Source organism: Serratia sp. Ag1 (assembly GCF_000743355.1).
GTDB lineage: Bacteria > Pseudomonadota > Gammaproteobacteria > Enterobacterales > Enterobacteriaceae > Chania.
Genome location: NZ_JQEI01000009.1, coordinates 57,672 through 173,014 on the forward strand (window position 1 = coordinate 57,672; position 115,343 = coordinate 173,014).

Sequence of the window (115,343 nt, forward strand, 5' to 3'; positions counted from 1 at the left end):
TGTCTTCAATATGAATTTCGGTGTTGTCTAATAAAGGTGCGTCGCTGAAAGACAGCCAGGCACCAGACATGCTAATTAACGACATAGTAATTATTTTCCTTCGCCAGCATGGTTCAGCAGCCAGCAGTTGTGAATCTGACGGTTACGGGCAAAGTCCTGTGACAACGTCTGGGCGGTAATTTCTTTCGCTTCCAGACCCAGTGCCTTCAGGCCAGCCAGATCCATCTGGAAACCGCGTTTGTTGTTAGAGAACATGATGGTCCCGTTACGACGCAGTAACCGTTTCAAATCCTTCATCAGGTCAAGGTGATCGCGCTGAACATCAAAAGTGTTCTCCATCCGTTTGGAGTTGGAGAAGGTCGGTGGATCGATAAAGATCACATCGAACTGTTCATCGGCATTCTGTAGCCACGACAGGCAGTCTGCCTGAATCAAGCGGTGCTGTTTGCCGGTCAGACCGTTAACCCGCAGGTTTTTCTCTGCCCACTCCAGGTAAGTGCGCGACATATCCACCGTCGTGGTGCTGCGCGCCCCACCCAGCCCGGCATGCACGCTGGCGGTGCCGGTATAGGCGAACAAGTTAAGGAAATCTTTGCCTTGGCTCATTTCGCCCAGCATCCGGCGCGCAATGCGGTGATCGAGAAACAGGCCCGTATCCAGATAATCCGTCAGGTTCACCCACAGCTTGGCGTTAAACTCTTCCACCAGCAAAAACTCGCCCTTCTGCGCCAGTTTTTCATACTGATTTTTGCCTTTTTGCCGTTCGCGAGTTTTCAGTACCAGCTGATTGGAAGGCAAATTCAGCACCGACAGCGTTGCATTAATCACGTCAAACAGGCGCTGACGCGCTTTCTGTGCGTCAATGGTTTTTGGTGGGGCATATTCTTGCACCACCACTTTGCTGCCGTAGCGATCCACCGCCACGTTATATTCCGGTAAATCAGCATCGTACAGGCGATAGCATTCGATCCCCTGCTGCTTCGCCCATTTCTCCAGCTTCTTCAAATTTTTACGCAGACGGTTAGCGAAATCTTCCGCCACCTGTACGCCAGCAGAACCCTGGGGGTTCTCTGCCAACTGATAGTTTTTCTGCACGCAATCCAACGGGCCGTTCTTTGCCTTGAACTGGCGTTCGGCACGCAATTGCAGGCAGCTCAGCAGTTCCGGCGAAGCACTGAATAACGAAAGCTGCCAGCCACCAAACGCGCTCTTCATGATACGGCCCAGCATATTGTGCAAGGCGATCAGCGCCGGTTCACTCTCAAGGCGTTCGCCATAAGGTGGATTGCTGATCACGGTGCCCACCGGGCCTTCCGGCAATGGGTTGGTCAGCTTGCTGACATCATTGACATTAAACGTGATCAGTTCCGCGACACCGGCACGGCGGGCGTTGCCGCGCGCCATCTCGATCACCCGGCGATCAATATCTGAGCCGAAGAAACGGGAGGTGGTTTCTTGCAAACCACGCCGCGCACGCACCTGCGCTTCGGCGATCACTTCACGCCACAGCTCGGCGTTATGGCCGTTCCAGGCGGTGAACCCCCAATGCTGGCGATGCAGGCCCGGCGCGCGATCGGACGCGATCATCGCCGCTTCAATCAACAGTGTGCCGGAACCACACATCGGATCGAGCAGCGGCGTGCCCAATTGCCAGCCAGAACGCTGGACAATAGCGGCAGCCAGGCTTTCTTTCAGCGGGGCCGAGCCGGTAAGATCGCGATAACCACGCTGGTGCAGGCCTTCACCACTCAGATCGAGCGCTACGCTGGCCATATCACGTTGCAAAAACACGTTAACGCGGATATCCGGCTGCTGTTTAGCCACGGTTGGCCGCTGGTCAATCTTGCGGGTGAAGCTATCAACAATCGCGTCTTTGACTTTTAACGCGCCATACTGGCTGTTACGGATCTCTTCGTTGACGCCGCTGAAGTGGACGGCAAAAGTTTTATCCACGCCGAAAATGTTCGGCCAGTCAATTGCCTGAACGCCAAGATACAGATCCAGATCGCTGTGCACGCGGAACTCGTTCAGCGGCAACAAAATGCGTGAAGCCAGGCGGCTCCACAGCAGGCTTTGGTACAGCAGACGATCGTCACCCTGAAAATGTACCCCACCTTGTACCACTTTACAGGCGTGAGCACCCAGCAGTTCCAGTTCGCTTTTTAACAGTTCTTCCAGTCCACGCGCCGTGCTGGCAAACAGAGAGTTCATATCGTGCTTATCACCAAAAAGAAAATTGTTGCGCATTATAGCTAATCCAAGCCGCTTGTCATAAAGTTGCTCCCTTCTATTTAATCCTCGTATGGAGGCAGCGGTGATCACGCTTGCGCGACTTTACGTTCATCCAGTCAAATCACTACGCGGTTTACAGCTTTCTCATGCACAGGTGGCAAGCCAGGGTCTGGCCTTTGATCGCAGTTTTATGATCACCGAACCGGATGGCACCTTTATTACAGCTCGCCAATATCCACAAATGGTGTTGTTTACCCCGGCATTGTTAGCTGATGGGCTGTTTCTGACTGCGCCGGATGGCGAAAGTGCCACCATTCGCTTCCAGGATTTTGCCACCGATGAACACCCGACCGAAGTGTGGGGCAACCATTTTACCGCGCTGATTGCGCCACAGGCGATCAACAGTTGGCTCAGCGGCTATTTTCAGCGCGACGTACAGCTACGCTGGGTTGGGCCACAGTTAACCCGCCGGGTGAAAAAACACCCGGAAATTCCTTTATCGTTCGCCGATGGTTATCCGTATCTGCTGGTCAACGAAGCCTCATTTCTGGATCTGCAACAGCGCTGCCCCGGCAGCATCAAGCTGGAGCAGTTCCGCCCGAACCTGGTGGTCACCGGAGCCAGCGCCTGGGCGGAAGACAGTTGGCAGGTGATTCGCGTCGGTGAAGTCATGTTCGATCTGGTGAAACCCTGCAGCCGCTGTGTTCTCACCACCGTCAGCACCGATCGTGGCCGCAAACACCCGAGCGGGGAACCACTGAGCACGCTGCAAACCTTCCGTACTGCCGAGAACGGCGATATCGATTTTGGCCAGAATATGATTGCCCGGAATAGCGGCATTATTCGCGTGGGGGATGCGGTTGAAGTGCTGTCCAACAAGCCACCACGGCCTTATGGCGCCGGGAGCGTTGTGGCAAGCCTGCAGGCACCGCAAGACAGCACGCACAGCGTGGCTATCGAATATGCAGGCAAAGTGTTCACGGGTAACAATCAGCAGATATTACTGGAACAGCTAGAACAGCAAGGGATCCGTATTCCCTACTCTTGCCGGGCGGGCATTTGCGGCAGTTGCCGGATCCAGTTGCTTGATGGGGAAGTCGCACCACTGAAGCAGAGCGCTATCGGCCACGATGGCACGGTTTTGTGCTGCAGTTGTATTCCCAAAAGCGATGTAAAACTGGCTTAATGCTAAACCGCTCTATCGTAAGCTGGAGCGGATAGATCATTCCAGATGCAAGGTTTCAGGCGATCGTGCATCACCTTGATGGCATCACCCAACACCATAGTACGGCCAGCTAACGCCAACTGGTTTTGTGCCAGCAGGCACAGGCTGGCGTTATCACCGGCCTCTACCACCAGCAGGTGAGCATCCTCGCCGCTATCCATCACTTTCACCGCCGCCAGCGTGCCGTTCTTCGGCTGTAGCGGATAATGCTGCTGAGCGAAATGCCAGCTCTTCGGCATCAACGGTTTCAGGAAGCGGAAAGCGACCAACGCATTCAATACCAGTTCGGCACGTTGTTCATGGCTGAGCTGCAGTTGTTTACAGGGTTCTTCGTAATCAAAATATAATGCGGCATCATCAACACAAAAAGCACATTCACTGAAGGCATCTGGAGTCAGCATTTTTGCCGGGAAGCGTGAACGGAAGAGAGTACCATTAGCCAGATCGAGCATCACTCGATCGTGTTCAGCATCGAAATACCAACGCCAATTGTCGTCAGGTTTTATCTTCATTATTGCTTATTCCTCTTGCCACATGCTACTTAACAACGCTGTACCCTAAAAGATGGTTTATCACTCCAACAGCCGCTAATTCTACGAACGATATTTAGACTGCCGAACAAAATATAGACGAGCCGGGAGCAGAAATAAACCCCCGGCTAAAAATGAAGAGAAAATATCAGATATGGGTAACGATATCTTTAATCAAACGCGGGCCATGGTAGATAAAACCGGAATAAATTTGCACCAGCGTTGCCCCTGCCTCCATTTTTTCTCGAGCCGCAGTCAGGGAATCAATTCCCCCGACACCAATAATTGGCAAACGCCCCTGTAGCTCCTGCGATAAACGGCGGATCACTTCAGTACTGCGTAGTTGCACCGGGCGGCCACTGAGCCCCCCGGTTTGCTCGCAATAATTTAATCCCTGGATCAGTTTACGATCAAGAGTCGTATTGGTGGCGATCACTCCATCAATATTATGTCGCACCAAACTGTCGGCAACCTGGATCAATTCTTCCTCAGAAAGATCCGGAGCGATCTTTACAGCCACTGGCACATATTTGTGATGCCTTGCGTGCAACTCGGCCTGCTTATTCTTAATTGCCGTTAAAAGATCGTCCAGTGCTTCACCATACTGCAGAGATCGTAACCCTGGCGTATTCGGTGAGGAAATATTAATCGCGATATAACCCGCATACGGATAAACCTTATCCATACAGATCAGATAATCGTCTTTGCCTTGTTCTACTGGCGTATCTTTATTCTTGCCAATATTAATCCCTAAAATGCCACCAAAATGGGATTTCTTAACGTTTTCAACCAGATTGTCCACGCCATGGTTATTAAACCCCATGCGGTTAATCAGCCCTTCAGCTTCGACAATGCGGAATAAGCGTGGTTTATCATTACCAGCTTGTGGACGTGGCGTAACGGTACCCACCTCAACAAAACCAAAACCCATCGCCCCAAAGGCGTCGATGCACTCACCGTCTTTATCCAGACCGGCAGCCAAACCGAGCGGATTTTTAAAGGAGAGCCCCATACAGTTTACCGGTTTAGTCGGCACAGACTGGCGGATAAGAAACTCTAACGGAGTGCCGGTGATCCGGCGGAGCTGACTGAAAGTCAATTCATGCGCGCGCTCGGGATCGAGCTGAAACAACGCTTTCCTGATGAGGGGGTAGTACATGTACTCTCCTGATTTCCCGGTTAATTGCAAGCCGGGGGCATATTCTCCGGTATCCGGCCATTAATTGGAATTGATTAAAGGCAAAAAAAGAGTTTTTAGCACAACCGTTCCTGAGTTCTCGCGCTTTTTCACATTTACGCATATCAAAATCAAAAATTGAGATTTAAAAACTCCCCCCCTTTACTGTTAGCTTTAAAACACTAAGTGAACATAATTCTAACATTGATAACTTTTGGCTATAAGGAGCGACAATGCGCATTATAACCCTGGCTGGCAGCCCACGAATTCCATCGCGTTCAGCAGCACTTCTCAATCAAAGCCAACACTGGCTGCAGCAACAGGGTGCGGAAGTGATCGCTTATACCTTGCACGACTTTAATGCGCAGGATTTGCTGTACGCCAACTTCGACAGCCCTGACATCAAACTCTTTGCGGCCCAGCTAGCACGAGCAGACGGCCTGCTGATCGCGACACCAGTCTATAAAGCCTCGTTTTCTGGCGCACTGAAAACGTTGCTCGATCTGCTGCCAGAACGCGCCTTGGAGCACAAAGTGGTGTTGCCGCTGGCAACCGGCGGTTCCATCGGCCACATGCTGGCGGTGGATTATGCCTTAAAGCCGGTGCTGGCGGCGTTGAAAGCCCAAGAAGTGTTGCACGGTGTTTTTGCCGATGACAGCCAGATCCAGCGTGACGGCGAACAGTTCACCCTATCTGACAGGGTTGCTTCTCGCTTGGAAGAGGCGCTGGAAAGCTTCTACTTGGCGCTGGGGCGTCACCACCCGACATTGCGTATCCCTTCCCCGCTATTAACCCAGCAAAGCGCCTGAAGATAAAAGGAAATAATAATGATGAAGCGATTCTCAATTCTCCGCCGCTGGTTTAATACGGCTGTGCTATCTGCCGTGTTTACCCTGGTGCCCGCCAGCCTCGCCATTGCACAAGAAAATGCCCCAGCCCAATTCCGTATTGGCTATCAGAAAGGTTCCGTCAGCCTGGTGTTGGCAAAAGCTCACCAATTGCTGGAGCAACGCTTCCCCGGCACCAACATCAGTTGGATCGAATTCCCGGCAGGCCCGCAGATGCTTGAAGCGCTGAATGTGGGCAGTATCGATCTGGGCAGCACTGGCGATATTCCACCGATTTTTGCCCAGGCCGCCGGGGCCGATCTGCTGTATGTCGGTGTAGAACCGCCAAAACCTAAAGCAGAAGTGATCCTGGTTGCAGAAAACAGCCCAATAAGCAGCGTCGCCGAATTAAAAGGGCGCAAAGTCGCCTTTCAAAAAGGATCCAGCTCGCACAACCTGCTGCTACGTGCCTTGCAAAAGGCGGGCCTGCAGTTTAGCGATATCCAGCCGGTCTACCTGACGCCTGCCGATGCGCGCGCGGCTTTCCAGCAAGGTAACGTCGATGCCTGGGCGATCTGGGATCCCTACTATTCCGCAGCCTTGCTGCAAGGTGGCGTTCGCGTGTTAACCGATGGCAGCCAGCTAAATCAAACCGGCTCGTTCTATCTGGCTGCCCGCCCCTACGCCGAAACCTATGGCCCCTTCATTCAGCAGGTGCTGGATACCTTGACGCAGGCCGATACGTTAACCCGCAGCGCTCGGGCACAAAGCATCACTTTGCTGGCAAATACCATCGGGTTACCGGAACCGGTGATCGCCTCCTATCTGGATCATCGGCCAGTCACCACGATCAAAGCGCTGGATGCAAAAACTATCACCGCCCAGCAGCAAACCGCCGATCTGTTCTTCGCCAATCGGCTGGTGCCGATCAAGGTGGATATTACTCAACGCGTTTGGCATCCAAACTCACAATAAGCAGGAGCACATGATTATGAGTATTAACGTATTCTGGTTTTTACCTACCCATGGAGATGGGCACTATCTGGGCAGTGCTGAAGGCGCACGCACGGTCGATCACAGTTACCTCCAGCAAATTGCGCAAGCAGCCGATCGGCTTGGGTTTGGCGGGGTGTTGATCCCCACCGGTCGCTCCTGTGAGGATTCCTGGCTGGTGGCCGCTTCGCTGATTCCGGTCACGCAGCGCCTGAAATTCCTGGTGGCGCTGCGCCCAGGTATCATTTCACCGACGTTGGCAGCCCGGCAGGCAGCCACGCTCGACCGGCTTTCCAATGGCCGCACGCTGTTTAATCTGGTGACCGGTGGCGACCCGGAAGAACTGGCCGCAGAAGGGTTACACCTCAATCACGCAGAACGTTACGAAGCCTCTGCCGAATTTACCTACGTGTGGCGCAAGGTGCTGGAAGGTGAATCGGTTGATTTCGCAGGTAAACATATCCAGGTGAAAGGAGCCAAGTTGCTATTTCCGCCGGTACAACAACCTCGTCCACCGCTTTACTTCGGTGGTTCTTCTGCAGCCGCACTGGATCTGGCTGCCGAGCAGGTCGAACTGTACCTGACCTGGGGTGAACCCCCAGCGCAGGTGAAAGAAAAAATCGAGGAAGTGCGTGCCAAAGCGGCAGCTAAAGGGCGCAAAGTGCGCTTTGGCATTCGTTTGCACGTGATCGTGCGTGAAACCACCGCAGAAGCCTGGCGTGCTGCCGAGCGTTTGATCTCTAATCTGGATGACCAAACCATCGCCGATGCACAAAAGGCTTTTGCACGCTTCGACTCGGTGGGGCAACAGCGCATGGCCGCGCTGCACGGCGGTAGAAAAGACCATCTGGAAATCAGCCCAAACCTGTGGGCAGGGGTCGGATTAGTGCGCGGTGGCGCAGGGACCGCGCTGGTAGGCGATGGCCCAACGGTGGCTGAACGTATACAGGAATATGCCGATCTGGGCATCGATACCTTTGTGCTCTCCGGTTATCCGCACCTCGAGGAAGCTTATCGCGTCGGTGAACTGTTGTTCCCACATCTGGACCTGGTGCAAAACGAACCTCCAGCGCAGTTGCGAGCCATTAAACCGCAGGGAGAAACGGCCGCCAATATTTATTCGCCACAAAAAGTGGCTCAAAGCTAAGGAGAATCATGATGGCGATCGGGACACACCCCTTCCTGCAACGGCTGGCTCCTTGGGTTTTACCGGTAGTGCTGGTCGTGGTCTGGCAGGCAGCCGTGGAGGCCGGTTGGCTGTCAAACCGCATCCTGCCAGCGCCCAGTGCGGTTTTCACCGCTTTTTGGGCGCTGACTAAAAGCGGTGAGCTCTGGCAGCACCTGACCATCAGCAGTTGGCGCGCGTTGATTGGGTTCAGTATTGGCGGCAGTCTTGGGCTGGTATTGGGTTTTATCACCGGGTTATCACGCTGGGGCGAACGCCTGCTCGACAGTTCGGTCCAGATGATCCGCAACATCCCCCATCTGGCGCTGATCCCGCTGGTGATCCTGTGGTTCGGCATCGACGAGTCGGCCAAAATCTTTTTGGTCGCCCTCGGCACGTTATTCCCGATCTATTTAAATACCTACCACGGTATCAAGAATTTCGATCGCGGCCTGTTAGAGATGGCCCGCAGTTATGGCCTGAGTGGTTTCCGCTTGTTCAGCCAAGTCGTGCTGCCTGGCGCGTTGCCTTCAATTATGGTTGGGGTACGCTTCGCGCTTGGCTTTATGTGGCTCACACTGATCGTTGCCGAAACCATTTCAGCCAACTCCGGCATCGGTTACTTGGCTATGAACGCGCGTGAGTTTCTGCAAACCGATGTGGTAGTCGTGGCAATTATTTTATATGCACTGCTGGGTAAACTGGCCGATGCCAGCGCACAAGGGCTTGAGCGCATCTGGCTGCGCTGGCACCCGGCCTATCAACTGAAATCTGGAGAAACGCGATGAACGCCCCCACTCGTATTCCGCAAGGCATTCCGCTTACCCTGGAGTCCATTACTAAACGCTACGCTGGCCGCACCGTGCTGGAAGATTTGCAACTACGGATCACTGCTGGCCAGTTTGTTGCCGTGGTTGGCCGTAGCGGCTGCGGCAAGAGCACCTTATTACGCCTGTTGGCCGGGTTGGAAACCACCAGCGGAGGCACACTGCTGGCTGGCAATGCCCCGCTCAGTAGTGCCAAGGAAGATACGCGTTTGATGTTCCAGGACGCTCGTTTGTTACCCTGGAAAAAGGTTATCGATAACGTCGGGCTTGGCCTGCGTGGTGATTGGCGCGATGACGCACTGCAAGCCTTAGCCACCGTCGGGCTGGCCGAGCGCGCAGATGACTGGCCTGCAGCCTTATCTGGCGGGCAAAAACAGCGGGTTGCTCTGGCTCGTGCGTTGATTCACCAGCCTCGCCTGTTGTTATTGGACGAACCTCTTGGCGCGCTGGATGCATTAACCCGCATCGAAATGCAGGGGCTGATTGAGCGTTTGTGGCAACAACTGGGGTTCACCGTGTTGCTGGTGACGCATGATGTCAGCGAAGCGGTTACACTGGCGGATCGCGTTTTACTGATTGAGGAAGGGCGGATCGGGCTGGATTTAACCATCGATTTGCCACGACCACGCCGTAAAGGTTCGGCAAGGTTAGCGGAGCTGGAAGCCGGTGTGCTGGAGAGAGTCTTGTCACCACCGCAGGCGCTGGAAACAACGCGTCGAGTGGCGATAAATTAATCATAGGGAGAGCCAGGTCGTAATGCATGCCAGCTAAAGCTGACCTGCATTACACCCAGGTGGCCTGGTTTACTCTCAACCGAAAATACCGCCAAACCATTGGCTCAGCTTCATCATCACAAAGTCCCACATGCGGCTTAAAATGTTCCCCTCTTTCACTTCCTGCATCACTACCAGCGGGTGTTGCTCGATGACTTTGCCGTCCAGCAGGAAATCGACCGTCCCGACCACCTGATTTTTAGTCAAAGGAGCCTCCAGCGTTGGCTGGCTGAGTTTATAGCTGGCTTTCAGATTCTTCATCTGCCCTTTCGGGATAGTTACCGCAGCATCTTTGACAACCCCCAGCGACACCTCCCCTACGTCACCAAACCAGACTTTCTGGGTGACAAAGGCTTTGTCCGCTTTGATAGGGATGGCGGTTTCATAAAAGCGGAACCCCCAGGTCAGCAGCTTCTCGCTCTCACTGAAACGAACGCGATCGCTCGGAGCCCCCAGCACCACCGAAATCAGGCGCATTGGGCCATCGGTGGCGGATGCCACCAGGTTATGCCCGGCACCGCTGGTGTAACCGGTCTTGATACCATCCACATTCAGATTAGTGCTCCATAACAAACGGTTACGGTTGATCTGGCGGATTTTGTTAAAGGTGAATTCTTTCTCTTTATGTAACGCATATTCATCAGGCACGTCGCGAATCAGCGCCTGGCTCAACAGTGCCATATCGCGTGCAGTGCTGTATTGCCCTTCAGCATCCAATCCGTGTACCGTCAGGAAGTGCGTATTCTGCAAACCAAGAGATTTAGCGTAGTTATTCATCAAGCCGACGAACGAATCCTGGCTGCCCGCCACAAAATTCGCTAGCGCAATGCTGGCATCATTGCCCGACTGAATCACAATACCTTTGTTCAGTTCCGACACCGGCACCTGATCGCCGGGTTTGATAAACATCAGCGAAGAACCACGCAGCGCCGGATTGCCAGTAGCCCAGGCATCTTTACCCACGGTGACCAGGTCATCCGGTTTGATTTTGCCCGCCTTCATCGCTTGACCAATCACATAACTGGACATGATTTTAGTCAGGCTAGCCGGATCCAGTCGGGTGTCAGGGTTGCCTTCTATCAGGATCTTGCCGCTGTTGTAATCCATCAGCACATAAGCTTTAGCATCTATTTGCGGCACGGCTGGCGCTTCTGCCGCCTGAGCGGCGGGGATAACCAGTAACATGACGCCCACGCCGAGAGTCAATGTTTTAACAGAGGTGGAAAAGTTTTTTTTCATCATGACGTCGCCAGAATGTCCATTCAACCTATTGAAATAGCGTTAACCTTTAAACATGTCTACGTTTTCGGCCAACCAGCGAGTGTGGCTCGGTACAGCACAACCCACCATAAACTCATGCGTCTCAGCGCTGTACCTGAAATGCCCCAGCAGTAAGTCTATTAGTTTTCTATTAATCTTGCAGGGATTAGCCTGATTTCGCTGCATTTTTTACATAACTGTACGCTTTTGCCGGTAAATTGGCTAAGAATTGTGCCATTTCTTGCACCATTCGCGGACTGGCTCAGGAAGAGATTCAGAAAATGATTGCCTAAGCTCATCGCTACTGATTTGCGCATCACTTAGCAAAAACTGCCTTTGAGTGTGACAAAAACCACTTTATCGCGTAGGTATTAAGGCATATTTCTCAAACAGATGAAGAGGCGATGTATGTTGACCATTTGGGGCCGTGCAAACTCGAATAACGTAAAGAAAGTGCTCTGGTGTGCCACTGAGCTGGGGCTACATTATACCCAGATCAATGCAGGTGGTGCTTACGGCCAAGTGAATGAACAACCTTACCGCTCACTCAACCCCAATGGGCTGGTGCCATTACTGCAAGATGATGACTTCGTGCTGTGGGAATCCAATACCATTGTGCGCTATCTGGCGGCCAAATATGGCCAAGCGCCTTTCTACCCACAAGACCTGCAAACACGCGCCGCCGCAGAGAAATGGATGGATTGGCTCACGTCCACCATCGCTGCCCCTTTCCGCACCCTTTTCTGGGGCATGGTTCGCACCCCCGCCGAGCAGCGCGATCATGCTGCTATTGCAGCGGCGATCGCCGAACTGGAGCAGCACTTCGATGTCGTCGAGCACACACTGGCGCAACAGCCTTATCTGTCCGGTGAGGCATTTGGCATCGGTGATATCCCTCTTGGCTGCTTTATCTATCCTTGGTTTGAGCTACCGATCCAACGCAAACCACGCCCGCATCTGGAACGTTGGTATCAACAACTCTGTGCCCGCCCGGCCTACCAAACTGCGGTGATGATCCCCCTCACCTGATACAACCTGCTTCAACGTTCAATCCGTTGAATTTAAAAAATTCGCCGCTAAAGTGGAGTAGTCAACAAGGAGGAACTATGAACATCACCGTAACAGATACCTTGCGCCCAGAAGACACCGAAGAAATCCGCAATCATTTGAAGGTCTATAATCGCCAGTTTGTCGGCGACATCCTGAACAAAAACATCGGAGTTTTTGTCTTGGATGCTCAAGGCAACAAAGTGGCAGGCCTGACAGGCAACACCGTGGGCCACTGGTTAAGCATCGATCTCCTCTGGGTATCCGAGACCCTGCGCGGCGAGGGCGTTGGCAGTAAGCTGATTAAAGCAGCAGAACAGCAGGCCATGGCTGACGGATGCAAGTTCGCACGGGTGGACACCTTCAGTTTTCAGGCTCGGCCTTTCTATGAAAAGCAGGGCTATCAGTTACAGATGATCTTGCATAACGCTCCGGTGGAGCATGAACGCTACTTTTTCACCAAGTCGCTTACGGAATAACCCGATGGAAACCCAAACCATGGTGGTAAACAGCGTCGCCTACAAAGCGGGTAAACGACTGGGTGACATCACTATTGAAGATATCAGTGAAGTGGTTAAAGAGCCGGACACTTTTGTCTGGCTCGGTTTATGGCAACCCGAAGATGCCTTCATGCGCAAGATTCAACAAGAGTTCGGCCTGCACGATCTGGCAATTGAAGATGCGCTTTGTGCTCATCAACGGCCAAAAATTGAAACCTATGGCGACTCGTTGTTTATCGTGGTGAAAACTGTCCAATGGGTTGATGACGATGTGGAATACGGTGAGACGCATTGCTTCGTGGGCAAAAACTTCCTGATCACGGTGCGCCACGGTGCTTCTTCCAGCTACGCACCGATCCGCGCCAAAGCTGAAGAAAACCCAAAACTACTGTGCCATGGACCGGGATTTGCCCTCTATTCCGTGCTGGATTTCATCGTTGATAATTACCGTCTTATCGTCGGCAAATTTGAAGCAATGATTGAAGACATCGAATCGAATATGTTTAAGTCAGAGTTTGACGAAACTGCGATTGAAAACGTCTACAGCCTGCGTCGCCATTTGCTCGGCCTGCGCAATGCGGCACTGCCGATGGATGAGATCTGCAATCAGCTGATTCACCTGCATGATGACGTGATCCCCAAAGAGTTGCGCGCCTATGTGCGGGACGTACAGGATCACGCCCGGCAGGTTGCTAACTCCCTGGATGACATGCGTGAAATGCTGACCAACGCTATGCATGTCAATCTGGCTCTGGTCACCGTTAAACAGAACGAAGTGGTCAAACGGCTGGCCGGTTGGGGGGCGATTTTAGCCATCCCAACGGTGATCTTCAGCCTGTACGGGATGAACTTTTCCGACATGCCAGAACTGAAGTTCCCCTGGGCCTATCATGCTACGCTGGGTCTAACCATCGTTGGCTGCATTTTTCTGTACCGGAAACTCAAACATTCAGGCTGGTTGTAGCTCAACATTTCAGTTCAACGACGCGGCTTAAAAATGCTTCCAAAGCCGCATTTTTGCCTATTTACCTCGCATCCAATACAGAACCACTTGAATTTATTACAAACCAGCAATCATTGATTAACAAATTCAACCTTGCCCGTATTTTGTAACAGGAAGTTTTCAAACAGCCGCTATGACTTAGCAGGCTCACCAGCCACGCTTTGAGATAAAGCCAGCATCGTATTGTAATTAAACACTTTTACCCTCTTCAAAAGCTTAAGCACTCTGCTTGAAGCGTTATTATAAAACAGTAACTCTCATCATAATTTCATATAAAGAAGGCCGTAAAAAAACTCGCAATCCCCCCTTGATTCCGGTACCCTCACCTGCGTTTGTGCTTGGTTTACACGGATTCAGTACCAAACATTCTAAATATGTGCGTTCATGCACATTTTCAGCGGTAACTGATTGTCCTGTCAGCTTGCGCCGATTAGTCTCGTTTCGTTTGGCATTTTTTCAGATAGCGACTTTTGTCGTTAAGGACTTCAAGGGAAAACAATTACAATGGTCAAGTCTCAACCGTTTATGAGATATTTTTTGCGGGTGCTCCCTGCAATTGCGGCAGCAGCTATGCTTTCCGCCTGTAGCTCAATCGACACTTCGAAGTTAGATAACTCACAAACTGAGATGCATGCAGTTAATGACAAAAACAGTCTTTTACTGCAAGCCTCTCAGGATGAATTCGAAGCTATGGTGCGTAATGTTGACATCAAGTCAAAGATTATGGACCAATACGCTAGCTGGAAAGGCGTGCGTTACCGTTTAGGCGGCGACACCAAGCGCGGCATTGATTGTTCAGGCTTCGTTCAGCGCACTTTCCGCGAACAGTTCGGTATGGATCTGCCGCGCTCGACTTATGAGCAAGAAGATATGGGCAGAAAAATCCAGCGTGCCAAACTGCGCCCGGGTGATTTAGTGCTGTTCCATGCGGGTTCAACAGGTCGCCATGTTGGTATCTACTTAGGCAACGATAAATTCGTTCACGCCTCCACCAGCAGCGGTGTCACTATTTCCAGCATGAATGAAGCTTATTGGGACAAGCGTTATCGCGAAGCCCGCCGCGTACTTGGCAGGAGCTGAGTACCTAGTATCTGAATCAGTCCTGAAAATCAAACGAATGAGACAAGACGCTGCCCCAGGCAGCGTTTTTTTTTGCTCAAAAGGTTAGCTTGTCTAAAGGAAACTGCACGCCAAAGGGAAAACTAGCCTATTATCGTCACAGGGTAAAAACAATGAAGGGTGCGTTATTTAGGTTGTGCTTAATCAGAAATGCGGCATATCAAGCCTGATGGATAATGATTCAAATAGCATCAATGAGATATACCCGTCACTATCATCACAGCTAAAGAACGTTACATCGCACTCAGGGGGCAAGTTATGGGCTTAAAGGGGGCATTCGCACGCCATGTTTCACAAAAACGACGTGGCTTGATCGCAAGTGGCCTTGTTGCCCTGATATTTTTTATTGTTGTCACCTCCGCCACGTTATTTCTGATTAGTCACCAACGTTTGCAATACCAGAATCAACTCAAAACCCGTACAGAAAAACTCACGCTGAATTACCTCGATCATTTAAAAAACATGATGCAAGAGATCATGCCCCTGACCAGTAAACCTTGCGCAGCCAATCTCTCGAACCTCACTTACCGCGCGGCTTTTACCAACGGCGTTCGTACTTTCCTGCTAGTAAAAGATGGTATTGCTTACTGCTCTTCTGCGACCGGCGATATGAGGTTGGCGGTGAATCATCTGTACCCGGAAATCGACTGGCAGAAGCCTCTGGATATGCAACTGCAACAGGGCACTCCCCTCGTGCCCGATAAGCCGGTTATTGCCCTGTGGCTGCGCCAGTCGGGCCAAACTCAAGAGACGAATACCGGTGTTTTGGCGACATTAGATCTCAGCCTGGCTCCCTACCTGCTAATGACCTCGCAAAATAATGATGCCCCTGGCTTAGCGATTGTGGTTGGCGGCAAGGCAGCAACCACCTTCAGCCAAAACCTGATCCCAAAAACTCAATTACCCAAAAACCATGCTCATGTCTTGGAAATCCCGCGATATCCCTTAGCGATTATTTTTTATAGCCAACATCTGACGGCTAATGATATCCGCTTGACCTTGCTCGGTAGCCTGGTGCTTTCATTGATGTTCGGCGTGCTGTGCTATTTCGCACTGATGCTGAGCCACAGCCCCGAACGGGCAATGATGCGCGGTATCAAACGTGGCGATTTTTTTGTTGAATACCAGCCTGTGTTCCATACCGATAATGCTTCACTGGCTGGCGTTGAAGCCCTACTCCGCTGGCAGCATCCAACGGAAGGGCGCATCTCCCCCGATCTGTTTATCCCTTACGCAGAAAACGAAGGCATGATCGTCCCGATTACCCGCCATCTGTTTAGCCTCATCGTGGCCGACCTCCCGCAACTGATGCAGGCATTGCCGCGTGGTTCTAAACTGGGCCTGAATCTTTCACCGTCTCACCTCAGTTCGCCCACATTTCATGATGACGTATCTCAGTTTTTGGCAAAACTGCCGGATAATTATTTCACTTTGGTGTTTGAAATCACCGAACGCGGCATGGTGGAAGAAGAGAATGCACAGGCTAAATTTGATTGGTTGCACCGCCAACACATTGAGATCGCAATAGATGACTTTGGCACCGGCCACAGCGCGTTGATCTACCTACAGCGTTTCCCCTTGGACTATCTCAAAATTGACCGGGGGTTTGTTAACACCATCGGTCAGGATACCGCAACAGTTCCTGTGCTTGATGCCATCATCACTCTGGCTAAAAAACTGAACATGCTCACCGTCGCCGAAGGCGTTGAAACGGCCGAACAAGTTAATTTCCTGCGGGAGCGCGACGTTAACCTTATGCAAGGCTACTATTTCAGTAAGCCGCTCTCCAGCACGGAACTGGTGGAGTTTTGTCGGACGAACACCGCAGTTGATCGCCAAACTTGATTTACTCACTGATATTTAAACTTCTTTACTCGGCAAACCGGCCTGAAATGCTATGCTAGCGGCCAGTTTAATTGACTTGATTGCAGGAGCTTATCGTAAAGATGTCTGTGCGCATTTTTGCTGCCCTGGTGCTTTCAGCACTCAGTTTCGGTTTGCAGGCTGAAACAATCAATGAGAGCTACGCTTTCGCCACGCTCGGTGAACCGAAATACGCCACCGACTTCAGCCACTTTGATTACGTCAACCCGGCAGCCCCAAAAGGGGGAGAAATACGGCTGGCAGCCATCGGCACCTATGACAACTTCAACCGTTTTGCCTCGCGCGGCGTTCCTGGGGAAAGAACCAGGGAACTTTACGATACGCTGTTTACCACCTCTGACGATGAACCTTCCAGCTATTATCCGCTGATTGCTGAATTAGCCCGCTTTCCAGCCGATATGCGCTGGATGGAGCTGGATATCAATCCACGCGCCCGTTTTCACGACGGTAGCCCGATTACCGCTGCTGATGTAGCCTTCACGTTCAATAAGTTTATGACCGAAGGGGTGCCACAATTTCGTACAGTTTATAAAGGCGTCACGGTAAAAGCTATTTCACGCCTGACAGTACGCATAGAGTTACCCACACCCGATAAAGACCAACTCCTCGGCTTATTCAGCCTGCCTATCCTGCCAGAAAGTTTCTGGAAAAATCACAAGTTTAATGAGCCCCTGAATACTCCACCGCTCGGCAGCGGCCCATATAAAGTCGGCAACTATCGTTTGGGCCAGTACATTACCTATGAGCGGGTGCGCGACTATTGGGCCGCCAATCTGCCAGTCAACCGTGGGCGCTACAACTTCGATACGCTGCGTTACGATTACTATCTGGACGATAAAGTGGCTTTGGAGGCTTTTAAAGCCGGGGCTTATGACTTCAGACCGGAAGGCTCACCAAAAAGCTGGGCCACGCAGTATCAAGGTGGCAACTTCACACGTAACTACATTATCAAGCAGGATGAAACCAATCAGGCGGCACAGAATGCACGCTGGCTGGCCTTTAATATTCAACGCCCGATCTTTGCCGATCGCCAGGTGCGGGAAGCCATTACGCTGGCGTTTGATTTCAATTGGATGAACAAAGCGCTGTATTACGATGCCTATCAACGTGCCAACAGCTACTTCCAGAACACAATATATACCGCCAGCGGCTACCCGGATGCGGCTGAATTAGCCTGGCTGGCACCGCTCAAAGGTAAAGTGCCAGAAGAGGTCTTTACCTCGATTTATCAGCCGCCGACCTCCGACGGCAGCGGTAACAATCGGGAAAATCTGCTGAAAGCCACGGAACTGCTGCAACAGGCCGGGTGGGAAGTAAAAAATCAGCAACTGGTGAACAGTAAAACCGGTAAGCCGTTTACGTTCGAACTGATGCTGCTTAGCGGCAGTAACTTCCAGTATGTGCTGCCGTTCCAACACAGCCTGAAACGACTGGGTATTGATATGCAGATCCGTGAAATTGATGCCAGCCAGTTCACACGGCGCCTGCGTAAACGTGATTTTGATATGATGCCAACGGTGTATCCTGCGATGCCATTTCCAAACTCTTCGCTGCAAACCCGCTGGGATTCAGATTATATCGATTCCAGTTGGAACACGCCCGGCGTTAGCGATCCCGCAGTCGATAGCCTGGTACGGCAAATCATGAAACACCAAGGGGATGAGAAAGCCCTACTGTCCCTTGGGCGAGCGCTGGATCGCGTGCTGACCTGGAATATGTATATGCTGCCCATGTGGTACTCCAATCACGATCGCTACGCTTATTGGGACAAATTCTCCTCACCTGCCATACGCCCAACCTATTCTATCGGGCTGGATAACTGGTGGTTTGACGTCAACAAAGCGGCACGCCTGCCCGCACAACGGCAATAAGGAGTCAGTCGTGGCCGCTTACCTGATACGCAGACTCTTGCTGGTGATCCCCACTCTGTGGGCCATTATCACGATCAACTTTTTTATTGTGCAAATCGCTCCGGGTGGGCCTGTCGATCAGGCGATTGCCGCCATTGAGCTTGGCCACACCAGCGGTTTTACCGGTGGTGGCGGGGGGGACGGTCTTGGGCATGCCAAAGCAGGTGCCGGCAACATCGGGGACGGCCAATATCGCGGGTCGCGCGGGCTAGACCCAGAAGTCATCGCAGAAATCACTAAACGCTACGGCTTCGATAAGCCGCTGCATGAGCGCTACTTTGCCATGCTGTGGAACTATATGCGCCTCGATTTCGGCGACAGTTTGTTCCGTGGAGCTTCAGTGATGCAGCTCATTGGTCAAAGTTTGCCTGTTTCCATTACCCTGGGGTTATGGAGCACGTTGATTATCTATCTGGTCTCAATACCGCTCGGGATCCGTAAAGCCATTCATAACGGCAGTGCCTTTGACATCTGGAGCAGCACGCTGATTATCGTGGGTTACGCCATTCCGGCTTTCCTGTTCGCCATCCTGCTGATTGTGCTGTTTGCTGGCGGCAGCTACCTCGATTGGTTCCCGCTGCGCGGTTTGGTCTCCAGCAACTTTGATACCCTCTCTTGGTACGGCAAAGCGATCGACTACCTGTGGCACATCACTCTGCCCGTGCTGGCAACGGTGATCGGCGGTTTTGCCACCCTGACTATGTTAACCAAGAACTCATTCCTCGATGAGATCCGCAAACAATATGTGGTGACCGCGCGCGCCAAAGGGTTGGACGAGAAAAAAATCCTCTATCGCCACGTGTTCCGTAACGCCATGCTGCTGGTGATCGCCGGTTTCCCGGCCACCTTTATCAGCATGTTTTTCACCGGTTCGTTACTGATTGAAGTCATGTTCTCCCTCAACGGCCTCGGTCTACTGGGCTATGAGGCTACGCTACAACGTGACTACCCGGTCATGTTCGGTACGCTGTATATATTCACCCTGATCGGCCTGTTGCTCAACATCGTCAGCGATATCACCTACACCCTGGTCGATCCGCGCATTGATTTCGAGGCACGTCAATGAGCCGCTTAAGCCCCATCAATCAGGCCCGCTGGGCTCGCTTTCGCAGTAATCGCCGGGGTTACTGGTCACTGTGGCTATTTCTGGTGGCATTCACCCTCAGCCTGGCCGCTAATCTGCTCGCCAACGACAAGCCTTTGCTGGTGCGTTATGAAGGGCGTCTGTACGTGCCGTTTCTGGTCAATTACAGTGAAACCACCTTCGGTGGCAAACTGAACACCACCACAGACTTTCAAGATCCGTTCGTATTGCAACAGATCGAACAGCATGGTTGGGCCGTCTGGGCCCCGATTCGCTTCAGCTATAACACCATTAACTTTGCCACCAAGGTTCCCTTCCCTTCACCGCCGTCAAGGCAGAACCTGCTTGGCACCGACGGCAATGGTAGCGACGTGTTGGCGCGAGTGCTGTACGGCTTCCGTATCTCGATGTTATTCGGGCTGGCGCTGACGCTGTTTTCCAGCGTGATCGGTATTTGCGTGGGCGCCACTCAGGGGTATTACGGCGGCAGATTCGATCTGTGGGGGCAACGCTTTATTGAGGTATGGTCCGGGATGCCAACGCTGTTCCTGATCATTTTGCTTTCCAGCATCGTGCAACCCAACTTCTGGTGGTTGTTGGCAATCACCATCCTATTTGGCTGGATGAGCCTGGTGGGCGTGGTGCGCGCTGAGTTCCTGCGCACCCGTAATTACGATTACATACGTGCCGCCAGAGCCATGGGCGTGCCGGATCGGGTCATTATGTATCGCCATATGCTGCCCAATGCCATGGTTGCCACGCTGACTTTCCTGCCATTTATTTTGTGCGGTTCGATCACCACCCTCACCTCGCTCGATTTTCTCGGCTTCGGCCTGCCCATTGGTTCACCGTCGTTGGGCGAACTGTTATTACAGGGTAAAAACAATCTGCAAGCCCCTTGGCTCGGTATTACCGCCTTTCTGGTGCTGGCAGTGTTGCTCTCATTATTGATTTTTATCGGCGAAGCGGTTCGTGACGCCTTCGACCCCAGCAAGGCGCACTGATATGACGACTCCTCTGCTTGCCATTCAAGATCTCAGCATCGCTTTCCGTCAGGGAGGAACATTGAATCAGGTGGTTAACGGCGTCTCGTTGCAGATTGAACAGGGTGAAACGCTAGCGCTGGTCGGTGAGTCTGGTTCGGGTAAAAGCATTACCGCCCTTTCCGTGCTGCGCCTATTGCCATCACCACCCGTGGTCTACCCCAGCGGCGATATCCTGTTTAACGGGAGCTCGCTGTTGCATGCGCCAGAGGCTGAATTGCGTAAAGTGCGCGGCAATCAGATCGCCATGATCTTCCAGGAACCTATGGTATCACTGAATCCGCTGCACACCATTGAGCAACAGTTGGCCGAAGTGTTGGTACTGCACCGGGGCATGCAGCGTGATGCGGCTCGTAGTGAGGTCGTTCAGTGTTTGGATCGGGTGGGCATCCGTAACGCCAAAGGGCGTTTAAAAGATTATCCGCATCAGCTTTCTGGTGGCGAACGCCAGCGTGTGATGATCGCTATGGCGATCCTGACGCAGCCAAAACTGCTGATTGCTGACGAACCCACTACCGCGCTGGATGTCACGATTCAGGCTCAGATCCTGGTGTTGTTGAAAGAGTTGAAACAGGAGTTGGGTATGGGGTTGCTGTTTATCACCCATAACCTGAATATTGTGCGCCGCCTGGCAGACAACGTGGCAGTGATGCGCCAGGGATTATGCGTGGAACATAACAGCAGCGAGCGCGTGTTTAGCGCCCCGCAGCATGCCTACACCCGCCAGTTGCTGGCCGCTGAGGACGTGGGGGAGCCGTTGCCGCTGCCGGTTAATCAGCAGTCAACCAACCCGCTGCTGAAAGTAGAGAATTTGCAGGTCAGTTTCCCGATCAAACGCGGTCTATTGCGGCGCGTTGTTGATCAGAACTATGCCTTAAAGAATTTGAGTTTCGAGTTGCAAGCAGGGGAAAGCGTGGGGCTGGTGGGTGAGTCTGGCTCCGGCAAAAGCACCACTGGCTTGGCGCTGTTGCGCTTGTTGAGCTCTCAAGGCGCAATCTGGTTTGACGGCCAACCGCTACACCAGTTCAATAATCAGCAGATGTTGCCTTATCGCAGCCGAATGCAGATTGTTTTTCAGGATCCCTACTCCGCGCTGAATCCACGTTTGAACGTGCAACAGATCATTGCTGAGGGGTTGGAGGTTCATCAGCAACTGACGGCGGAACAGCGGGAACAGCGGGTGATCGAAGCATTACAAGAGGTTGGGTTGGATCCGGCATTGCGCCATCGTTATCCGACCGAATTCTCCGGCGGGCAACGCCAGCGTATTGCGATTGCCCGGGCATTGATTCTGCAACCACAATTGCTGATTCTGGATGAACCGACCTCATCGTTAGATAAATCGGTTCAAGCACAAATTCTGATGTTGCTGAAATCATTACAACAACGCCACCGATTGGCTTACCTGTTTATCAGCCATGACCTGCAGGTGGTGCGTTCACTTTGCCATCAGGTGATTGTGCTACGCCAAGGTGAGGTCGTGGAGCAGGGGCACTGTCAGACTATTTTCAATGCACCCTCGGCAGCCTACACGCAGCAATTATTGCAGTTAATCGATTAATTAAGAGCGGGCTTCAGAAGGGGTATTGCGCACTGAGTTGTTCAGCGATCGCCGCGCCGACATTTTTTAACCGGCACATAGCGGCACTCTCATCACACTGATGAACGAACAGGCAAGGCTCCCCTTCCCATTCCACAATGGCACAATTAACCTGAATCTCTTGTAAAGACAGGTTAAGCTGCTGCATCACAAGCCAGGCATCATTCCCATCGTGGCTTAGCAGTTTCAGGCCGATCAGATTGTTATCTTCGTCTATGCCGCTAAGCGGTATGGGTTCAACTTTGACGCCAGTAAAACCCGATAGCCAACGATAACTTTGCGGCAAGCGATGCACTACCGAAAGCTGGAGAGTATCCACATGAAATCCCTAGTCTGAAAAGGTGAAACACTTTTTTACATCACAGGACTACTTTAGTTATAGCCGTAATCATCCGATTTTGCCGTGAGCAAGTGTTATTTAAACGTAAAAAAATTTACAAAAAATTAACCAATGTTTGTATTTGCCGATATCTCAAGGCTTTCTGACCTGCCGCAAGAGGTTATTTCTCAGCATTTTGCGACTCAGCTCGCATTTTTTGCGTTATATGTAACCCTTTCAGACGCTGAACTCAACATTTTTTTATTGCAATGCAGTTACTTTACAATCGCTATAATTTTACATTGCGTAAACACTCAACACGTATGCAATCTTCACATCTCCGCATAACGATATGATTAAAAATAGGAATAGTAAAAAAGAGGATGCAACCGCCACAAGAGGGTTAAAACTGTGTAGCCTGGTAAATAATCGCTTTTTTAACAAAAAACACACAGTCGGCGCGTTCACTGATGAGGCCACCAAAGGCTGCCAGTATGATTGATTACGCGTGAACTGGGAGCCCATGCACTGGGCTCCCGAGGTGACTTAACGTTTTACAGATTAACGCATCGGTATTTGCCCGCAATAACCTTCTAAAGATAAATCATAAATCTGGCCACTATTGTCAAAGAGCTCATCACTCAGCAAGGTACGATATTCTGAGAAATAGCAACCTTCACCAATTCCCTCCGGGGGGGCAATAGAACTGGACGCTCCGAGATAAAAATATTTATATCCCTGAACAATCCATTCGGGAAGAACGGCTAACGGATAAACGACTCCCGTGGGGATAGTCACGGAGACAACCGGCGCTTGTACAGCAAAGGACTGAAGCCAAGCTTGAGGCCCCACGGATATTTCACATCGTTCAATAGCGAAATACTTTTTAACTTCCTCATAGTTACTCGCCTGAGGATCGCAACGAACATAAACATACTGCTGACTAATTTCTTCTGGTAGTGCAGCAAATGTCATCACTAATTTATTTCCGCTCAGTGATACATTGCTATCCTGCGCAGTATATTTCCATATATCGCCGTTTGCTTGCGTCTCGTACTGAAGCGCACTCCAACTTATCAATTGCGGTGCCTGTTGCGTATAAATGACGGCCCCCTCAGCGGGTAAGATATATTCGTCAACTTCCGCGCTCCCATTGAACTCTATCTTCGCGCGACAAGCGATTGGCGTAAGATCAGGCAACTGGCATTGAGCCGTAAATTGATAAGGGGCAGATAAAGGAATAGATATCGAGGCAGGTATTAAAGCACCGGTTCCCGTTGTATCCAATGGGCTCGTAACTTTCCCCATCAGACGGTTATTTCCTCCTGATAAACCGACTGCTTCCCAGGTAATCTCCTTAACAAGATCGGGCATATTATAGACTGTCGCCCCTTCAGCACCAATACTAGTGCCTCTTACCAGCCTTTCTCCGCCAGTCAGCACCACAGAGGCGGTAACGCTACAGGCAATAGGTTTGGATTCAGGATCCAGACATTGCAAGAAGGTCGTGCCTGCAGGTGTATATTTAAAATCCCAGTTCCATGACGAGAAATGCGGCACAGTGGCTTCTACCATCAGCATTTTCTCGCCGTCGCGGGTCACGACGATCGCTTCACCTTTCACATCAGGCGTTTCTTCCCACAACCCCAGGCTCTCGTTGAAGTACCACATCGGGATTGTGCCACCCGCCGATAAATCATGGCCATCAATGTTGGAGAATGGCAGGCTCATCTGCAGAGTAGCAGTTTTACCTTCGGCTAAATTCAAAGCATGACCGGCTTCATCATAAAAAGCGACGGCCATCAACCCGGCACTGATCAGGTCAACTTCCTGGTTATCTGCGGTAATGGCACGCCCATTGGCCGGCATGGCTTTCAGGTCATCGCTGTCAATATTCCACGGCGTTAACTCCACCCGCGCTTTGCCCGTTGCAGGCGTTCCGTCCGCATAAACCAGCGCAGCCTCAGGCAGAATGACATGGGCATCCATGATCAGGCTGGAGATACCCTGCGCTTTTTCAATATTCTCAATGTATTTGGTTTCTGCTACCGGCATCAAATGAACGATCAGCGGTGGCATTTTTTCTTGCACCGCAACTTTAACGGCTTGCGTCACATAACCCGCTTTTTTCACTTTCACCACCCAGAAACCCTTCTCATCCGCAGGCAGAGAAGAGAGCTGCGCTACGCCGTTTTGGTCACTGGCTGATACCTTGACTTCATCAAAGAATATTTCAGCGTCAGCCAGGATAACGCCATCCTTGCCTTGCGTAATAATATCCAGCGTCGCAGTTTCTGGGGTCACAATCGGGGGTTCTGGCGGAGCAACTGGAGGTTCTGGTGGCACAACAGGAGGTGTTACAGGCGGAGTGACGGGAGGGCTAACGGGTGGAGTCACCGGCGGATTGTTATTTGAAGAGTCTCCCCCGCCAGAGTCGCACGCAGACAGTGTGGCGACAAATATTCCAATGCATAAAGAGCGTAATAAATGTATTCTTTTCACAGTATCTCCTTCCTAGAGTTATTGTTATACCTGTCATACTTCACGTTGTCTGGTTGTTGACTGCGCTCTGTCGCCTACCCGCAACTCGAATTATTTAGGGTATCGTACAACTGTTATATTTTTTTAATCTCTATATCCATAATACTTTTCAAAGCAGAGCCTATATCCCCTAATACTTCAAGTTACCTGGGTGTTAGCTGCACGTGTTTGCCGCCTACAAGTCACTCGAATTATTTGGGGTATAAATTGCACCGCGTCGTATTATGTATCTCACGCCGAAGCAAATGCAACATAAGTGTTAACAAGTCGCTCATTGACAGAAAATAAAAATGGAGCCTTTGCTCAATTCAGGGATTTATCTGATTGCATAGCGTGATTTAATTCACATTTAATTACAGCGAGAGAGAGGAATAATATTATGCCAGCAGCATGGATAACGGCATATCACTTAAGAATCCAAGAGGTAATAACACATTTTTATTCCCCTGCTCTTTCGAAAAGCAGGGGAATATATTATTTTTTTGGCACGCAGGCAAAGCGGTAAAACAACATCGCAATAATGCTGCACAACGCCATGGAAGACACCATCGGCCAAACGCTTTTACTGGGTGCCATCGCCAAGATCGTGCCGACCAGCGCACCAATACTGAAACGCAAAGTCCCTGCCAAAGAAGAAGCCGTTCCCGCCATATGAGGGAAATCATCCAGGATCACTGCCATCGCGTTAGAGGAGATCATGGCGATACAGCCGAGATAAACCGCCACGCCCAATACTAGCGCCCAGAACCCCATCCCGCTGGCACTCACCAACAGTAACCACACGCCCATCGTTAATTGCACCGACAGGCCAAAACGAAACATTTTGATAGCCCCAACGCGGCGCACATTGCGGCTATTAATCAGCGTGGTCAGGAACAGAAACACAATATTCAGCGCAAAGTAATATCCAAAATGCTGGGGTGAAACATGATTCAGTTCAATGTAAACAAAGGGCCCGGCACTGAGAAATGAAAACATTCCCGCGAACGAGAAAGCACTGGCCAACATGTAGCTCAGTACCCGTTTATGACGGAACAAGGAGCCAAAGTTCCTCAAGGTGGTCCGCAGATGGAATTTCTGCAGCCGTTCCTTGGGCAGGGTTTCCTTGATGAAAAACGCCACCAGCACCGAACCGAGCAACGCTGCCGCCGCCATGGTCCAGAAAATGGCATGCCAGTTAAACCACAGCAACAAAGCGCCACCAATCATCGGAGCCAGCAGCGGTGCAATGGTCATCACCAGAATCACGAACGACATCATGCGCGAGAATTCATCTTTGGTGAACATATCGCGCATCAGAGCATTGATCACCACGCTGGCCGCCGCAGCCGACAGCCCATGCAAGAAGCGCAGGTTAATCAACTGCTCGACGGACTGCGCCATGGCACAGGCTCCACCCGCGATGGCGAAAATCAACGTGCCCCATAAGATCACCGGCTTGCGGCCAATGCTGTCTGACATCGGCCCATAGAACAGTTGGCCCAAGGCAAAACCTAGCACGTAGGCGCTGAGCGTCATCTGTACACGGCCAGACTCCACGCCAAACTGCTGGGCGATAATCGGCATACTGGGCAAATACATGTCGATCGCCAGAGGCATCAGCATGGAAAGCAGGCCGAGAATAAAGATCAACCCCAAGTGAGAGGTCCGGTTCTGTTGCACGTTCAACGACTCCTTCATTGGCCGCAAATCAATCCTGCAAGTGCGGCGCACCTACGCTGGCGATCTCTGCTTCGGTCAGCGGACGATATTCACCCGGGGCCAAATCCTCATCCAGCGTAATCGCACCAATACGTTCACGATGGAGCTCAACCACCCGATTGCCGACGGCAGCGAACATCCGTTTCACCTGATGATAGCGCCCTTCACTGATGGTCAAGCGCACCAGTTTATCTTCAAGCTGTTCCAACTGTGCCGGTCTGGTCAGGTCTTTTTCATTGTGCAACTGCACACCCTGCTCAAACTGCTGTGCCGTATCTTCAGCCAGCGGGTGCTCCAGCGTCACCAGATAGGTTTTCTCACAATGATGTTTCGGGGACGTGATCCGGTGCGACCACTGGCCATCATCGGTCATCAATACCAAACCGGTGGTATCAATATCCAATCGCCCTGCTGCATGCAGTTTGTAAGCAACAGGTTCATCGAGAAAATACAGTACCGTGGGATGATCAGGATCTTCGGTGGAACAGACATAACCCTGCGGTTTGTTGAGCATGAAGTAGCGTAGCCCGCTCAGTTGTGACAACACATTGCCATCAAATGTCACTTCCTGTTCCGGAGCCAGTTTGATCGCCCCGCTCTTGACGAATTCGCCGTCCACGGTGACACGCTTCGCCCGCAGTTCACGTGCTACCAGTGTGCGGCTGATGCCTAATTGTTGAGATAAAAATTTGTCCAGTCGCATTAAATCTGCTTTGCCTGTCGTTGTTATGATCGTATGAATATGACGCCCCACCCTTACACCAGGTGCAAAAAGCAGGTTCGAAGAGGAGGAATCCGTAAAATCGCGTGAGGAAACAGCGATTGCTGTCACACAAGTATAGCGGCGGAAACGGTGCCATAACAGCAGCAATTTCCAAGCTTCTCGCACCACCGGCAAGATAAGGGCATAATAATCGAAATTTTCCCACCGTCAGGGGCCCTATGGCACATTGTCAGCAGAACCTCCCTTCAGTGGCCTATTTCAACACACGGCATTAACTCATGGCATTTACCCTGCGCCCCTATCAGTTGGAGGCGGTTGAAGCCACCATCCAGCATTTCCGTCAACACCCTGAGCCTGCGTTAATTGTGCTGCCAACCGGCGCAGGCAAAAGCCTGGTGATCGCCGAGCTGGCTAAACGTGCCCGTGGCCGGGTACTAGTGCTGGCACACGTCAAAGAATTGGTGGCGCAAAACCATGCCAAGTACTGTGCTTACGGGCTGGAAGCGGATATTTTTGCCGCTGGGCTGCAACAAAAAGAGAGCAGTGGCAAAGTGGTATTTGGCAGCGTGCAGTCGGTGGCCCGTAATCTGCCGCTGTTTGATGGTGCATTTTCACTGCTGATCATCGATGAATGCCACCGTATCAGTGACGATGATGACAGCCAGTATCAGCAAATTATTCAGCATCTGCAAAAATCCAACCCACAATTACGCCTGCTTGGCCTCACGGCCACGCCTTATCGGCTAGGCAAAGGCTGGATTTATCAGTTCCACTACCACGGGTTTACTCGCGACGACAGCAGCAGCCTATTCCGCGACTGTATTTATGAACTGCCGCTGCGTTACATGATCAAGCATGGCTACCTGGTTCCGCCCGAGCGTTTGGATATGCCGATCGTGCAATATGACTTCAGCCGACTCGAGGCCAGAAGCAACGGTTTGTTCAGCGAAGTGGATCTTAACCGTGAGCTGAAAAAACAGTACCGCATCACGCCGCATATTATCAGCCAGATTATTGAATATGCTGAAACGCGCAAAGGCGTGATGATATTTGCTTCAACGGTAGAGCACGCCCGCGAAATCCACGGCCTGTTGCCCACAGGCGCAGCGGCTCTGGTGAGCGCCGAAACGCCAGCAACCGAGCGCGATGCTCTGATCGCCGCCTTCAAGCAGCAACAACTGCGCTATCTGGTTAACGTGGCGGTACTGACTACCGGGTTCGACGCCCCGCATGTCGATCTGATCGCCATCCTGCGGCCAACGGAGTCCGTCAGCCTGTATCAGCAGATCGTCGGGCGTGGGTTACGATTATCCCCCGGCAAACAGGATTGTTTGATTCTTGATTATGCCGGTAACCCACACGATCTGTTCACCCCAGAAGTGGGGGGAAGCAGACCACATGCAGGCAGCCAACCGGTGCAGGTATTTTGCCCTGCCTGCGGCTTTGCCAACCTGTTCTGGGGCAAATGCACCGAAAGCGGTGACATCATCGAACACTATGGCCGACGTTGCCAGGGGTGGCTGGAAGACGACGCTGGCAATCGTGAACAATGTGATTACCGCTTCCGCTTCAAAAGTTGCCCACATTGTGGGGCAGAGAATGATATCGCCGCCCGCCGCTGCCACCAGTGCCAGGAAGTGCTGGTCGATCCCGATGATATGTTGAAAGCGGCGCTGAAACTGAAAGACGCACTGGTACTGCGCTGTGGCGGTATGGAGTTACAAAGCGGCCAGGATGACAAAGGGGAATGGCTCAAAGCCACTTATTATGATGAAGACGGCACCAGCACCAGCGAGCGTTTTCGCCTGCAAACGCCAGCTCAACGCAAAGCGTTTGAAATGCTGTTCCTGCGGCCACACCAGCGCGCCCCCGGTATCCCTCTCCAGTGGCAAAATGCGACCGATGTCTTAGCGCAGCAGGCGCTGTTACGCCATCCAGACTTTGTGGTGGCACGTAAGCGCGGCCAATTCTGGCAGATTCGCGAAAAGGTTTTTGATTATCAGGGCCGCTTCCGCCGCGCTAATCAACTGTATTAAAGGCAATAGCACGCACTTGCGGCAGGTTTTCGTTGCCCGCAGAACGGCTTTCCGTTAGAATGCCGCCCGCTTTGCCTGGGTTTACCCGGTGCAAAAGCAGGTTATCGAGCCTGTTACTGGGTCGCCTGTAGCAGGGTAAATTTTCTTTCGAGAGAAAAAACAATGTTCACTATCAACGTACAAGTACGCAAAGACCAGGGTAAGGGTGCGAGCCGCCGCCTGCGTGCAGCAAACAAATTCCCAGCTATCGTTTACGGTGGCAAGGAAGCTGCAGTTTCCATCGAATTAGACCATGACTCTGTAAAGAACATGGAAGCTAAACCAGAATTCTACAGCGAAGCAGTAACTCTGGTTATCGACGGTAAAGAAACCAAAGTTAAGGTTCAGGCTGTACAGCGTCACCCGTTCAAGCCAAAACTGGCTCACATCGACTTCGTTCGCGTTTAATCGCCACGTTATCGATCTTTCGGGACGCCGAAGTAGAAAACGCCGCAATTGCGGCGTTTTTTATTGGCTCTGATTCAGCTTATTTGCCACTGCCAGAGCGGCGTTGCAGCTGATCGCGCAGGTTTGGCGGCGTGCCACGGATGGTCAGCGTATCGGTGGCCGGATCCCAGAAAATGCGCTCACCGAGCAGCATCGCATCAAAATTCAGGCTAATACCGCCCCCGCTACCAGCAAACTTGGTCAGTTGACGCAACGTACCGCGATCTGCCGGGAAACTCTCTTCCAGTTGATAACCCTGTTCGCTGGAAAACTGCAGGAAATCTTTTTCCCCCACGGGAGCAAGCTCTTTTGATAACGCCTGCAGCTCAATTTCCTCCCCCGCCTGCAACTGCTCATTACAGTAACTGTAAACCTGCTGACGCACCGACTGGCGTTCGTTCTTCTCCAACTGCGCATCAGCACAGTAATCGTCAACCGCCTGCAATAAGCCACGGTTTTGCGCCTTGGTATCCAGACCCTCGGCTGCCCCGAGGAAGTCCATAAAGAAATCAGAAACTTTGCGGCCTACGCGGCCCCTGAGGAAGGTCAGGTAACGCATCGATTGCGGGTTAGTTTCCCATTCGGTCAAATCAATACGCGCCACAATATCCGCATGGTTAATATCCAGATAATGCGTCGTGCTGATATCCAGCTCTTCATTAACGCGCATACTGTTGCAACTATTCAGCACGGCAATCAGCAGATACTCCACGGCCAAGAAGCGGTACTGACCAAATAACACCACGCCGCCAGCAGCAAACGGGTATTTGGCCAGTTCGTCACGCAAGCGGCCAGTTGCGGCACGGCTAAACGCCAGGAAGTCTTCATCGCCCTTGCGGCAGGTACGCAACGCATCCGCCAGTTCACTCTCTTCGTTGAACAGGCCATAAGCCTTGCTCTTGGCGCTGTAAACGCGGTGCAGCTCTGCCATCATCTCTTCCACCGCCGCATTGGTGGGGAGAAGGGAATCGCGCAGCACCACATCCAACGTTTGTTCGTCGCGTTTTATTAATTGGTGCAACGCAATCTGGTCGATATCCAGACTCATGATAAATCCTCCTGTTCTTTGAGCGCGTATTCAAGCACTGAAGGCCTCGCCCTGCAACCAGTACCCAATGGATTTCAAGATGCCTGGAGCCTGTTCGCACAAATCAACTTTCCTGTCACTCTACGCGAGAAGGCTATATAAAATAGCGGAAAAACACAGCCCTATACGGTAAGATATTGGACTTTGTCAGGCCTTGAGCACAATCTTTATGCCACAATCATCGCGTTACAGTGACGAACACGTTGAACAATTGCTTTCTGAACTGGTCAATGTTCTCGAAAAACACCATACTCCCACCGATCTCTCTTTGATGGTATTGGGTAATATGGTCACCAACCTGATCAACACCAGTATTGCTCCCGCACAGCGGAAGACACTGGCGAGATCCTTTGCTGAAGCTCTGCAAGCTTCGGTCCGTGAAGACAAAGCGCATTAATAATTATTTATGGTGACAAACCGTCAGCGTTATCGTGAAAAAGTCTCCCAGATGATCAGTTGGGGGCACTGGTTCACCTTATTCAATATCCTGCTCAGTCTCGGGTTGGGCAGCCGCTACCTGTTTGTTGCCGACTGGCCGTCCTCACTGTTTGGGCGCATCTATGCGTTAGTCAGCCTGATTGGGCATTTCAGCTTTATTGTCTTTGCTGCCTACCTGCTGATTATCTTCCCCCTCACCTTTGTGGTGATGTCGCAGCGCCTGCTGCGATTTATTTCTGCCGCGCTGGCCACCGCCGGGCTTACCTTCCTGTTGGTCGACAGCGCAGTCTTTGCCCATTTCCACCTGCATCTTAACCCGGTGGTGTGGGAACTGGTGATCAACCCCGATCAGAGTGAATTGGCGCGCGACTGGCAATTGATGTTTATCTGCGTGCCAGTGATCTTCCTGATTCAAATGCTGTTTGCCACCTGGAGCTGGCAGAAACTGCGCAGCCTTAACCGGCGTAGCTTTGGCAAGCCGCTGGCCGCGTTGTTTATCTGCTCGTTTTTTGCTTCGCATCTGATCTACATTTGGGCAGATGCTAATTTCTATCGCCCAATCACCATGCAACGTGCCAACTTACCGCTCTCTTACCCAATGACTGCGCGTAAGTTCCTGGAAAAACACGGCTTGCTGAATCAGGAGGAGTACGAGCGCCGCCTGATGCAACAGGGTAGCCCTGAAGCCGCAGCCATAGAATATCCGCTCAGCCCGTTGAGCTACCGTGATAAAGGGAGCGGTTATAACCTGTTGATGATTGTGGTCAGCGGCATCCGTACGGCAGATATTGAGCAGGACATGCCCGCCCTGACCCATTTTGCGCAGGAAAATATCCGTTTCAGCAATCATTACAGCTCCGGTAACCAGGCTGACAGCGGCCTTTTTGGCCTGTTCTACGGTATTTCTCCTACCCATCTGGATAGCATTCTGGCTGGACGAAAACCTTCAGCCCTGATTAATGGACTGAGCGCTCAAGGTTATCAATTTGGTCTGTTTTCTTCAGATGGATTCGAGGCCGCGCTGTATCGCCAGGCGCTGTTGAGTGATTTCTCACTGCCTGCCCCTACAGTGCAAAACGATGCAGTCACCACCCAACAGTGGCAACGCTGGCTGGCCGAGCAAAATCATAGTACCCCTTGGTTCTCTTACATCAATTTCCGTGGGGCCGAACTGCAGAAGAATAGTGATAAACCAGATGCCTTTATCCAGCGGTATCGTGCTGGTGCGCAAGATGTCGATGCCCAGATCGCCCAAGTGCTGGCGACGTTGAAAGAAAGAGCGATGCTGGATAATACCGTTGTGGTGATAACAGCAGAGCACGGTGTGGAATTCAACGATACCGGCAACGGAGACTGGGGGGCTGGTACCCGTTTCAACCGCAACCAACTTCAGGTGCCGCTGATCGTTCACTGGCCTGGAACGCCCGCACAAACTATCGATAAACTGACCAGCCACAACGATGTAATGCGCACACTGATGCAGCGCCTGCTACACGTCAGCACCGCTGCGAACGATTACTCGCAAGGTGAAGACCTGTTTGCCGCCCGGCGGAAGAATAATTGGCTTGCTACCGGTAACCGGAGCCTGCTGGTGATCACTACCCCGGCACAAACGCTGACATTAGATAGCAACGGCAGTTATCACGCGTATGATCAGAACGATAAAGAGATAAAAGATGAAAAACCTCAGTTATCACTGTTATTACAGGTGCTGACCGACGTTAAACGCTTTATTGTCAACTAACTGCTTAAATCTAAAGCAATCGGCGATAAGTCATCTTGAATTCACAACGGGAAACGGTAGTATAGGTGCCACTGCGTCGGCATGTAGCGCAGCCTGGTAGCGCACCGTCATGGGGTGTCGGGGGTCGGAGGTTCGAATCCTCTCATGCCGACCAACTTTTTATAGAGAAACCAACCTGTTACGGTTGGTTTTTTTATGCCTGAATTTTTAACATGGTAAAATAATGGTAAAACTCTGGTAAAACTCCCGACGAAAATCACCGGGAGCGCGCTAAGGTTTACTCCCTGGTTTCGTCTGGCGCCAGCTTGCCACCACCTTCCCGTGCAACAACTTACCGTTCTGTCTCTGGTGCTGTCTGCTACGCAGTTTCGACTTCGAGATTTTCCTCATCTTTTACTTGCACAATCCCCTGGCTCTCGGTCAAAATAACTGTATACATAAACAGTTATTTTAAGGTTTTAACGATGTTCGTTGAATTAGTGTTTGATAAGCGCAACGTTACTGGCATTCCAAGAGCTGATGAAATCATTAAGGCCGAGTTGACAAAGCGCGTGCACCGTCTGTTTCCTGACGCCGAGGTGAAAGTAAAACCCATGCAGGCTAACGCTCTGAACTCAGACGCCAGCAAAAGTGACAGAGAGAAATTAAACCGTCTGTTAGAGGAGATGTTCGAGGAAGCCGATCAATGGTTGGCCAATGACATTTAACCTTGGCATTATCCTGCGCCGGTTCAACCAACCGGCGTAATCTGCACCCTCCGCTCTGTTGTTAACAATAATGAAGGGAAACATTTAAGTTTCAGGGTAAAGCCAATCACCAACAAAAAACCCAACAACCGGTAAGATTGTTGGGTTTAATGGACGCTATAAGCGTCTGTATATCTAATTATGGTGCCGGCTACCGGAATCGAACTGGTGACCTACTGATTACAAGTCAGTTGCTCTACCTACTGAGCTAAGCCGGCTAAATTTGGCGGAAGGACAGAGATTCGAACTCTGGGACAGTCGCCCGTCGACGGTTTTCAAGACCGTTGCCTTAAACCACTCGGCCATCCTTCCAATGGGCGCAGATATTAACGATACCGTTATGAAATGTCTACCGTTACTGTGCAAAAAAATACGGAGAAATGTTCACTTGCTTAAATTTCAGACCACTAGTGATTAAAAAATAAAACGCCGCGAGAAAGTGGGGTTCTTTTAAGCAACGCGTGGTGATGAAAAATGCTGATGATAAACACGTAAATCCTTTCGACCCCGATCGCAGATTGTGATAAAAACAGGGTCCATTTGAGCCACTTATGCAAAATCGACTCCGATACCCACATGACTTCCACTTTGTGCAGTGAACAACGCAAGCCTGGTGTCCCTGAGCAGGTCGCCACCCGTTTGGCATTTTTTATCGCTGGCCTTGGTATGGCCGCCTGGGCGCCTTTGGTGCCTTTTGCCAAAACGCGCATCAATATTGATGACGGTTCATTAGGCTTACTGTTGCTGTGCATTGGTGCCGGTTCAATGCTGGCGATGCCGCTGACGGGCCTGTTGACCGGCAAGTTCGGTTGTAGACCGGTGATCCTGCTGGCGGGTATTGTGCTTTGCATCGACTTACCGCTGCTCGTCATCATGGATTCAACCGCAGGAATGGCCTTGGCATTGTTACTGTTTGGTGCTGCAATCGGCATGATTGATGTGGCGATGAATATACAGGCAGTAATTGTTGAACGCGCCAGCGGGCGAGCCATGATGTCCGGTTTTCACGGGTTTTTCAGCGTCGGCGGTATTGTGGGAGCAGGCGGCGTCAGTGCGTTATTATGGATAGGGTTCGGCCCGCTTCAAGCCACGCTGATTGCCGTCGTGATGATTTTAGCGTTACTTGCAATCGCCAGTAAAAACCTGCTGCGAGAAAACGGCGGGGATGCCGATGGCCCGATGTTTGTACTGCCGCGTGGCTGGGTGATGTTCATTGGTGTACTGTGCTTTATTATGTTTCTGGCTGAAGGCTCGATGCTTGATTGGAGCGCGCTGTTCCTGAGCACATTACGTGGGATGGATCATAGCCAAGCGGGCTTGGGATATGCTCTGTTCTCCATCACTATGACGCTCGGCAGGCTGAATGGTGACCGGATAGTCAATGCGATGGGAAGATACAAAGTGCTGTTACTCGGCAGCCTGTGTGCAGCCCTCGGGTTAGCGCTGGCCATCGCCATCGACAACGTGATTACCGCGCTGTTTGGCTTTATGCTGGTCGGCATTGGTGCTTCCAACGTGGTCCCTATCTTGTTTACCGCAGCCGGGAACCAACAGGCCATGCCCGCCAATCTGGCGATCGCTTCGGTGACCACCGTCGGTTATGCCGGTATCCTCGCAGGGCCTGCGCTAATCGGCTTTATCGCCCAGCTTTCCAGCCTGACGTTTGCCCTGGCCTGCGTCGCCGCTTTGTTGCTGGTTGTTACTGCGAGCGCTAAAGCGGTCACTCGCTAATTCAGACATGGGCTGCCTAGATATCGGAAGTACTTAGCGTTGCAGGTAGGCAGCACGCACCGCTAACTCACTGCAGCCTCAAGGACAAAGGGTATAATGCAAAATAAACGACTGACTATCAGTTCCAGCTACATCACCCGCTGTTTCTGGCTATTCATCGTGCTGCTGGTTATAGCTCTTGGTCTGTATGGCTACAACTACACCAATGCTTATTTGACGGAAAAAAAGTATTCCGTCAACACCATCGCGAATACCCTGCAAAAGCGGATTGATAACTACCGGTATATCACTTACCAGATCTACGACAGATTCGGCAACACAGTAGCGCACCCCACCGAGAATCTGCAGGCAGTTCGTCTGCACCCAGACATTTACTACGTTGAAAAACCGCGCAAAAAAACCGACGCAGTGATTTTTGGCAACCACGATATCAACACGTTGGCAATGATCGTCAATATTTCTAGCTTTCTGGATATCCGCTGGGGCGCAAAGAACGAAATTTATACCATGTACTACCTGAACGGACAGGATAACAGCCTGAGCCTGGTAACAACCCAATCGCTGAAAGAACTGACTTCACGCCTGAAAGAGAGTTACCTAACCACGTTAGCCTCTGAGCGTCGGGCAGAAATGCTGCAGCAAGCCAATATGCTGGACGAGCGCGAAAGCTTTTCCGGCCTGCGCAAGCAACGTTTTCAAAATTCTTACTCATTTTCGATCCGCACGACCTTCAATCAACCGGGGCATCTGGCTACGGTAATCGCGTTTGATCTGCCGATTAGCGACATTATTCCTACCCATATGACTCGCTCCAACTTTCTGCTGTTACCTGATGATGGCGATATAGATGAAAGCGCAGTGACCAATGAAACAGTGACCAATGCCAACGCCATGTTGAAAGGCAGTTGGGTCGAATTCAGCGTTACCCTGCCTAACGCGCCACTAAAACTGGTTTACCGCGTTTCTGCCATCAATCTGGCCATTGACCTGCTACGCAACAACATCTGGTTGCTGGGGGTGAATCTACTGTTGATGGCGCTATCGATGATGGGCATTTATTTTATCCGCCAACAGTACATTCGGCCTAGCGAGAGTATGGCCGTTGAATTGGAAGAGGTGCGGGCCTTGAATCAGGAAATTGTCGCCCACCTCCCTTTAGGGTTGCTCGTGTATGACTTCTCCAGCAGCAGCATGATTGCCAGCAACAAAATCGCCGAGCACCTGCTGCCGCACCTCAGCCTGCAAAAAGTCGCGCATATGGCAGAGCAGCACCATGGGGTGATTCAGGTCACGGTGAATAACGAGGTGTATGAGATTCGGATTTTCCCCAGCCAATTGTCGCCAGAAACCTATCTGTTCCTGTTAAACGATCAGGACAAAGAAGTCATGGTGAACAAAAGGTTGCAGTTGGCCCGCCGCGAATACGACAAGAATGTCCAAGCACGCAAGCTGATGCTGCATAATCTGGGTATCGAACTCAATCAGCCCGTGCAACAGATACACGATCTGGCCGAACACCTGCAGACGCCAGCAGACCAAGAACAGCAGCAGCTACTGCTCAGCCAGCTCAGTCTGGCGTCGTCGTCAGTACTGAACCTGATCGAAAATATCACCTTGCTCACCCGGTTAGAAACTCAGGAATGGCAGCCTAACCCACAGCCCTTCAGCCCATTGGCCTTGATAGATGAGCTGTTGCAAAATGCCCTGCCAGCGCTCAATCATAAAGGATTGGCGTTGTTCAGCCATTTCCAGTTGGATGTCAACCAGCAATACATCGGCGATATCCAGGCTCTGCGCAAAATCATTTCGTTGCTGATGCACTACGCTATTATCACTACCGCCTGCGGCAAAATTACGCTGATTGCCCAACATGAGGCCGATCGCCCTGACCACCTGGTATTCCATATCAACGACACAGGTTCGGGGATTTCCAATGAAGAAATCAGCAATCTGACTTACCCTTTCCTCAGCCAGACGCTGTCCGATCGCTTCAACCAAGGTTCAGGATTGACCTTCTTCTTGTGCAATCAACTGTGTAAAAAGCTGAATGGTAAGTTGGATATTCACAGCAAAATCGACATCGGTACGCGTTATACCATCCGCGTCACCTTGAAGATGCAAGAGAATGAGCAGGCGGAAGAGGCCCAGGAAAAATTGCTGGATGGGGTAACGGCACTGTTAGATATCACCTCAGAAGAAGTTCGCAGCATTGTCACCCGCCTGCTGAATGCTTACGGTGCTGATTGCCTCATTGCCGAAGAACAGCAGAGCCAGCGTAATTATGATGTGCTGCTCACCGATAACCCGCAGCGTGCCGATAACTATACGTTGCTGCTAGCCAGTGATGAAACAGGCTGGCAACGGCTCGACAAACATTACATCCGGGTCAACTACAATCTTGGTAGCGCGATGATTGACGCTATACTGATGTTGATGGAACAGCAGATGGCCGAGCTGGATCCGGAGGAAAACCCGCTATCTTTGCGGAGCGCAGATATCCAACACTATGAAAAACAATTGAAATCAAGCGATTACTATAGTTTGTTTATCGATACAGTACCCGATGATGTCAAAAAACTGTATACTGAGGCGGACAGCAGTGATTTTGCTTCGTTAGCCCAAACCGCACACCGCCTGAAAGGCGTGTTTGCTATGTTAAATCTGCTTCCCGGCAAGCAATTGTGTGAATCGTTAGAACAGCACATCGCGGACGGTGATGCGCTTAAGATCGAGAATAACATCAGTCAGATTGATTTTTTCATCAGTAGACTGCTGCAGCAAGGTAGCCAACAACATGAATAACCTGAACGTAATTATTGCTGATGACCATCCTATCGTACTGTTTGGCATCCGGAAGTCACTTGAGCAAATTGAATGGGTGAATGTCGTTGGGGAGTTTGAAGACTCGACAGCACTGATTAACAATCTGTCCAAGCTGGATGCCAACGTCCTGATCACAGATCTCTCCATGCCTGGCGATAAATATGGCGACGGCATCACGCTAATTAAATATATCAAACGCCATTATCCGCAATTGTCGATCATTGTTCTGACCATGAACAATAACCCGGCAATTCTCAGTGCCGTGTTGGATTTAGACATCGAAGGTATCGTGCTGAAGCAAGGCGCGCCGACCGATCTGCCTAAGGCTCTGGCTGCATTGCAGAAAGGCAAGAAATTTACGCCAGAGAGCGTTTCCAAACTGCTGGAGAAAATTAACGCCAGTGGCTACGGTGACAAACGTCTTTCGCCAAAAGAGAGTGAAGTATTGCGGCTGTTTGCCGAAGGTTTCTTGGTGACCGAGATCGCCAAAAAGCTGAACCGCAGCATTAAAACCATCAGTAGCCAGAAGAAATCGGCGATGATGAAGCTGGGCGTTGATAATGACATTGCCCTGCTTAACTATCTCTCATCCGTCAGCATGACGCAGTTGGATAAAGACTAAGTTTCTTGAGAGTGAACGTTAAAGGGCGCATTGATAATCATGCGCCCTTTTGTTTTTTATGTTTCTTCTACTTCAAGCCTTTGCTGCCGCACCTGCTGGCTGTAGTAGGACAAGGTCTGATTAAGCGTTTCCAGCGTTACCGGCTTCGCCAGGCAGTCGTCCATTCCAGCTTCAATACAGCGCTGTTTCTCTTCGGCTAAAGCGTTAGCCGTCACACCAATCACTGGCGCAATAAAATACTGTTGCCGCAGGCGCTGGGTTAAACGATAACCATCCATATTTGGCATGTTTACATCCGTCAGCACGATATCAACCCTGTTGTGATTCAATACACCCAACGCATCGACCCCATCGTTAGCGGTAATCACCTGATAACCCAGCGAAGTCAACTGATCCGATAACAAACGACGGTTGATTGGATGATCGTCTACAACCAGTAACAGGATATCTCCGTTATCCACCTCACAGACTTTCGCGGATAATGACAGTGGCACCAAGGGTTTTGGGTATTCGATATCAACGCCAAACAGGCGATTCAACACCACAATGCTATCCCGCGACATCGAGGTGCTATGCATCCAGTATCCTGGGCGAGTTTCCAGTGGAGGCCCGATATGCGCGATAGAGAATTCAATTTGCGCCAGCAACGGCGTCGCTATTTGCAATGGATGGTCACTGAGCAGCACATCACCCGAAGCCGTATCTTGCCCTTCATAGCGCAAAATGCTGGCACCATATCCCTCAAGCATGCTCAGCAGATAACTTTCCAGCCGTTGGTTGCGGATCTGCAACCACAGGGTTTTCCCCAACCAGGTATCGCTAGCCTGCGGCTGCGGGAATTGCGCGCCAAACAAGGGAATACGGATGTTGAACATGCTGCCAAGCCCCGGCTCAGACTCTACGGCAATATCGCCGTCCATCAGGTTGACCAGCTTCTCACAAATCGCCAACCCCAACCCAGTGCCCTGGAAATGACGCTGCACTCCACTGCCAACCTGGAAAAAGGGATCAAACAGACGAGGGATTTCTTTCACTGGGATGCCCACCCCGGTATCCCGCACGCTGAACTCCAGGTAGTTGTTGCAGGTGCGAACCTGCAAAGTGATGCAACCGGTGTCGGTAAACTTGATCGCATTACTCAGCAGATTGGATAAAACCTGCTGCAAACGCACCGGATCACCATTAATGCGCTCAGGAACATTGCGTTCGATAAAACAGTACAGCCCGAGGTGTTTCTTCACCACCAGCGGTAAATAGTTACCTGCAATATGCGTGATCACTTCCAGGCAAGAGAATTCGCGCGGTTCAATTTTTAACTGCTCAGACTCAATCTTGGAGAAATCCAGGATGTCGCTGATGATCTTCAGCAACAGCCCCGATGAGTTGTTCATCGCATTCACCAAGCGCTCTACCCCAGATGGTAGCTCCTTGGTTTGTAGCAAATCCAGGTTACCGATAATGCCGTACAGCGGGGTGCGCAGTTCATGGCTGACGGTGGCCAGGAACATCGACTTGGACTGGCTGGCCTGCTCTGCCGCTGCCGCCATCTCCTGCAACGACTCCTCCATCTTCACGCGGGCACTCACATCCACCAGCACACAGATCGCCACGTCTTCGTTGCGATAGCGGGAATGCACAAAGCTGATTTGCAAGTTATTGTTATTACTGGTCATTACATCAACAAAATTAACCTGCTGCCCACAAATAATGCGCGTAATGCGTTCACGGTCTTCGTGGGTCAACAGGTTGATATAGTTGTGTGCCAGTTCATTACTCAGAATATTGCTGCCGTCGCTGATACGCAAAATACAGATCCCTACCGGAGCAGAGGCCACGATCTTGCGGTTGAACTGTTCATGCTCCTCCAAACGGAAAGCATTCTCCTCTGCGGGCAGGAACATTTTGCGCTCAAACAACCACGCCAGGCTGAACAACACAAATGCCGACAAAAGGTTTAGCAGCACAGCATTGAGGATCAATACTTTAAAACGCTCCGCGACGCTCTTCACTGGCAGTGAATACACAATACTGAGCGATGAAGGTGCCAATGCCTTTTTCATGATCAGATCGTGATAGCTATCAACATAGCCAAAATATGCATGAGCCTGTGGATACATCGCGAGTGAGGATGCATAACGCTCGCCATTGGTCAGGCGCAACACCGGTTCATTGTTATCGTCCAGCAACGTGACGCCAACCGGCAGGCTGCCAGAAGTGACAAAGTCTTCCAAACGAATAACTTGCTCAATCCCCAGCAACGCTTGCAGCTTGTTGCCAATATAGACCGGTGTCATTACATACAAATAGCCAACGTCAGGTCGTTGAGTGCTGGGGTTAATCCAGTAGAGATCGTTGCTCTTATCGGGGTTGCTGGCACTACGGTACTTCAGAATCTGCTCATGCAGAGATTTCAGGACATTTGGCCGATCAGCCATACTGCTACTGTTGCTACCAAATTCTGCCAAGCACAGGCTTTCACCGCCAATGAAAAAAACCCGGTTGAAATCATAGGCAGCAACAAAGTTTTCTTTCCAGTATTGGAGTTGGCTGTTCAGCGAGGAGAGAGACTCATGATCAACACTACTGAGCTCACAATTGGATTCGGGGTAAAGCGGTATAAACTTTAACGAGGCTTTTTTAGCATCAACCTCATCAATCAACACATCCCGGTTGCCAGCCGAAAGATTGAGATGGTTCTCCGCCATATATTTGATATCACGAATGATGTCAGAAGAATGGCGAAAATATCCCTGAGCCTGATCGAAGTTGAGGTTAAACTCCTGCCGAATATCCGACTCTTTCTCGTGCAAAATATCCAGAATATAGAACATAGTCAGCAGCGCACCCAACGACCACAGCATGAGCGCCAGTACCCGGAAAAGATAACGGGAAATCTTTAAAGTGGTGCGGAAAGAGGCTAAATATGTCAATCGGGTACCATATCAAGATGAGTGGTAACGCGCGTGTTCATCGCCAAAATGACTATACCCGTCATACTTCAAGGAAACACCGCTGGAATCATATATCGGCAATTAAACCATATAACTGAAAAAGGGCCTAGCATCGCTGCCAAGCCCTTTGTTTCACCATCGATAACGGGATCACCGCTATCTACGGCAAGCCTTATGCGTTTTCATCATCTACGTCATCAGGCGTGATGTCGTCACCGTCATCAAGCGGCGCACTCTCTTCTTCCGCTTCCGCCACGCCCGGCTCGAGGCTGTCCAACTCCTCATCCTCTACCGGTTCAGCGACACGCTGCAAGCCAACCACATTCTCGCCTTCAGCAGTACGGATCAGCGTTACGCCCTGAGTATTACGGCCAACCACGCTGACTTCCGCGACACGCGTGCGCACCAACGTACCGGCATCGGTGATCATCATGATCTGATCGGTAGTCTCTACCTGTACAGCACCTACCACCGGGCCATTACGCTCGCTCACTTTGATCGAGATAACGCCTTGAGTTGCACGTGACTTGGTCGGGTACTCAGTAACCGCAGTGCGTTTACCGTAACCGTTCTGGGTCACCGTCAGGATGTCACCTTCACCACGTGGAATAATCAGAGACACCACGCAGCTGCCTTCGGCCAGATTGATCCCACGAACACCGGTGGCTGTACGGCCCATTGAGCGCACCTGCTCCTCAGGGAAACGCACCACTTTACCGTTGGAAGAGAACAGCATGACTTCGTTGCTGCCATCGGTCAGATCCACACCGATCAGTTCGTCACCTTCGTTGAGGTTAACGGCGATAATCCCCGCACTGCGCGGACGGCTGAATTCGACCAGCGCGGTTTTCTTCACGGTGCCGCTGGCGGTGGCCATAAACACGTGGCGACCTTCTTCATACTCGCGTACTGGCAGAATAGCGGTAATACGCTCGTTAGCTTCCAGCGGCAACAGGTTGACGATTGGCCGACCACGCGCGCCACGGCTGGCTTCAGGCAATTGATACACCTTCATCCAGTACAAGCGACCACGGCTGGAGAAGCACAGGATGGTATCGTGGGTGTTGGCCACCAGCAGACGATCGATAAAGTCTTCTTCTTTAATCCGCGCGGCGGACTTGCCTTTACCACCACGGCGCTGTGCTTCATAGTCGGTCAGCGGCTGGTATTTCACGTAGCCCTGATGCGACAGCGTGACCACCACATCTTCCTGGTTGATCAGATCTTCAATATTGATATCAGACGTGTTGGCTGTGATTTCGGTGCGGCGATTATCACCGAACTGATCGCGAACCGCTTCCAGCTCTTCGCGAATCACTTCCATCAGACGATCCGGGTTTTCCAGAATAAAGATCAGCCCAGCGATCACGTTCAGCAGCTCTTTATATTCGTCCAGCAGCTTTTCATGTTCCAGGCCGGTCAGTTTCTGCAGGCGCAGATCCAGAATCGCCTGAGCCTGCTGCTCGGTCAGGTAGTATCTGCCATCACGGATACCGAACTCCGGCTCCAACCATTCCGGGCGCGCAGCATCGTCACCGGCACGCTCCAGCATGGCGGCCACGTTACCCAGTTCCCAAGGCTGCGCAATCAGCGCAACTTTTGCTTCGGCTGGGGTTGGCGCGCGGCGGATCAGCTCGATAATCGGATCAATGTTGGCCAACGCAATCGCCAACGCCTCAAGGATATGCGCACGATCGCGAGCCTTACGCAGTTCGAAAATGGTACGGCGGGTAACCACTTCGCGGCGATGGCGTACAAACGCCTTCAGAATATCTTTCAGGTTCAACAGTTTCGGCTGGCCCTGATGCAGCGCCACCATGTTGATACCAAAAGTCACCTGTAGCTGAGTCAGCGAATACAGGTTGTTCAGCACCACTTCGCCCACCGCGTCGCGTTTGACCTCAATCACGATGCGCATGCCGTCTTTGTCAGACTCGTCACGCAGCGCGCTAATGCCTTCAACGCGTTTTTCTTTCACCAGCTCGGCAATTTTCTCGATCAGGCGCGCTTTGTTCACCTGATACGGGATTTCATGCACGATGATGGTTTCGCGGCCAGTTTTGGCGTCGGCTTCCACTTCGGCCCGGGCGCGGATATACACTTTGCCACGGCCAGTACGATAAGCCTCTTCGATCCCACGGCGACCATTGATGATCGCCGCCGTCGGGAAGTCTGGGCCTGGAATGTGTTCCATCAGCCCTTCGATGCTGATGTTTTCATCATCGATATAGGCCAGGCAACCGCTGATAACCTCAGACAGGTTATGCGGTGGAATGTTGGTCGCCATACCTACAGCGATACCGGATGAACCGTTGACCAGCAGGTTTGGGATCTTGGTCGGCATCACCGCCGGGATCTGCTCGGTGCCGTCGTAGTTTGGCACGAAGTCGACGGTTTCTTTTTCCAGATCCGCCAGCAGTTCGTGGGCAATTTTCGACATGCGTACTTCGGTGTAACGCATTGCCGCGGCGGAGTCGCCATCGACAGAACCGAAGTTACCCTGGCCGTCTACCAACATGTAGCGCAGCGAAAACGGTTGGGCCATGCGGACAATGGTGTCATAAACCGCGCTGTCACCGTGCGGGTGGTATTTACCGATGACGTCCCCAACGACACGGGCCGATTTCTTGTAGGGTTTATTCCAGTCGTTACCCAATACATTCATCGCGTACAGAACGCGGCGGTGTACCGGCTTCAGTCCATCACGAACATCTGGCAGCGCACGCCCGACAATAACGGACATCGCATAATCCAGATACGAGCTTTTCAGCTCTTCTTCGATATTTACCGGTGTGATTTCTCTGGCAAGGTCGCTCATGGAGCTGCTATCCCTCATACTGAATGATTCATCTGCCCTGGCATAGTGCCAAAGGGGTGAAACTATATCACAAAGCGCGCTTTACGGGAAAATATACCCGGCAACTTAGCGTTATTGGGGCTACTGCACCGGAACATGTATAATCCGCACAATAGAAAACAAGGAGCTAATAACGCCCATGAATGCAGAATCATCCCGCCACGTGCAAAACGTTGATCACCAAGAGATCGCCAAGTTTGAGGCTGTAGCCTCGCGCTGGTGGGATTTGGAAGGTGAATTTAAACCGCTGCACCGAATTAATCCACTGCGGTTGAATTATATCATGCAACGCGCAAACGGCATTTTTGGTAAAACGGTGCTTGATGTCGGCTGTGGCGGCGGCATTCTGGCAGAAAGTATGGCGCGTGAAGGGGCTAATGTCACCGGCCTGGATATGGGCGCAGAACCGCTGCAGGTGGCGCGTCTGCATGCCCTGGAAAGCGGCATCAATGTAACCTACGTTCAGGAAACGGTAGAAAGCCATGCACAGGCTCATCCGCAGCAGTACGACATCGTCACCTGCATGGAACTGCTTGAGCACGTTCCCGACCCAGCTTCCGTCGTCCGCGCCTGTGCACATCTGGTCAAACCCGGCGGCCATGTATTCTTCTCCACCATTAACCGCAATACCAAAGCCTGGCTGATGGCGGTGATCGGGGCAGAGTACGTGCTCAAAATGGTGCCTCAGGGCACGCATGATCACAAAAAGTTTATCCGCCCTTCCGAGCTGATGGGTTGGGTGGATGACACCCCACTGCGTGAACAGCACATGATTGGCCTGCATTACAACCCGATTACCGACCATTTCAAACTGGGCCACAACGTTGATGTGAATTACATGGTTCATACTCAGCACGAAGGTTAACCGTTTACAGCATACCGGAGCTGGCGTTGCTGGCTCCGGTAACATCCCGGCTTAAGATAAATACCTAATTTATCGATTTCGTTCAAAAAATACGATGTAAAGGGTTTTTAAGAATATTAAGTCAGATCAATATGCCACTTTTTTCTAACGTTTAATAAAACGGCAAACGATCACAATTTCTGGATTCCAGTAAAATCTTATCCCGCTTATTGACAAGCTTGTCGGGCCAGTCACAGTGCGCGCTTGGAACAGGCAGTAACATTTCACCCCCAAGTTATCCACAAATTCGGGCGGTTTTGTTCACTTGCAAACGCCCTGTTTTCTCACTATCTTGTTACCCCATCGACACCCACCCCCTATATATAGTGTTTACATACTGAGCAAAGTGACTACACTTTCTGCTTAGGGGAATCATACGGACAGGTAAAAATGAACCAAAGTCTACTTGTAACTAAACGCGATGGCCGTAAAGAACGCATCAATCTCGACAAAATCCACCGGGTCATCGATTGGGCCGCAGAAGGTTTACACAACGTCTCGGTATCTCAAGTAGAGTTGCGTTCACATATTCAGTTCTACGACGGCATCAAAACCGCCGATATTCATGAAACTATTATCAAAGCGGCTGCCGATCTGATCTCCCGCGATGCGCCAGACTATCAGTATCTGGCCGCGCGCTTGGCGATCTTCCACCTGCGCAAAAAAGCTTACGGCCAGTTTGAGCCGCCGAAGCTGCACGCTCACGTGGTGCGCATGGTCGAGATGGGTAAATACGATAAGCATCTGCTGGAAGACTACACGGCTGAAGAGTTCGAGCAGATGGACGCCTTTATCGACCACTGGCGCGATATGAATTTCTCCTACGCGGCAGTCAAGCAGTTGGAAGGGAAATACCTGGTGCAGAACCGCGTCAGCGGTGAGATCTACGAGAGCGCCCAGTTCCTGTATATTCTGGTCGCCGCCTGCCTGTTCTCTGGCTATCCGCGCGCCACGCGTCTGGATTATGTAAAGCGTTTCTATGACGCCATTTCTACCTTCAAAATTTCTCTGCCTACGCCAATCATGTCTGGCGTGCGTACGCCAACCCGTCAGTTCAGCTCCTGTGTGCTGATCGAATGTGGTGATAGCCTGGATTCGATTAATGCCACCTCAAGCGCCATTGTGAAATACGTTTCCCAACGTGCGGGGATCGGCATCAACGCGGGCCGCATCCGTGCGTTGGGTAGCCCGATTCGCGGTGGAGAAGCTTTCCATACCGGCTGCATTCCGTTCTACAAGCATTTCCAGACCGCCGTAAAATCCTGCTCTCAGGGCGGCGTGCGTGGTGGTGCTGCCACGTTGTTCTACCCGATGTGGCATCTGGAAGTCGAAAGCCTGCTGGTGCTGAAAAACAACCGTGGTGTCGAAGGCAACCGCGTGCGCCATATGGATTATGGTGTGCAGCTTAACCGCCTGATGTACCAACGCCTGATCAAGAACGAAGACATCACCCTGTTCAGCCCATCTGACGTGCCGGGGCTATACGACGCGTTCTTCGCCGATCAGGACGAATTCGAACGCTTGTATACCCGTTACGAGAAAGACGACAGCATTCGCCAGCAGCGCGTGAAAGCGGTAGAGCTGTTCTCACTGATGATGCAAGAACGTGCTTCTACTGGCCGTATCTATATTCAGAACGTCGATCACTGCAATACCCACAGCCCGTTCGATCCGCAAGTCGCCCCGGTGCGCCAATCCAACCTGTGCCTGGAAATCGCTCTGCCGACCAAGCCGCTGGATGATGTGAACGACGAAAACGGTGAGATCGCGCTCTGTACGCTTTCCGCCTTCAACCTGGGCGCTATCGATAGCCTGGATGATTTGGAGGAGTTAGCCACTCTGGCCGTGCGCTCACTCGACGCGCTGCTGGATTACCAGGACTACCCGATCAAAGCCGCTCACCGTGGCGCGATGGGCCGTCGTACTCTGGGTATCGGCGTGATTAACTACGCTTACTATCTGGCGAAGAACGGCGTGCGTTATTCCGATGGCAGCGCCAACAACCTGACTCACAGAACCTTTGAAGCTATCCAGTACTACCTGTTGAAAGCGTCAAACCGTCTGGCACAGGAACAGGGCGTTTGCCCGTGGTTTAATGAAACCACCTACTCGAAGGGCATCCTGCCGATCGACACTTACAAGAAAGATCTGGATGCTATCTGCAGCGAACCGCTGCATTACGACTGGGAAACCCTGCGCCAAGAGATTAAAGAAACCGGCCTGCGCAACTCTACGTTGTCTGCCCTGATGCCGTCGGAAACCTCTTCGCAGATTTCCAACGCCACTAATGGTATTGAGCCACCACGCGGCCATATCAGTATCAAGGCCTCGAAAGACGGTATTCTGCGCCAGGTAGTACCTGAGTATGAGCGCTTGAAAAACGACTACGAACTGCTGTGGGAAATGCCGAATAACGATGGCTACCTGCAACTGGTTGGCCTGATGCAGAAGTTTATCGATCAGTCGATCTCTGCCAACACCAACTACGATCCGACCCGTTTCCCGGGCGGCAAAGTACCGATGAAGCAGTTGCTGAAAGACCTGCTTACGACCTACAAGTTTGGCGTGAAGACGCTGTATTATCAGAACACCCGTGATGGTGCAGATGATGTGCAGGAAGACCTGCAGCTCGCCCAAGGCAGTGATGACGACTGCGAAAGTGGCGCCTGCAAAATCTAACGTTTGACACAGCGGGCCAGGCTTCTTCTGGCCCCTTTAATTCAGCACGGCACTAATGGATTCAAGCTCATGGCTTACACCACATTTTCTCAGAAAAAAAACAACCAGCTGCTTGAGCCGATGTTCTTCGGCCAATCGGTCAACGTGGCACGTTTCGATCAGCAGAAGCACGAAATCTTTGAAAAGTTGATCGAAAAACAGCTCTCTTTCTTCTGGCGCCCAGAAGAAGTTGACGTCTCGCGCGATCGCATCGACTACCAGGCCCTGCCGGAACATGAAAAACACATCTTCATCAGCAACCTGAAATATCAAACGCTGTTGGACTCCATTCAGGGTCGTAGCCCGAATGTGGCACTTTTGCCGCTGATCTCAATCCCTGAGCTGGAAACCTGGGTAGAGACCTGGTCGTTCTCAGAAACCATTCACTCGCGTTCTTACACCCACATTATCCGTAACATCGTTAACGATCCGGCTCTGGTGTTCGACGATATCGTCACCAACGAAGAGATCAAGAAGCGTGCGAAAGACATTTCGGGCTATTACGACGATCTGATCGAGATGACCAGTTACTATCACCTGTTAGGTGAAGGTACACATCAGGTCAACGGTAAAACCGTTGTGGTTAACCTGCGCGCAATAAAAAGACAGCTTTACCTGTGCCTGATGAGCGTCAACGCACTGGAAGCTATTCGCTTCTACGTTAGCTTCGCCTGTTCATTTGCGTTTGCCGAGCGTGAATTGATGGAAGGTAACGCCAAAATCATCAAACTGATCGCCCGCGACGAAGCATTGCACTTGACCGGTACTCAGCACATGCTGAACCTGATGCGCTCTGGCGCTGACGATCCGGAAATGGCAGAAATCGCCGCCGAGTGCCAGCAAGAGTGTTATGACCTGTTTGTGCTGGCGGCACAGCAAGAGAAAGAGTGGGCCGAATACCTGTTCCGCGATGGTTCCATGATTGGCCTGAACAAAGACATTCTGTGCCAATATGTCGAATATATTACCAATATCCGCATGCAGGCGGTGGGCCTGAGTTTACCGTTCCAGACCCGCTCTAACCCCATTCCGTGGATCAATGCCTGGTTGGTTTCGGATAACGTTCAAGTGGCTCCACAAGAAGTGGAAGTCAGCTCCTATCTGGTGGGCCAGATTGACTCGGAAGTCAACGCTGACGACCTGAGCGACTTCGAGCTGTAAGTGGCTACGCCAACCGTGACGCTGCGTACCACCGGTACGCAGCTTTCCTGCCCTGAAGGCGAAAACTGCCTGCTTGATGTGCTGGAACTGCACGATGTTGCGGTGGAATACCAGTGCCGCTCGGGCTATTGCGGTGCCTGCCGCATGAAGTTGCTGAAAGGCAAAGTGGCCTATCGCCAACAGCCGCTGGCCTTTATCAATCAAGGTGAGATTCTGCCCTGCTGCTGCATACCGTTGATGGATATCGAGCTGGAGCTCTGACCTCCCGAATCATCTTTAATCACCAGATGACTCCCTATGACTTTCGAGTTGCCAGCATTCCGGCAACTCGAATTGTTTTAGGGTATCTCTACTCAATGATTTCCATCGTTTCCAGCCAACTGTTTTTGCCGCACACTTTTTCGCCATTCAACCAGCGGCGCAGCATATCCAGTGCCAGCATCGCCACCGACTCCTGGCGTAAACGCTGGCCATGGCGCATAGCGCGATACCCCACGGTCTGGCCAACGCCCCCTTTTGGCGTATGCAAAGCAACGCTGACTCGATCCCCTTCCATCGCGCTGACCGCCAGTGCCAAGGGTGAACCCGTAAGTTGGGCCAGAGATTTAGCCCGCGCCAGCACCGTTTCCAAGGTTTCGCAGCAGTGTGCTGGCAGCAATTCGCCCCCTGCCAAGGGTGCCGCCGCGTTCTGCAATTGCAGATTAATTAAACCTGCGGTGAATTGCTCGCTCAGAGCCAGTTTCAGCCCCTGTTGTTGTAAACGCTCTGCCAACGATGCGGGTAACCCCACCGTGCCTTCAAAAATCTTGTTATCCCCCGCCACTTCACGCACCCGCTCCCAAGCCTGCGCCATCGCGCTCTGCTGGGTATGTGGGCCTGTCAGCTTCAATTCAATAATCGGGCTGGAAGAACGATAGCCCAACGCTACGCCCGGGGGTAATGCCATACCATCCAACTCAGCAGCCAAATCGCTTTCTGAGGTGCCAAAAGTGGTTAAACGCAGGCATACCGGGGGCTCCGGTAGAGTTAGAGATTGGCGCAAACGCGGTAAAATCTGCTCTTCAACCATCACTTTAAATTCGGAAGGTACACCCGGCGTGAAGAACATCCGGCATTTATTGAGGGTCAGAGCAAAACCACAGGCCGTGCCCACAGGGTTATCCAGCATCTCAGCATTAGCCGGGATCTGCGCCTGTTTGCGATTAGACGCCGCCATCGGGCGGCCACGCTCGGCGAAGAATGCCTCCATACGCGCAATCCACTCCGGATGCTCAACCAGGCCAACACCGCAAGCATTAGCTGCAGCCAGCGCGCTGAGATCGTCACTGGTCGGCCCCAGGCCCCCGTTAACGATCAACACATCGGCGATATGGCTGCGTTCCTGCAATATCTCCACCAGAGAAGCCAGGCTATCCCCTACCGTTTCACGCCCGCTCATCGGTAAACCTTGCTGGAACAGGTAATCCGCCAGCCAGGCCGCGTTGGTATCTATAATTTGCCCATGCAGCACCTCATCACCGGTGCTGAGCATCTCCACCCTTAACATTGGTCTCTCCTGCATTTTGTTCCATCCCTTTTCATTACCGTTTCTCAGTCGCGATGATCACGCTGCTGTTTGCAAGATGAAGGGTATAGCGAAGCCTGTAAACCCCTTTTCACCGTAGGTTCTCCGATAATGTTTATCTGAGGCACTTTGACTACCACAACATAATCGTAAAGATAAATGTACGGATTGCGTAACGCCGATTTGACACAAAATCTGCAATCCACTATTCTGCCGCCCAAAATCATCAGTTAGTAGAGAAAAAAGTGAAGAATCGCACTCTGGGCAGTGTTTTTATCGTCGCAGGCACCACGATTGGTGCCGGAATGCTGGCCATGCCACTGGCAGCAGCTGGGGTCGGTTTTGGGGTTACTCTGGCCCTACTGGTTGGGCTATGGGTGCTGATGTGTTACACCGCTTTGCTGCTGGTTGAAGTTTATCAACATGAACAGGCAGACACAGGTTTGGGCACTCTGGCCAGGCGCTATCTGGGGAACAGCGGCCAATGGCTGACCAGTTTCAGCATGATGTTCCTGATGTATGCCCTGACAGCGGCCTATATCAGTGGGGCCGGTGAACTGCTGACGACCAGCATTAACCAATGGGCGTCGCAGGACTTCCCAACTTACCTCGGCGTGCTACTGTTCACCTTGGTGGCTGGTGGCATCGTCTGCATCGGCACTCATTCGGTCGATCTGTTCAACCGTATTTTGTTTAGCGCCAAAATCGTCTTCCTGCTCCTGATGCTTGGCCTGATGATGCCCTATATTCATCACACTAACCTGACGACGCTGCCACTGGAACAAGGTTTGGCGCTTTCGGCAATTCCGGTGATCTTCACTTCATTTGGTTTTCACGGCAGCGTGCCTAGCATCGTCAATTATATGGGCGGTAACGTTCGCAAATTGCGCTGGATCTTTATCATCGGCAGCGCTATCCCGCTCGTGGCTTACATTTTCTGGCAGTTGGCAACGTTGGGCAGCATCAGTTCTGCTACTTTCGTCGGGATTCTGGCGCAACAGGCAGGGTTAAACGGTTTATTGCAGGCTGTGCGCGACGTAGTTGCCTCCCCGCATGTCGAACTGGCGGTGCATCTGTTCGCCGATCTGGCGTTGGCAACTTCATTTCTCGGGGTTTCACTGGGGCTGTTTGACTTCCTGGCCGACCTGTTCAAACGCCAAGACAATGCGCGTGGTCGTCTGCAAACCGGCGTCATTACTTTCCTGCCGCCATTGGCGTTTGCGTTGTTCTATCCGCGCGGATTTGTGCTGGCCTTAGGGTTTGCGGCCATTGCGCTATCGATATTGGCACTGCTGCTGCCTGCGCTGTTAGCCTGGAAAACACGCCAGCAGCATCAGAGCGATTATCGTGTCCGGGGTGGAACACCGGCATTGGCGCTGGTGTTTATCTGCGGCATAACGGTGATTGCAATTCAGATTGGCATTGCCAGTGGTATGTTGCCTGCGATTGGGTAAAGAATTAATAGGGGGTAGATATGCCCCCATCATCTCCCGCCTCAGCAATTCACATCAGTAACTCGCTTATTTTCAATAAATTGCAAATAAATAAAAATCCATCCCCCGTATCGCAACGATAACCGGTACCTATTTGCCCCTGGTCGATAATAGGGCTACAACTAGTAGTGCCATTGATATAAGCCAGCAACCTAGGGCTTTTCATTAATCCCAATTATGTCCCCGAGTATGGGCACTCAACTTAACTGCAACACAGTAAGGAGCAATTAATGAGCAAGAAAGGATTAACTACCGCGGCTGGTGCACCCGTTGTCGACAACAATAATTCGATGACCGCCGGGAAACGTGGTCCACTTTTGATGCAAGACGTGTGGCTGTTGGAGAAACTGGCTCACTTTGATCGTGAAGTGATCCCAGAGCGCCGCATGCACGCCAAAGGTTCTGGCGCATACGGCACCTTCACCGTCACTCACGACATTACCCAATACACCCGCGCAAAAATATTCTCCTCAGTGGGTAAAAAGACCGAGTTGTTCGTTCGCTTCTCTACCGTGGCCGGTGAGCGTGGCGCAGCCGATGCCGAGCGCGACATCCGCGGTTTTGCGATCAAGTTTTATACCGAAGAAGGTAACTGGGATATGGTGGGCAACGACACGCCAGTGTTTTATCTGCGCGATCCGCTCAAATTCCCCGATCTCAACCACGTGGTAAAACGCGATCCGCACACCAACCTGCGCAATCCGATCTACAAATGGGATTTCTTCTCGCACCTGCCAGAAGCCCTGCACCAGTTGACCATCGACTTCAGCGATCGTGGCCTTCCCAAGTCTTACCGGCATATGCACGGTTTCGGCAGCCATACTTTCAGCTTTATCAATGCCAATAACGAGCGTTTCTGGGTGAAGTTCCACTTCCGCTGCGAGCAAGGCATCGAAAACCTGATGGACGATGCAGCAGAAGCGGTCATTGCCAAAGATCGTGAAAGCTCGCAACGCGATCTGTACGACGCGATCAAACGCGGCGACTTCCCGCGCTGGAAACTGCAAGTTCAGGTTATGCCAGAGCATGAAGCCTCACAAACTCCGTATAACCCGTTTGATCTGACCAAAGTCTGGCCGCACAGCGACTATCCGCTTATCGACGTCGGTTTCTTCGAACTGAACCGCAACCCGGACAACTACTTCTCAGAAGTGGAACAAGTGGCCATGAGCCCGGCCAACGTGGTGCCAGGCATCGGCTTCTCTCCAGACCGAATGCTGCAGGGCCGCTTATTCTCCTACGGCGATGCGCACCGTTACCGCCTGGGCGTCAACCATCACCAGATCCCGGTCAACGCGGCCAAATGTCCGTTCCACAACTACCACCGCGATGGCGCGATGCGTGTGGATGGTAACAGCGGTAACGGCGTCACTTATGAGCCAAACAGCTTTGGTATGTTCCAGGAGCAACCCGATTTCAGTGAACCACCACTGAGCATTGAAGGCGCGGCGGATCACTGGAACCACCGCGAAGATGAAGATTATTACAGCCAGCCACGGGCACTGTTCAATCTGCTGAGCGCTGAAGAGCATCAGCGTATGTTCACGCGCATTGCCGGTGAGCTGTCGCAGGTGCCAGAGCCGATCCAGCGCCGCCAGGTTGAATTGTTCACCAAGGTGCATGCAGATTACGGTGCCGGTGTCGCCAAGGCGTTGGGATTGAAATAATCAGCAAGCGCTAACGTTATAACCCCTCTTCCTGTGGGAGAGGGAGCTGGTTAGCATTACCCGCATTACACTTGCGCCGCCACCCACTGCCGTAACCGGCGGCGCGAAATCTTGATGCCGCCCGTTTTCAACGCATCAGGCAAAGCAAACAACGCGATGGGCCGCTGGAAATTCGCCAACTTGCCGTCCACCCACTCCAGCAACGCTTCCAGCGTTAACTCATCTTCATAGTCGATCACGGCCACTGGCCGCTGGCCAAACTCCGGATCATCGACGGGAACGATAAACACCTGCCGGATCTGTGGATGCGCAGCCAGCACACGTTCAACATCTTCCGGTTGCACCCCTTCACCACCATTGAAGAACAAATTATCCAACCGCCCGATAATCCGCAATTCGCCCTGTTCCATCACGCCACGATCGCGCGTATGGAACCACCCCTGATCGTCAGCTATCGGCAACAGCGCCCCGCGCTGCCAGTAGCCCAACGCCAGGCTTGTCGAACGGATCCACACTTCTTGTTCCACCAGCCGTATTTCGCGCCCAGGCAGCGTCAAACCGACGCCCGGCAGCTCATCAGCGCGTTTGGCACAGACTGTGGAAGCCAGTTCGGTCAGACCGTAGCCACACCAGCAGCGGATCCCCACCGCTTCGGCCTGTTGGGTGAGCGAAACCGGGATCATCGCCCCGCCGAGCAGCACTTCTTTCAACGCATGCTCGGTCATAGGTTCAGATAGCAGACGCCATAACTGGGTCGGCACCAGTGAAGCATGCGTGCATCCCGCCAACGCATCAGCCAACGGCTGCATATCACGCACCACCAACTGTGCGCCGACCGCCAGCCAGCGCCAGACAATGCCCTGCCCCGAAACGTGAAACAGCGGCAAAGAGAGCAACCAGCGATCCTGCGGCTGGAAGTCCATCAGGTGTAATACCCCTTCGGCACTGGCCAGGTGCGCTGCATAGCTGTGGGCCGCCGCTTTTGGTAAACCGCTGGAGCCGGACGTCAACGTCAGCGTTGCCAAACGTTGTGGTTGCCACGGCAGCTCTTGCAAAGGGTATTGCGCCCCTGCCGATGGCGATAAACCGATAATTTCAGACGATAGCTCGGGTAAACCATCGGGGATGAAGGCAAAATCGATATCCAGATCCGGCAGCAAAGTGGCCAGCATCGAGGTCGGTAATGCCGGGTTAAGCGGCAACAAACGCGCCCCACACTGTAACAAGGCCAGATAGCCCAACAGTAACGGATAGCTGTTTTTACCACACAACACCACACCACTCCCCGGCACAACCCCTTGCTGCTGGAAATCCGCCGCCATACCTGCAACTTGCCGTTGCAACTCCAGCCAAGTGACCGGCTGATGCCCCACCATCACGGCTGTCGCCTGCGGGCGTTGCGCGGCCCAATAACGCCACGGCCAGTCGTTTAGCTGCGCCATACGCACTCCAGCACATCCGCACTGAGCAACGGCAAGGTACTTTCTGGCCAACTGCGCATCAACTGCGCCTGCATCAGGTTCAAGGTATCCAGCCCCGGCACGGTATCCGGCGTCAACCAATGGGCGATGCGGGCCAACTGCGTCAAGCCCAGGCTGGACTCAATACTGGAGCTAATCACTGCCGTTAAGCCCGCCTGATGCGCTTGCTCAACCAACTCGCGGCAACGGTTCAGGCTGCCAACCAACGTCGGTTTGATCACAATAGCCGCAACGCCAGGCTCAGCCTGCACCACAAAATCCGCTTCGCGCACGCTTTCATCCCAGGCGATAGCGATACCGGTTGCCTGCGCAAAATCCCGCGATTCGTCACGGGTCTTGCAGGGTTCCTCCAAAAACGCGATGCGATCGCGCCATGCCGGGTTGACGTACTTGGCAAAACTATCGGCTTTAGCCCGCGTCCAACTGCGGTTGGCATCCAGCCGCAATTTAAGATCCGGTAACGCTTCCAAGAGCACATTAACCACCATGCCATCGCGCACCGCCTCGTACAGGCCCACTTTCACCTTGGCGACTTTCTCGCCCGGCAACGCATTCAGCACCGCAAACAACTCGTCAGGATCGCCGCTACAGAGCGGAGCTTTACGATAATCAGCCTGCAGCGGCAACAGCCCTGACAATTCAGCTAACGCGCAACTGGTGCCAAAATCCACCGAAGGCAGTGTGCCAGCCGCAATCACCTCACCCGCAATCCACGCCTGCAGCCAGCTCAGCGTAGCCTGTTGCGCCTGTTCAAGCGTTTCCTGACTGAATTCCGGCAGCGGCGCGATTTCGCCCCAGCCCTGCTGTTCCCCCTGTTGCAGGTGAATCAGCAAGCCATCGCGGGTTTTCAACCGCTGATGGCGCAGCACCACACCGGCCTCCATCGGCAGGCTATAACGGTAAAGAGTCGCTTTACGGATGAGCGCGGTCATTACGGATTACGCTTGAATTTGCTGAAGTCCGGTTGGCGCTTTTCATTGAATGCATTGCGCCCTTCCTGACCTTCGTCGGTCATATAGAACAACATGGTGGCGTTACCGGCCAACTCTTGCAAACCGGCCTGACCGTCACAGTCGGCATTGAGCGCCGCTTTCAGGCAGCGCAGCGCCATCGGGCTGTTTTGCAGCATCTCACGGCACCAGCGCACGGTTTCTTTTTCCAGATCCGCCAGTGGCACCACGGTATTGACCAAGCCCATATCCAACGCTTGTGCCGCATCGTACTGGCGGCACAGGAACCAGATTTCACGTGCTTTTTTCTGCCCGACGATGCGCGCCATATAAGAAGCGCCCCAGCCACCATCAAAGGAACCGACCTTCGGCCCGGTCTGGCCGAAGATGGCATTATCTGCCGCAATGGTCAGATCGCACATCATATGCAGCACGTGACCGCCACCAATCGAATACCCTGCCACCATTGCCACCACCGGCTTCGGGCAGGTGCGGATCTGGCGTTGGAAATCCAGCACGTTCAGGTGATGCACCCCGCTGTCGTCGCGGTAGCCGCCGTAGTCGCCCCGCACTTTCTGGTCGCCACCGGAACAGAAAGCTTTATCACCGGCACCGGTAAGAATAATGGTGCCGATCCCATCGTCATAACGTGCATTTGCCAGCGCTTCGATCATCTCTTTCACCGTATGCGGGCGGAAAGCGTTACGCACCTGCGGACGGTTAATGGTGATTTTAGCGATGCCGTCACTGGATTTGTGGTACAGGATATCTTCGAAATCACCGGAGCAATCCTGCCAGTCAATCGCGGCATACAGTTGTTCTTCATTCGGATACAGCATGTTCAGTTTCCTTATTATCAAGAAATTCATGTAACGCGGCGGCAAAATCCGCCGGGTTCGCTAGATGAGCGTTATGTCCGGCTAGCGGCACCGTGCGCAATGGCAAACCGGCATTCCGTGCCAACCCTTGAAATTTGTGATCATCAACGCCACACAGCACCTGGAGCGGTAAGGTTAAGCGTTGTAATGCGGGCACCAACCACGGCTGCCGCCCGAGTGAAGTGGCTTCCAGCATGTCGGCTACCGCCGGGCCCAGGTTTGCAGAACGCGCAGCGATCAGCGCTTCACGATGTACCGCGCTCAGATCGTCAAATATGGGTTGCTGATACCAGTCCAACAGCACTTGCTCGATCGGTTCAACGCGGAAACGGCTGGCCCAATGGGCATCATGGGCACGACGCTGGGCGCGCAGTTCTTCACTTTCCAGCCCCGGATTGCCCCCTTCGATCACCATCCCCTGCAGCCCCTGCGGCTCCCCATAACAAGCGTGGTACATGGCAATCCGGCCACCGAGCGAATAGCCCACCAACCAGTAACGTTCAATCTTGTGATGTTGCAGCGTCGCGGTGATTTGCTGGCTGATCTCAGCAAAATCCCGACAGGGCTGGTGAGCAGAATCGCCATGACCGGGCAGATCGATTGCCAGCGAAGGCCATTGTTCAAAGCGTGAAGCAATGACACGCCACTCATTATTATTACCCAGCAGGCCATGCAGCCAGACCAACCATGGGCGATGATTTTCGCCCTGTTGTAACACGCGTGAAGCCAGCATCAGTTCACCACCCGTTGTACCAGATGTTGTAACGTCTCTGCGCCATCGCTTGGTGGCACCCGTAATTCAATTAACGTCGTTCCAAGGTGACACCAACCTTGTTCTATCGCCTGCTGCAACTGTTGCCAATCTTCCGGGCAGGCATAATTAAGCTGGAACATCGCCGCTGCATGGCTGAAATTGACGTTTTGTGGCATGCAGTAAAAACGCTGACGCTCCAGTTCCGGCGTAGGTAACAGCGAGAAGATCTGGCCGCCGTTATTATTCACCACGATCAACACCATCGGGACCGAGCTTTGGCGCAGCAACGCCAGCGCATTCAGATCATAGAGTGCGGAAAGATCGCCGATCACCGCCAGCGTCGGTTTAGCCGTGGCGCGCTGCACCCCTGCTGCGGTGGAAACCAGCCCATCAATACCGCTGGCGCCACGATTGCTGAACACCGGATAGCCAGCCGGTAGCTGTGCCAGCGCGTCGATCAAGCGCACAATCAGGCTATTGCCAAGAAACAGTTGGCCCTGCTCTGGCAGCAGCTTCGGCAACCGATGAGCCAGTTGCGCTTCACCGAACCGGTTAGCTAAATAACCGGATGTCGCCTCAAACGCCTCCTTGGCCAATCCAGCCAACCCCTCAGCCCAGGGGGCAGCACAACGCAGTGCCGGATGTAAATCAAGCCACTCACCTACGTTGGCGCGAATACGGCGACCGCGATGGTGCGCAGGATCAAGCCGCCCTGGCAAAGAATCAATCAGCCAGTACTCTGCCGGTTGGCAACGTTCCTGCCATTGCAACAGGCGTTTACCCGTCAGGCTGCTGCCAAACTGCACCACCAACTGGGCATTTTCCAACAGTTCACACGCCTGCGGCTGTGCCAGCCAGAGATCGGCACAGGGCAACGGTTGGCCAGTTTGTGAAAGTACATCAGCAATCAACGGCCAACCCAGCGTTTCGGCCCATGCGGCCAAGCGCACACCGTCTTCAGCGCTCATGCGCCCGGCGAGCACCACCCCACGCTTTTGCCGCCAAGAGCACCAATCCGGCTGTGGTAACACCTGATGAGGATCCACTTCTTGCAGCCAAGGCCGGGTTCCTTGCCACCAATCCCCCAGCTCAGCCGACCACGCGGCATACTGCTGTTCATCGCCACCATACAAAGGTTCGGCAAAGGGGCAGTTGATATGCAGCGCACCGTGCGACAGGCGCGCCATAGCGCTATCCAGGGTAGAAACCAGCCAACGAGCAGGAATATCCGCACTGGGGCGTGGTAAATCAATATGTTGCACTGGATGGCTCGCATAGAGACCAGATTGGCGAATCGCCTGGTTGGCACCACAATCAATCAGCTCTGGCGGCCTATCCGCAGTGAGGAACACCAAGCGCTCACCGGTCAGCCCAGCTTCAATCAACGAAGGATAGAGATTGGCGGCGGCAGTGCCGGAGGTAACGATAACCGCGACCGGCTCGCGCGCCGCTTTTGCCAAGCCGAGCGCCAGGTGGCCGAGCCCACGCTCATCAAAATGGGTATGGCAGATAAAAGAGCCGTGTGCAGCAGCGGCCAGTGTCAACGGTGTCGATCGCGATCCCGGAGCAATACAGACATGCCGCACTCCATGACGAACCAGCGCTTCCAGTAGCAAAGCCGCCCATCGGCGATTAAAAACACTTGTCGACATAGTTTGCTCATAAGTCAGTAAACTGAGGTTATGCCCAGAGATAACTCATAAGAGTTATTATTCCGTAGCCATCGCTCTGAATTATATAAGTAATCATCTTTACAGCTTTTGCGCTGGCGCAAAAACGCCGTTACTCGCAATCGCAACTACAGCCACTACCGCTCAGGAGTTGAGCCTTAGGGCTGAAGAAGCGTCCGCAAACCGGCCACTTTATTTTCGATCTCCTGCCATTCCTCGGCGGGATTCGAACCGGCAACAATACCGGCTCCGGCGTAAAGTTGTACCTGTGCGCCATCGATTTGGGTGGAACGTAACGTGACGCAAAATTCGGCTTGCTCAATCGAAAGATAACCGGCTGATCCAGCGTACCAATGACGAGCAAAAGGCTCATGCTGGTGGATAAAATCACGCGCGGCCTGGCGTGGCAACCCGGCCACCGCAGCCGTCGGCTGGAGCCGTTGCAGGCAATCGGCATCGTCACCGCGCTTAAGTTGCCCCTCTATCCGCCGCCGCAGGTGTTGAACCTTACGCAAACGCACCACTTCAGGGGGCAAAACGTCCACTGCACTGGCTCCACCCTGCAGGCGCTGACAGATATCATCAACCACCAGCAGATTTTCCTGTTGATTCTTGGTGTCCTGCAGCAGCCAACGCGCTAACGCACGTGCCTGCTGCTCATCCGTGTGGCTGGCAACGGTGCCCGCCAAAGCTTCAGTCAATAAATGCTGACCTTCTCGCAGATATAACCTTTCCGGGCTGGAGCCAAGAAATGCCGAGTGCGCATCGAAACGCATCATAAAGTGGTAACAGCGGTGGTTGACTTTGCGGCTGGCAGCCATCAGCGCAGGGGCAAACAGCGGGCTTGCCAGCGTCAGCAACGTGCTGCGTGCCAGTACTACTTTTTCAAGCTGCTGATTCTCTATCGCCCGTAGTGCGTCGTACAGCATCGCATCCCAGGCTGAACGCTCGGGTTGATGCCGCACCGACTGCACCACAACCTGCAAATCTGCGATCGGTTTTGCCACCGCCAGTTCCTCAAGCCAACGACTTGCCGCAAGCGCGTCATCATACAGCGAGGATTCAGAACACAGGTTCAACGTCAGTTCACCTTTACCGCTGCGGCTCTGGATCTCCACACGCGGCAACAACAGCAATGTGCTGTCATCAAAAGCGGTCAATCCCCACAGGCGAGCTCGGGGATATGCAGACAAAAATGCCTGCGCCTGTAAAGGGGATGAAAACTGCCTGACCGCGCCGCATACCGCAGCTTCGTGCTGCGCTTCACGGTGGCGCCAATAAAACTGCGGGAATAGCGTCTGTGCCGCCAGCCATTCCAGCAACGTAGCAGCTAAACGGTCGGGAACCGGTATTGTTATCTGCCGAAATCCGGCTTCAGAGGGAAAAGACTGCCCAAGCTGCTGGCGTAACTGCCGCAGCAATCCCGATAGTTGTTCCACTACGACCTCATTAACCAAACTTATTGTGGGGAATTATACGGTAAATAAGAATGCTCTGGGGAGAAATGCCACCCGCATCTACAGATAAAATTACGTCGATGCCGCCTTGGAAGCCGCTTTTGCTGGTGCCCGACGACGCATGGCCAATGCCCCGGAAAGAATAATCAATGCCATACCTACAGCGGCAATTGAGGACAACTTCTCGTCAAAAATCAGGTAACCCAGCAGCGTAGAAAAAATGATGGTGCTATAAGAAAGGATGCCAACAATCACTGGGTTACCGCTGCCATAAGCACGCGTCATGGTGATTTGCCCCAGGCTGCCGAATACGCCAATCGCACAAACACCGAGCAAAGTGGCCACATCCAACGCCGAAAACCCGACAATCGTTGCCATCACGCTCCCAACCAACGTCCCCACCAAAGAGAAGTAAAACACGACGCGCAGCTCTGGTTCGCCAGTGCGTACCAGTTTGCCAACGTTAAAATAGGCGAGTGCGGTTAATAACCCAGACAGCAAACCGACCAACGTCGCAGTAAACTCACCGTGCGGCACATCTGGGCGCAGGAGAATAAGGATCCCAGCGAACCCCAATAACACCGAAAACAGCAGTTTTCCGGTCAATTGCCCTTTGGTGGTCACAAAAGCAATCGCCGACTGGAAAATAGGGTTGGTGTAACCAAGGGTGGTCGCCGTAGCGATAGGCAGGTGAATAAGCGAGTAAAAACCACAGTACATCGCCGCATTGCCGATAGCGGCGCGTTTCATATGCAGCCCAAGATGCCGGGTGCGGAAACCGATCTTCTTGATTTTAATCAGTACGGCCACTATCACTACGTTAACAAACGAGCGATAAAAGATGATGTCAAAAAAACCGACTTTCGCCGAAGCCAGTTTGATACAGGCCCCCATCAATGCGAAAAACGCACTGGCAACGACCATCCATAAAGCAATCATGGTTTCCCCGGAATGTAGCCAACCAGACGACAAAATAACATCTGCTCTCAACTGAAAAGGGCCGCTTTAGCGACCCTTAAGACTACTGACAAAGTCAGATATTAGGGAGAGCGTGCCGAAGGGGTCGTAGCGGCGTAAGCCGCCGGAGCGCCCCTCGGTGCGCTAGGCCCGGGTATCTCGGGCATCAAGACAACTTTGTCATCAACCTAAAGGGCCGCTTCAGCGACCCTTTTTACTACTTATCTGCTAATCAGAACATTGGCTGCGCCAACTGCACTAAACTGATGAGCGGTTGCGGGTAGATACCCAGCAACAGCACCAGCGCAGCGGAGATCAACACCACCACCCCGCCCGCAGTCAACGCCCAGTTGTTTGGCGTATCACGAGCCAACGTTTCCGGTGCACTGAGGAACAAACTGACCGTCACGCGCAGGTAGTAATACAAACCTATCGCACTCCCTACTACCACAGCACCGGTCAGCCACCACAGATGTGCACTCACACCCATCGCGATCACGAAGAACTTACCGATAAAGCCCAACGTCATCGGGATACCGGCCAGCGACAGCATCATCACCGTCATCACCGCCGACAGGATCGGCTTGTGCCAGAACAGGCCACGGTAGGAGAACAGTGAATCGGCATCCGGGCCACGATACGGGCTGGACATCAAGCTAATCACGCCAAAGGCACCCAGGCTGCTGAACAGATAGCCCGCCAGATAAACACCGGCAGTCTCCAACGACAATTGGTGGGTTTGCACCGCAATCAGCGCCACCAGCAGATAACCCAAGTGAGCGATAGAAGAGTAACCCAGCAGACGCTTGATATTGGTCTGACTGATCGCCATCAGGTTGCCGAACAGGATCGAACAGAAGGCAATGATCGATAACACCATACGCAGTGCTTCACTATCGGCAGCGGGTGCGTACAGGAACAAACGCATGACTACCGCGAAGATTGCAATCTTGCTGGCGGTTGCCAGGAAGGTTGAAACCGGTGCAGGTGCGCCCTGATACACATCTGGAGTCCACAGTTGGAATGGCACTAAAGACAGTTTAAAGCCCAAGCCCACCACCATCATGCCCATACCGGCCAGAATCAGCGGTTGGTACACTTTATGTTCCTGCAGGCTTTTACCCAGCCCTGCCAATGACAGATCGCCGGATTCTGCATACAGCAGCGCCATACCAAACAGCAGGAAGCTGGATGCCGCCGCAGAGAGCAGCATATATTTGATCGCGGCTTCCAGAGAGCGCTTCTGACGATACGCATAGCCCACCAATCCAAACAGCGGCAGTGAGATCAGTTCAATACCGAGGAACAGCGAAGCCAGGTGATTAGCGCTCGCCAGCAGAATGCCCCCCATGGCGGCAATCAGCACCAGCAGATAGAACTCTTCGCGGTTGTCCGGGTAGCCCCCTAGCCATGGATAGGCAAAGGTACAGGTCGCCAGGCTCGCCAGCAGCACCAACCCGGTATAGAACATCGAATATCCATCAACCCGCATCAGCGGAGTGACGTCCATTGGCCCAACCTGGCCGACAAAGTAGAGCGAAAGCAGCGCCAGATTAAGACCGACGACTGTCAGGGTGGCGTTGATAAAGTGGTCGCGTCGCCACGCAATGCACAGCATCACAACCACCACCGTCAATCCGACGATCAACAGCGGTAACAGTGCGATCAGTTGTTGAGGAGTTATTGTCATGGCGAATTACGGCCTTGTTGTTGAAATTGCTGAAACTGACGGACCAAACCAGTGTTGCACGTTGCTCATCGCCGCACTGGAAGTATCAAGGATCGGTTGAGGATAAACCCCCAACAAGACCAGCAGAACCACCAGCAACAGAATGATGAATAACTCACGCGCGGTCATGCCCGGTAACGGTTGATCGGACTTAGGCGCACCGTAGTAGGCACGCTGCATCATGATCAATGCGTAAACCGAAGCAAACACCAGACCGAAGGTAGAAATCACGGTGATCACCGGCACTACCTTGAAACTGCCGAGCAGAATCATGAATTCACCGACAAAGTTACCGGTACCCGGCATCCCTAGCGTTGCCACCGCGAAGAACAGCGACAGTGCAGGAATAAACTTGATCCGCCCCCACAGACCGCCCATCTGGCGCAGGTCACGGGTATGCAGGCGTTCGTACAACTGACCACAGATGATGAACATACCGGCGGCAGACAGGCCGTGTGCAATCATCTGGATAACCGCGCCCTGATAGGCCATCTGGCTGCCGGTGTAGATAGCAATCAGCACAAAACCCATGTGCGAAACCGAAGTGTAGGCAATCAGACGCTTGATATCGGTCTGCGCAAACGCCATCCAGGCACCGTAGAAAATACCTACTACACCCAACCACATGGCGATCGGGGCAAACTCGGCAGAGGCGTTCGGGAACAGCGGCAAGCTGAAACGCAGCAAACCGTAAGCGGCGGTTTTCAGCAAAATCCCCGCCAGGTCAACAGAACCTGCCGTTGGAGCCTGACTGTGCGCATCCGGCAACCAGCCGTGCAATGGCACCACCGGCATTTTCACCGCAAATGCAATGAAGAAGCCGAGCATCAACAGGTATTCAACATTGTGCGACATCGGGGTTTTCAGCAGATCCTGATAGCCGAAGGTCCAGACGCCGGTCGCGTTGTAGTGCACAAACACCAGCCCCAAAATCGCAATCAGCATCACCAGACCGCTGGCCTGGGTGTAGATGAAGAACTTGGTTGCCGCAGTGATACGGGTTTTACCGTCCGACGCCTTGTGACCCCACAGAGCGATCAGGAAGTACATCGGCACCAACATCATTTCCCAGAAAAAGAAGAACAGGAACATGTCGATGGCCAGGAACACGCCGATAACGCCGCCCAGGATCCACAGCAGGTTCAGGTGGAAAAAGCCCTGATACTTCTGAATTTCACGCCAGGAACAGAGGATCGCCAGCACGCCCAACAAGCCGGTCAATACCACCATCAGTAACGACAAGCCGTCCAGCGCCAAATGAATATTGATACCAAAACGTGGGATCCACGGCAGCAGGAATTCAGATTGCCACTGTGGGATGCCTAGCGGTTTGCTCAACGAGTAGCCGCCCTGCAACCACAGTTGCAGAGAAAGCGCCAATGTCAGCCCCATTGCGATCAAGGCGATCCAGCGCGGTGCCTTAGTACCGAAACGCTCGCACTGCCAGCACAGCAGACCGCCGATAAAGGGGAGAAGAATTAGCCAAGGTAATAGCATGGCGTTTTGTGTCCCTTATTCTACCCGTATCTTTCAAGCCGTGGCGTTGTTGGCTACCGCGTACTCATCCCAGTCACTTACTAGAGTAAGGCTCCTGGAATTCATACGCTTGCCGCCTAGCCACAACTTGAAATCTACAGGGTATAAAACATTGTACATAGCACAAGCGCTATGCCCGATAAATGCTTTAAATTATTGGTTAAACCAAAATCAACAGCGCCAATACGACCACTGCACCCACACCCATCGACGCGATATACCAGCGTATCTGGCCATTCTCACTGACCGTCAGGCCACGGTTACCCCAACGGGAGAAAATTGCTGGCAGGTTCATCAGCGAATTCAGCGGATCGCTTTGCAGTAGCTTGGCAACGCCCAGATACGGCTTGACGAACACTTTGTCGTACAGCCAATCAAAGCCCCAAGCATGGAACCACCAGGTTGAGAAGAAACGGCCCGGCGCGCTGTTCGCGATACTGTTCACCAGGCTACGTTTACCCAACCACAGAGCAGCGGCCAGCAGGATGCCGACAATAGCGACTACGCCAGAGGCGATTTCCAACTGCAACACGCTGCCATGAGCCATTTCGGTGGTTTCTGGCAGCACGCCCTGCAACGGTGGAGCGATCATCGCGCCAACGAAAGTAGACAGTACCAACAGAACCAACAGCGGCAGGTGATGCGTAATGCCTTTGCCTGCGTGAGCTTTGATCTTTTCTTCGCCGTGGAACACGATGAAGATCATGCGGAAAGTGTACAGCGAGGTCATGAACGCACCGACCAGACCGGCAATCATCAGATTGATGTGGCCGTTCGCCATTGCACCCGCCAGGATCTCATCCTTACTGAAGAAACCTGCAGTGACGATTGGCAGCGCCGACAGCGCCGCGCCCCCCACCAGGAAGCAGGCATACACCAGTGGAATGCTCTTACGCAAACCGCCCATTTTGAAGATATTCTGCTCATGGTGGCAGGCCAGGATCACCGAGCCAGATGCCAGGAACAGCAGTGCTTTGAAGAATGCGTGGGTCATCAGGTGGAAGATCGCCGCATCCCACGCCTGCACGCCCAACGCCAGGAACATGTAACCAATCTGGCTCATGGTGGAGTAAGCCAGCACGCGTTTGATGTCGGTTTGCACCAGCGCGGCAAAACCGGCCAGCAGCAAGGTGACTGCCCCGACGATGCCCACCAGGTTCAATACCTCCGGCGCCAGCAGAAACAGGCTGTGCGTACGGGCAATCAGGTAGACACCGGCAGTTACCATGGTCGCCGCGTGGATCAGTGCAGATACCGGCGTTGGGCCAGCCATCGCATCCGCCAGCCAGGTTTGCAGCGGCAACTGTGCCGATTTACCAACCGCACCACCCAAGAGCATCAAGGTTGCCCAAGTGATGGCGGTATCGCCAATCGCCAGTTTCTGCGGTGCCAGCACCATCAGTTCACGAATATTCAGCGTACCCAACTCGCGGTACAGAATGAACAGCGCGAAGGCCAGGAACACGTCACCAACACGGGTCACAATGAAAGCTTTCATCGCCGCTGCGCCGTTGGCCGGATCTTTGTAGTAGAAACCGATCAACAGGTAACTGCATAAGCCCACCCCTTCCCAACCCAGGTACATCAGCAACAGGTTGTCAGCCAGCACCAGGATCACCATGCTGGCGATAAACAGGTTGGTATAGGCGAAGAAGCGTGAATAGCCCTCTTCACCGCGCATATACCAAGAGGCAAACATGTGGATCAGGAAGCCGACGCCGGTTACCACCGACAGCATGGTCAGCGACAAACCGTCCAGCACCAGTGTCACACCGACATTGAAATCACCGACGGTCATCCAGTTCCACAGGCCCTGTTCGTACAGTTGCACGCCGGTCGCTTTCTGGCCGAGAAAATCGAACGCCACGTACAGCGTGACCAGTGCCGCCAAGCCAATAGAGCCGACACCCACGGTCGCAGCCGTGTTTTCAGACCAGCGACCACGGGAAAATGCCAACAGCAGGAACCCGATCAGCGGTAGCAGAATTGTTAAATATAATAGGTTCATCCGCGCATCTCACTGACAGTATCAATATTCAGGGTATGACGACGACGGTAGAGCTGCAGCAGCAACGCTAAGCCAACACTGGCCTCTGCCGCCGCCAGGCTGATCGCCAGAATATACATTACCTGCCCGTCCGCCTGTGCCCAATGGCTCCCAGCAACAATAAAGGCCAACGCCGCAGCATTGATCATCACTTCCAGGCTGATCAGCATAAACAGCAGGTTACGACGAATCAGCAACCCGGTCAGCCCCAAAACGAACAGAATCGCCGCTAGAATCAAACCATGTTGGAGAGGGATCATGCTTGCTCCTCCGATTTTCTTTTCGCCATTTCACTTGCCGGGGCATTGCTCAACACTTCACCCGGCTTATGCTCACGGCCAACGTGGAAGGCGACAACCAGGCCTGCCAACAGCAGCATTGAAGCCAACTCAACCGCCAGAACGTAAGGGCCAAACAGACTGATCCCTACCGCTTTGGCATCCACCATCTCACCGCTGATATTCTGATCGGACAAACTGCGGATTGCGATAACCAGCACCACCAACAAAACCAGCGACAACAGGCCCGGGCCGATCCATACCGATGGCTTCAGCCACTCGCGCTCCTGCTGCTGCACCGCACTGCCGAGGTTCAGCATCATCACTACGAATACGAACAGCACCATGATGGCACCGGCATACACGATGATTTCCAACGCACCGGCAAAGTAAGCACCCAGTGAGAAAAAGACTGCCGAGATCGCCAGTAATGACACGATCAGATACAGCAGCGCATGCACAGGATTGGTATGCGAAATAACGCGAATCGTCGCAACTATCGCAATCAAACCTGCCAGATAAAAGGCAATTTCCATGCTTGCTCCTACGGCAACAGACCTTTGACATCGATCGGTTTGGCTTCGTTTTCAGCTTCGCCTTTGGCTTTGCCGTCAATTGCCATACCGGCCATCCGGTAGAAGTTATATTCCGGATATTTACCCGGCCCCGAGATCAACAGATCTTCTTTTTCGTACACTAAATCCTGACGCTTGAACTCACCCATTTCGAAATCCGGCGTAAGCTGGATAGCCGTGGTTGGGCAAGCCTCTTCACACAGGCCACAAAAAATGCAGCGCGAAAAGTTGATGCGGAAAAACTCTGGATACCAGCGGCCATCTTTATGCTCGGCCTTCTGCAGTGAAATACAGCCAACCGGGCAAGCCACTGCGCACAGGTTGCAGGCTACGCAACGCTCTTCACCGTCGGGATCGCGCGTCAACACGATCCGGCCACGATAACGCGGCGGCAGGTATACCGGTTCTTCCGGATACATTTGGGTTTCGCGTTTGGCGAAGGCGTGTAAGCCAATCATCCAAAGGCTGCGCACCTGGGTGCCGAAACCAACCAATAACTCTTTCAATGTCATGGTTTATTCACCCCTTATTGAGCGTTGTACAAAATGACTGCGGCAGTTGCCAGCAGGTTCAGCAGCGTCAACGGCAGGCAAACTTTCCAGCCAAATGACATCATCTGGTCGTAGCGCGGACGCGGCAACGACGCACGGATCAGAATGAACATCACCATGAAGAAGGCCGTTTTCAGGGCAAACCAGATAAATGGCGGCAGGAACGGACCCTGCCAACCGCCGAAGAACAACGTCACAATCAGGGCAGACACGGTAACGATACCTATGTATTCCCCCACAAAGAACAGACCGAATTTCATGCCGGAATATTCAATGTGGTAACCGTCAGCCAGTTCCTGCTCGGCTTCCGGCTGGTCAAACGGATGGCGGTGACACACCGCAACCCCGGCAATGGCAAAGGTCAGAAAGCCGAAAAATTGCGGAATGATGTTCCAGACGTGAGCCTGTGACTCGACAATCGCCTGCATGTTGAACGAGCCAGCTTGTGCCACCACGCCCATCAGCGACAGGCCAAGGAACACTTCATAGCTCAGGGTCTGTGCAGAAGCACGCATCGCCCCCAACAGCGAGTATTTGTTGTTGCTCGACCAACCGGCGAACAGCACGGCATACACCGCCAAGCCAGCCATCATCAAGAAGAACAGAATACCGATGTTAAGATCGGACACCGCCCAGGTCGGGCTGACCGGGACGATAGCGAAAGCCAGCAACAGAGAAGTAAAGGCGATCATCGGTGCCAGAGTGAAGATCACCCGGTCAGAGAAGGTCGGAACCCAGTCTTCTTTGAAGAACATTTTGATCATGTCGGCGACCAACTGCAGCGAACCGCCCCAGCCGACACGGTTTGGCCCGTAACGGTTCTGGAACAGGCCCAGCAGACGGCGTTCGCCGAAGCTCATGAAAGCCCCGCAGGTCACGACCACCAGCAGGATCACCACCGCTTTCAGAATAGCGATCAGGATCTCGATCACTTCAGGCGTAAACCAGCTCATTGTGCTGCCTCCCGCAGATTTTCAACCGTTGCGCCCACCAACACCGGCGGGATCCCCGGCAAGCCAAGCGGTAACCCCACCTGGCCTGATGCCAACGTTTCGCTCAAGCGCACCGGTAAACGCAGCACTTGGCCAGCACAGGTAAACTCCAGCCAAGCACCGGCATTCACCCCAAGGCGAGCGGCATCGGCACGGTTAACCATGGCATAAGCCTGTGGCATACGCTGCTGGATCACATCGGCACGCTGTGACATTTCGTCACTGCCGAACAGGTGGTAGTAAGGCGCAACTCGCCAACCTTCAGCTTTAAATGCCGCAGGGATCGAGGTGAAGTAACCAAGGTTTCCCTCCCCCGCTTCGATCAGGCGGATACCCGGATCGCCATGGCGCAGGCTGCCGCCCACTTCATCCTGGAATTTGTTCCAGGCCTGCGGTGAGTTCCAACCGGGTGCCCAGGCAAATGGGATGTGCTGACGATCGGCCAGCGGGCTGTTGTTACCTTCCATTGAGAAGGCAAACATGGTGTCTTTATCCTGCGGCTGACGTGGTTCATGCACACTGATATCGGCACGCATCGCGGTACGGCCACTGTAACGGTGTGGTGAACGGGCCAGTTTCTGCCCACGGATGCGGAAGGTGGCTTCCGGTGCAGCATCGACAATGCCCTGCAGTTGCGGCAACGCAGCCACACAGGCGGCAATGACGTCGTCCAGCTGCGTCCAGTCAACCTGACGGCTGGTATAAGCGGAATGCAACGAGTGCATCCAACGCCAGCTTTCCAGCATCACGCTGTGGATATTTTGCTTAGCATCATCATAGTAAGCCGGGTCGTATACCTGGAAGAAACGCTGCGCGCGGCCCTCCTGGTTAATCAACGTGCCGTCGCTCTCAGCAAAACTGGCTGCAGACAGGATCAGGCCAGCTTTATCCATGATGGCGGTGCGCTGATGATCGGCAACGATCAGGTTGCTCACCTTAGCCAAAGCCGCTTCTACTTTCACTGCCGGAGCATGATGGTAGAGATCGTTCTCCATCACGATAGCGGTATCAGCACTGCCGCTTTCCAGTTGCACCAGGGCCTCATCCAAAGAACCACCACCGATCATTGCCAAACCCAAGCTGTTGGCAGCGGCGGCAACAAAGGTGATCCCAACATTGGCCCCACGCCCTTTCAGCGCTTTGGCGATGTTGGCTGCCGCTTCGATGATCGCATCGCTACCCGCATTGCTGCCGGTTATAATCAGCGGTTTTTGCGCACTGGCCAAAGCCTGCACGATCACATCGATTTTCTTGCTGAGGCCTTCAGCCAGATCGGTCACCGCCGGAGCAGACTCATCTAACGCATGGGCAATAGCGAAGCCCAGACGCGCTTGCTCATCAACGGGCGCACGGTAGTTCCAGGCAGCAATATCATCCAGACGGGTGTCATCAACGTTAGTGACAAACAGCGGGTGCTTAGCGTGTTGACCAATGTTTTGCACCGCAGCGATCTGCCAGTCGGCAACCCGCTGTGCCGCAGCCATGGCGCGGGCTTTACCTTTCACTGCCTGACGAACGGCCAGCGCAATACGTGCACCGGTCTGGGTAAGATCTTCACCCAGCACCAATACCGCGTCGTAGCTTTCGATTTCACGCAGATTAGGGGTCGTCACACCGCTGTTCTTCAGCACGTTGAGCATCAGGTTCAAACGCTGCTGCTCGGCTTGGCTGATACCGGTGTAGAAGTTTTCTGCTCCCACCAGTTCGCGCAGTGCAAAGTTACTTTCCAGGCTGGCGCGCGGAGAACCGATACCGATGGTTTTCTTTGCCTGACGCAGAATATCTGCCGCCCCCTGCATTGCCTGTTCGGCATTCAGGGTGATCCAGTCGTTACCGCGCAGTTGCTGCGGCTGGCGCGGACGATCCTGCAGGTTGACATAGCCATAACCGAAACGACCACGATCGCACAGGAAATAGTGGTTAACGCTGCCGTTATAACGGTTTTCGATACGACGCAGTTCGCCATAACGTTCGCCGGGGCTGGTGTTACAACCGACGCTGCACTGCTGGCAGATACTCGGTGCAAACTGCATATCCCACTTACGGTTATAGCGCTCGGAATGGGTTTTATCGGTGAAAACGCCGGTTGGGCACACTTCTACCAGGTTACCGGAAAACTCGCTTTCCAGCGTGCCGTTCTCTGGGCGACCGAAGTAGACGTTATCATGCGCACCGTAGACACCAAAATCGGTGCCGTCGGCATAATCTTTGTAGTAACGCACACAACGATAACAGGCAATGCAGCGGTTCATCTCATGAGAGATAAACGGTCCCAGTTCCTGGTTGTTGTGAGTACGTTTGGTGAAGCGGTATCTGCGGAAGCTGTGGCCGGTCATCACTGTCATATCCTGCAAATGACAGTTGCCGCCCTCTTCACATACCGGGCAATCGTGTGGGTGGTTGGTCATCAACCATTCAACCACGCTCTCACGGAACTGCTTGGCTTCGGCATCATCAATGGAGATGAAGGTGCCATCGGATGACGGTGTCATACAAGACATCACCAAACGGCCACGCGTATCGTCCGCGTTTTGGTATTGCTTTACCGCACATTGGCGGCAAGCGCCGACGCTTCCCAGCGCCGGATGCCAGCAAAAGTAAGGAATATCGAGGCCGAGAGAGAGACATGCCTGCAACAGGTTGTCGGCTCCATCTACTTCGTATTCTTTGCCGTCTACATGAATCGTAGCCATAGTCAGCATGCTTCCAAGTGGCCTACCCATCAGGTAGGCGTTAATCAAAAATTCTGGCCGTGTTTCGGGGCGCGCTCACCGCACCCGGGCAAAGCGGGATTACCAGCGTTGCTTCAACAAGTTGTTTGGCTGAATACCGCCGATTGCCTGAGTATTGCCAAAGTATTGGGTGGCAATGCCAGCTTCAAACTCGTCACGGAAATATTTAATCGCGCTTTGCAGCGGCTCTACGGCACCTGGCGCATGAGCACAGAAGGTCTTGCCCGGGCCGAGAGAGCGGCACAGATGCTCAAGAGTTTCGATATCACCCGGCTGACCTTGGCCATTCTCCAACGCACGCAGGATCTTCACGCTCCACGGCAGGCCATCGCGACACGGCGTACACCAACCGCAGGATTCACGGGCAAAGAACTCTTCCAGGTTACGCACCAGAGAAACCATGCCGATTTCGTGATCCACCGCCATCGCCAATGCCGTCCCCAAGCGGCTACCGGCTTTACCGATATTCTCGAAATCCATCGGCAGATCCAGATGATCCGCAGTTAAGAAGTCGGTCCCGGCCCCGCCTGGCTGCCAGGCTTTGAATTTCAGGCCATCGCGCATGCCACCGGCATAGTCTTCCAGAATCTCACGCGCGGTGGTACCAAACGGCAATTCCCAAACGCCTGGGTTTTTCACCCGGCCAGAAAAGCCCATCAGTTTGGTACCAGCGTCGTTACTCTTACCGGCAGAGATCCCTTTGTACCAGTCAACGCCGTGCTCAAGAATCGCAGGCACGTTACACAGGGTTTCGACGTTGTTTACACAGGTTGGTTTGCCCCACACGCCAGCAGACGCCGGGAAAGGCGGCTTGGAGCGCGGGTTGGCACGGCGGCCTTCCAGCGAGTTGATCAAGGCGGTTTCTTCACCGCAGATGTAACGACCAGCGCCAGTGTGAACGATCAGTTCAAAATCGAAACCGCTGCCCTGGATATTTTTACCCAGCCAGCCAGCTTCGGTGGCCTCGGCAATCGCACGACGCAGATGCACAGCCGCTTCGATATATTCACCGCGCAGGAAGATGTAGCCCCGGTAAGCTTTTAGCGCGAATGCGGAGATCAACATGCCTTCCACCAGCAGGTGCGGCAGTTGCTCCATCAGCAGGCGGTCTTTATACGTCCCCGGCTCCATTTCATCGGCGTTACACAATAGGTAACGGATGTTCATGGATTCGTCTTTCGGCATCAGGCTCCACTTCAAACCGGTGGAGAAGCCCGCGCCGCCACGGCCTTTCAGCCCGGAGTCTTTTACCAGATTGACGATTTCGTCAGGTGCCAAACCTTTAAGGGCTTTCTCTGCACCGACATAACCGTTTTTGCTACGGTATTCATCCAGCCAGACGGGCTGCTCGTCATCGCGCAGCCGCCAGGTGAGCGGGTGCATTTCGGCAGTACGTTTGATATCTATCATCATTTATACCGCTCCAATAATTCGACCGCATTTTCCGGCGTCAGATGAGCGTGAGTATCCTCATCGATCATCATGCTTGGGCCTTTATCACAGTTGCCCAGGCAGCAGGTCGGCAGCAGCGTAAAGCGGCCATCGAAAGTGGTCTGGCCCGGCTTGATATTGAGTTTCTTCTCCAGTGCCGCCTGGATGCCCTGATAGCCGTTGATGTGACACACTACGCTGTCACAGTAACGGATTATGTGGCGCCCAACTGGCTGACGGAAAATCTGGCTGTAGAACGTGGCCACGCCTTCTACGTCGCTGGCAGGAATGCCCAACACTTCAGCAATGGCATAAATCGCCCCATCCGGAACCCAACCACGCTGCTTCTGCACAATTTTCAGTGCTTCAATAGAGGCTGCGCGAGGATCCTCGTAATGGTGCTTTTCGTGCTCGATCGCATCACGCTCTTCCGCGCTCAGCACAAATGCATCGGTGCCATTTTGGGCAGCGGCTGCATTCATCGGCTCAAGTGCATCGTTATGATCATGCATAGTTAGCGGTCCACATCTGACATTACAAAATCGATACTACCCAGATAAACGATCAGGTCGGAGACCAAACTGCCACGGATCACCGCAGGAATTTGCTGCAAGTGAGCAAAGCTTGGCGTGCGTACCCGGGTGCGATAGCTCATGGTGCTGCCGTCGCTGGTCAGGTAGTAGCTGTTGATCCCTTTCGTGGCTTCAATCATCTGGAATGATTCATTGGCTGGCATCACCGGGCCCCAGGAAACCTGCAGGAAGTGGGTGATCAGCGTTTCAATATGCTGCAGCGTGCGCTCTTTCGGCGGCGGCGTGGTCAGTGGGTGATCGGCCTTGAACGGGCCTTCCGGCATGTTGTTCAGGCACTGCTCAAGAATACGCAGACTCTGGCGCAGTTCTTCCACTTTCAACATCACGCGGGTGTAACAGTCACTGTTACCGTCACCGACCGGAACGTCGAACTCGAAGTTTTCATAGCCGGAGTACGGGCGCCATTTACGCACGTCAAACTCAATACCGGTAGCACGCAGGCCCGCACCGGTTACGCCCCACTCCAGCGCTTCTTTAGCGTTGTAAGAGGCAACGCCGACAGAACGGCCTTTCAGGATGCTGTTTTTCAGCGCGGCTTTGACATAGGAATCAAGGCGCTTCGGCATCCAGTCAAGGAAATCACGCAGCAGGCGATCCCAGCCACGCGGCAGATCGTGTGCTACCCCGCCGATACGGAACCAGGCCGGATGCATGCGGAAACCGGTGATCGCTTCCACCAGATCGTACACTTTCTGGCGATCGGTAAAGGCGAAGAACACCGGGGTCATCGCGCCCACGTCCTGAATAAAGGTACTGATATACAGCAGGTGGCTATTGATGCGGAACAGTTCGGACAACATCACGCGGATAGTGTTGACACGATCCGGCACCACGATCCCGGCCAGCTTTTCAACCGCCAGCACGTAAGGCATTTCGTTCACGCAGCCGCCGAGATACTCAATCCGGTCAGTGTACGGAATGTAGCTGTGCCAGGACTGGCGCTCGCCCATCTTCTCGGCACCACGATGGTGGTAACCCACATCTGGCACACAGTCGACGATCTCTTCACCGTCCAACTGCAAGATAATACGGAATGCGCCGTGTGAAGACGGGTGGTTCGGGCCGAGGTTCAGGAACATGAAGTCTTCATTCTCGGTACCGCGCTTCATGCCCCAATCTTCCGGCTTGAATTTCAGCGACTCCATTTCCAGATCTTCTTTCTGTTTAGTCAACACAAAGGGATCGAATTCGGTAGCGCGCGCGGGATAATCTTTACGCAGCGGGTGACCTTCCCAGGTTTGCGGCATCATAATGCGCGTCAGGTGAGGATGGCCATCAAAGGTAATACCGAACATTTCCCAAGTTTCACGTTCATACCAGTTGGCATTCGGGAACACTTTGGTCGCTGTGGGCACGTGCAGGTCTTTTTCAGACAGCGCCACTTTCAGCATGATGTCACGGTTGCGTTCAATCGAGATCAGATGATAGAAAACGGAAAAATCTGCAGCAGGCAGGCCCTGGCGATGGGTGCGCAGACGTTCGTCAACACCGTGCAGATCAAACAGCATCACATAAGGCTTAGGCTGTTTTCTTAGGAAAGTCATCACTTCCAGTAACTGGCCAGGTTTAATCCATACCACGGGCATGCCAGTACGGGTGGGCTGAACAGTAAAAGCTTCCGGCCCAAAACGGTTGCGCAGTTCGCCAATCACCGGATCATCAAGATGGTCGCGGGTGTGCCAAGCTGGCATAGCGTCGGGCGTCGTTAAATCTGTCATAATTTTTTCACCACATTAAATGGTCATTTTTACCGCAAGCTTAACTGCTCTTTCGTTACCACACATATGCGGCGAGATTGACGCTGATATCAGCGCACTTAAATCTCGTCAGGCGTCCGCAGGTTGGTCACCGCGATACGCTCGGCGTGCTTACGCTCTTTTTCAGATTGCATATTGGCGCGGTAAACGCCCTGATCGCCAACGACCCACGACAGCGGGCGGCGTTCTTTACCAATAGATTCCTGCAGCAGCAACAGTGCCTGCATATAGGCCTCTGGGCGCGGTGGGCAACCTGGGATATACACATCAACCGGCAGGAATTTATCGACACCCTGCACCACGGAATAGATATCGTACATCCCGCCGGAGTTGGCACAGGCCCCCATAGAGATAACCCACTTAGGCTCCAGCATCTGGTCATACAGGCGCTGAATAACCGGGGCCATTTTGGTGAAACAGGTCCCTGCAACCACCATGAAATCCGCCTGACGGGGGGAGGCACGCAACACTTCCGCACCAAAGCGCGCCACGTCATGCACGGCGGTAAACGAAGTCACCATTTCCACATAACAGCACGAAAGGCCGAAGTTATACGGCCAAAGAGAGTTTTTACGCCCCCAGTTCACCATGTCATGCAACGCATGCTCGAGTTTACCCATGTAAACCGTACGGTGAACCTGCTGCTCCAGAGGATCGCCTACGATCTCCTGTTTTTGCAGGGGATAACGGTCATTCTCACCGTTCGGGTCTATGCGGGTGAGCGTATAGTCCATCTTAATGCCTCGCTGTTACTGCGGATGACTGTTGCTAGCGTTTTTGATTGTGCTTGGCTTGCTCTGGCGCTTGGAGCGCACCGGAGTCCAATCCAATGCGCCGATACGCACCAGATACACCAAACCAGCCAATAACACCAAAATGAAAATGGCGGCTTCGATGAAGCCTACCCAACCGCTCTCACGAACAGAGACCGACCAGGCATAAAGATATAAGGCTTCAACATCGAAAATAACGAAGAACATGGCGACGAGATAGAACTTGGCGGAAAGGCGCATCCGTGCAGAACCGACCGAGTCGATCCCGGACTCATAGGGGGTATTTTTAGCGCGAGCCCGGGCTCTCCCACCCAAGAAAAACGCGCCCAGCAGCATGAAGCCGCAAAGCCCGACAGCCATGACAAGAAATACGGCGAGCGCCCAGTGATGAGCGATAACTTCAGTGGTTGTTGACATACTCTATGCTTACTCATCAAAAGTGGCGTCAATCGCTCTGCTCTTGTTACTGGCAGTTAGTGCACCACATCGATTTAAGGGAAGGATAAACGACCACACAAACACACTGCTTTTACAGAGAGTTAGGCAGCATTTTTACTGTGGGCTTTTTACTCCTTTCTATAACCTTTTGTCAACTTCGACAAAAGAATCTACACATTAATTTACATACGCGCCATTTGATTAACATATGATGCGCTAGCTTAGGCTAAATCGTGTCAGTCAAACGCCGTATAGAAACCGATAATTATAAACCAACGTGCATATTTCAGTTTTACTATACCATTCTCTCAGGATTTCCCTGTTGTTCCACTCACTACCTAGGGGTATTTTTTTGATCCAAGACACGTTTTGGACAGAAAACCTCAAAAAAAGTGAGAGGCTTTAACAATTTTTTTCAATTTAAGCTAAAAAATGACCGCATTAAAGTATCAAAACGTTCCTGCTAACTCCAGAGTTTTACTGCTTGTTATTTCTGTATAAAAAACAAACAAAGAGTATTTATTGCCCCCCAAGCCGGATCTATCAACAAGGAATAGTCAGATAAATAACGCGTTCACTTAGTAAATGCGAGGAAGTGAACATAAATAACCATTTTACCCATTAACCGGTAAAAAAAACCTCCGCCGAAGCAGAGGTTTTTCATCATTTATCCCGATTATACTTACTCTTCTTCACCGTCAGCTAAACAAGACCCATCGGCGGTAACAAATTCATCGCTGAAACGGTAAGTTTCGTTACCGTTTTGCACCGCGCTGAAAATCGCCATGGCCAGCTCGTTTTCGCACTTAATATCTTTACACAGTGCATACTGGGTATCGGGCAGTGCTGGTAAACCCTCTATCTCCCCCAGAACCCGCAGATCGGGGCTCATCATCTCGATAGGCCGTGCGGTAATCCCCAATCCCGCTTTACATGCCGCACGCACGGCAGAAAGCGTTGAGGCCACATAGGCAATACGCCAAGGAATACCGGCCGCATCCAGGTGCTTGATCGCCATCGCCCGGAATGGGCTGGGCTCATCTAACAACACCAGCGGAATAGGTTCCCCGGCCTGGAAATGATAATCCGCCGAGCAATACCACAGCGTGGGCGATGTGCGCAGGACAATGTGAGGATAGCCTTCGGTATCAACAGTCGTGATCGCCAGATCTACTTCGCCGTTTTTCAGCATGTCGATCATGGACGTACTACGTTTGATCCGCACATCAATGGCCAGTTTTGGGTAAACCGACGTCACTCGATTAAGCAGGAAAGGCAGGATGGTATCCGCAGTATCATCAGAAGCCCCGATCGTCAGAGTCCCTTTGATATTGTTGTACATCAATGAGGTACAGGCTTCATCGTTAAAACGCAGGATTTTCCTGGCATAGCTGAGAAGCTGAATACCGTGTTCGGTCAATAATTTATTGCGTCCATGGCGAGCAAATAACTCTTTGCCTACCAGTTGCTCTAACCGCTGCATTTGTTGACTGACGGCTGATTGTGTACGGCAAACGGCGACTGCAGCCGCCGCAAAAGTATTCAAATCAGCAACAGCAACAAAGGTCCTTAGCAGATCGAGGTCGAGATTAAGTATCGGACGATTTGCATTTATCATAGTGTTTTCTTCACTTTTTAAATTCTAATTTACAAACTACCCTGGTGTATTTCTATGGCACTGCTAAAAAGGGCAAGCGCCAGACATGACAGTAACCCACTCATTAGAGGAGGGCAAAAAAATTACTTATATTTCGTTATCTCTATCGCTTTTTATCCATGATCTATCGCAATAGCTTATTGATACAAAGCAAAGTTACGACGAAAAGTGTTTAACTATAGAATAGCCGTGCACAAATCATCGCCTTTTCTCACCGTTCATGCGGAACTAGACAGGCCAGATCATACGTTCACATAGCTACTTTTTGCTCAATAGGTTCCTCCTTTTTGTGTATCATTAGGTACATTTAGTAGTGAATTTAATAAATTCAATCAGTAATATTTTTTATTATTAAATAATATACGATTTTACTTAAAAAGTCCTTAAGTGGATTACTGAAGTTTCTTTAATACAAATTTAACTGTACTACGAAGTGTCGTATTACCGCCAAAAACCGGCCATAAGATAATTCTTCCATTATCATTTTTTTACAATTTTAGTCATATTCTACGTTCTGCCAAGAATAGGCTGTAAAAGGAGTATGCAGTAGCGAACTTGACACCACCTCACCTGAAGCGAACTTAAATTCCATAAAAAACAATTTTAAAAGAATTAAATTCTGATTTATTTATTAGGAAAGACTCATCGTCGCTAAAATCACCAGTTTGGTCGTTCATTTGCACCAAAGGCATGCATAACCCTTCAAAATCAGCAACACCAGGAGTACATTGAGCAGGTTGTGGTGTTCCACGGTTGGATCATCTCCCATCCTAGCAAAAGGCTCAACTTTCTATGTCCCCCATTGAGAAATCCAGCAAACTGGACAACGTCTGCTATGACATTCGCGGCCCAGTGCTCAAAGAAGCTAAACGTCTTGAAGAAGAAGGCAACAAAGTCCTCAAACTGAACATCGGCAACCCTGCGCCTTTCGGCTTTGATGCCCCTGATGAAATTCTCGTCGATGTGATACGCAACCTCCCAACGGCACAGGGCTATTGCGATTCTAAAGGGCTTTTTTCAGCGCGTAAGGCGATCATGCAGCACTATCAGGCACGTAACATGCGTGATGTGACCGTTGAGGATATCTACATTGGTAATGGTGTTTCTGAACTGATCGTGCAGTCCATGCAGGCGTTGCTTAATATTGGCGACGAAATGCTGGTACCGGCCCCGGATTACCCATTGTGGACGGCGGCGGTCTCGCTCTCCAGCGGCAAAGCGGTGCACTATATCTGCGACGAAGAATCCGGCTGGTTCCCGGATCTGGATGACATCCGCAGCAAAATCACGCCACGCACCCGTGGTATTGTGATCATCAACCCCAATAACCCGACTGGTGCGGTCTACAGCAAAGAGTTGCTGGAGCAAATCGTCGAGATCGCTCGTCAGCACAACCTGATCATCTTTGCTGATGAGATTTACGACAAAATTCTTTACGACGACGCCGAACACCACTCGATTGCTGCGCTGGCACCAGACTTGTTGACCGTCACCTTCAACGGCTTGTCTAAAACCTATCGCGTGGCCGGTTTCCGCCAGGGCTGGATGGTGCTTAACGGGCCGAAAAAACACGCCAAGGGCTATATTGAAGGGTTGGAAATGCTGGCATCCATGCGCCTTTGTGCCAACGTGCCAATGCAACACGCGATCCAAACGGCGCTCGGCGGGTATCAAAGCATCAGCGAATTTATTCAACCCGGCGGTCGCTTGTATGAGCAACGTAACCGTACCTGGGAACTGCTGAATGATATCCCTGGCGTTTCCTGCGTGAAACCTCAGGGGGCGCTGTATATGTTCCCGCGTATTGATGCTAAACGCTTTAATATCCGCGACGACCAGAAAATGGTGCTGGACCTGCTGCTGCAAGAGAAAGTCCTGTTAGTGCAAGGCAGCGCCTTCAACTGGCCTTACCCTGACCACGTCCGTATCGTTACCTTGCCGCGGGTAGATGAACTGGAAATGGCCGTAGGCAAACTGGGGCGTTTCCTCGAAACCTACCATCAGTGATTTTTACGGGCACCGTGCGCCATTGCACCGTGCCCATATCGCACAACTGGGTTTGCATAACCCGGCGCTACTGCTCACAATAATGGCCTCACCTGCGGTTATCTAAAAGAGAGCATCATGATCCAGAGCCATTTCTTTGCCCACCTTTCTCGTTTAAAACTGATAAGTCGCTGGCCGCTGATGCGCAACGTGCGTACCGAAAACGTTTCGGAGCATAGCCTGCAAGTCGCGTTTGTTGCCCACGCTCTGGCAGTAATTAAGAACCGCAAATTTAACGGCAATCTCAACGCCGAGCGCGTAGCGTTGCTGGCGATGTATCACGATGCCAGTGAAGTATTGACCGGCGATATGCCTACACCCATCAAGTATTACAATCCGCAGATCGCCCACGAATACAAAAAAATCGAAAAGATCGCACAACAAAAATTACTTGAGATGATTCCTAAAGAATTACAGAACGACTTTCGTTCAATTCTGGATGAACACTATTACAGTGAGGATGAGAAAAATCTGGTAAAACAGGCTGATGCGCTATGCGCCTATCTTAAATGCCTGGAGGAGTTGTCTGCAGGAAATAACGAGTTTACCTCGGCAAAAGCACGCCTGGAGAAAACGTTACAACTGCGTAAAAGCCCGGAAATGGACTATTTTATGGAAGTCTTTATTCCCAGCTTCAGTCTGTCGTTAGATGAAATCAGTATTGATTCCCCGTTGTAATCCGCACAATCCGCTTCCCAAAATGACTTCAAGAGGCAGCCACTGAACGCCCCGAGGGCGAGCAACTGCATCTTGAAGTGTCACCCATAAAACTAAATCGCATATAACCACGGCACCACCAGCACACTGACGATCATCACCATCACCGTGAACGGCACACCGATACGAACAAAATCGCCAAACTTGTAATTCCCTGGCCCCAATACCAAAGTATTTACCGGTGATGATACAGGCGTCATAAAAGCCGCAGAGGCCGCAATAGCAATAATCATGGCAAACGGATAAGGCGAAACTCCCATTTTATGCGCCGCCGCAATGGCAATAGGGGCCATTAATACCGCTGTAGCGGTATTAGAGATAAACAGCCCAATCGTGGCACAGAGCACAAACAGGCACACCAGCATCACGCGTGGCCCAGCATCACCAGCGATATCCATCAGCCCTTGCACAATCAAATCCACACCGCCGGTTTTCTGCAGTGCCTGGGCAAAGGGCATCATCCCAACGATCAAAATAATACTTGGCCAATGAATGGCTTTATACGCGCTTTCCATATCAATACAGCGGAAACGCCCCATCAGCAGGCAGGCAATCAAAGCCGCAATCGGGTTCGGGATTTCATCGGTCAGCATCATCGCCACCATCAGGGCCAGGCAGAACAACGCATGCGGTGCCTGAGTGATGGCCGGTGCTACCTCATCCACTTCCGCAGGCAAATTCAGGACGATAAAATCATGGGTTTTGGCCTGTAACTGACGAATGGCTTTCCAGTCACCGATCACCAACAGGATATCCCCCAACGTCAGGGGTTCATCGACCAGTTTACCTGCCAGCGTTTTGCCGTTGCGGCGAATCCCCACAACGTTCAGATCGTAACGGCTGCGGAACGCCGCATCACGCACACATTTACCCAACAAGGCTGAATCAGGAATTAACGACACTTCCGCCATCCCCACGTTGCGTGCTTGTTCTGAGAAGTATTCACCGCGCAGAATCATCGGCTCCAAGAGTTGTTCACCACAAAACTGGCGTAAATCGATGTCGCAACCCGACATATCAATCAGCAACACATCCCCTTCACGCAGTTCCGTGCTGCCAAAAGCGCTGATCATCACACGCCGGAAGCGTTTCCAACGCTCGATGCCAATGACGTTGGCACCGTAGCGGGCACGCAGATGTAATTCATCCAGCGAGCGGCCAATCAGCGGTGAACCACTACGCACCGCCAGGCGACGGGCGCGCCCGGCTAACTTATAGTCACGGATCAGATCGCGAAACGTGCGGCGCTGCCAGGCGGACTTAACATTTTTGGCACTGCCGCTGTTGCCAAGCCAGCGACGGGCAATCAGCATATAAGCCACTCCCATCAACAGCACAATCAGGCCGATTGGCGTGACACCGAAGAAACCGAAACCCACCAGCCCCTCTCGTACCAATTCGCTATTGACTACCATGTTCGGCGGCGTGGCCACCAGCGTCATCATACCGCTGATAAGCCCGGCAAAGCTGAGCGGCATCATCAACCGCCCCGGTGAGATTTGCATGCGTACCGCCACGCTGAGCACAACCGGGATGAAGATCGCCACCACCCCGGTGGAGCTCATAAATGCCCCCAACCCAGCGACGGTGAACATTAACAGCGCCAACATTTTGGTTTCACTGCTGCCCGCCACTTTCACCAGCCAATCACCCACCTGATAAGCCACGCCGGTGCGTACCAGGCCCTCACCAATCACAAACAGAGCGGCGATCAAAATCACGTTAGGATCGCTAAAACCCGCAGTGGCCTCTTGCAGCGTCAGAGTACCACTCAGCACAAACGCGATAATCACCAATAAAGCCACCACATCCATGCGCAGCTTGTTGGTCGTAAACAGCACAATGGCTATCAACAGTAAAATTAAAACCCAGAGTAATTCGCTGTTCAAAACGGCCTCATCCTGCAGTGATCCAGGCCTTAAAAACTAGCATAAAAAAACCCCGTCAATGCGGGGTCTAATCAATTTGAGGTAAAAAATAGACTAGATAAGTTCGATACTTGCGCCTGACGATAACTTATCGACCCGAATCTGCGTCAGCGAAGAGAGCCTCAGATCCACCTGATCAAGTTTTGGTGTTTCCGCAGGAGCGTTAACGGCAATCACCTGGCAGCCAGCCGCCAAACCGGAAAGTATCCCGGCAGATGCATCTTCCACCACCACACAGGCCTGCGGAGCCAACCCCAAACGCTCCGCGCCTAACAGATAAGCGTCCGGCTGTGGTTTCCCCCGTTTCACCAGTTCTGCGGTGATAAATACGTCTGGCTGTGGTAAACCGCCAGCCTGACGCCGCGCGCTGGCTACCGGCATTGAACCCGAGGTGACTATCGCCCAGGGAATGCCCAACGCATTGAGCCGCTCCAACAGAGCCACCGCGCCCGGCAGCGCTTTCACGCCATCAGTATCCTGCGCCTCCCTCTGCTCCAGCAAGTCAAACTCCTGCTGGATCGCCGCCTCAGTCGCCCCGGGCATAAAATGGCGCAGCGACGTAATCGCCTGTTTACCATGAATAAAAGCCAACACTTCCTGCGGGCTGATACCATGACGCTTAGCCCAGTGAGTCCAGGCACGTTCCACTGCGGGCAATGAATCCACTAATGTTCCATCAAGGTCGAACAGAAAACCCTTACATTCCACAGAAAACCTCTTCTCTCTCCGGCATAGCCTGAATAATGCGAGTTGCCAATCATCATCAGGCATTAATGATTTGCGCAATCTCAACGGCGCTCAAATGGTATTGACGTGGGCATGACAGCCAAATTGCCAGCATACGCTGATACTTTTCCCACATTTTGGTTTGAGCATTGAAGCCATGGCTGCCGGAGTCAAAATGCGTATACCGCCCTTCTGTGCTGACCAGAAAGCGCACATAGCTCAGGTAGCGTGCTTCGGTGGCTGCATCAAAGCCGAGGAAGGCCAAGCGACGAACATCAAGCTCCTGCCGGTCTTTCAGGTTCTCCCAAGACACCTGCAGCGCATGATGCATTTCCATAATATTGATGATGGTACGACAGACTTCTTCACTCATCTCACCAAAATCACGATCGAGCTCACGCATCTGTAAACCAAAACCACGTTCGATAATAGTCTGCAATCGACGATAACGCTCTGCGTTATCCGGATCGAGCATCGTCATCATTTTGTACTGATTCGAGAGAATCAAACGTTGGGCATTAGTCATTTCCATTTCAGGTTCCTCAGTTCTGCCAATTGGCGAGAGCATCGCACGAGTCTATTGCGGCGTGGAACCACAACTCGCACCTTCTTTGATTTGAACCGGGGTTATCATGGAGATGGGCTTTAACCCACCGGGTTTCGGATGATGATCGCAACCCGGTAGCCTGATCAGAGATCGTCAAGGAAGGTTTTATCCAACTGCTTGAAAGCACGCTTTAACACATCCGCCAGAGCCTGATAGGTGGGAACCCCTTCTATTGGCGCTAACGCCTGCCCGGCCTCTGCCAGTTTATTGCGCACTTCATGGAACCACTGCAATAGGCTCGGCGGCAACGGCGTGACCGAACGGCGCCCCAGCCACCATAGCCCCTGCATCGGCATGCTGCAGGCAAACAGTGCGGTCGCAATGGCTGGGCCAAGCTGGCCACCAAGGGCAACCTGCCAGGCCAGAGTAAAGATCGCCAATGGCGGCATAAAGCGAATAGCAAAACGGGTGGCACGCACAGTGCGATTCTCAGGGAACATCGGTGCCAGCCGTTTTTCTGCAGGCCAGGTTTTCATGTAATGCTGCCCGCGTTGGAATATCTGGAACCAACTCACGGAACCGGATGGCTTGCTCGTCATTGCGTACCTCAACGTCACGTATCAAGAAATGAAATATTTTCACAAACACACCAACAAAAAAGTTGAAGCTTTAAATTTATTTTGTGTTTGCCACGGGCTGTCGGTATCCTAAGCCGGCCTTTTGGCCGGTAGAAGATGGCGCAAAATCTGTCAACTTTCTGCCCATTTAAAAGCAAATTTACTTAAACCGCAGAGAAATCATCGGTTTTTTTTATCATCATGTATTTTCTGTCACTGACATGATGCTAATCATAAATGTCAACGCCATTATGCGCTACGCTTGATGTTTGTTTGACGATTTATTCACCACGTGTTCTGGGTTCACAACAACACGAACTATAAGTAGGTACTTCCATGTCGAGTAAGCTAGTACTGGTTCTTAACTGCGGCAGTTCTTCCCTCAAATTCGCTATCATTGATGCAGCCAACGGTGAAGAATATCTCTCTGGCCTTGCCGAATGTTTCCACCTTCCAGAAGCCCGAATCAAATGGAAAATGGACGGTAGCAAACAAGAAGCGGCACTGGGTGCCGGTGCTGCGCACAGCGAAGCACTGAACTTCATTGTTAATACTATTCTGGCACAAAAACCAGAGCTTTCCGCCCAGTTGACCGCTATCGGCCACCGCATCGTGCATGGCGGCGAGAAGTTCACTGCTTCTGCCGTGATCAACGACGAAGTCCTGCAGGGTATCAAAGATTCCGTACCCTTTGCACCACTGCATAACCCAGCTCACCTGATCGGTATCGCTGAAGCCCTGAAATCCTTCCCGAATCTGGCTGATAAAAACGTGGCGGTATTCGACACGGCGTTCCATCAGACCATGCCGGAAGAGTCTTACCTGTACGCCCTGCCGTACAGCCTGTACCGTGACCACGGTGTGCGTCGCTATGGTGCCCACGGCACCAGCCACTTCTATGTCACACAGGAAGCCGCGAAGGTGCTGAACAAGCCAGTTGACGAAGTGAACGTGATTACCTGCCACTTGGGTAACGGCGGTTCCGTCAGTGCGGTACGCAACGGCAAATGTGTTGATACCTCCATGGGGTTGACCCCGCTGGAAGGCTTGGTGATGGGTACCCGCAGCGGTGACATCGATCCGGCCATCATCTTCCATCTGCATGATTCTCTGGGCATGAGCGTTGACCAGATCAACAAGATGCTGACCAAAGAGTCTGGCCTGCTGGGCCTGACCGAAGTCACCAGCGACTGCCGTTATGTCGAAGACAACTACGCCACCAAAGCCGATGCCAAGCGCGCGATGGACGTATTCTGCCACCGTCTGGCCAAATATATCGGGGCTTACAGCGCTTTGATGGAAGGCCGCCTGGATGCGGTGATCTTTACCGGCGGCATCGGTGAAAACGCTGCGCTGGTACGTGAGTTGACGCTGGATAAACTGGGCCTGCTGGGCTTTGAGATCGACCACGAACGTAACCTGGCCGCCCGTTTTGGCAAATCCGGTAACATCGCCAAAGACGGTAGCCGCCCGGCACTGGTGATCCCAACCAACGAAGAGTTAGTGATTGCCCAAGATGCGGCCCGCTTGACCGCTTAATCCCCCCAACACCGTCAGCCCAGGCTGGCGGTGTTGTTTCAGTGCCAAGATTTGCCTGCGCGTTTAACCGCAGACTGAAAAAACCGTGAGAGGACTATTCTGTGTCACGTACAATTATGTTGATCCCCACCGGCACCAGCGTTGGCCTGACCAGCGTCAGCTTGGGTGTCATCCGCTCCATGGAGCAAAAAGGCGTTCGTCTGAGCGTATTCAAGCCGATTGCTCAACCGCGTACCGGCGGTGATACTCTCGACCAGACCACCACCATCATCCGCAGCAACTCCACTATCCCTACCGCCGAACCCTTGCGCATGAGCTACGTGGAAGGCCTGTTGAGCTCCAACCAGCAGGATGTGCTGATGGAAGAGATCGTGGCGCGTTACCACGCCAACACCAAAGACGCGGAAGTGGTGCTGATCGAAGGCTTAGTGCCAACCCGTAAGCACCAGTTTGCCAGCGCGCTGAACTTCGAAATCGCTAAAACCCTGAATGCAGAAATCGTCTTTGTTCTGGCGCTGGGTAACGACTCTCCAGCCCAGTTGAAAGAACGTATCGAACTGGCCCGCAGCAGCTTCGGCGGCAGCAAGAACAAGAACATTACCGGCGTCATCATCAACAAGCTGAACGCACCGGTAGACGATCAGGGCCGCACCCGCCCGGATCTGTCAGAAATCTTTGATGACTCTACCAAGGCCAGCGTTGCCAACGTCGATCCTGCGCATCTGTTTGCCAACAGCCCACTCCCGGTCTTGGGCTGCGTACCATGGAGCTTCGATCTGATTGCAACCCGGGCTATTGATATGGCTCGCCACTTGAAAGCACGCGTGATCAACGAAGGCGACATCATGACCCGTCGGGTGAAATCCGTGACTTTCTGCGCGCGCAGCATTCCACATATGCTGGAACACTTCCGCCCGGGCTCATTGCTGGTGACCTCTGCCGATCGTCCTGACGTGTTGGTTTCTGCCTGTCTGGCGGCGATGAACGGTGTAGAAATCGGTGCTCTGTTGCTGACCGGCGGCTACGAAATCGATGGGTCGATCAAAAAGCTCTGTGAACGTGCCTTCCAAACCGGCCTGCCGGTATTTATGGTCGACACCAACACCTGGCAGACCTCACTGAGCCTGCAGAGCTTCAACCTTGAAGTCCCCGCAGATGACCACCAGCGCATTGAGCAAGTGCAAAACTACGTGGCAAGCCATATCAACGCCGAGTGGATCGAGTCATTGACCGCCACTTCTGAGCGTTCACGCCGTCTGTCACCACCAGCATTCCGCTATGAATTGACAGAACTGGCGCGTAAAGCAGGCAAGCGCATTGTGCTGCCAGAAGGCGATGAGCCACGTACCGTAAAAGCGGCAGCAATCTGTGCTGCACGCGGCATCGCAGAATGCGTGCTACTGGGCAATCCAGATGAGATCAAGCGCGTAGCGGCTGCGCAAGGCGTAGAGTTGGGCCAAGGGATTGAGATCGTCGATCCGGTTGCCGTACGTGAAAAATACGTGCCACGCCTGGTTGAATTGCGTAAGAGCAAAGGCATGACCGAAGTGGTAGCCCGTGAGCAACTGGAAGACAACGTGGTTCTCGGCACCCTGATGCTGGAAAAAGGCGAAGTTGACGGCCTGGTCTCCGGCGCAGTGCATACCACCGCCAATACTATCCGCCCACCGTTGCAGTTGATCAAAACTGCTCCGGGCAGCTCACTGGTTTCTTCGGTGTTCTTCATGCTGTTGCCGGATCAGGTCCTGGTTTACGGCGACTGTGCGATCAACCCAGACCCAACCGCTGAACAACTTGCTGAGATCGCTATCCAGTCTGCGGATTCTGCGGCTGCATTCGGTATCGAACCGCGCGTGGCGATGATCTCTTATTCCACCGGCAATTCAGGTGCAGGCAGCGACGTTGAGAAAGTGCGTGAAGCGACTCGCTTGGCACAGGAGAAGCGCCCAGACCTGATTATCGATGGTCCATTGCAATACGATGCAGCGATTATGGCGGATGTTGCGAAATCCAAAGCGCCTAACTCGCCAGTGGCGGGCAAAGCCACCGTGTTCATTTTCCCGGATCTGAACACCGGTAACACCACCTATAAAGCGGTACAGCGTTCTGCCGATCTGGTGTCTATCGGGCCAATGCTGCAAGGTATGCGCAAGCCGGTAAACGACCTGTCACGTGGCGCACTGGTGGATGACATCGTCTATACCGTAGCCTTGACGGCCATTCAGTCTGCTCAGGCTGATGCTCTGGCAGAGAAAGCCTAGCGGGACATCCCGATGGCCTCTTGATCTACAGACGGAAACACAAACGGCCCGTTTAATAACGGGCCGTTTGATTTAAACTTCAGAACACTATTAGTTATAAGTGATATCGAAAGTTGTTACCGCATTCGCTGAACCTGGAGTCACGGTGTCCGCGATTGCAACATAGCGAGCAACGAACTTCAGATCATTATCACCCGCACCCAACGCGTAGGCCTGTGAGCTCACACGCAAAGGCAACACATTGCTTGATGCATCAGAAATTTGCACAGCAACCCCAGTGGCTACATCAGCACCAGTGGTCAGAGCCAATGAACTGTTATCGCTGGTTGCTGAAGTGCCATCAAATTTTACGAAAGCATTGTTCACCGTTGGTGGGCAATCTTTCAGCGTCAAAACGAAGCTGGTAGCACTCGCCGTTGTACCAACCCCTTTAAAAGCGGTGTAACCCACTTTCCCGAGCTGTACTTCCGCTGGATTGCTCATATTGTTAACAACCTGACAAGCTTCGGTCGTGAGTTTCCCTTCAAACTTCACTTGACCATCTGCAGCAAATGCACTGGTAGACAGACCCAAACTTGCAGCAACCAAGGCTGTAACACAAAAAATTTTTTTCACTATTCGAAACTCCATATCCTATGGGTATAAATTGCCCTATATACAATTAATGCTATTTTACTTGCAGCATCAGACAAGTTGCATGAGACATCTTATTTCAGCGTTAGCCTAAGAATCTCAAGACACATATATTATTATTAGGAGGGAAACAGGTTTTAGAATGAGCAGATAGAACAATCTGGATACAGAAGCACCAGAATAAAACAATCACGCTGAACCAATGCCTGAAGAACTATGGCCTTTAATCTTAAAAACGCTGCTGCTGATCGTCATGAACCCATCAGTAATGCCTCAACTAATCTTACGAGCCACATTTTAGTTAAAAGCAGTTTAATGTAAAGGTTCAGCTAACTATTTGTAAGCGCTTATCCTCATCACAAATTGCTAATTATCTCTTAATTAAGTAAAACAAAAAAAATAACCTAATAAATTGTATTTTAAGTAATTAATTTTTTAAATAAGATTAAATAAAGAATTAAACGAGAAACATCCTGCATTAAAATCAAGAATAAGTCATATTTAACCCATTTTATTGCGTTAAAAACGTCCAATTCCCACATCGCAGTGGCACACTTTTCTGATCATTTTAAGATTATATCTCACCACTCTTTGCCAGCATCAAGGCGGTGGTATTCATTAGAGCGGACAATTTTGGCCGTTGACCTGAGTGAAACAGCAACAGAGAAGCAGTAACCCCTTGATCGGCCAGTAAGGCAACCAGTGCACATGCAATTTGAAGTATGATGGGTATAGCGTGGCAGGAATGGGGGTTCCCGGTGTTGTGCCAAAAGGACAACACCGGGAAAGTGCCTGATGCTTTTCAGCATCTATACCCATCATACTTCAAGTTGCTTGGGTGTTGGCTGCGCACCGTCGCCCCAGTCACATAGTACGCTATGCTCCTGGGGCCTCCGCTGCTGGCCGCCTACAAGCAACTCGAATTATTTTGGGTATAAGCAATAATAACGACCCTGATTAGAAACTGTAAGATACACCCATGCGATAACGAGTCTGACGGTTATCGTGCAGGCTGTCTTGCTTCACGTTACCGACTTCAATATAAGGCTTCCAGTTTTTATCCCACTTATAAGCCAGTTTTACGTTATGTTCGTAGTCGGTTTTACCATCATCGAAGATAACCTTGTTACTATTCTTATAGACATAGTTATATTCTGCCTGCCAGTCCTTGAGGAAGGTATAACCTAACCAAAAATCACCACGGTTGGTTTTCTCATCCGCATCAGAACCTTTTGAGGTAGTACGCTTATATTCATAACGATATCTGGCGGCAACATAAAGCTCTTTAGTCAGATTATATTGCGCACGCAAGAAGGGGCGGTAACCATTATTGTTACTGTTAGACTCCAGCGAGAAACCTGGCTGCAAAGAAAACTCATCCGTCAGGTTTTGCTGATAGCTGGCGACCACTTCAGTGCCGTTACTCACCTGCTCATGGTAAAGTTTATTCGGTGTGTCATCTGAAGGATCCTGACGCCATTTCGCTTCTAAAGATAAACCAAACCCATTCGCAAAGCGATGTGACATCAGTAAACGATCTTTATGATCGCCTTTACCGGTATCCATAAATTCATGTCGATAATCAATTGTTACCGCAGCGGCACTGAGGCTGATTACTGAAGTCATCACCAGAGTTAATAATTTTAATTTCATTACATTTCCCATCCTTTATAATTTAATTATACAAAAGTTCACACCCTAAAAAGCATCCCTTAGAGGTATTGAAAATTAAAGTGAGTGAATCATATAAGTATTTTATTAAACCTGTCTTACCTTTAACCTTCTGACTTATCCAAAAGGACAACTCATTGGTAATGTTCACTATTAAAAATAGAGAAACATTATTACTTCACCAAATAGACACAGAACCATAATAGAGGCCGGTTATAACCTCTATTACACTACACCATCATACTTCAATTTATTTTATAATAACCCACCCTATATAATGGCAGGTTATTATTAAGGTCTTATTATCTCATTGCCCGCTTCAGGATACGATCACCCTGAGATTGGAAATCAGCGGCAGTTTCTTTAACCGTTTTCTTACCATAGTCGATCGACTGAATGGCATCCTGGAATAACACCACAATCTGCGGGTCATCAAAGTAAGGTGACGCATTGATTGCGTGAGGTAAAGACAACGCCAGTTTCAACCCTGCAACCGCCGGATCGGTATCTTTAATCACACCACTTTCACGTAACTGATTCACCGCAGTCTTACTGAGTGGCACACCGCGCTCCAGCCCCAGTGCTTCAACACCCTCTTTGCTGTTCAACAGGAAGTTAATCAGCATGGCAGCCTCACGCGGATGCTTGCTGCTTTTACCAATTGAGAACATTTGGGCTGGTTTAAAGAACAAGCCCGCATCCGTCGCGCCTTCCAACATCGGGTAATTACCCAATTCCAGTTTTGCTGGCGGTTTCAGGTTATCTGAATATTTCTTGATGGTGGAGTTCCACATATAGGTTCCTGCAAACTCACCCGCAATCCAAGGTTTCATTTCATACATATTACTTTTGCCGAAAGAGGCAAAATATTTGGATGACGGCATCACATGGCTGTCCACCATGTCTTTATACATTTGGAAGAACTCGACCCACTGCTCTGGGGTATAGTTAAACTTCTTCTTCTCTTCGTTAACAATATCCACATTGTGCTTCTGTATCATATATGAGCGCAACAATGCGAAGGAGTCTTGATGCTCAAGTACCACTGGGTAATACTTCTCACCCAATACTTCCTGGAATTTCTTACCGGCAGCCAGTAATTCATCCCAAGTCTTAGGGTACTCTACGCCAGCATTCTTCCAGGTAACATCGTTAAGGTAGAAGACACGTGCAGTCACTGAAATCGGGATCCCGTTCAGTTTGCCATTAACCGTGGTAGTCTTCAGTTCCTTTGGATCAAACTGAGTCAGATCCAGATGCTCACTGACTTTATTCAAATCATAGAAACCGCTGCCATCCTTTGAAAAGATCGGCAACCAGTTCCAGTTAGTTTGCATAACGTCTGGTTCTGTTCCGCCAGCAATCTGGGTCGTCAAGCGAGAAAGGTGACCATCCCAACCCGTATATTCTGATTTAACCTTAATATCCGGATTCTGTTTCTGGAACTCTTCAATCGCCTTCAACGTCATCTGGTGGCGGCTATTCCCCCCCCACCAAGACATACGCAAATCGACCTGTTCAGCAGCAAATGACTGGTGCGCAAACATAGCAATAGAAGAAGCAACCAAAACTTGTAATAATCTTTTTTTCATTATCTAAAACTCCTGTTAAAGAGAAATATTTTTTTCTGTCTTTGCATCAAAGATATGGCATTTATTCATATCAAATTTAAAGTAAACAGGACGATGCAGCCCATTTTTGAGAATAGGTTTAACATCATCAGATGGGATACGACAGGTCAATTCAAAATCATTAACCTTAAGGTAAACAAAGAATTCGTGGCCCATGTTTTCAACGCGCACTAATTCCCCCTGAGAGTGATTCCCCTCAAAAGGTGACTCTGAAATAGTGATAAACTCAGGACGAACACCAAAGAACACCTCTTCACCCACATGCCCAGCCACTTTCGCCTGCTGATGCGGGGTCAATGTCAGCGTGTAATTACCCACGGTCAAACCGATCTTGCCATCTTGCTCTACCAGTTTACTCGGCTTGATATTCATTTCAGGCGCACCGATAAAACCGGCCACAAACATGTTTTTCGGGAAGTGATAAAGGTTATCTGGTGTATCAACCTGCATGATATGGCCAAGTTTCATCACACAGATACGGTCACCCATAGTCATTGCTTCTGTTTGGTCATGGGTAACATAAACTGTAGTCGCCGGTTTACCGCTCTTTTTCAATTGCTTGTGCAGATCGGAAATACGGATACGCATTGATGCACGTAATTTGGCATCCAGGTTGGACAATGGCTCATCAAACAAGAAAACATCCGGTTTCTTGACGATCGCACGGCCAACGGCCACACGCTGTGCCTGCCCACCAGAAAGTTGCCGTGGCAGGCGATCAAGCAGCTCTTCTAATTCCAGGATTTTTGCCGCTTCGGTTACCTGCGCCTCGATCTGCTCTTTAGGCAGTTTGCTCAGCTTCAAGCCAAACGCCAGGTTCTCTTTCACCGTCATGTGCGGATAAAGCGCATAGTTCTGGAACACCATGGCAATACCACGCGATTTAGGTGCCAGGTTGTTCACCACGCGCTCGCCGATACGGACTTCACCACCGCTGATGGTTTCCAACCCCGCCAGCATACGCAGCGTGGTTGACTTGGCGCAGCCGGACGGCCCGACGATGACCATGAACTCACCGTCAGCAATGGTTAAATTGATACCATGAACGGCTTTATAACCGTTGGTGTAAACTTTCTCTAAATTATTAAATACGACTTCAGCCATGATAAATCCTCAATTAACCTTTAATACCGCTGCTGGTAACACCCTGCACGAAATAGCGTTGGGCCAGGAAGAACACGATGATAGACGGCAGAATAGAGATACTTGCCATTGCCAGAATTTCATTCCACGGCGCACCTTCGGTAACGTCGATAGACATTTTCAGCGCCAGGGCAATAGGGTATTTATCTACGCTGTAAACATAAATCAGTGGCCCAATAAAGTCGTTCATCGACCACATGAATTGGAACAGAGCAACAGAAATAATCGCCGGTTTCAGAATCGGTACCACGACATACCACAGCACCTGGAAGGAGTTACAGCCATCAATTTGCGCGGCCTCTTCCATATCACGTGGTACACCACGCAAGAACTGGATCAACATAAAGACGAAGAAACCCTGCGTCGCAAATGCCAGCGGTAAATACAGCGGCAGATAGCTGTCCAGCATCCCCATCTCACGGAACATAATGTACTGAGGGATCAGTAACACTGTGCTCGGCAGCAACATGGTGGTGATCAGCGTTGCGAACCAGAACTTTTTCCATGGAATTTCAAAACGGGCAAAGCCGTAGGCCACGATCGTCGAAGAAATAATGGTCAGGATGACTTTAGGAATAACAAACTTAAACGTGTTAAGCATGTAGTGGCCAAAGTTATACTCTGTCCCGGTTTTCCAGCCATTAACGAAACCGTCAGAGGTTGGATGCGCGGGCCACAATCCTAGCGTCGTAAAGATTTCATGATTGGGCTTGAATGATGCAGAGAACATCCACACCAGTGGATAAAGCATCAGTAAACCAACAAACAGCAGGATGATATAACGAATAAATGCGCTAACTTTTTCTTTGCGTAATGTCCGCTGTACCTCTTGCTCAGCCGTTTTCTGAGCATCGCTCATGATTACGTTATCTTGATGCATATCAGCCATTTTTGCCTCCCTTATCCGCTGAGTAGAAGACCCAATACTTCGATGATTTAAAGGCGACTGAGGCAAACAAGGCCACAACCAGGAACAATATCCAGGCCAACGCAGCACCGTAACCCATATCAAAATATTTAAATGCAGTATCGTAAATATACAGTGAGAACAGGTAGGTATAGTGAGTTGGGCCACCACCCGTAATAACATACGGTGCCGTAAACTCTTGGAACGCCTGCGTTGTCTGCATAATGAAGTTGAAGAAGATAACCGGCGTAATCAACGGCACGGTCACTTTCATAAACATCTGCCATTTTGAAGCGCCATCAATCATTGCGGCTTCATATTGTGACTGTGGAACGTTCTGTAATGCCGCCAGGAAAATCACCATGGCAGAACCAAATTGCCACACACGCAGCAAAGTGACCGACATCAACGCCAGCGAAGGTTCACCCAGCCAGTTGATAGGGTCTGCGCCGAATACACCGATAAAGCTGTTTAACAGACCATCGATGGCAAACAGCGCACGCCACAATACGGCGATAGCAACGCTACTGCCCAGAATCGAAGGAATGTAGTATGCCGTCCGGAAAAATCCAATCCCACGTAGCTTAAAATTAAGAACAAAAGCAATACCGAGTGCAAATGCCAATTTTAGAGGAATGGTCAGAAACACATAGGCAAAAGTGACACCCATAGATTTCCAAAAGAGATGATCTTCCGTGAGCATATAACGGTAATTTTCGATCCCGTTAAACACTGGCGGATTCATCAGGTCATATTCTGTAAAGCTTAACAAGAATGATGACACAAAGGGAAATGCCGTAAATATTATCAGCCCTATAATATAAGGTGATATATAGGCTAACCCCAGCATTCTGTTTTCATTCATGGTTATTACCCATAGATATAGAAAAGTTAAATAAAGAAAATTTAATTAACGTTATATACTCTAAGCCATTCGAGTTGCACGAAGGCTGCAAACTCGAAGTCTGATGAGTATAAAGAGACCCGACGGCCATCAGATCCAACCCAAGGTAGAGTGTTTTAACCTCCGTTCTGATAACAACATGCCGCGCTGAAGCAGTAAAAAAATATCACTCTGCTTTTGCAGTTGCGTATCGCCAACAAAAGTGACACACAGCCGCGATCCATACGCTAAACAAATAAATAATAATTTTCGTATATAAAGTACTAAAGAATTTTTACCATGTGCTCCCAGTTCATGGTGTTGAGACAAACAATGGATAAATTGGAGAAACAAAATAAATCCGTTCCGTAAGGAAACCAATTGGGCTTGCCCACTCCTCATGGCTCGCTTGAGCAGCAGGCAAAAAGCTGATGGCAGATCCATCACGATACTGTCGTTCTTTTGAGTGCAGCACCTTAAGTCCATTTGCGATCTCCACACATCAGCTAGCAAACTGAAACACTATTTCAAATTATTATATCTAAATTTCTCTCAGCGTCATTGGGTGGATAGCAAAAGTGTGACCAAAGTAGGAACGTTGTTTTATTTTTTTTGACCTCACCACCCACCGATTAAAAACCCAGTTAAGTGACTGACTTAACAGATTGATTTACATCAAAAAAATAATTGATATTGATTGTGGTGTTAACGATCTTGATTTGTGGAAAATAGGTTAGCCAATTGTGTCACAGGCCAAAAGGCAGCATACCGATTGCTGGGGATATCGAGCCAAACTGGGCTGGGGAAAGTCGTTTAGGTGGGGTTAAGAAAGGCTGCGTTCTTACTCAACGGCAAAAAACACAGCCTGGAATCTGGTGTGATCAGTGGTTCTCTTCACCGGACTCGACTTTGCTCTCACGCTGCAATGGCTTACCGTAATCCTGATCGTTATTACGCGTCAGCCATAATGACAGTGCTTTTAACGAATCTGGGGTAAATTCGTCGCAGCGCGCGGTGATCTCTTCCGGCGTCATCCAACTGACTTCTGCCACCTCATCTTCCTGTAAGGCAAAAGGGCCGTGTGACACACAGCTGAACAGCGCCCCCCAAATGCGGCATTGGTTTTCTTCAAAATAGAACATGCCGTGCTCAGCAAAAGGTACCCCGGCAATTCCCAGTTCCTCTTCCGCTTCGCGACGAGCAGAATCAAGCATATTTTCACCGCTTTGCACCACTCCACCAGCGCAGGCATCCAGCCAGCCAGGGTAGAAGTCCTTGCTGTCTGTACGGCGCTGCACCAAAATCCGCCCCATTCCATTATGCACCACAATATAGGTAGCACGGTGACGCAGCCGTTGAGCACGCATCTGTTGACGACTGGATTGAGCAATCACTTCGTTTTGCTCATTGACGATATCCACCCATTCGGTATCTGCAGCCTGATCCTGTTCCGCCATCCTCTAAGACCTTCTATTTTGGCGCGATGAATGCCGCGCTCTGGTTAATTGATCAGTGTACTTCTAGTGATTTTTAATATGCGTACACTCTTCATCTTACAAGTGCAATTATTTTGGGTATATATAAATTAGTGTGCTAGTGCCAGCTCCGCAACAGCCTTGCCACCGTGCAAGCCGATCACACGCAAAATATTCTGATCCAGTATGCCATAACTGGCAGGAAAGCCCCCTTTTGGCATGCTGACCGAACCAGGGTTAAAGCAGTAAATGCCCCCCTGACATTCTGCCTGCGGCAAATGCGTGTGGCCATACACCAGCACATCACCCGGCGATAACGGCGGCAACACACCAGGATGATAAAGGTGACCATGAGTTAGAAACAGCCGTCTTTTGGGCAACAGGACTTGTTGAAAGGGAGCTGTGATAGGGAATGAAAGCAGCATCTGATCGACTTCGCTGTCACAATTGCCACGAACGGCAACGATCTTATCGCGATAAAGATTTAAATGCTCGGCAACCTGTGCGGGTTGATAGGTATCTGGCAACGCATTACGTGGCCCATGGTTGAGTAAATCACCTAAAAGAATCAACCAATCGGCACGACTTTGTACAAACAGTTCGAGAATTTTTTCAGTAGCGGAAAGTGAACCATGTAAGTCAGAGGCGAACATCAGCTTCATAAGCTTCCCTTGGTACGGAATATGAAACCCATTCTAACGCAGGAATACTAAACGATGAACAAGGTGGCCGACCAGCGGCCACCTGAAGAACAATCAAGCGCGGTTGATAATATCTTTTACGAATGCCACGATCTCAGCTTTCTTGCCCTGTGAGAACAGACATTCTTGGAAACGCGCACCGCTGACAGCAGTTTTCAGCAGTTCTGGGTCGATGGCACGCAGCGTATCAAGATAGTTATCTTTGCTCACTGCACGCTTAACCTGATTCAGAATACCGGCGTTGCGTACCTGAGGCTCCTTACGATCGACTGGATAACCTTCACCTCTACGGCCAGTAAACGCTTTCTCGAAGATGTAACGAATATTCAGTTCTGCACCCCAGCCAAAGCCTTTGGCAAATGGCAGAGCCAGGGCGTTACCGTTGTTAACCTGGGCAAACAGGAAGGCGTCCGCAGGCTCGATGCAGTAACCGCACACCACACCTGGGTGGGCGTTCAGTGACATCATCGCACCCTGGCCGGTGCCGCAACCGGTAATCACAAAATCCACCGCTTCTGCATTCAGCAGGATGCTGGCCATGATCCCCAGATGGATATAAGTCAGATGGTGGTCTTTCTCATCACTCATACCGACGTTGAACACCGCATCATGATTGTCAGCCGCTACGGCCTGCAGTTGTTCAAGAACCAGCGCATTTTTACCCGCCTGGCTGTTTTCCATCATCAGTGCAATATTCATCGTTTCCTCTCTGAAAATAAAATCAATGCGTTATACCGTTCACTGCAAGTTGCATTAGCGTGGGCTTGGTTGCAACTCGAATTATTGAGGGTATCTATTCAGACTTAGCGAGCTAACCAGCCGCCATCTACCGCCAGGGTATAGCCATTAACATAATCTGAAGCTGACGACGCCAAGAATACGGCTGGCCCCATCAAGTCTTCTGGCAGGCCCCAACGCCCGGCAGGAATACGCTCAAGAATGGCTTCACTGCGAGCCTGATCGTCGCGCAACTGACGGGTATTGTTAGTCGCCATATAGCCTGGAGCCAAAGCGTTAACGTTGATGCCATGGCTGGCCCATTCGTTGGCCAACAGACGGGTTACACCCATTACCGCGCTCTTTGACGCAGTGTAGGAAGGCACGCGAATACCCCCTTGGAAAGACAGCATAGAAGCGATGTTGATGATCTTGCCGCCTTTACCTTGCGCAATGAATTGGCGCGCTACGGCTTGAGACATGAAGAAGACCGTTTTAATGTTCAGGTTCATCACATCATCCCAATCTTTCTCGCTGAACTCCAGCGCGTCCTGACGGCGGATGATACCTGCGTTGTTCACCAGAATATCGATATGGCCAAACTCTGCCACGGCACGCTCAATCAAGGAAGGCAGCACGTCCAGGTTGCTCAGGTCAGCTTTCAGGCTCAGAAAACGGCGCCCCAGCTCTGCAACTTTCGCGATGGTTTCTGTTGGCTCAACAACGTTGATCCCAACAATGTCACACCCTGCCTGTGCCAAACCCAGTGCCATACCCTGGCCCAGACCTGTGTCACAACCCGTCACGACAGCAACTTTACCCTGCAACGAAAAATTATCGAGAATCATGCTCTTTTCCTTAGTACTCAGGGCATCACCAGCCCTTATCAAAAAAGTGGGGATAGCATTGCAATCCCGTCAGTATCCGCAGCTTGCTGCCGCACAGAGCAGGCAGCATTGCCTGTCCCTGTCATCATGATGCGGCAAGTCTAGCGCTTATCCCGATGGCAATCAATAAAATTGAAACAATGTTTTGATTTTTGTGAAAGGTATCTTTCATTTATTTGATGGCGATCGACCTAACCAAGAAAAACGTTCGCTATTTCCCTTCCCTGTTGACAAACCTTTCTGCCCAAAGAACAGAAAGGTTTCATCAATGTCTATTCAGGAGGTCAAGCCTGCGAAGTCGATTCACGCAAGGTGGTTTTCACTTCAGGAACAATATTCATTTTCTGGCAGATCTTGCTATTGCCCCAGCATTGTTCATAAGGCAGCCCCACCAGTTTTTCGATCACCAGACGGGCTTCTGGCTGAATGTCACCAAGCTTTCCACCGGCTTTGATCCGCGCCACCTCATCCAAAACTACGCGGTGGGTTTGGCGGTTTAACGTCATCTGGCTACTGAAGACGATGGCCACCAGCCCCAGCAGGATGACACCCGCAAAGAACACCCAGGAGATAGCCGTGATCGCGGTGTCCGGTTGTGTATGGGATTTGGACTGGAAGCCGTAATAGCTGAGGATTGCGCCCATCGTAAACACAATAATGGAGCGGACTATTTTGCCAGAGAAGGTCATAGCACCTGCGTAAATCCCCTCGCGGCGGCGACCGGTAAACACTTCATCAACATCGGCCAGGAAGGTGTATACCGTCCAGGGGATGTAATAAACCCCGCCGGTGCCCAAGCCAAAGACCACCGTAATCCCGATAATGGCCGCCGAGGCATAATGCGCAGGCAGGTTGAAGAAGCGCAGCAGGGAGTAACAGCAGACGGCGAAAATAACAACACCGAGCGCCCAACTATAGGGTTTGCTGAAGCCTTTTTTGACGCACAGGCCAATGAACAACGCCGTAGAGAATAGCTGCAGCATGGCATTCAAGCTGTTCAGCCCAGCCAGGATCGCCGGATCGTACTGCAGCACAAAAATCACGAAATAGGTAAAGACCGAGGCAAACAGCCATTCGGCACCAAAGCCAAACAGGTACATCCCCAGATGCTTGCGGAACACCCGCAGATAAAACGTCGATTGCATATCTCTGGCCAGAGATATCAACGTCCTCAGCAGCGATTGTTTCTGCTTCACGACCGCCGTCCCTGCATCTTTTCGTTCCCAAGAGAACAGATAAAGTACGCCGATAGCAATAAACAGAATGATCCCGTAGGTGATACCGGTATAAAGGAAGGGCTGCGCGGACTCTTTGCCGTAGATCAGGATGAATTGCCCAGGAATGAAGGCCGCCAGGAAGTTGGCCATTTTGCCAAAAATCGCTTTGTAGCCGGTAAGCTTGGAGCGCACAGCAAAGTCATCGGTCATTTCGGTCGCCAGTGTTTCATAAGGCACCATAACCGAGGTGTAGATCAGTTCAAAAATCACATAGGTAGCAAGGTAATACCAGAAGCCGAAACCTTCTACCCACAGCAGTGGGTAAAAAATCATCAGCGGTGCGCCAATCAGCACAAAGAAACGGCGCCGGCCAAAACGTTTGCCAAACCAGGTATTACCAAAGTTATCGGTTAAGTACCCCATCACCGGGTTACTGATCGCATCAATAACGCTGGCTACCGAGAAGATAAATGACGCTTCCAACAACGTCAGACCACAAAACGTGGTGTAAAAATAAAGTAACCAAGCGCCGCTGATTGCCAGAGCACCACTGCCTAACAGGTTGCCACCACCGTATGCCAACTGATGCCCCAGTGTGACTACCCGACCTTCTCCCAAAGGCTTAATGCTCGTTGTTCTCATCTCTACGTCTCATTTCGTCAATAAAATGAACTATTATTTCATTTTTTTAGGAATGATGTTTTATACTGGTTGGCAAGCGAGATTGATGTGATTAAAATCACAGAAAAAAAGTATGGGTATTTAATACGGACGTTTTAAGCGTGAGCCAAATCAAATTACAGCCCTCCTTGGGAGATGTTGGTTTTCCCAACCACTATGTGGCTTGCGCAGCTAGAGATGGCACAGAATGCAACTGTTATTCCCCGCTGACCATGACCAAAACGGGCATCTTGAATGAAACCAGAATGCGAGAAGTAATTTATGCGATACCGGTCGCATAAATCACCCGTATGGGTTGGCCTGCTGCGCCACTTTGATATCATTTTTCTAAATTTATGAAACATTGTTTTATTAATTCAGGAACTGTTCAGTTCAGGCGGTTCATCAACCAGTTTAAGGGAGGCCATTGTGGCTAAAGGTTCAATCCTCGAATTCAATTTTCACCGTTCAACCGATGCAGGTACTGGCGCACAAATCACCCGCTTGACGCCGCCAGACGTTCTGTGCCACCGGAATTATTTCTACCAGAAATGCTTCACCAATGATGGGAACAAGCTGTTATTCGCTGGGGAATTTGACGGCAACCGCAACTATTACCTGCTGGACCTGCAAAAACAGCAGGCAGTTCAACTGACCGAAGGCGCGGGCGACAATACTTTCGGGGGCTTTTTATCACCGGACGATCGCTTCCTTTACTATGTAAAAAATGAACGCGAACTGCGCCGGGTTGAGCTCAGCAACTGTAGCGAAAAAACGGTCTATCAGGTGCCAGAAGAGTGGGTAGGCTACGGTACTTGGGTCGCCAACAGCGAATGTACCAGCCTAGTGGGCATCGAGATCGATCGCAACGATTGGGAACCGCTGACCGATTGGAAAATCTTCCACTCCTTCTTCACCAAGAACCCTCGTTGCCGCCTGCTTCGCGTCGATCTCCATAGCGGTTCTTCACGCGTGATCTATCAGGACAACCTCTGGCTGGGCCACCCGATTTATCGTCCTTACCACGATAACTGCGTGGCTTTCTGCCATGAAGGCCCACACGATCTGGTTGACGCCCGCATGTGGATGATTAATGAAGACGGCACCAACATGCGTAAGGTGAAAAGCCACGCTGAAGGCGAGAGCTGCACCCACGAATTCTGGGTACCGGACGGTTCTGCCTTGATGTATGTCTCTTATATGAAAGGCCAGCAAGACCGCAACATCTGCCGTTTCGACCCGGAAACTGGCGTCAATGAAGTTGTCATGTCGATGCCAGCCTGTTCTCACCTGATGAGCAACCACGATGGCAGCTTGCTGGTGGGTGATGGCTCTGCATCTCCGGTCGATATCAAGGATTCTGCAGGCTATACCATCGAGAACGATCCTTGGCTTTATGTGTTTGATGCCAAGAACAAACGCACGGCGCGCCTGGCCGCACACAACAGTTCATGGCGCGTATTGAAGGGCGATCGTCAGGTAACGCACCCTCACCCTTCCTTCACGCCAGACAACCGTCAAGTGCTGTTTACTTCAGATTTTGAAGGGGAGCCCGCACTCTATCTGGCTAAATTGCCTGAAAATCTGTTTGCTTAAGGTTATTACTGAGGAAAAATCATGTTCATCTACAAACAAGAATGCGCGCTTGAGGATTTGGGGAACGGCATCACGCGGCGTATTCTCGCTCACGGCGGAACGATGATGGCAGTGGAAGTCAACTTCAGCAAAGACGCCGTCGGCACCTTGCACAGCCACCCGCACGAACAGCTGACTTATGTGCTTTCTGGCCGCTTCAGCTTCACCATTGACGGTGTCACCAAAGAAGTGAGTGCCGGAGATACGCTGTACAAGGAACCGAACGTGGTTCACGGTTGCGTCTGCTTGGAAGCCGGAACGCTGCTGGATACCTTTACACCGCAGCGTGCAGATTTCCTGAGCTAAACTCCCCCGCAATCCCTGGCACAGCCGTGCCGGGGATTTTTACTCTCCCCCAAGCAACTTGATATCCCCCACCGCCACGTCGCGTTGTTTAACCCTTAGGGTGCGTTATCATTTCTCGAGTTTCCGTGTATTCTGGGTACAAACATTCAGATCTCTGGAGGATCGCTGATGTCATCTCATCAACCCGATGCCGTTATTCGCATTAAAAACCTGCGCTTACGCACTTTCATCGGCATCAAAGAAGAAGAAATCAATAATCGTCAGGATATCCTGATCAACGTGACGATCCATTATCCTGCGGATAAAGCACGTAACAGTGAAAACATTGACGATGCGCTGAACTATCGCACTATTACCAAAGCCATCATCCACCACATTGAGAGTAACCGCTTCGCGTTGCTGGAAAAATTAACGCAGGATGTGCTCGATATCGTAAAACAACACCCGTGGGTAACCTATGCTGAAGTAGAGATAGATAAACTGCTGGCCCTGCGTTATGCCGACTCGGTTTCCATGACCATGAGCTATCGCCGCAACGCAGCATAGTACTCACATCGTTCAGGGGGGCGGATCATGCGGATCCTGATTACTGGCGCTACAGGGCTGATTGGCAGCAGCTTGACTCGGCAACTGCTGCATCTTTCCCATGAAGTTACCGTGCTGTCACGTAATGTAAAACGTGCGCAGGAAAAGTTTGGCCAGCAGGTCAGCTATTGGCCCTCACTGAGCGATCAACCGTCTCTGGACGGCTTTGATGCCGTCATCAATCTGGCGGGTGAGCCCATCGCGGATAAACGTTGGAGCCAAGCCCAGAAAGAGCGCCTGTGCCATAGCCGCTGGGATCTGACCGAACGTCTGGCAACGCTGATCAATGCCAGTGCGACGCCACCTGCGGTGCTGATTTCAGGATCTGCCGTCGGTTATTATGGCGATCAGGGGCAGGCTGTCGTCACCGAAGATGAAACCCCGCGCGATGAGTTTACCCATCAGCTCTGCCAACGGTGGGAGGCGCTGGCGCTGCAGGCACAAAGCAGCCGTACCCGCGTCTGCCTGTTGCGTACCGGTGTGGTGCTGGCCCGTCAAGGTGGTGCCCTGGCCAAAATGTTGCCGCCCTTCCGCATGGGGCTCGGCGGGCCAATCGGCAATGGGCGTCAATATCTGCCCTGGATCCATATCGATGATATGGTCAATGGCATTATCTATCTGCTGGATCATCCTCCCCTGCAAGGCCCATTCAATATGGTTGCGCCCTACCCGGTGCATAACGAGCAGTTTGCCGCCACCTTGGCCAGCGTGTTGGATCGCCCGGCGTTCCTGCGTGTTCCTGCGTGTGCTATGCGGCTGTTAATGGGCGAAGCGGCGGTGCTGGTGCTGGGTGGCCAACGCGCAGTACCCAGAAGGCTGGAAGAAGCGGGTTTCAGTTTCCGCTTCTTTGAACTGGAACAGGCGCTGGATGATGTAATCAACCAGCAAGCCTAGGTGATATGCGGTGCCCTTACTTAAGGGCACCCGAAAGGAATTGCTGCAAACGCGGGCTTTTCGGGTTACCGAAAACGTCGGCAGGTGGCCCCTGTTCTTCGATCAATCCTTGATGCAGGAAAATCACATGGTTCGACACATGGCGCGCAAACTCCATTTCATGCGTCACTACCACCATGGTTTTCCCCTCTTCGGCCAGTTTCTGCATAATGCGCAGCACTTCGCCCACCAATTCAGGATCCAGCGCTGAGGTCGGTTCGTCAAACAGCAACACTTCCGGTTCCATCGCCAATGCCCGGGCGATCGACACACGCTGCTGCTGCCCACCGGAAAGATGCACCGGATATTTGCCCCGTGCGCGTTCGTCAATGCCGACCTTGTCCAGATAGCGCACCGCACGATCGCGGGCTTCGGCCTTGCTCAACCCCAATACCTGCACTGGCGCTTCCATCACGTTTTCCAGCACCGTCATGTGGCTCCACAGGTTGAAATGCTGGAATACCATGGTCAAACGGGTACGCAACAATTGCAGTTGTTTCTTATCAAACACTTTCAACTGGCCGTCTTTATCGCGCACCATACGGATATCTTCATTATTCAGGCTGATCGAACCTTCACTGGGTTTCTCAAGGAAATTAATACAGCGCAGGAAGGTGCTTTTACCCGAACCGGAAGAACCGATAATACTGATCACATCCCCTGCATTGGCTGCCAGGGAAACCCCTTTCAACACTTCATGGTCGCCATAACGCTTGTGCAGTTCGGTGACGGCTAATTTATTTTCAGACATGTGTGTTATTCCCGCCATTCATCGATGAGTTACGTGTGCCATCCAGCGTTTCTCTGCCTTACGGAACAGGCTGATCAACGTGTAGGAGATAATCAGATACAACACCGCCGCGATACCAAACGCATAAAACGGCTGATAGGTTGCCGCATTGATATCGCGGGCTATCTTCAGCAGATCCGGCACGGTGGCGGTAAAAGCCAGCGCCGTCGAATGCAGCATCAGGATCACTTCGTTGCTGTATGCCGGTAGTGCGCTGCGCAGCGCCGAAGGCAAGATAATGCAACGATACATTTTAAAACGCGAAAAACCATAGGCATTGGCCGCTTCAATTTCCCCATGCGGCACCGCGCGAATGGCCCCGGCAAAAATTTCGGTGGTGTACGCGCAGGTATTCAGCGTCAGCGCCAGGATGGTGCAATTGAGCCCGCTACGGAAAAACGCATTCAGGAACTCGGTTCCTCGCACAATTTCCAGGCTGTACATGCCGGAATAAAACACCAGCAACTGCACATAAAGCGGAGTACCACGAAAAACATAGGTATAAAACCACACCGGAATACGCAGCCAGCGAATGGAAGACACCCGCGCCACTGCCATCGGGATCGCCAACAGCCCGCCCATCGCCACCGATGAAATCAGCAGCCACAGCGTCACCGCCACCCCGGTAAATCGATAGCCATCGCTCCACAACAACGATTGCCAATATTGATGCAGAATCTCGATCATAACTCGGCCCTTTTGACGCCCAGTGAATAACGCCGTTCAAGCCACAGCAGCACGCCATTGGAAACGGTAGTGAAAACCAGATACACGATCCCGGCAACCAGCGCATAGAAGAAGGGTTGATACGTCCCTTTGCCCGCCAACTGCGTGGCTTTCACCAGATCGTTCAGACCAAGAATCGACACCAGCGCCGTGGCTTTCAGAATCACCTGCCAGTTATTACCAATACCGGGTAACGCGAAACGCATCATCGCCGGGAACAGTATACGGCGGAAAATCTGCCCACTGGACAGCCCGAAAGCCGTTGCCGCCTCGACCTGACCACGCGGGACAGCCATATAGGCACCACGAAAGGTCTCGGTGAAATAAGCCCCATAGATAAAACCCAGAGTGATAATCCCCGCGCTCAGCGGATCAATATCGATCTGCGAAAACCCGATGAGTTCAGTGAGGTTGTTCAGAGCAATCTGCAGGCCGTAGAAGATCAGCAACATCAACACCAGATCGGGAACACCGCGAATCAAGGTGGTATATGCGCCAAATATCGTTGAGATAACGCGATTTTGTGAAAGTTTGCCACCAGCGCCGATCAAACCAATCATCACCGCCAGCAACACAGAACTGAGAGCCAACTCCAGCGTAACCAGAGCACCCTCGAATATCAATTGGGAATAGCCTTGCAGCATCTACTTCATCCTGTCGTTATTTGATCCCAAACCACCGCACACCGCTTGAACGGGCCCGGCAAAGCTGAGCCCGTAATAAAAGCAGGGTACAGGACGGGAATTAACCGCCGTAAACGTCAAAATCGAAGTATTTTTTCGCAAATTTGTCGTAAGTACCGTCTTTGCGCATTTCAGCCAGTGCTTTATCCAGCGCAGCTTTCAGCTCGGTTTCATCCTTGCGTAACCCCATACCGGTACCCACGCCGAAGAATTTATCGTCTTTCACCGATTCACCCGCAAAAGCGTAATTCTTGCCCGGAGGCTGTTTCAGGAAGCCATCGCTGCCCGCCACTTCATCCTGGAATGCCGCGTCGATACGCCCGGAGGCCAGATCGGCGTACACCAGATCCTGATTCTGATAAGGCACTACCGTGACCCCTTTCGGCTGCCACAGAGCATTCGCATAGGCTTCCTGCGTCGTTCCCTGCAATACCCCCACGCTCTTACCCTTCAAGGATTCAACCGTTGGCAACAGTGACGAACCTTTCGGCGCGATCAGGCGGGAGTTGGCAGCAAACAGTTTGTCGGTAAAGGCAATTTCCTGCTGGCGTTTCTCGGTAATGGAAAGAGAAGAGATAATGGCGTCAATTTTCTTCGCCTTGAGGGAAGGGATCAGCGCATCAAAGTCGCTTTCGACAAAAACACATTGGGTATTTATACGTTTGCATAACTCTTTGGCCAGATCGATGTCAAAACCGACCAGTTCCCCTTGAGCGTTTTTGGACTCGAATGGTGCATAGGTTGGATCAGTGCCCACTTTCAGCGTTGACGGTATGGCAGCAAATGCGCTGCCGATTGCACTTAAGGCCAAAACTAAAGGAAGAATGAGAACCCGCTTTTTCATATAGTACCCTCAAATTGATTTTCTGATGCCGCTACAGGCTTTAGACTGCGTTCCACCAAAATCAATTTGCAGTAATCGTGCCACATCGGTTGTTACAAGCCGGAGGGAACGACTCCGGCCTGTTGAAAACTGTTTCATGGAACGATAACCGCAAAAATTGATCGGCCAGGGAAGACTGCGTTATGAGTAACCCGCATAAACCTCCCCCTGAAACAGTGATCGTAGTCGAGCAGGATCATTATGGTGCATACTTCGCACTAAATCAGTGCTGAGTTGCACAAATGTATTAAATTAGAAGCAAAATTGTTAATTTCCGCCCTGCCAACGCGTAAATAAATCTTGTGGCAGCTCAATGCCAAACTGATCCACGACCCGGTTAACCGTTTGATCAATAATGTCTTCAACGCTCTGCGGATGGTGATAGAAAGCAGGCACTGGCGGCATAATCACCGCGCCCATTTCTGCCGCCTGCGTCATCAGGCGCAAATGCCCAAGGTGCAAGGGCGTTTCACGCACGCATAACACCAAAGGGCGACGTTCTTTTAATACCACATCGGCAGCTCGCGTCAGCAAACCATCACTGTAACTGTTGACAATACCGGATAAGGTTTTGATTGAGCAAGGTAAAATTACCATTCCCAGCGTTTTGAAAGAGCCGGAAGAGATCGTTGCGGCAATATCACGTACATCATGCACCACATCAGCCAACGCCTGCACATCGCGCAAGTTCAGCGAAGTTTCCAGCGCCAGTGTCTGCCGCGCGGCCTGACTCATCACCAGATGGCTTTCCACACCTTCGACGCCACGTAATACCTGTAACAAACGCACGCCGTAGATTGCGCCGCTGGCGCCGGAAATACCAACAATGAGTTTTTTCATGAAATGGGCCTCTGCGGGGTGTCTGGTTAGAATAGTCGAATCAGCGCAGACTTTGCAGCAACCATAGACGATTAGCAAGCTGAGGGAGTTAAGGTATGCACCGCAACGGACGCGGCGGTGCACCTTTTTGGCCAGGAACTCTGCGGGTAACCTTAGCCTTCGTTATGCATTTCCAGATTTTCTGCTTCCGTTTGCCCGCGCAACGCTTTGGCATCGTCATTGCGCAGCGCTTCCAGATATTCCAGATAGCTCTGGTCAACGTCTTTGGTCACGTAAATGCCGTTGAACACCGAGCATTCAAACTGGGTAATGTCCGGGTTCTCTTCACGTACCGCTTCGATCAGATCGTCCAGATTCTGGAAGATCAGGCCATCGGCACCAATCAGCTGACGGATTTCATCCACTTCACGCCCGTGGGCGATCAGCTCGGTGGCACTCGGCATATCAATACCGTAAACGTTCGGGAAGCGGATTTCTGGCGCGGCAGAAGCCAGATAAACACGTTTAGCCCCAGCATCACGCGCCATCTCAACGATCTGCTCCGAGGTGGTGCCACGCACAATGGAGTCATCCACCAGCAACACATTCTTGTCACGGAACTCGGCGCGGTTAGCATTCAGCTTGCGGCGCACCGACTGGCGACGCGCCTGCTGGCCCGGCATGATGAACGTGCGGCCAACATAGCGGTTTTTCACAAAACCCTGGCGGTACGGTTTATCCAGAATACGCGCAATTTCCAACGCGATATCGCAGGAAGTTTCCGGGATCGGAATCACCACGTCGATATCCAGATCTTCCCATTCGCGGGCAATCTTTTCACCCAGCTTCTGCCCCATGCGCACACGGGCGCTGTAGACGGAAATTTTATCCATAAAGGAGTCAGGACGGGCAAAGTAGACATACTCGAATAAGCATGGGTTGGTTTTTGGGTTCTCTGCACACTGGCGGGTGAACAGTTGGCCTTTTTCGGTGATATAAACGGCTTCACCCGGCGCAACGTCCCGCAAGAATTCAAAGCCCAGCGTATCCAGCGCAACGCTCTCAGATGCCACCATGTACTCACAGCGGTTGTCTTCCAGCTCACGCTTGCCGATCACCAACGGGCGAATGCCGTTCGGATCGCGGAACGCCACCAGACCATGGCCGATAATCATCGCCACACAGGCATAGGCACCGCGCAGTTGCTGATGCATCGCCGCCACTGCGGTGAAGATATTTTCGGGTTCCAGCGGATAGTGCTGGAAACGGTCAAGCTCAGTAGCCAGCACGTTCAGCAGAATCTCGGAATCAGACGTGGTGTTGACATGACGACGGCCACTTTCAAACAACTTCTGGCGCAGTTCATGGGCGTTGGTCAGGTTACCGTTGTGGGCCAACGTAATGCCAAACGGTGAGTTGACGTAGAAAGGTTGAGCCTCTGAAGCACTGGAGCTGCCTGCAGTCGGGTAACGCACGTGGCCGATCCCCATATTGCCCTGCAAGCGTTGCATATGCCGTGCTTCAAACACATCTTTCACCAACCCGTTAGCCTTACGCAAACGGAACCCGTTATGGGCATCAATGGTGACGATGCCTGCGGCATCTTGTCCACGGTGCTGAAGCACCGTCAACGCATCATAAATCGACTGGTTTACCGGCATAAAACCGGCGATACCGACAATACCGCACATGTTGTTTTTTCCTCTAAGCCGCTACTGCCCCGGTAAATGGGACGGTAAGAAACTCGACGTGCTCTGCAGGTAGTCAAAGAACCACCTGATGATATAGCTGAACTGGGGAATAAGCTGCGACTGTTTCCAGTCCGCACTTTGCGACAGGGTAGTAAAGGTATCCAGAAAAAACAGTATCGCCGCCACGATCAACACGCCGCGCAGTGCGCCAAAGCACACGCCCAGCACCCGATCGGTGCCCGACAACCCGGTTTTCTCTACCAGTGAACCAATCACATAGTTAACGATAGCGCCTACAATCAACGTTGCGATAAACAAAATGGCAATCGCAATGCCGTTCCGAACCAGCTCATCTTCAAAACGTGTGAAATAGGCTGCAAGGTAAGGATAGAAATGGCTGGCAACAAAGAACGCACATCCCCATGTCACCAGTGACAAAGCTTCACGCACAAAACCGCGGATCAGGCTCACCAGAGCCGAAAATCCAATCAACGCTAAAATGACGTAATCAATCCAGACCATGACCATTCCAATAATGAATCGCCCCTTGCACTCCCTTTACCTTCACGCTGCATCGGCGTTGAATGCCCTGATACAGCTCGAATGCTATCGGGTATGACCAATTCGCGGCGAATTCTAACAGAAAAAGAAAACGTTTGCGTAGAGGATTTCCCACCACGTAACAAATAAAAAACGGCGATAAAAAATTTCTTAATCGCCGCACCCACATAGCTTGTTTGGCCCTTGCAAGGCACACTTTCACTGACGTTTCTACCGCTCCTCCGCCAAAGAGGAAAGAGCGGGAATCTATCAACGCGCGCTATACGCTTTCACCTGCCCGCTCAAGCCACTGATGCCATTCAGTGCTGGCAGCGCCGCCTGCAGCTTCTGCTTCGACGCATCTGGCCCGACGAAGATCCGGGTAATCTCCCCTGGTACTGGCGTTGAAGGCACGGTGTAAGCCCGGTAACCCGACAAACGCAGCGATGCGACGATCTCATTAACCTTGGCGGCGTTTTTCAGTGCCCCCAGTTGCACCACATAGGCCTGCCCTACCGGCGCTTTTTCTTCAATTGCCGGTTTAGGCTCAACCTTGGGTGGCGGTTGGGGAACCGGTTTCGGCTTCACTTCTGCTGGTTTGGTTTCTACCGGTTTAACCTCTACCGGCTTCGGCTTGGGTGGCTGCACCGGCTTGGTTTCGAGCGGCCTGGTTTCGGTCGGTTTAACGTCGAGCGGTGGAGCCGTCTCCTGAACCGGTTGCGCTTGCTGCTGCCCTCTCTGATTCACCGCCTGTTGGGCTGCGGCCTCGGTCGCAGCCTGTTGCTCCACCAACGCACCCGCCCCTTCCGGCGGTTGCGCTGGCAACGGCTGACTCACTGGCGGTATCGCATCGGCTTCATGCGCATCACCCGGTTTCGGCACCAGAGGAATGGCTGCAAAGTCATCCTCATAATGCCTCTTCTTCCCGTCCAGCAAACCCGGCAAAATGATGACGCCCAGAGCAACCAGAATCACGGTGCCCACCAATCGGTTCTGAAATTTACTTGCCACTCACACTCCCCGCATCTCGTCTAACGTTGCCATCACCTGGGCAACGGTGTGGAACGAGCCGCAGACGATCACAATGTCCTGAATATCTGCATCCTGCATCGCCTGACGCCAGGCAATGTCGACATGGGTAAACAGCTGTGGTTCCGTTAAGTGCTGTGCCAACTGCTCAGCGCTGGCACCACGCGGGCCTTCAAGCGGTGCGCAATACCAGACATCGATCTGCTCACTCAGGCAAGCCAGCGTACCGGCAATATCTTTATCTGACAGCATCCCCACCACGGCCCGCACTTTGCCGCCGTTGCGCGGCAATTTCGCCAATTGCCCAGCCAGATAGGCTGCCGCATGCGGGTTATGCGCAACATCCAGAATCAACAACGGATCGCGCTGAACAACCTGGAAACGCCCTGGCAACATCGCCTGCTGCAAGCCAGCAAAAATCGCTTTCTCATCGATCTCAAGCGCAGAATAGTGTAATGCCGCCAACGCGGTGGCCGCATTGGCCAGAGGGACATGCGGCATCGGCAGATTGGTCAGTTTGGTGCCACACCCTTCCCATTGCCAGCGTTCACCCTGCTCGCTGAAGCTCCAGGCATCGTCACGGCGATACAACAGAGCCCCGAGATTGTCTGCCACTTGCTGAATGCTATGCGGCATATCTGGCTCACCGACGATCGCCGGTTTGCCACTGCGGAAAATCCCCGCCTTCTCACGGCCAATGCTCTCACGATCGTTACCCAACCAATCGGTATGATCCAACGCGATGCTGGTCACTACCGCTACGCTCGGGTTGACGATATTGGTTGCATCCAGGCGCCCGCCCAATCCGACTTCCAGAATCACCACATCAAGCTTGGCCTGTTTGAACAGTTGCAACGCTGACAGCGTGCCGAATTCGAAATAAGTGAGAGAGGTTTCACCGCGCCCGGCCTCAATAACAGCCAATGAACGGCTGTGCTCCGCTTCGCTCAGTTCTTCACCCTGCACGCGCACCCGTTCGGTATAGCGCACCAGATGCGGGGAACTGTAGACACCAACGCGCAATCCGGCGGCCAACAGAATGGCTTCCAACGTGCGGCAGGTGGTGCCTTTGCCGTTAGTACCGGCAACGGTAAATACCGTGGGAGCTGGGGTGAGCAAATCAAGATGTGTCGCAACGCGCTGCACGCGCTCCAGGCCGAGTTCGATCGCCTGGCTGTGCAAACGTTCCAGATAATAAAGCCACGAGCTCAATGGCGACGTGGCTTGGGGAATAGAGTGGTTTTGCATGGGTTCCATCGCTTCATATACCCGTAAGGCGACGCTTTGCGTTTTCAACCGCGCTTAGCCACAAGATGGCGATTGAAATACCGTACCGGCGGTTGCCAGTACGGTCGCTCATTTGCAGATCAGGCATCCGCCTGATTTTCTTGCACGGTAACCGGTGCTACATCATCGAACTGCGGCTGCGGCTGGTTGGTCAGCTTGGAAAGAATGCTTGCCAATGTCTGACGCATCACCGGGCGGCGCACGATCATATCGATAGCCCCTTTCTCGATCAGGAACTCACTGCGCTGGAAGCCCGGCGGCAGTTTTTCACGTACGGTCTGCTCGATAACCCGTGGGCCCGCAAAGCCGATCAACGCTTTCGGCTCGGCGATATTGATATCACCCAGCATCGCCAAACTGGCGGAAACACCACCCATGGTGGGATCGGTCAGTACAGAGATGTACGGCAGGCCGCGCTCCTGCAGTTTGGCCAATGCCGCGCTGGTTTTCGCCATCTGCATCAGCGACATCAACGCTTCCTGCATACGCGCGCCGCCGCTGGCAGAGAAGCAGACCAGCGGGCAGTTGTCTTCCAGCGCCTGCTCAACCGCACGCACAAAGCGCGCACCGACGACCGAAGACATCGAACCGCCAATAAAGGCAAACTCGAAGGAGGCGGCGACCACCGGCATCCCGTACAGCGTGCCTTTCATCACTACCAGCGCGTCTTTCTCGCCAGTTGCTTTCTGTGCAGCCACCAGGCGGTCTTTGTATTTCTTGGAGTCCTTGAACTTCAGAGCGTCTTTCGGCTCCAGATCGCTGCCCAACTCCACTTCACTGCC

General features: G+C 51.9%; 96 protein-coding genes and 3 tRNA genes (2 of these 99 cut by a window edge). 38 read left to right on the top strand and 61 right to left on the bottom strand.

Annotated elements, in window-relative coordinates; genetic code table 11:
- Together IV04_RS05475 and rlmKL are read right to left on the bottom strand one after the other, a co-directional pair.
- Window positions 1–85: the start of an ABC transporter ATP-binding protein gene (locus IV04_RS05475; protein WP_037402295.1), read on the bottom strand. It extends 1,820 nt beyond the left edge of the window; only the first 85 of its 1,905 coding nucleotides appear in the window; the start codon lies at window positions 83–85; its stop codon lies off the left edge, out of view.
- Between the two features lie 5 nt (window positions 86–90).
- Window positions 91–2,211 carry a bifunctional 23S rRNA (guanine(2069)-N(7))-methyltransferase RlmK/23S rRNA (guanine(2445)-N(2))-methyltransferase RlmL gene (gene rlmKL / locus IV04_RS05480; RefSeq protein WP_152562817.1) on the bottom strand — a complete coding sequence of 707 codons (2,121 nt, stop codon included), beginning with the start codon at window positions 2,209–2,211 and terminating at the stop codon, window positions 91–93.
- A gap of 103 nt (window positions 2,212–2,314) precedes the next feature.
- On the opposite strand from rlmKL, the gene IV04_RS05485 reads away from it, so the two are divergent.
- The gene (locus IV04_RS05485) at window positions 2,315–3,418 is read left to right on the top strand and encodes a YcbX family protein (protein WP_037402301.1); all 1,104 of its coding nucleotides are present in this window, start codon (window positions 2,315–2,317) and stop codon (window positions 3,416–3,418) included.
- A gap of 2 nt (window positions 3,419–3,420) precedes the next feature.
- Here IV04_RS05485 and IV04_RS05490 read toward each other — a convergent pair whose 3' ends face one another.
- Window positions 3,421–3,969 (bottom strand): cell division protein ZapC, encoded by a 549-nt coding sequence (locus tag IV04_RS05490; protein WP_037402305.1) that lies wholly within the window; start codon window positions 3,967–3,969, stop codon window positions 3,421–3,423.
- Between the two features lie 166 nt (window positions 3,970–4,135).
- Window positions 4,136–5,146 (bottom strand): quinone-dependent dihydroorotate dehydrogenase, encoded by a 1,011-nt coding sequence (gene pyrD / locus IV04_RS05495; protein WP_037402308.1) that lies wholly within the window; start codon window positions 5,144–5,146, stop codon window positions 4,136–4,138.
- 251 nt (window positions 5,147–5,397) lie between these two features.
- Here pyrD and ssuE point away from each other — a divergent pair, with 251 nt between their 5' ends.
- The 5 genes from ssuE to ssuB are packed head-to-tail and all read left to right on the top strand — an operon-like array spanning window position 5,398 to window position 9,710.
- A complete protein-coding gene (ssuE, locus tag IV04_RS05500; protein ID WP_037402310.1) occupies window positions 5,398–5,973 on the top strand; it encodes an NADPH-dependent FMN reductase in 576 nt (191 codons plus the stop codon).
- A gap of 21 nt (window positions 5,974–5,994) precedes the next feature.
- Entirely contained in the window at window positions 5,995–6,966 is a 972-nt protein-coding gene (locus tag IV04_RS05505; protein ID WP_081893176.1) for a sulfonate ABC transporter substrate-binding protein, read from the top strand.
- Window positions 6,967–6,982: 16 nt separating this feature from the next.
- Window positions 6,983–8,131 (top strand): FMNH2-dependent alkanesulfonate monooxygenase, encoded by a 1,149-nt coding sequence (gene ssuD, locus IV04_RS05510; RefSeq protein WP_037402312.1) that lies wholly within the window; start codon window positions 6,983–6,985, stop codon window positions 8,129–8,131.
- 11 nt (window positions 8,132–8,142) lie between these two features.
- The gene (gene ssuC, locus IV04_RS05515; RefSeq protein WP_037402314.1) at window positions 8,143–8,937 is read left to right on the top strand and encodes an aliphatic sulfonate ABC transporter permease SsuC; all 795 of its coding nucleotides are present in this window, start codon (window positions 8,143–8,145) and stop codon (window positions 8,935–8,937) included.
- Complete coding sequence (gene ssuB, locus IV04_RS05520) at window positions 8,934–9,710, top strand: aliphatic sulfonates ABC transporter ATP-binding protein (protein WP_037402316.1); 777 nt, start codon at window positions 8,934–8,936, stop codon at window positions 9,708–9,710. The genes ssuC and ssuB overlap by 4 nt, the downstream gene beginning before the upstream one ends.
- 75 nt (window positions 9,711–9,785) lie before the next feature.
- On the opposite strand, the gene IV04_RS05525 is transcribed toward ssuB, so the two are convergent.
- The gene (locus IV04_RS05525; RefSeq protein ID WP_037402318.1) at window positions 9,786–10,991 is read right to left on the bottom strand and encodes a serine hydrolase; all 1,206 of its coding nucleotides are present in this window, start codon (window positions 10,989–10,991) and stop codon (window positions 9,786–9,788) included.
- Window positions 10,992–11,417: 426 nt separating this feature from the next.
- On the opposite strand from IV04_RS05525, the gene IV04_RS05530 reads away from it, so the two are divergent.
- The 9 genes from IV04_RS05530 (at window position 11,418) to yejF (ending at window position 22,160) form a co-directional block, all read left to right on the top strand.
- Complete coding sequence (locus IV04_RS05530; protein ID WP_037402319.1) at window positions 11,418–12,038, top strand: glutathione S-transferase family protein; 621 nt, start codon at window positions 11,418–11,420, stop codon at window positions 12,036–12,038.
- Window positions 12,039–12,115: 77 nt separating this feature from the next.
- Window positions 12,116–12,535, top strand: coding sequence for a GNAT family N-acetyltransferase (locus tag IV04_RS05535; protein ID WP_037402321.1), 420 nt, complete (start codon window positions 12,116–12,118; stop codon window positions 12,533–12,535).
- 4 nt (window positions 12,536–12,539) lie between these two features.
- The gene (locus tag IV04_RS05540; protein ID WP_037402323.1) at window positions 12,540–13,520 is read left to right on the top strand and encodes a magnesium and cobalt transport protein CorA; all 981 of its coding nucleotides are present in this window, start codon (window positions 12,540–12,542) and stop codon (window positions 13,518–13,520) included.
- Window positions 13,521–14,063: 543 nt separating this feature from the next.
- Entirely contained in the window at window positions 14,064–14,639 is a 576-nt protein-coding gene (mepS, locus tag IV04_RS05545) for a bifunctional murein DD-endopeptidase/murein LD-carboxypeptidase (protein ID WP_037402324.1), read from the top strand.
- A 297-nt stretch (window positions 14,640–14,936) separates the two neighbouring features.
- Window positions 14,937–16,523 carry a cyclic di-GMP phosphodiesterase gene (locus IV04_RS05550; RefSeq protein WP_037402326.1) on the top strand — a complete coding sequence of 529 codons (1,587 nt, stop codon included), beginning with the start codon at window positions 14,937–14,939 and terminating at the stop codon, window positions 16,521–16,523.
- 101 nt (window positions 16,524–16,624) lie between these two features.
- Window positions 16,625–18,433 carry an extracellular solute-binding protein gene (locus tag IV04_RS05555; RefSeq protein WP_037402328.1) on the top strand — a complete coding sequence of 603 codons (1,809 nt, stop codon included), beginning with the start codon at window positions 16,625–16,627 and terminating at the stop codon, window positions 18,431–18,433.
- A gap of 10 nt (window positions 18,434–18,443) precedes the next feature.
- The gene (locus IV04_RS05560; protein ID WP_037402330.1) at window positions 18,444–19,538 is read left to right on the top strand and encodes a microcin C ABC transporter permease YejB; all 1,095 of its coding nucleotides are present in this window, start codon (window positions 18,444–18,446) and stop codon (window positions 19,536–19,538) included.
- On the top strand, window positions 19,535–20,560 hold the full coding sequence (locus IV04_RS05565) for an ABC transporter permease (protein ID WP_037402333.1): 1,026 nt from the start codon (window positions 19,535–19,537) through the stop codon (window positions 20,558–20,560). The genes IV04_RS05560 and IV04_RS05565 overlap by 4 nt, the downstream gene beginning before the upstream one ends.
- 1 nt (window position 20,561) lies before the next feature.
- Complete coding sequence (gene yejF / locus IV04_RS05570; protein ID WP_037402335.1) at window positions 20,562–22,160, top strand: microcin C ABC transporter ATP-binding protein YejF; 1,599 nt, start codon at window positions 20,562–20,564, stop codon at window positions 22,158–22,160.
- A gap of 13 nt (window positions 22,161–22,173) precedes the next feature.
- Here yejF and IV04_RS05575 read toward each other — a convergent pair whose 3' ends face one another.
- The 4 genes from IV04_RS05575 to rsuA form a co-directional block, all read right to left on the bottom strand.
- Window positions 22,174–22,518, bottom strand: a complete 345-nt coding sequence (locus IV04_RS05575; RefSeq protein ID WP_037402338.1) for a YejG family protein — start codon at window positions 22,516–22,518, stop codon at window positions 22,174–22,176.
- A gap of 561 nt (window positions 22,519–23,079) precedes the next feature.
- Window positions 23,080–25,020: a hypothetical protein gene (locus tag IV04_RS05580; RefSeq protein ID WP_197062188.1), complete on the bottom strand. Its 1,941-nt coding sequence runs from the start codon at window positions 25,018–25,020 to the stop codon at window positions 23,080–23,082.
- 513 nt (window positions 25,021–25,533) lie between these two features.
- The gene (locus IV04_RS05585; protein ID WP_037402614.1) at window positions 25,534–26,721 is read right to left on the bottom strand and encodes a Bcr/CflA family multidrug efflux MFS transporter; all 1,188 of its coding nucleotides are present in this window, start codon (window positions 26,719–26,721) and stop codon (window positions 25,534–25,536) included.
- 28 nt (window positions 26,722–26,749) lie between these two features.
- The gene (rsuA, locus tag IV04_RS05590; protein ID WP_037402343.1) at window positions 26,750–27,463 is read right to left on the bottom strand and encodes a 16S rRNA pseudouridine(516) synthase RsuA; all 714 of its coding nucleotides are present in this window, start codon (window positions 27,461–27,463) and stop codon (window positions 26,750–26,752) included.
- Between the two features lie 299 nt (window positions 27,464–27,762).
- Here rsuA and IV04_RS05595 point away from each other — a divergent pair, with 299 nt between their 5' ends.
- Together IV04_RS05595 and rplY are read left to right on the top strand one after the other, a co-directional pair.
- Complete coding sequence (locus tag IV04_RS05595) at window positions 27,763–29,520, top strand: DEAD/DEAH box helicase (protein ID WP_037402345.1); 1,758 nt, start codon at window positions 27,763–27,765, stop codon at window positions 29,518–29,520.
- 162 nt (window positions 29,521–29,682) lie between these two features.
- Window positions 29,683–29,967, top strand: a complete 285-nt coding sequence (gene rplY, locus IV04_RS05600; RefSeq protein WP_037402348.1) for a 50S ribosomal protein L25 — start codon at window positions 29,683–29,685, stop codon at window positions 29,965–29,967.
- Window positions 29,968–30,046: 79 nt separating this feature from the next.
- Here rplY and yejK read toward each other — a convergent pair whose 3' ends face one another.
- A complete protein-coding gene (yejK, locus tag IV04_RS05605) occupies window positions 30,047–31,054 on the bottom strand; it encodes a nucleoid-associated protein YejK (RefSeq protein ID WP_037402350.1) in 1,008 nt (335 codons plus the stop codon).
- Between the two features lie 208 nt (window positions 31,055–31,262).
- Here yejK and IV04_RS05610 point away from each other — a divergent pair, with 208 nt between their 5' ends.
- From IV04_RS05610 to IV04_RS05625, 4 genes are all read left to right on the top strand, one after another.
- On the top strand, window positions 31,263–31,490 hold the full coding sequence (locus IV04_RS05610; RefSeq protein WP_037402352.1) for a YejL family protein: 228 nt from the start codon (window positions 31,263–31,265) through the stop codon (window positions 31,488–31,490).
- 9 nt (window positions 31,491–31,499) lie between these two features.
- Window positions 31,500–33,275: an LPS biosynthesis-modulating metalloenzyme YejM gene (yejM, locus tag IV04_RS05615; RefSeq protein ID WP_037402354.1), complete on the top strand. Its 1,776-nt coding sequence runs from the start codon at window positions 31,500–31,502 to the stop codon at window positions 33,273–33,275.
- A 77-nt stretch (window positions 33,276–33,352) separates the two neighbouring features.
- Window positions 33,353–33,429, top strand: a tRNA-Pro gene (locus IV04_RS05620).
- Between the two features lie 310 nt (window positions 33,430–33,739).
- Window positions 33,740–33,982, top strand: coding sequence for a DinI family protein (locus tag IV04_RS05625; protein ID WP_037402356.1), 243 nt, complete (start codon window positions 33,740–33,742; stop codon window positions 33,980–33,982).
- Window positions 33,983–34,163: 181 nt separating this feature from the next.
- Here the strand turns inward: IV04_RS05625 and IV04_RS05630 are convergent.
- Together IV04_RS05630 and IV04_RS05635 are read right to left on the bottom strand one after the other, a co-directional pair.
- Window positions 34,164–34,239: transfer RNA gene (locus IV04_RS05630), tRNA-Thr, on the bottom strand.
- Between the two features lie 6 nt (window positions 34,240–34,245).
- Window positions 34,246–34,333, bottom strand: a tRNA-Ser gene (locus tag IV04_RS05635).
- 264 nt (window positions 34,334–34,597) lie between these two features.
- Here IV04_RS05635 and IV04_RS05640 point away from each other — a divergent pair.
- From IV04_RS05640 to rcsB, 3 genes are all read left to right on the top strand, one after another.
- On the top strand, window positions 34,598–35,752 hold the full coding sequence (locus IV04_RS05640) for an MFS transporter (RefSeq protein ID WP_037402358.1): 1,155 nt from the start codon (window positions 34,598–34,600) through the stop codon (window positions 35,750–35,752).
- Between the two features lie 96 nt (window positions 35,753–35,848).
- Window positions 35,849–38,554, top strand: a complete 2,706-nt coding sequence (gene rcsD / locus IV04_RS05645; protein ID WP_037402361.1) for a phosphotransferase RcsD — start codon at window positions 35,849–35,851, stop codon at window positions 38,552–38,554.
- Window positions 38,547–39,197 (top strand): response regulator transcription factor RcsB, encoded by a 651-nt coding sequence (rcsB, locus tag IV04_RS05650; protein ID WP_025122830.1) that lies wholly within the window; start codon window positions 38,547–38,549, stop codon window positions 39,195–39,197. The genes rcsD and rcsB overlap by 8 nt, the downstream gene beginning before the upstream one ends.
- A 56-nt stretch (window positions 39,198–39,253) precedes the next feature.
- Here the strand turns inward: rcsB and rcsC are convergent, their stop codons facing one another.
- The gene (gene rcsC / locus IV04_RS05655) at window positions 39,254–42,127 is read right to left on the bottom strand and encodes a two-component system sensor histidine kinase RcsC (RefSeq protein ID WP_037402365.1); all 2,874 of its coding nucleotides are present in this window, start codon (window positions 42,125–42,127) and stop codon (window positions 39,254–39,256) included.
- A gap of 193 nt (window positions 42,128–42,320) precedes the next feature.
- The gene (gyrA, locus tag IV04_RS05660; protein WP_037402368.1) at window positions 42,321–44,966 is read right to left on the bottom strand and encodes a DNA topoisomerase (ATP-hydrolyzing) subunit A; all 2,646 of its coding nucleotides are present in this window, start codon (window positions 44,964–44,966) and stop codon (window positions 42,321–42,323) included.
- Between the two features lie 178 nt (window positions 44,967–45,144).
- Here gyrA and ubiG point away from each other — a divergent pair, with 178 nt between their 5' ends.
- From ubiG to yfaE, 4 genes are all read left to right on the top strand, one after another.
- Window positions 45,145–45,870: a bifunctional 2-polyprenyl-6-hydroxyphenol methylase/3-demethylubiquinol 3-O-methyltransferase UbiG gene (gene ubiG / locus IV04_RS05665; RefSeq protein ID WP_037402371.1), complete on the top strand. Its 726-nt coding sequence runs from the start codon at window positions 45,145–45,147 to the stop codon at window positions 45,868–45,870.
- Window positions 45,871–46,299: 429 nt separating this feature from the next.
- The gene (gene nrdA, locus IV04_RS05670; protein WP_037402374.1) at window positions 46,300–48,588 is read left to right on the top strand and encodes a class 1a ribonucleoside-diphosphate reductase subunit alpha; all 2,289 of its coding nucleotides are present in this window, start codon (window positions 46,300–46,302) and stop codon (window positions 48,586–48,588) included.
- Window positions 48,589–48,657: 69 nt separating this feature from the next.
- A complete protein-coding gene (gene nrdB, locus IV04_RS05675; protein ID WP_037402376.1) occupies window positions 48,658–49,788 on the top strand; it encodes a class Ia ribonucleoside-diphosphate reductase subunit beta in 1,131 nt (376 codons plus the stop codon).
- Window positions 49,789–50,049 carry a class I ribonucleotide reductase maintenance protein YfaE gene (yfaE, locus tag IV04_RS05680; RefSeq protein ID WP_037402379.1) on the top strand — a complete coding sequence of 87 codons (261 nt, stop codon included), beginning with the start codon at window positions 49,789–49,791 and terminating at the stop codon, window positions 50,047–50,049.
- An 88-nt stretch (window positions 50,050–50,137) separates the two neighbouring features.
- Here the strand turns inward: yfaE and IV04_RS05685 are convergent, their stop codons facing one another.
- Window positions 50,138–51,334: a nicotinamide mononucleotide deamidase-related protein YfaY gene (locus IV04_RS05685; protein ID WP_037402382.1), complete on the bottom strand. Its 1,197-nt coding sequence runs from the start codon at window positions 51,332–51,334 to the stop codon at window positions 50,138–50,140.
- Between the two features lie 263 nt (window positions 51,335–51,597).
- On the opposite strand from IV04_RS05685, the gene tyrP reads away from it, so the two are divergent.
- Window positions 51,598–52,806 (top strand): tyrosine transporter TyrP, encoded by a 1,209-nt coding sequence (gene tyrP, locus IV04_RS05690; protein ID WP_037402385.1) that lies wholly within the window; start codon window positions 51,598–51,600, stop codon window positions 52,804–52,806.
- Between the two features lie 269 nt (window positions 52,807–53,075).
- Window positions 53,076–54,512, top strand: a complete 1,437-nt coding sequence (locus tag IV04_RS05695) for a catalase (RefSeq protein WP_037402388.1) — start codon at window positions 53,076–53,078, stop codon at window positions 54,510–54,512.
- Window positions 54,513–54,577: 65 nt separating this feature from the next.
- Here the strand turns inward: IV04_RS05695 and menE are convergent, their stop codons facing one another.
- From menE to lrhA, 21 genes are all read right to left on the bottom strand, one after another.
- The gene (menE, locus tag IV04_RS05700; RefSeq protein ID WP_037402391.1) at window positions 54,578–55,954 is read right to left on the bottom strand and encodes an o-succinylbenzoate--CoA ligase; all 1,377 of its coding nucleotides are present in this window, start codon (window positions 55,952–55,954) and stop codon (window positions 54,578–54,580) included.
- Entirely contained in the window at window positions 55,942–56,925 is a 984-nt protein-coding gene (gene menC, locus IV04_RS05705; protein ID WP_081893174.1) for an o-succinylbenzoate synthase, read from the bottom strand. Before menC ends, menE begins: the two co-directional genes overlap by 13 nt.
- Window positions 56,925–57,782 carry a 1,4-dihydroxy-2-naphthoyl-CoA synthase gene (gene menB, locus IV04_RS05710; protein WP_037402394.1) on the bottom strand — a complete coding sequence of 286 codons (858 nt, stop codon included), beginning with the start codon at window positions 57,780–57,782 and terminating at the stop codon, window positions 56,925–56,927. The genes menC and menB overlap by 1 nt, the downstream gene beginning before the upstream one ends.
- Entirely contained in the window at window positions 57,766–58,554 is a 789-nt protein-coding gene (menH, locus tag IV04_RS05715; protein ID WP_037402397.1) for a 2-succinyl-6-hydroxy-2,4-cyclohexadiene-1-carboxylate synthase, read from the bottom strand. Before menH ends, menB begins: the two co-directional genes overlap by 17 nt.
- Window positions 58,554–60,227 carry a 2-succinyl-5-enolpyruvyl-6-hydroxy-3-cyclohexene-1-carboxylic-acid synthase gene (gene menD / locus IV04_RS05720; RefSeq protein ID WP_037402399.1) on the bottom strand — a complete coding sequence of 558 codons (1,674 nt, stop codon included), beginning with the start codon at window positions 60,225–60,227 and terminating at the stop codon, window positions 58,554–58,556. Before menD ends, menH begins: the two co-directional genes overlap by 1 nt.
- Before the next feature lie 176 nt (window positions 60,228–60,403).
- Window positions 60,404–61,684 carry an isochorismate synthase MenF gene (gene menF, locus IV04_RS05725; protein WP_037402402.1) on the bottom strand — a complete coding sequence of 427 codons (1,281 nt, stop codon included), beginning with the start codon at window positions 61,682–61,684 and terminating at the stop codon, window positions 60,404–60,406.
- Between the two features lie 90 nt (window positions 61,685–61,774).
- The gene (locus tag IV04_RS05730) at window positions 61,775–62,641 is read right to left on the bottom strand and encodes a DMT family transporter (protein ID WP_037402406.1); all 867 of its coding nucleotides are present in this window, start codon (window positions 62,639–62,641) and stop codon (window positions 61,775–61,777) included.
- Window positions 62,642–62,891: 250 nt separating this feature from the next.
- The gene (gene nuoN, locus IV04_RS05735; RefSeq protein WP_037402409.1) at window positions 62,892–64,349 is read right to left on the bottom strand and encodes an NADH-quinone oxidoreductase subunit NuoN; all 1,458 of its coding nucleotides are present in this window, start codon (window positions 64,347–64,349) and stop codon (window positions 62,892–62,894) included.
- A 6-nt stretch (window positions 64,350–64,355) separates the two neighbouring features.
- Window positions 64,356–65,885 (bottom strand): NADH-quinone oxidoreductase subunit M, encoded by a 1,530-nt coding sequence (gene nuoM, locus IV04_RS05740; RefSeq protein WP_037402412.1) that lies wholly within the window; start codon window positions 65,883–65,885, stop codon window positions 64,356–64,358.
- A 199-nt stretch (window positions 65,886–66,084) separates the two neighbouring features.
- A complete protein-coding gene (gene nuoL, locus IV04_RS05745) occupies window positions 66,085–67,932 on the bottom strand; it encodes an NADH-quinone oxidoreductase subunit L (RefSeq protein ID WP_037402414.1) in 1,848 nt (615 codons plus the stop codon).
- Window positions 67,929–68,231 (bottom strand): NADH-quinone oxidoreductase subunit NuoK, encoded by a 303-nt coding sequence (gene nuoK, locus IV04_RS05750; RefSeq protein ID WP_037402417.1) that lies wholly within the window; start codon window positions 68,229–68,231, stop codon window positions 67,929–67,931. The genes nuoL and nuoK overlap by 4 nt, the downstream gene beginning before the upstream one ends.
- Complete coding sequence (gene nuoJ, locus IV04_RS05755; protein WP_037402419.1) at window positions 68,228–68,785, bottom strand: NADH-quinone oxidoreductase subunit J; 558 nt, start codon at window positions 68,783–68,785, stop codon at window positions 68,228–68,230. Before nuoJ ends, nuoK begins: the two co-directional genes overlap by 4 nt.
- Window positions 68,786–68,793: 8 nt before the next feature.
- Entirely contained in the window at window positions 68,794–69,336 is a 543-nt protein-coding gene (gene nuoI, locus IV04_RS05760) for an NADH-quinone oxidoreductase subunit NuoI (protein WP_037402420.1), read from the bottom strand.
- 14 nt (window positions 69,337–69,350) lie between these two features.
- Window positions 69,351–70,328, bottom strand: a complete 978-nt coding sequence (gene nuoH / locus IV04_RS05765) for an NADH-quinone oxidoreductase subunit NuoH (protein WP_037402422.1) — start codon at window positions 70,326–70,328, stop codon at window positions 69,351–69,353.
- Window positions 70,325–73,060, bottom strand: a complete 2,736-nt coding sequence (nuoG, locus tag IV04_RS05770) for an NADH-quinone oxidoreductase subunit NuoG (protein WP_152562813.1) — start codon at window positions 73,058–73,060, stop codon at window positions 70,325–70,327. Before nuoG ends, nuoH begins: the two co-directional genes overlap by 4 nt.
- A 99-nt stretch (window positions 73,061–73,159) precedes the next feature.
- On the bottom strand, window positions 73,160–74,512 hold the full coding sequence (gene nuoF / locus IV04_RS05775; protein ID WP_037402428.1) for an NADH-quinone oxidoreductase subunit NuoF: 1,353 nt from the start codon (window positions 74,510–74,512) through the stop codon (window positions 73,160–73,162).
- A complete protein-coding gene (gene nuoE / locus IV04_RS05780; protein WP_037402619.1) occupies window positions 74,509–75,012 on the bottom strand; it encodes an NADH-quinone oxidoreductase subunit NuoE in 504 nt (167 codons plus the stop codon). The genes nuoF and nuoE overlap by 4 nt, the downstream gene beginning before the upstream one ends.
- A gap of 32 nt (window positions 75,013–75,044) precedes the next feature.
- On the bottom strand, window positions 75,045–76,841 hold the full coding sequence (nuoC, locus tag IV04_RS05785) for an NADH-quinone oxidoreductase subunit C/D (RefSeq protein WP_037402430.1): 1,797 nt from the start codon (window positions 76,839–76,841) through the stop codon (window positions 75,045–75,047).
- Between the two features lie 98 nt (window positions 76,842–76,939).
- A complete protein-coding gene (locus IV04_RS05790) occupies window positions 76,940–77,614 on the bottom strand; it encodes an NADH-quinone oxidoreductase subunit B family protein (RefSeq protein ID WP_037402431.1) in 675 nt (224 codons plus the stop codon).
- 15 nt (window positions 77,615–77,629) lie between these two features.
- Complete coding sequence (locus IV04_RS05795; protein ID WP_037402432.1) at window positions 77,630–78,070, bottom strand: NADH-quinone oxidoreductase subunit A; 441 nt, start codon at window positions 78,068–78,070, stop codon at window positions 77,630–77,632.
- Between the two features lie 703 nt (window positions 78,071–78,773).
- The gene (lrhA, locus tag IV04_RS05800) at window positions 78,774–79,709 is read right to left on the bottom strand and encodes a transcriptional regulator LrhA (RefSeq protein WP_037402434.1); all 936 of its coding nucleotides are present in this window, start codon (window positions 79,707–79,709) and stop codon (window positions 78,774–78,776) included.
- Between the two features lie 831 nt (window positions 79,710–80,540).
- On the opposite strand from lrhA, the gene IV04_RS05805 reads away from it, so the two are divergent.
- Together IV04_RS05805 and yfbR are read left to right on the top strand one after the other, a co-directional pair.
- Window positions 80,541–81,755 (top strand): pyridoxal phosphate-dependent aminotransferase, encoded by a 1,215-nt coding sequence (locus IV04_RS05805; protein ID WP_037402436.1) that lies wholly within the window; start codon window positions 80,541–80,543, stop codon window positions 81,753–81,755.
- A 117-nt stretch (window positions 81,756–81,872) separates the two neighbouring features.
- The gene (gene yfbR / locus IV04_RS05810) at window positions 81,873–82,472 is read left to right on the top strand and encodes a 5'-deoxynucleotidase (RefSeq protein ID WP_037402438.1); all 600 of its coding nucleotides are present in this window, start codon (window positions 81,873–81,875) and stop codon (window positions 82,470–82,472) included.
- A 92-nt stretch (window positions 82,473–82,564) separates the two neighbouring features.
- On the opposite strand, the gene IV04_RS05815 is transcribed toward yfbR, so the two are convergent.
- The 4 genes from IV04_RS05815 to yfbV all read right to left on the bottom strand — a co-directional run bounded on the left by IV04_RS05815 (window position 82,565) and on the right by yfbV (window position 86,311).
- Window positions 82,565–84,400, bottom strand: coding sequence for an SLC13 family permease (locus IV04_RS05815; protein ID WP_037402440.1), 1,836 nt, complete (start codon window positions 84,398–84,400; stop codon window positions 82,565–82,567).
- A 93-nt stretch (window positions 84,401–84,493) separates the two neighbouring features.
- Window positions 84,494–85,147 carry a sugar phosphatase gene (locus tag IV04_RS05820; protein ID WP_037402442.1) on the bottom strand — a complete coding sequence of 218 codons (654 nt, stop codon included), beginning with the start codon at window positions 85,145–85,147 and terminating at the stop codon, window positions 84,494–84,496.
- 55 nt (window positions 85,148–85,202) lie between these two features.
- Window positions 85,203–85,697 (bottom strand): YfbU family protein, encoded by a 495-nt coding sequence (locus tag IV04_RS05825; RefSeq protein WP_037402444.1) that lies wholly within the window; start codon window positions 85,695–85,697, stop codon window positions 85,203–85,205.
- A gap of 158 nt (window positions 85,698–85,855) precedes the next feature.
- Window positions 85,856–86,311: a terminus macrodomain insulation protein YfbV gene (gene yfbV / locus IV04_RS05830; protein ID WP_037402446.1), complete on the bottom strand. Its 456-nt coding sequence runs from the start codon at window positions 86,309–86,311 to the stop codon at window positions 85,856–85,858.
- A 354-nt stretch (window positions 86,312–86,665) separates the two neighbouring features.
- On the opposite strand from yfbV, the gene ackA reads away from it, so the two are divergent.
- Together ackA and pta are read left to right on the top strand one after the other, a co-directional pair.
- Window positions 86,666–87,868, top strand: coding sequence for an acetate kinase (gene ackA, locus IV04_RS05835; protein WP_037402448.1), 1,203 nt, complete (start codon window positions 86,666–86,668; stop codon window positions 87,866–87,868).
- Window positions 87,869–87,969: 101 nt separating this feature from the next.
- Complete coding sequence (gene pta, locus IV04_RS05840; protein ID WP_037402449.1) at window positions 87,970–90,129, top strand: phosphate acetyltransferase; 2,160 nt, start codon at window positions 87,970–87,972, stop codon at window positions 90,127–90,129.
- Between the two features lie 90 nt (window positions 90,130–90,219).
- Here pta and IV04_RS05845 read toward each other — a convergent pair whose 3' ends face one another.
- From IV04_RS05845 to IV04_RS05895, 11 genes are all read right to left on the bottom strand, one after another.
- Window positions 90,220–90,744 carry a fimbrial protein gene (locus IV04_RS05845; protein ID WP_037402451.1) on the bottom strand — a complete coding sequence of 175 codons (525 nt, stop codon included), beginning with the start codon at window positions 90,742–90,744 and terminating at the stop codon, window positions 90,220–90,222.
- A 975-nt stretch (window positions 90,745–91,719) separates the two neighbouring features.
- Complete coding sequence (locus IV04_RS05850; RefSeq protein WP_037402454.1) at window positions 91,720–92,415, bottom strand: oligogalacturonate-specific porin KdgM family protein; 696 nt, start codon at window positions 92,413–92,415, stop codon at window positions 91,720–91,722.
- 320 nt (window positions 92,416–92,735) lie between these two features.
- The gene (locus IV04_RS05855) at window positions 92,736–94,025 is read right to left on the bottom strand and encodes an ABC transporter substrate-binding protein (protein WP_037402456.1); all 1,290 of its coding nucleotides are present in this window, start codon (window positions 94,023–94,025) and stop codon (window positions 92,736–92,738) included.
- 15 nt (window positions 94,026–94,040) lie between these two features.
- Window positions 94,041–95,168, bottom strand: a complete 1,128-nt coding sequence (locus IV04_RS05860; RefSeq protein ID WP_037402458.1) for an ABC transporter ATP-binding protein — start codon at window positions 95,166–95,168, stop codon at window positions 94,041–94,043.
- Between the two features lie 13 nt (window positions 95,169–95,181).
- Window positions 95,182–96,096, bottom strand: coding sequence for a carbohydrate ABC transporter permease (locus IV04_RS05865; RefSeq protein WP_037402460.1), 915 nt, complete (start codon window positions 96,094–96,096; stop codon window positions 95,182–95,184).
- Window positions 96,089–96,979, bottom strand: coding sequence for a carbohydrate ABC transporter permease (locus IV04_RS05870; protein ID WP_037402463.1), 891 nt, complete (start codon window positions 96,977–96,979; stop codon window positions 96,089–96,091). Before IV04_RS05870 ends, IV04_RS05865 begins: the two co-directional genes overlap by 8 nt.
- Window positions 96,980–97,878: 899 nt before the next feature.
- Window positions 97,879–98,454 (bottom strand): NUDIX hydrolase YfcD, encoded by a 576-nt coding sequence (gene yfcD, locus IV04_RS05875; protein WP_037402465.1) that lies wholly within the window; start codon window positions 98,452–98,454, stop codon window positions 97,879–97,881.
- A gap of 128 nt (window positions 98,455–98,582) precedes the next feature.
- Window positions 98,583–99,134 (bottom strand): phosphodiesterase, encoded by a 552-nt coding sequence (gene yfcE, locus IV04_RS05880; RefSeq protein ID WP_037402468.1) that lies wholly within the window; start codon window positions 99,132–99,134, stop codon window positions 98,583–98,585.
- 93 nt (window positions 99,135–99,227) lie between these two features.
- Window positions 99,228–99,872: an RpiB/LacA/LacB family sugar-phosphate isomerase gene (locus IV04_RS05885; protein ID WP_037402471.1), complete on the bottom strand. Its 645-nt coding sequence runs from the start codon at window positions 99,870–99,872 to the stop codon at window positions 99,228–99,230.
- 104 nt (window positions 99,873–99,976) lie between these two features.
- Window positions 99,977–100,738 (bottom strand): 2-dehydro-3-deoxy-D-gluconate 5-dehydrogenase KduD, encoded by a 762-nt coding sequence (gene kduD, locus IV04_RS05890; protein ID WP_037402473.1) that lies wholly within the window; start codon window positions 100,736–100,738, stop codon window positions 99,977–99,979.
- A 323-nt stretch (window positions 100,739–101,061) separates the two neighbouring features.
- Window positions 101,062–102,636: an MFS transporter gene (locus IV04_RS05895; RefSeq protein WP_051916705.1), complete on the bottom strand. Its 1,575-nt coding sequence runs from the start codon at window positions 102,634–102,636 to the stop codon at window positions 101,062–101,064.
- A gap of 447 nt (window positions 102,637–103,083) precedes the next feature.
- On the opposite strand from IV04_RS05895, the gene IV04_RS05900 reads away from it, so the two are divergent.
- The 4 genes from IV04_RS05900 to IV04_RS05915 all read left to right on the top strand — a co-directional run bounded on the left by IV04_RS05900 (window position 103,084) and on the right by IV04_RS05915 (window position 106,074).
- Window positions 103,084–104,250, top strand: coding sequence for an oligogalacturonate lyase family protein (locus tag IV04_RS05900; RefSeq protein WP_037402474.1), 1,167 nt, complete (start codon window positions 103,084–103,086; stop codon window positions 104,248–104,250).
- Window positions 104,251–104,271: 21 nt separating this feature from the next.
- A complete protein-coding gene (locus tag IV04_RS05905; RefSeq protein ID WP_037402477.1) occupies window positions 104,272–104,595 on the top strand; it encodes a cupin domain-containing protein in 324 nt (107 codons plus the stop codon).
- A 168-nt stretch (window positions 104,596–104,763) separates the two neighbouring features.
- Complete coding sequence (folX, locus tag IV04_RS05910; protein ID WP_037402480.1) at window positions 104,764–105,141, top strand: dihydroneopterin triphosphate 2'-epimerase; 378 nt, start codon at window positions 104,764–104,766, stop codon at window positions 105,139–105,141.
- Window positions 105,142–105,168: 27 nt separating this feature from the next.
- A complete protein-coding gene (locus IV04_RS05915; protein ID WP_037402483.1) occupies window positions 105,169–106,074 on the top strand; it encodes a TIGR01777 family oxidoreductase in 906 nt (301 codons plus the stop codon).
- A 16-nt stretch (window positions 106,075–106,090) separates the two neighbouring features.
- Here the strand turns inward: IV04_RS05915 and hisP are convergent, their stop codons facing one another.
- The 10 genes from hisP to accD form a co-directional block, all read right to left on the bottom strand.
- Entirely contained in the window at window positions 106,091–106,864 is a 774-nt protein-coding gene (hisP, locus tag IV04_RS05920) for a histidine ABC transporter ATP-binding protein HisP (protein ID WP_037402486.1), read from the bottom strand.
- Between the two features lie 18 nt (window positions 106,865–106,882).
- Window positions 106,883–107,590 (bottom strand): ABC transporter permease, encoded by a 708-nt coding sequence (locus IV04_RS05925; protein WP_037402487.1) that lies wholly within the window; start codon window positions 107,588–107,590, stop codon window positions 106,883–106,885.
- Entirely contained in the window at window positions 107,587–108,273 is a 687-nt protein-coding gene (locus tag IV04_RS05930) for a histidine ABC transporter permease HisQ (RefSeq protein WP_037402489.1), read from the bottom strand. Before IV04_RS05930 ends, IV04_RS05925 begins: the two co-directional genes overlap by 4 nt.
- Window positions 108,274–108,373: 100 nt before the next feature.
- The gene (gene hisJ, locus IV04_RS05935) at window positions 108,374–109,156 is read right to left on the bottom strand and encodes a histidine ABC transporter substrate-binding protein HisJ (protein ID WP_037402492.1); all 783 of its coding nucleotides are present in this window, start codon (window positions 109,154–109,156) and stop codon (window positions 108,374–108,376) included.
- Between the two features lie 306 nt (window positions 109,157–109,462).
- Entirely contained in the window at window positions 109,463–110,035 is a 573-nt protein-coding gene (locus tag IV04_RS05940; protein ID WP_037402493.1) for a UbiX family flavin prenyltransferase, read from the bottom strand.
- Between the two features lie 152 nt (window positions 110,036–110,187).
- A complete protein-coding gene (gene purF, locus IV04_RS05945) occupies window positions 110,188–111,705 on the bottom strand; it encodes an amidophosphoribosyltransferase (protein ID WP_037402496.1) in 1,518 nt (505 codons plus the stop codon).
- Between the two features lie 21 nt (window positions 111,706–111,726).
- Window positions 111,727–112,227, bottom strand: coding sequence for a colicin V production protein (gene cvpA / locus IV04_RS05950; RefSeq protein WP_037402622.1), 501 nt, complete (start codon window positions 112,225–112,227; stop codon window positions 111,727–111,729).
- A 288-nt stretch (window positions 112,228–112,515) separates the two neighbouring features.
- Window positions 112,516–113,256, bottom strand: a complete 741-nt coding sequence (gene dedD / locus IV04_RS05955; RefSeq protein ID WP_037402498.1) for a cell division protein DedD — start codon at window positions 113,254–113,256, stop codon at window positions 112,516–112,518.
- On the bottom strand, window positions 113,257–114,522 hold the full coding sequence (folC, locus tag IV04_RS05960; RefSeq protein ID WP_037402501.1) for a bifunctional tetrahydrofolate synthase/dihydrofolate synthase: 1,266 nt from the start codon (window positions 114,520–114,522) through the stop codon (window positions 113,257–113,259).
- Between the two features lie 119 nt (window positions 114,523–114,641).
- Window positions 114,642–115,343, bottom strand: partial view of an acetyl-CoA carboxylase, carboxyltransferase subunit beta gene (gene accD / locus IV04_RS05965; RefSeq protein ID WP_037402504.1) — the 3' portion only. It continues 207 nt past the right edge of the window; the window shows 702 of its 909 coding nt (coding positions 208–909); its start codon lies off the right edge, out of view; the stop codon is at window positions 114,642–114,644.

Coding starts and splice junctions, on each gene's coding strand:
- rlmKL (WP_152562817.1), bottom strand. CDS start 2,211: ATGAACTCTCTGTTTGCCAGCACGGCGCGTGGACTGGAAGAACTGTTA.
- IV04_RS05490 (WP_037402305.1), bottom strand. CDS start 3,969: ATGAAGATAAAACCTGACGACAATTGGCGTTGGTATTTCGATGCTGAA.
- pyrD (WP_037402308.1), bottom strand. CDS start 5,146: ATGTACTACCCCCTCATCAGGAAAGCGTTGTTTCAGCTCGATCCCGAG.
- ssuE (WP_037402310.1), top strand. CDS start 5,398: ATGCGCATTATAACCCTGGCTGGCAGCCCACGAATTCCATCGCGTTCA.
- IV04_RS05505 (WP_081893176.1), top strand. CDS start 5,995: ATGAAGCGATTCTCAATTCTCCGCCGCTGGTTTAATACGGCTGTGCTA.
- ssuD (WP_037402312.1), top strand. CDS start 6,983: ATGAGTATTAACGTATTCTGGTTTTTACCTACCCATGGAGATGGGCAC.
- ssuC (WP_037402314.1), top strand. CDS start 8,143: ATGGCGATCGGGACACACCCCTTCCTGCAACGGCTGGCTCCTTGGGTT.
- ssuB (WP_037402316.1), top strand. CDS start 8,934: ATGAACGCCCCCACTCGTATTCCGCAAGGCATTCCGCTTACCCTGGAG.
- IV04_RS05525 (WP_037402318.1), bottom strand. CDS start 10,991: ATGATGAAAAAAAACTTTTCCACCTCTGTTAAAACATTGACTCTCGGC.
- IV04_RS05530 (WP_037402319.1), top strand. CDS start 11,418: ATGTTGACCATTTGGGGCCGTGCAAACTCGAATAACGTAAAGAAAGTG.
- IV04_RS05535 (WP_037402321.1), top strand. CDS start 12,116: ATGAACATCACCGTAACAGATACCTTGCGCCCAGAAGACACCGAAGAA.
- IV04_RS05540 (WP_037402323.1), top strand. CDS start 12,540: ATGGAAACCCAAACCATGGTGGTAAACAGCGTCGCCTACAAAGCGGGT.
- mepS (WP_037402324.1), top strand. CDS start 14,064: ATGGTCAAGTCTCAACCGTTTATGAGATATTTTTTGCGGGTGCTCCCT.
- IV04_RS05550 (WP_037402326.1), top strand. CDS start 14,937: ATGGGCTTAAAGGGGGCATTCGCACGCCATGTTTCACAAAAACGACGT.
- IV04_RS05555 (WP_037402328.1), top strand. CDS start 16,625: ATGTCTGTGCGCATTTTTGCTGCCCTGGTGCTTTCAGCACTCAGTTTC.
- IV04_RS05565 (WP_037402333.1), top strand. CDS start 19,535: ATGAGCCGCTTAAGCCCCATCAATCAGGCCCGCTGGGCTCGCTTTCGC.
- yejF (WP_037402335.1), top strand. CDS start 20,562: ATGACGACTCCTCTGCTTGCCATTCAAGATCTCAGCATCGCTTTCCGT.
- rsuA (WP_037402343.1), bottom strand. CDS start 27,463: ATGCGACTGGACAAATTTTTATCTCAACAATTAGGCATCAGCCGCACA.
- IV04_RS05595 (WP_037402345.1), top strand. CDS start 27,763: ATGGCATTTACCCTGCGCCCCTATCAGTTGGAGGCGGTTGAAGCCACC.
- rplY (WP_037402348.1), top strand. CDS start 29,683: ATGTTCACTATCAACGTACAAGTACGCAAAGACCAGGGTAAGGGTGCG.
- yejK (WP_037402350.1), bottom strand. CDS start 31,054: ATGAGTCTGGATATCGACCAGATTGCGTTGCACCAATTAATAAAACGC.
- IV04_RS05610 (WP_037402352.1), top strand. CDS start 31,263: ATGCCACAATCATCGCGTTACAGTGACGAACACGTTGAACAATTGCTT.
- yejM (WP_037402354.1), top strand. CDS start 31,500: ATGGTGACAAACCGTCAGCGTTATCGTGAAAAAGTCTCCCAGATGATC.
- IV04_RS05625 (WP_037402356.1), top strand. CDS start 33,740: ATGTTCGTTGAATTAGTGTTTGATAAGCGCAACGTTACTGGCATTCCA.
- IV04_RS05640 (WP_037402358.1), top strand. CDS start 34,598: ATGACTTCCACTTTGTGCAGTGAACAACGCAAGCCTGGTGTCCCTGAG.
- rcsD (WP_037402361.1), top strand. CDS start 35,849: ATGCAAAATAAACGACTGACTATCAGTTCCAGCTACATCACCCGCTGT.
- rcsB (WP_025122830.1), top strand. CDS start 38,547: ATGAATAACCTGAACGTAATTATTGCTGATGACCATCCTATCGTACTG.
- gyrA (WP_037402368.1), bottom strand. CDS start 44,966: ATGAGCGACCTTGCCAGAGAAATCACACCGGTAAATATCGAAGAAGAG.
- ubiG (WP_037402371.1), top strand. CDS start 45,145: ATGAATGCAGAATCATCCCGCCACGTGCAAAACGTTGATCACCAAGAG.
- nrdA (WP_037402374.1), top strand. CDS start 46,300: ATGAACCAAAGTCTACTTGTAACTAAACGCGATGGCCGTAAAGAACGC.
- nrdB (WP_037402376.1), top strand. CDS start 48,658: ATGGCTTACACCACATTTTCTCAGAAAAAAAACAACCAGCTGCTTGAG.
- IV04_RS05685 (WP_037402382.1), bottom strand. CDS start 51,334: ATGTTAAGGGTGGAGATGCTCAGCACCGGTGATGAGGTGCTGCATGGG.
- IV04_RS05695 (WP_037402388.1), top strand. CDS start 53,076: ATGAGCAAGAAAGGATTAACTACCGCGGCTGGTGCACCCGTTGTCGAC.
- menE (WP_037402391.1), bottom strand. CDS start 55,954: ATGGCGCAGCTAAACGACTGGCCGTGGCGTTATTGGGCCGCGCAACGC.
- menC (WP_081893174.1), bottom strand. CDS start 56,925: ATGACCGCGCTCATCCGTAAAGCGACTCTTTACCGTTATAGCCTGCCG.
- menB (WP_037402394.1), bottom strand. CDS start 57,782: ATGCTGTATCCGAATGAAGAACAACTGTATGCCGCGATTGACTGGCAG.
- menH (WP_037402397.1), bottom strand. CDS start 58,554: ATGCTGGCTTCACGCGTGTTACAACAGGGCGAAAATCATCGCCCATGG.
- menD (WP_037402399.1), bottom strand. CDS start 60,227: ATGTCGACAAGTGTTTTTAATCGCCGATGGGCGGCTTTGCTACTGGAA.
- IV04_RS05730 (WP_037402406.1), bottom strand. CDS start 62,641: ATGATTGCTTTATGGATGGTCGTTGCCAGTGCGTTTTTCGCATTGATG.
- nuoN (WP_037402409.1), bottom strand. CDS start 64,349: ATGACAATAACTCCTCAACAACTGATCGCACTGTTACCGCTGTTGATC.
- nuoM (WP_037402412.1), bottom strand. CDS start 65,885: ATGCTATTACCTTGGCTAATTCTTCTCCCCTTTATCGGCGGTCTGCTG.
- nuoL (WP_037402414.1), bottom strand. CDS start 67,932: ATGAACCTATTATATTTAACAATTCTGCTACCGCTGATCGGGTTCCTG.
- nuoK (WP_037402417.1), bottom strand. CDS start 68,231: ATGATCCCTCTCCAACATGGTTTGATTCTAGCGGCGATTCTGTTCGTT.
- nuoJ (WP_037402419.1), bottom strand. CDS start 68,785: ATGGAAATTGCCTTTTATCTGGCAGGTTTGATTGCGATAGTTGCGACG.
- nuoI (WP_037402420.1), bottom strand. CDS start 69,336: ATGACATTGAAAGAGTTATTGGTTGGTTTCGGCACCCAGGTGCGCAGC.
- nuoH (WP_037402422.1), bottom strand. CDS start 70,328: ATGAGCTGGTTTACGCCTGAAGTGATCGAGATCCTGATCGCTATTCTG.
- nuoG (WP_152562813.1), bottom strand. CDS start 73,060: ATGGCTACGATTCATGTAGACGGCAAAGAATACGAAGTAGATGGAGCC.
- nuoF (WP_037402428.1), bottom strand. CDS start 74,512: ATGATGATAGATATCAAACGTACTGCCGAAATGCACCCGCTCACCTGG.
- nuoE (WP_037402619.1), bottom strand. CDS start 75,012: ATGAATGCAGCCGCTGCCCAAAATGGCACCGATGCATTTGTGCTGAGC.
- nuoC (WP_037402430.1), bottom strand. CDS start 76,841: ATGACAGATTTAACGACGCCCGACGCTATGCCAGCTTGGCACACCCGC.
- IV04_RS05790 (WP_037402431.1), bottom strand. CDS start 77,614: ATGGACTATACGCTCACCCGCATAGACCCGAACGGTGAGAATGACCGT.
- IV04_RS05795 (WP_037402432.1), bottom strand. CDS start 78,070: ATGTCAACAACCACTGAAGTTATCGCTCATCACTGGGCGCTCGCCGTA.
- lrhA (WP_037402434.1), bottom strand. CDS start 79,709: ATGATAAATGCAAATCGTCCGATACTTAATCTCGACCTCGATCTGCTA.
- IV04_RS05805 (WP_037402436.1), top strand. CDS start 80,541: ATGTCCCCCATTGAGAAATCCAGCAAACTGGACAACGTCTGCTATGAC.
- yfbR (WP_037402438.1), top strand. CDS start 81,873: ATGATCCAGAGCCATTTCTTTGCCCACCTTTCTCGTTTAAAACTGATA.
- IV04_RS05825 (WP_037402444.1), bottom strand. CDS start 85,697: ATGGAAATGACTAATGCCCAACGTTTGATTCTCTCGAATCAGTACAAA.
- yfbV (WP_037402446.1), bottom strand. CDS start 86,311: ATGACGAGCAAGCCATCCGGTTCCGTGAGTTGGTTCCAGATATTCCAA.
- ackA (WP_037402448.1), top strand. CDS start 86,666: ATGTCGAGTAAGCTAGTACTGGTTCTTAACTGCGGCAGTTCTTCCCTC.
- IV04_RS05850 (WP_037402454.1), bottom strand. CDS start 92,415: ATGAAATTAAAATTATTAACTCTGGTGATGACTTCAGTAATCAGCCTC.
- IV04_RS05855 (WP_037402456.1), bottom strand. CDS start 94,025: ATGAAAAAAAGATTATTACAAGTTTTGGTTGCTTCTTCTATTGCTATG.
- IV04_RS05860 (WP_037402458.1), bottom strand. CDS start 95,168: ATGGCTGAAGTCGTATTTAATAATTTAGAGAAAGTTTACACCAACGGT.
- IV04_RS05865 (WP_037402460.1), bottom strand. CDS start 96,096: ATGGCTGATATGCATCAAGATAACGTAATCATGAGCGATGCTCAGAAA.
- IV04_RS05870 (WP_037402463.1), bottom strand. CDS start 96,979: ATGAATGAAAACAGAATGCTGGGGTTAGCCTATATATCACCTTATATT.
- yfcD (WP_037402465.1), bottom strand. CDS start 98,454: ATGGCGGAACAGGATCAGGCTGCAGATACCGAATGGGTGGATATCGTC.
- yfcE (WP_037402468.1), bottom strand. CDS start 99,134: ATGAAGCTGATGTTCGCCTCTGACTTACATGGTTCACTTTCCGCTACT.
- IV04_RS05885 (WP_037402471.1), bottom strand. CDS start 99,872: ATGAATATTGCACTGATGATGGAAAACAGCCAGGCGGGTAAAAATGCG.
- kduD (WP_037402473.1), bottom strand. CDS start 100,738: ATGATTCTCGATAATTTTTCGTTGCAGGGTAAAGTTGCTGTCGTGACG.
- IV04_RS05895 (WP_051916705.1), bottom strand. CDS start 102,636: ATGAGAACAACGAGCATTAAGCCTTTGGGAGAAGGTCGGGTAGTCACA.
- IV04_RS05905 (WP_037402477.1), top strand. CDS start 104,272: ATGTTCATCTACAAACAAGAATGCGCGCTTGAGGATTTGGGGAACGGC.
- folX (WP_037402480.1), top strand. CDS start 104,764: ATGTCATCTCATCAACCCGATGCCGTTATTCGCATTAAAAACCTGCGC.
- IV04_RS05915 (WP_037402483.1), top strand. CDS start 105,169: ATGCGGATCCTGATTACTGGCGCTACAGGGCTGATTGGCAGCAGCTTG.
- hisP (WP_037402486.1), bottom strand. CDS start 106,864: ATGTCTGAAAATAAATTAGCCGTCACCGAACTGCACAAGCGTTATGGC.
- IV04_RS05925 (WP_037402487.1), bottom strand. CDS start 107,590: ATGATCGAGATTCTGCATCAATATTGGCAATCGTTGTTGTGGAGCGAT.
- IV04_RS05930 (WP_037402489.1), bottom strand. CDS start 108,273: ATGCTGCAAGGCTATTCCCAATTGATATTCGAGGGTGCTCTGGTTACG.
- hisJ (WP_037402492.1), bottom strand. CDS start 109,156: ATGAAAAAGCGGGTTCTCATTCTTCCTTTAGTTTTGGCCTTAAGTGCA.
- IV04_RS05940 (WP_037402493.1), bottom strand. CDS start 110,035: ATGAAAAAACTCATTGTTGGTATTTCCGGCGCCAGCGGCGCAATCTAC.
- purF (WP_037402496.1), bottom strand. CDS start 111,705: ATGTGCGGTATTGTCGGTATCGCCGGTTTTATGCCGGTAAACCAGTCG.
- cvpA (WP_037402622.1), bottom strand. CDS start 112,227: ATGGTCTGGATTGATTACGTCATTTTAGCGTTGATTGGATTTTCGGCT.
- folC (WP_037402501.1), bottom strand. CDS start 114,522: ATGCAAAACCACTCTATTCCCCAAGCCACGTCGCCATTGAGCTCGTGG.